General features: G+C 66.1%; 68 protein-coding genes. 26 read left to right on the forward strand and 42 right to left on the reverse strand.

Going from position 1 to position 80,981, the window contains the following annotated elements; translation table 11 throughout:
• Positions 1 to 93: 93 nt before the first annotated feature.
• Positions 94 to 2,388: a DNA topoisomerase IV subunit A gene (gene parC / locus GJ698_RS24710; RefSeq protein ID WP_154360589.1), complete on the forward strand. Its 2,295-nt coding sequence runs from the start codon at positions 94 to 96 to the stop codon at positions 2,386 to 2,388.
• A gap of 136 nt (positions 2,389 to 2,524) precedes the next feature.
• On the opposite strand, the gene GJ698_RS24715 is transcribed toward parC, so the two are convergent.
• The 5 genes from GJ698_RS24715 to GJ698_RS24735 form a co-directional block, all read right to left on the reverse strand.
• Positions 2,525 to 2,992: a hypothetical protein gene (locus GJ698_RS24715; RefSeq protein ID WP_154360529.1), complete on the reverse strand. Its 468-nt coding sequence runs from the start codon at positions 2,990 to 2,992 to the stop codon at positions 2,525 to 2,527.
• Positions 2,993 to 3,075: 83 nt separating this feature from the next.
• The gene (locus GJ698_RS24720; RefSeq protein ID WP_154360530.1) at positions 3,076 to 4,482 is read right to left on the reverse strand and encodes an IgA Peptidase M64; all 1,407 of its coding nucleotides are present in this window, start codon (positions 4,480 to 4,482) and stop codon (positions 3,076 to 3,078) included.
• 81 nt (positions 4,483 to 4,563) lie between these two features.
• Complete coding sequence (locus GJ698_RS24725; RefSeq protein ID WP_154360531.1) at positions 4,564 to 5,775, reverse strand: cyanophycinase; 1,212 nt, start codon at positions 5,773 to 5,775, stop codon at positions 4,564 to 4,566.
• 66 nt (positions 5,776 to 5,841) lie between these two features.
• Positions 5,842 to 7,164, reverse strand: a complete 1,323-nt coding sequence (locus GJ698_RS24730; RefSeq protein ID WP_154360532.1) for a cyanophycinase — start codon at positions 7,162 to 7,164, stop codon at positions 5,842 to 5,844.
• A 99-nt stretch (positions 7,165 to 7,263) separates the two neighbouring features.
• On the reverse strand, positions 7,264 to 10,017 hold the full coding sequence (locus GJ698_RS24735) for a TonB-dependent receptor (protein WP_154360533.1): 2,754 nt from the start codon (positions 10,015 to 10,017) through the stop codon (positions 7,264 to 7,266).
• Positions 10,018 to 10,176: 159 nt separating this feature from the next.
• On the opposite strand from GJ698_RS24735, the gene GJ698_RS24740 reads away from it, so the two are divergent.
• Both GJ698_RS24740 and GJ698_RS24745 read left to right on the forward strand, forming a co-directional pair.
• Complete coding sequence (locus tag GJ698_RS24740; RefSeq protein WP_154360534.1) at positions 10,177 to 11,316, forward strand: succinylglutamate desuccinylase/aspartoacylase family protein; 1,140 nt, start codon at positions 10,177 to 10,179, stop codon at positions 11,314 to 11,316.
• Positions 11,313 to 12,710, forward strand: a complete 1,398-nt coding sequence (locus tag GJ698_RS24745; protein ID WP_154360535.1) for a YfcC family protein — start codon at positions 11,313 to 11,315, stop codon at positions 12,708 to 12,710. Before GJ698_RS24740 ends, GJ698_RS24745 begins: the two co-directional genes overlap by 4 nt.
• 31 nt (positions 12,711 to 12,741) lie before the next feature.
• Here GJ698_RS24745 and GJ698_RS24750 read toward each other — a convergent pair whose 3' ends face one another.
• Positions 12,742 to 13,167, reverse strand: coding sequence for a GNAT family N-acetyltransferase (locus tag GJ698_RS24750; RefSeq protein ID WP_154360536.1), 426 nt, complete (start codon positions 13,165 to 13,167; stop codon positions 12,742 to 12,744).
• Positions 13,168 to 13,262: 95 nt separating this feature from the next.
• Here GJ698_RS24750 and argH point away from each other — a divergent pair, with 95 nt between their 5' ends.
• Both argH and GJ698_RS24760 read left to right on the forward strand, forming a co-directional pair.
• A complete protein-coding gene (argH, locus tag GJ698_RS24755; protein WP_154360537.1) occupies positions 13,263 to 14,657 on the forward strand; it encodes an argininosuccinate lyase in 1,395 nt (464 codons plus the stop codon).
• A 112-nt stretch (positions 14,658 to 14,769) separates the two neighbouring features.
• Positions 14,770 to 17,037: a M4 family metallopeptidase gene (locus GJ698_RS24760; protein WP_154360538.1), complete on the forward strand. Its 2,268-nt coding sequence runs from the start codon at positions 14,770 to 14,772 to the stop codon at positions 17,035 to 17,037.
• A gap of 1 nt (position 17,038) precedes the next feature.
• On the opposite strand, the gene GJ698_RS24765 is transcribed toward GJ698_RS24760, so the two are convergent.
• Positions 17,039 to 18,640, reverse strand: a complete 1,602-nt coding sequence (locus GJ698_RS24765) for a CehA/McbA family metallohydrolase domain-containing protein (RefSeq protein ID WP_154360539.1) — start codon at positions 18,638 to 18,640, stop codon at positions 17,039 to 17,041.
• A gap of 114 nt (positions 18,641 to 18,754) precedes the next feature.
• Between GJ698_RS24765 and GJ698_RS24770 the strand changes: the two genes are divergently transcribed.
• A complete protein-coding gene (locus tag GJ698_RS24770; protein WP_154360540.1) occupies positions 18,755 to 19,981 on the forward strand; it encodes a M24 family metallopeptidase in 1,227 nt (408 codons plus the stop codon).
• Here GJ698_RS24770 and GJ698_RS24775 read toward each other — a convergent pair.
• The 15 genes from GJ698_RS24775 to paaA form a co-directional block, all read right to left on the reverse strand.
• Complete coding sequence (locus GJ698_RS24775; RefSeq protein WP_154360541.1) at positions 19,978 to 22,161, reverse strand: tetratricopeptide repeat protein; 2,184 nt, start codon at positions 22,159 to 22,161, stop codon at positions 19,978 to 19,980. The genes GJ698_RS24770 and GJ698_RS24775 overlap by 4 nt on opposite strands.
• 108 nt (positions 22,162 to 22,269) lie before the next feature.
• On the reverse strand, positions 22,270 to 22,707 hold the full coding sequence (locus tag GJ698_RS24780; RefSeq protein WP_154360542.1) for a DUF2846 domain-containing protein: 438 nt from the start codon (positions 22,705 to 22,707) through the stop codon (positions 22,270 to 22,272).
• Positions 22,704 to 23,099, reverse strand: a complete 396-nt coding sequence (locus tag GJ698_RS24785; protein ID WP_154360543.1) for a hypothetical protein — start codon at positions 23,097 to 23,099, stop codon at positions 22,704 to 22,706. Before GJ698_RS24785 ends, GJ698_RS24780 begins: the two co-directional genes overlap by 4 nt.
• 83 nt (positions 23,100 to 23,182) lie before the next feature.
• Positions 23,183 to 25,231 carry a phenylacetic acid degradation bifunctional protein PaaZ gene (gene paaZ / locus GJ698_RS24790; RefSeq protein WP_154360544.1) on the reverse strand — a complete coding sequence of 683 codons (2,049 nt, stop codon included), beginning with the start codon at positions 25,229 to 25,231 and terminating at the stop codon, positions 23,183 to 23,185.
• 87 nt (positions 25,232 to 25,318) lie between these two features.
• Positions 25,319 to 25,930, reverse strand: coding sequence for a phenylacetic acid degradation protein PaaY (locus tag GJ698_RS24795; protein ID WP_154360545.1), 612 nt, complete (start codon positions 25,928 to 25,930; stop codon positions 25,319 to 25,321).
• Between the two features lie 2 nt (positions 25,931 to 25,932).
• Entirely contained in the window at positions 25,933 to 27,138 is a 1,206-nt protein-coding gene (pcaF, locus tag GJ698_RS24800; RefSeq protein ID WP_371865432.1) for a 3-oxoadipyl-CoA thiolase, read from the reverse strand.
• A 10-nt stretch (positions 27,139 to 27,148) separates the two neighbouring features.
• A complete protein-coding gene (gene paaK / locus GJ698_RS24805) occupies positions 27,149 to 28,459 on the reverse strand; it encodes a phenylacetate--CoA ligase PaaK (RefSeq protein ID WP_154360546.1) in 1,311 nt (436 codons plus the stop codon).
• Positions 28,460 to 28,472: 13 nt separating this feature from the next.
• The gene (gene paaI, locus GJ698_RS24810) at positions 28,473 to 28,922 is read right to left on the reverse strand and encodes a hydroxyphenylacetyl-CoA thioesterase PaaI (protein WP_154360547.1); all 450 of its coding nucleotides are present in this window, start codon (positions 28,920 to 28,922) and stop codon (positions 28,473 to 28,475) included.
• Positions 28,915 to 30,495, reverse strand: a complete 1,581-nt coding sequence (gene paaH, locus GJ698_RS24815) for a 3-hydroxyacyl-CoA dehydrogenase PaaH (RefSeq protein WP_154360548.1) — start codon at positions 30,493 to 30,495, stop codon at positions 28,915 to 28,917. The genes paaI and paaH overlap by 8 nt, the downstream gene beginning before the upstream one ends.
• 1 nt (position 30,496) lies before the next feature.
• Positions 30,497 to 31,297, reverse strand: a complete 801-nt coding sequence (gene paaG / locus GJ698_RS24820; protein ID WP_154360549.1) for a 2-(1,2-epoxy-1,2-dihydrophenyl)acetyl-CoA isomerase PaaG — start codon at positions 31,295 to 31,297, stop codon at positions 30,497 to 30,499.
• A gap of 15 nt (positions 31,298 to 31,312) precedes the next feature.
• On the reverse strand, positions 31,313 to 32,395 hold the full coding sequence (paaE, locus tag GJ698_RS24825; RefSeq protein ID WP_154360550.1) for a 1,2-phenylacetyl-CoA epoxidase subunit PaaE: 1,083 nt from the start codon (positions 32,393 to 32,395) through the stop codon (positions 31,313 to 31,315).
• A gap of 8 nt (positions 32,396 to 32,403) precedes the next feature.
• Positions 32,404 to 32,979, reverse strand: coding sequence for a 1,2-phenylacetyl-CoA epoxidase subunit PaaD (gene paaD / locus GJ698_RS24830; protein ID WP_154360590.1), 576 nt, complete (start codon positions 32,977 to 32,979; stop codon positions 32,404 to 32,406).
• A gap of 31 nt (positions 32,980 to 33,010) precedes the next feature.
• Positions 33,011 to 33,763, reverse strand: a complete 753-nt coding sequence (paaC, locus tag GJ698_RS24835; RefSeq protein WP_154360551.1) for a 1,2-phenylacetyl-CoA epoxidase subunit PaaC — start codon at positions 33,761 to 33,763, stop codon at positions 33,011 to 33,013.
• Between the two features lie 8 nt (positions 33,764 to 33,771).
• Positions 33,772 to 34,056, reverse strand: a complete 285-nt coding sequence (paaB, locus tag GJ698_RS24840) for a 1,2-phenylacetyl-CoA epoxidase subunit PaaB (protein WP_154360552.1) — start codon at positions 34,054 to 34,056, stop codon at positions 33,772 to 33,774.
• A gap of 10 nt (positions 34,057 to 34,066) precedes the next feature.
• Positions 34,067 to 35,053, reverse strand: a complete 987-nt coding sequence (paaA, locus tag GJ698_RS24845; RefSeq protein ID WP_154360553.1) for a 1,2-phenylacetyl-CoA epoxidase subunit PaaA — start codon at positions 35,051 to 35,053, stop codon at positions 34,067 to 34,069.
• A 147-nt stretch (positions 35,054 to 35,200) separates the two neighbouring features.
• On the opposite strand from paaA, the gene paaX reads away from it, so the two are divergent.
• From paaX to GJ698_RS24860, 3 genes are all read left to right on the forward strand, one after another.
• Positions 35,201 to 36,136, forward strand: coding sequence for a phenylacetic acid degradation operon negative regulatory protein PaaX (paaX, locus tag GJ698_RS24850; protein ID WP_154360554.1), 936 nt, complete (start codon positions 35,201 to 35,203; stop codon positions 36,134 to 36,136).
• Between the two features lie 121 nt (positions 36,137 to 36,257).
• The gene (locus GJ698_RS24855; protein ID WP_154360555.1) at positions 36,258 to 37,391 is read left to right on the forward strand and encodes a M14 family metallopeptidase; all 1,134 of its coding nucleotides are present in this window, start codon (positions 36,258 to 36,260) and stop codon (positions 37,389 to 37,391) included.
• Positions 37,392 to 37,485: 94 nt separating this feature from the next.
• Positions 37,486 to 38,553 carry an alpha/beta hydrolase family protein gene (locus GJ698_RS24860; RefSeq protein ID WP_154360556.1) on the forward strand — a complete coding sequence of 356 codons (1,068 nt, stop codon included), beginning with the start codon at positions 37,486 to 37,488 and terminating at the stop codon, positions 38,551 to 38,553.
• Between the two features lie 329 nt (positions 38,554 to 38,882).
• Here the strand turns inward: GJ698_RS24860 and pmbA are convergent, their stop codons facing one another.
• Positions 38,883 to 40,235 carry a metalloprotease PmbA gene (pmbA, locus tag GJ698_RS24865; RefSeq protein ID WP_154360557.1) on the reverse strand — a complete coding sequence of 451 codons (1,353 nt, stop codon included), beginning with the start codon at positions 40,233 to 40,235 and terminating at the stop codon, positions 38,883 to 38,885.
• Between the two features lie 95 nt (positions 40,236 to 40,330).
• On the opposite strand from pmbA, the gene yjgA reads away from it, so the two are divergent.
• From yjgA to GJ698_RS24880, 3 genes are read left to right on the forward strand one after another with little or no spacing between them, the layout of a single operon-like run.
• Positions 40,331 to 40,930, forward strand: a complete 600-nt coding sequence (gene yjgA, locus GJ698_RS24870) for a ribosome biogenesis factor YjgA (RefSeq protein WP_154360558.1) — start codon at positions 40,331 to 40,333, stop codon at positions 40,928 to 40,930.
• On the forward strand, positions 40,920 to 41,537 hold the full coding sequence (gene mog / locus GJ698_RS24875) for a molybdopterin adenylyltransferase (protein ID WP_154360559.1): 618 nt from the start codon (positions 40,920 to 40,922) through the stop codon (positions 41,535 to 41,537). The genes yjgA and mog overlap by 11 nt, the downstream gene beginning before the upstream one ends.
• Positions 41,538 to 41,539: 2 nt before the next feature.
• On the forward strand, positions 41,540 to 42,208 hold the full coding sequence (locus tag GJ698_RS24880; RefSeq protein ID WP_154360560.1) for an alpha/beta hydrolase: 669 nt from the start codon (positions 41,540 to 41,542) through the stop codon (positions 42,206 to 42,208).
• Positions 42,209 to 42,211: 3 nt separating this feature from the next.
• On the opposite strand, the gene GJ698_RS24885 is transcribed toward GJ698_RS24880, so the two are convergent.
• Entirely contained in the window at positions 42,212 to 42,763 is a 552-nt protein-coding gene (locus tag GJ698_RS24885; protein WP_154360561.1) for a carboxymuconolactone decarboxylase family protein, read from the reverse strand.
• 141 nt (positions 42,764 to 42,904) lie between these two features.
• Here GJ698_RS24885 and GJ698_RS24890 point away from each other — a divergent pair, with 141 nt between their 5' ends.
• The 3 genes from GJ698_RS24890 to GJ698_RS24900 all read left to right on the forward strand — a co-directional run bounded on the left by GJ698_RS24890 (position 42,905) and on the right by GJ698_RS24900 (position 46,936).
• A complete protein-coding gene (locus GJ698_RS24890; RefSeq protein ID WP_154360562.1) occupies positions 42,905 to 43,657 on the forward strand; it encodes a glucose 1-dehydrogenase in 753 nt (250 codons plus the stop codon).
• 104 nt (positions 43,658 to 43,761) lie between these two features.
• Positions 43,762 to 45,108 carry an aspartate aminotransferase family protein gene (locus tag GJ698_RS24895; RefSeq protein ID WP_154360563.1) on the forward strand — a complete coding sequence of 449 codons (1,347 nt, stop codon included), beginning with the start codon at positions 43,762 to 43,764 and terminating at the stop codon, positions 45,106 to 45,108.
• Between the two features lie 229 nt (positions 45,109 to 45,337).
• Complete coding sequence (locus tag GJ698_RS24900; protein WP_267874842.1) at positions 45,338 to 46,936, forward strand: methyl-accepting chemotaxis protein; 1,599 nt, start codon at positions 45,338 to 45,340, stop codon at positions 46,934 to 46,936.
• Here the strand turns inward: GJ698_RS24900 and GJ698_RS24905 are convergent.
• From GJ698_RS24905 to GJ698_RS24920, 4 genes are read right to left on the reverse strand one after another with little or no spacing between them, the layout of a single operon-like run.
• Positions 46,933 to 47,784: a fumarylacetoacetate hydrolase family protein gene (locus GJ698_RS24905; protein WP_154360564.1), complete on the reverse strand. Its 852-nt coding sequence runs from the start codon at positions 47,782 to 47,784 to the stop codon at positions 46,933 to 46,935. The two genes, GJ698_RS24900 and GJ698_RS24905, sit on opposite strands and share 4 nt — an antisense overlap.
• A gap of 32 nt (positions 47,785 to 47,816) precedes the next feature.
• On the reverse strand, positions 47,817 to 48,716 hold the full coding sequence (locus tag GJ698_RS24910; protein WP_229260157.1) for a 2OG-Fe(II) oxygenase: 900 nt from the start codon (positions 48,714 to 48,716) through the stop codon (positions 47,817 to 47,819).
• Positions 48,717 to 48,723: 7 nt separating this feature from the next.
• Positions 48,724 to 50,013, reverse strand: a complete 1,290-nt coding sequence (locus GJ698_RS24915; protein ID WP_166454943.1) for an MFS transporter — start codon at positions 50,011 to 50,013, stop codon at positions 48,724 to 48,726.
• A gap of 16 nt (positions 50,014 to 50,029) precedes the next feature.
• Complete coding sequence (locus GJ698_RS24920; RefSeq protein WP_154360566.1) at positions 50,030 to 51,445, reverse strand: KamA family radical SAM protein; 1,416 nt, start codon at positions 51,443 to 51,445, stop codon at positions 50,030 to 50,032.
• Positions 51,446 to 51,580: 135 nt separating this feature from the next.
• On the opposite strand from GJ698_RS24920, the gene GJ698_RS24925 reads away from it, so the two are divergent.
• On the forward strand, positions 51,581 to 52,027 hold the full coding sequence (locus tag GJ698_RS24925; protein ID WP_154360567.1) for a cache domain-containing protein: 447 nt from the start codon (positions 51,581 to 51,583) through the stop codon (positions 52,025 to 52,027).
• 27 nt (positions 52,028 to 52,054) lie between these two features.
• On the forward strand, positions 52,055 to 53,692 hold the full coding sequence (locus tag GJ698_RS24930) for a methyl-accepting chemotaxis protein (RefSeq protein ID WP_154360568.1): 1,638 nt from the start codon (positions 52,055 to 52,057) through the stop codon (positions 53,690 to 53,692).
• On the opposite strand, the gene GJ698_RS24935 is transcribed toward GJ698_RS24930, so the two are convergent.
• A complete protein-coding gene (locus tag GJ698_RS24935; protein WP_154360569.1) occupies positions 53,591 to 54,169 on the reverse strand; it encodes a DNA-3-methyladenine glycosylase in 579 nt (192 codons plus the stop codon). The genes GJ698_RS24930 and GJ698_RS24935 overlap by 102 nt on opposite strands.
• Before the next feature lie 184 nt (positions 54,170 to 54,353).
• On the opposite strand from GJ698_RS24935, the gene GJ698_RS24940 reads away from it, so the two are divergent.
• The 4 genes from GJ698_RS24940 (at position 54,354) to GJ698_RS24955 (ending at position 60,433) form a co-directional block, all read left to right on the forward strand.
• Positions 54,354 to 55,220, forward strand: coding sequence for an HDOD domain-containing protein (locus tag GJ698_RS24940; protein ID WP_154360570.1), 867 nt, complete (start codon positions 54,354 to 54,356; stop codon positions 55,218 to 55,220).
• 15 nt (positions 55,221 to 55,235) lie between these two features.
• Positions 55,236 to 56,423, forward strand: coding sequence for a hypothetical protein (locus GJ698_RS24945; protein WP_154360571.1), 1,188 nt, complete (start codon positions 55,236 to 55,238; stop codon positions 56,421 to 56,423).
• Positions 56,424 to 56,541: 118 nt separating this feature from the next.
• Positions 56,542 to 57,720 carry a tetratricopeptide repeat protein gene (locus GJ698_RS24950; RefSeq protein ID WP_154360572.1) on the forward strand — a complete coding sequence of 393 codons (1,179 nt, stop codon included), beginning with the start codon at positions 56,542 to 56,544 and terminating at the stop codon, positions 57,718 to 57,720.
• 109 nt (positions 57,721 to 57,829) lie between these two features.
• Complete coding sequence (locus GJ698_RS24955) at positions 57,830 to 60,433, forward strand: BACON domain-containing protein (protein WP_154360573.1); 2,604 nt, start codon at positions 57,830 to 57,832, stop codon at positions 60,431 to 60,433.
• 116 nt (positions 60,434 to 60,549) lie between these two features.
• Here the strand turns inward: GJ698_RS24955 and GJ698_RS24960 are convergent, their stop codons facing one another.
• A complete protein-coding gene (locus tag GJ698_RS24960; RefSeq protein WP_371865433.1) occupies positions 60,550 to 60,927 on the reverse strand; it encodes a Gfo/Idh/MocA family oxidoreductase in 378 nt (125 codons plus the stop codon).
• A gap of 61 nt (positions 60,928 to 60,988) precedes the next feature.
• On the opposite strand from GJ698_RS24960, the gene GJ698_RS24965 reads away from it, so the two are divergent.
• Complete coding sequence (locus tag GJ698_RS24965) at positions 60,989 to 61,669, forward strand: GNAT family N-acetyltransferase (RefSeq protein WP_154360574.1); 681 nt, start codon at positions 60,989 to 60,991, stop codon at positions 61,667 to 61,669.
• Between the two features lie 218 nt (positions 61,670 to 61,887).
• Here GJ698_RS24965 and GJ698_RS24970 read toward each other — a convergent pair whose 3' ends face one another.
• Both GJ698_RS24970 and GJ698_RS24975 read right to left on the reverse strand, forming a co-directional pair.
• A complete protein-coding gene (locus tag GJ698_RS24970) occupies positions 61,888 to 62,559 on the reverse strand; it encodes a hypothetical protein (protein ID WP_154360575.1) in 672 nt (223 codons plus the stop codon).
• Positions 62,560 to 62,735: 176 nt separating this feature from the next.
• Positions 62,736 to 63,242, reverse strand: coding sequence for a DNA-deoxyinosine glycosylase (locus tag GJ698_RS24975; RefSeq protein WP_154360594.1), 507 nt, complete (start codon positions 63,240 to 63,242; stop codon positions 62,736 to 62,738).
• 95 nt (positions 63,243 to 63,337) lie between these two features.
• Here GJ698_RS24975 and GJ698_RS24980 point away from each other — a divergent pair, with 95 nt between their 5' ends.
• Complete coding sequence (locus GJ698_RS24980) at positions 63,338 to 63,775, forward strand: Mpo1 family 2-hydroxy fatty acid dioxygenase (RefSeq protein WP_154360576.1); 438 nt, start codon at positions 63,338 to 63,340, stop codon at positions 63,773 to 63,775.
• An 11-nt stretch (positions 63,776 to 63,786) separates the two neighbouring features.
• On the opposite strand, the gene GJ698_RS31205 is transcribed toward GJ698_RS24980, so the two are convergent.
• A complete protein-coding gene (locus GJ698_RS31205) occupies positions 63,787 to 63,921 on the reverse strand; it encodes a hypothetical protein (protein ID WP_267874843.1) in 135 nt (44 codons plus the stop codon).
• 166 nt (positions 63,922 to 64,087) lie between these two features.
• Here GJ698_RS31205 and GJ698_RS24985 point away from each other — a divergent pair, with 166 nt between their 5' ends.
• Both GJ698_RS24985 and GJ698_RS24990 read left to right on the forward strand, forming a co-directional pair.
• Positions 64,088 to 64,996, forward strand: a complete 909-nt coding sequence (locus tag GJ698_RS24985) for a DMT family transporter (protein ID WP_154360577.1) — start codon at positions 64,088 to 64,090, stop codon at positions 64,994 to 64,996.
• Entirely contained in the window at positions 64,996 to 65,487 is a 492-nt protein-coding gene (locus tag GJ698_RS24990; RefSeq protein WP_154360578.1) for a GNAT family N-acetyltransferase, read from the forward strand. The genes GJ698_RS24985 and GJ698_RS24990 overlap by 1 nt, the downstream gene beginning before the upstream one ends.
• 141 nt (positions 65,488 to 65,628) lie before the next feature.
• On the opposite strand, the gene GJ698_RS24995 is transcribed toward GJ698_RS24990, so the two are convergent.
• The 9 genes from GJ698_RS24995 to GJ698_RS25035 all read right to left on the reverse strand — a co-directional run bounded on the left by GJ698_RS24995 (position 65,629) and on the right by GJ698_RS25035 (position 78,939).
• Positions 65,629 to 67,176 (reverse strand): glycine betaine ABC transporter substrate-binding protein, encoded by a 1,548-nt coding sequence (locus tag GJ698_RS24995; RefSeq protein WP_154360579.1) that lies wholly within the window; start codon positions 67,174 to 67,176, stop codon positions 65,629 to 65,631.
• A gap of 2 nt (positions 67,177 to 67,178) precedes the next feature.
• Entirely contained in the window at positions 67,179 to 69,824 is a 2,646-nt protein-coding gene (locus GJ698_RS25000) for a zinc-dependent metalloprotease (protein WP_154360580.1), read from the reverse strand.
• Positions 69,825 to 69,891: 67 nt separating this feature from the next.
• Complete coding sequence (gene hutI / locus GJ698_RS25005) at positions 69,892 to 71,115, reverse strand: imidazolonepropionase (RefSeq protein ID WP_154360581.1); 1,224 nt, start codon at positions 71,113 to 71,115, stop codon at positions 69,892 to 69,894.
• Between the two features lie 15 nt (positions 71,116 to 71,130).
• Entirely contained in the window at positions 71,131 to 71,706 is a 576-nt protein-coding gene (locus GJ698_RS25010; protein WP_154360582.1) for a HutD/Ves family protein, read from the reverse strand.
• The gene (locus GJ698_RS25015) at positions 71,703 to 73,064 is read right to left on the reverse strand and encodes a formimidoylglutamate deiminase (protein ID WP_154360583.1); all 1,362 of its coding nucleotides are present in this window, start codon (positions 73,062 to 73,064) and stop codon (positions 71,703 to 71,705) included. Before GJ698_RS25015 ends, GJ698_RS25010 begins: the two co-directional genes overlap by 4 nt.
• Positions 73,061 to 73,846, reverse strand: coding sequence for an N-formylglutamate deformylase (gene hutG / locus GJ698_RS25020; RefSeq protein ID WP_154360584.1), 786 nt, complete (start codon positions 73,844 to 73,846; stop codon positions 73,061 to 73,063). The genes GJ698_RS25015 and hutG overlap by 4 nt, the downstream gene beginning before the upstream one ends.
• 10 nt (positions 73,847 to 73,856) lie before the next feature.
• Entirely contained in the window at positions 73,857 to 75,395 is a 1,539-nt protein-coding gene (hutH, locus tag GJ698_RS25025; RefSeq protein ID WP_229260158.1) for a histidine ammonia-lyase, read from the reverse strand.
• A gap of 95 nt (positions 75,396 to 75,490) precedes the next feature.
• Positions 75,491 to 77,194 (reverse strand): urocanate hydratase, encoded by a 1,704-nt coding sequence (gene hutU, locus GJ698_RS25030; protein WP_154360586.1) that lies wholly within the window; start codon positions 77,192 to 77,194, stop codon positions 75,491 to 75,493.
• A gap of 77 nt (positions 77,195 to 77,271) precedes the next feature.
• The gene (locus GJ698_RS25035; protein ID WP_154360587.1) at positions 77,272 to 78,939 is read right to left on the reverse strand and encodes an amidohydrolase; all 1,668 of its coding nucleotides are present in this window, start codon (positions 78,937 to 78,939) and stop codon (positions 77,272 to 77,274) included.
• 187 nt (positions 78,940 to 79,126) lie between these two features.
• On the opposite strand from GJ698_RS25035, the gene msbA reads away from it, so the two are divergent.
• Positions 79,127 to 80,908: a lipid A export permease/ATP-binding protein MsbA gene (gene msbA, locus GJ698_RS25040; RefSeq protein ID WP_154360588.1), complete on the forward strand. Its 1,782-nt coding sequence runs from the start codon at positions 79,127 to 79,129 to the stop codon at positions 80,906 to 80,908.
• Positions 80,909 to 80,981 lie beyond the last annotated feature (73 nt).

Here is an 80,981-nt window from a genome sequence, read left to right on the forward strand (position 1 = left end):
CACGGCCAGCCGGCCGCCGACAGCGGCGATGGCGGCTTTGGCGACGGCGCCGGCGGCAATGGCGGTGACGGCGGCGACAACTTCGGCGGCCCGCTGGGCGGCGGCGACGATGGCGACGGCGGCGACGCCCTGACGCTGTCGACCTTCGCCGAACGCGCCTACCTCGACTACGCCATCTCGGTGGTCAAGGGCCGCGCGCTGCCGGACGTGTGCGACGGCCAGAAGCCGGTGCAGCGCCGCATCCTGTACGCGATGAACGAAATGGGCCTGAACGCCACCGCCAAGCCGCGCAAGTCGGCCACCGTGGTCGGCGACGTGCTCGGCAAGCTGCACCCGCACGGCGACCAGTCGGTGTACGACGCCATGGTGCGCATGGCGCAGGACTTCTCGCTGCGCTACCCGCTGATCGACGGCCAGGGCAACTTCGGCTCGCGCGACGGCGACGGCGCGGCGGCGATGCGCTACACCGAGGCGCGCCTGACGCCGATCGCCAAGGTGCTGATGGACGAGATCAACCTCGGCACCGTCGACTTCCAGGCCAACTACGACGGCTCGACCGAAGAACCGTGCCTGCTGCCGGCGCGCCTGCCGATGGTGCTGCTGAACGGCGCCTCCGGCATCGCCGTGGGCCTGGCGACGGAAATCCCGTCGCACAACCTGGGCGAGGTGGCGCAGGCCGCCGTCGCCATGATCCGCAACCCGAAAATCTCGCACAGCGAGCTGATGGCGCTGGTGCCGGGCCCGGACTTCCCGGGCGGCGGCCAGATCATCACGCCGGCGCAGCAGATCGCCGACATGTACGCCACCGGGCGCGGCTCGATGAAGGTGCGGGCGCGCTGGAAGATCGAAGAACTGGCGCGCGGCCAGTGGCAGGCGGTGGTGACCGAACTGCCGCCGGGCACCTCGTCGCAAAAGGTGCTGGAAGAGATCGAAGAGCTGACCAATCCGAAGATCAAGCTGGGCAAGAAGGCGCTGTCGCCGGAACAGCTGGCGCTGAAATCGCTGATCCTGAATTCGCTCGACACCATCCGCGACGAATCGGGCCGCGCGGCGCCGGTGCGCCTGGTGTTCGAGCCGAAATCGAAGAACCAGGACCAGACCGAATTCATGCTGATGATGCTGGCGCACACCTCGCTCGAATCGTCGGCCTCGATCAACCTGGTGATGATCGGCGGCGACGGCCGCCCGCGCCAGAAAGGCCTGGGCGAGATCCTGCAGGAGTGGATCACCTTCCGCTTCGCCACCGTCACCCGCCGCACCCAGTTCAAGCTGGGCAAGGTCGACGCCCGCATCCACATCCTGGAAGGCCGCCAGACCATCCTGCTGAACATCGATGAAGTGATCCACATCATCCGCAACTCGGACGAACCGAAGGCGGCGCTGATGGCGCGCTTCAACCTCAGCGAGATCCAGGCCGAAGACATCCTGGAAATCCGCCTGCGCCAGCTGGCGCGGCTGGAAGCGATCAAGATCGAACAGGAACTGGCCGAACTGCGCAAGGAACGCCAGACGCTGCAAGACCTGCTGGACAACCCGTCGTCGATGAAGCGCGCCATCATCAAGGAAATCGAAGGCGACGCCAAGACCTACGGCGACGCCCGCCGCACGCTGATCGAAGAAGCGCAGAAAGCGGTGGTCGAGCAGAAGGTGGTGGACGAACCGGTCACCGTCATCATCTCGGAAAAAGGCTGGATCCGCGCCCGCACCGGCATCGGCCACGACGCCACGCAATTCACCTTCAAGGCCGGCGACACGCTGTACGGCGCCTTCGAATGCCGCACGGTCGACAACCTGCTGGCCTTCGGCAGCAACGGCAAGGTGTATTCGGTGCCGGTAGCGGCGCTGCCGAACGCGCGCGGCGACGGCGTGCCGGTCACCACGCTGATCGATCTGGCGTCCGGCGCCCGCATCCTGCACTACTTCGCCGGCAGCGGCGCCACGCGATTGCTGCTGGCCACCAGCGCCGGTTTCGGCTTCGAGACCAAGGCGGCCGACATGGTCAGCCGCATCAAGGGCGGCAAGTCGTTCATCACGCTGGACGACGGCGACGTGCCGCTGCCGCCGACGGTGATACCGGATATCGCCAGCGCGGTGGCGGTGCTGTCGTCGGGCGCGCGGGTGCTGGTGTTCGGCATGGATGAAATGAAGGTGCTGACCAATGGCGGCCGCGGCGTGATCCTGATGGAGCTGGCGGACAAGGAGACCTTGTTGGCGGCCAAGCCGATCAGTCAGAAGGGTGTGACGGTGTTTGGCACCGGACGCGGCGGCAAGGCGCAGGAGGAAAGGCTGTCGGCGTCGGCGCTGGCGGTGCACTTTGGCAAGCGGGCGCGCAAGGGCAAGGAGTTGGCGACCAAGATCAAGCCAAGCGGGTTGGTGCCTATCGTTTAGCCCCGCACGGCGGCGGACGTGGGGTCGGACCCGCAGGGTCAGACCCCGGGCATTAATGACTTTGCGGCTCACGCATAGGACGAAGGGTCGGACCCCGCATGGGGTCCGACCCTTGTGTCGTTTTGCGGGTTAGCGCTTAGTGTTTCGCAGCAGCTTCTTTGACTTCGGCGTCAGCCTTGGCTTTGGCGGCAGCGGTTTCGTTGGCGGCCAGGGCTTTGTCAGCGGTGGCGTCGACGGTTTTCTTGATGGCTTTGGCGTCAGCTTTCACGGTTTTCTTTTCCGCTTTTTCTTCCGCCTTCGCTACCGACTTGTCGCCCTTGGCGGCAGCCTTGGCCTTGTCTTCCGGATCGGCCTTGGCCACTTTTTCGTTGGCTTTGGCTTGCTCCACGCCTACCTTGGCGGTCTGCTCTTCATGCACCTTGTCGGCCTTGGCGATGGCTTTGTTGGCTTTCTTGTCGGCCTTGGCATCGGCCTTGGCTTCTTTCTGTTCAGCCTTGGCAACATCCTTGTTGGCATCGGCTTGCGCTTTAGCAACGTCCGAAGTTTGCGCAAAAGCTGCGGTGGCGAACAGGCCGGCGATCAGAGTGGCGATAATTTTATTCATGGTCTTATCCCTTTCGGTGTTGTTGGAGTGCGTGAGAAACATCTTATGCCCACGCCCCCTCACACTCTGTACGCTAGCGTACGCTAATGCGATGCCGGACGGGAATACAGATCGATGATGGTGGTGATCGCGTCCGCGCACACCGAGCAGAAGGCATCGCTGCGGTCGAACATGATGCACTGCATTTCCGGCCGGTAGTAGCCGGTGGCCTCGTAGTTGGCGCCCTCGAACGCGCCCACCGTGTGACGGTGCGGATCGGGCGAGAACAGCGCGTTGCTCTGCGCCAGATCCTTGCGGAACAAGGCGTTCATCTCGGCCTCCGGGCGGTTGGCGGCGCGCAGCGCGGCGCGTTCCTTCTGGTAGGCGCGCGAGGCGGTTTCATAGGCTTGCTTCGGCCACGGCGTCGGCAGCGGCGTGCCGTCCTTGACGAACTTCTTCCATTTCAGGTTGGCCGGGTCGTTCAGCGCGGTGGCGTTCGGCTCCCACGGCTCGCGGCGCGCGCCGCCGGTGGCGTAGGCGACCGGCGAGGTGTAGTACTCGTCGGCCAGGCCGGCGAAGTGGTGGCCGAATTCGTGCACGAACAGGTAATTGGCCCAGTCGTTGTCGGCCGCCGCCGTGCTGAACTGGCCGAAGATGCCGCCGCCGCCATAGGTCTCGTTGTTGACCAGGATCTCGATGAATTCATACGGCGCGTACTGCGCCAGCTCGCGCAGCGCGCGGTTGTCGGTGGTCAGCACATAGCGTTCGCTGCCGAAGATGTCGTAGCGCGCGCCCAGCTTCGAGGCGTGGTGCACGCCGGTCGACGGCCGCGACACGCCCGACTCCTCGGTCGGCAGCGCCAGCGCCCAGACGTTGAAATCCTGGGCGCGCTCCTTGAACGGCGACACCTGGAACAGATGGTCGGCCAGGCGGCGCGCGGCCGCCTCGAACTTCTTCATGTCGGCCTGGGTGTAGCCGTCGCCGACGATCAGCAGGTCGACCTTGTCCTCGGACGGACCGTTGACGCGGATGCCGATCGGCTTGACCGGCGCCGGCGGCTGCTTGCGGACCACGTCCATCGCGTTGGGATCGACATCGGCGTTCCACACCACCGAGAACAGATTGCGCTCGTCGCGCTTGAGGATGCGCACCCGCACCGGCTGCTCGGGACGCGGGAAGCGCACCGACTCCTGGAAGCCGCGGTTGATGTGCGCCGCCTCCTCGGTGCTGCGCCATTCGGCAAACACGGTCGAAAAGCCGCGCGAGTACAGCAGCTTGCCCGTTTTGGCGTCGACCACCTCGACCAGGTTGTTGCCGCGGTTGGTGGTGTCGATGGTCTGCGCCATATTGCCGGGCCACGGCAGCGGCTCGATGACCACGCGCTCCATGGCGTAGTGTTCGTCGAGCGCGTTGCCGCTGTGGAGATAGTCAAGACGCACGGTGGCCGGTTGCGCGGCCAGCGCCGAAGCGCAGGCGCACAGCGCCAGCAGGGAGATCAGAGAGCGGAGCATGGAAGTCCTGGCGGTCAGTTGAAAACGTGAGCGCCATTGTAATCCGCCGCGGGCGCCGCCGCGAGTCCGGCGGCGCCCGCCTTACTGCGTGCGCAGCGACTGGCCGATGTCGAGCGGGCGGATGTCGAGGCGCAGGTTGAGGATGGAGTAGCTGGCCGGCGCGGCCGAGGCGTAGCCGACGCTGTCGCGGGTCTTGGTCAGCGTGAACTGGAAGCCCAGCTCCGGCAGCGGCGAATTGGCGCCGCTGGTGGCGATGCCGATCGCCTCGCTGCGGCGGTTGTTCATCAGGTTCTCCATCAGCTGCACCAGCGCGTTGCGACCCAGGATGTCGGGCGAGAACACCGGGTCGGCCACCAGGTCCTTGCGCTGCGCGAGGCGGCCGCCCGCCTTGGCCGGCGACGGCGTGAAGGTGTGCGTGCTGAGGTCGTACAAATCGCCGCGATCAAGATAGCTGATAACGGCGTTGGCGATGTTGAAGCCGGCGCTGGCGGCGTCGGTGGTGGCGTGCGACAGGTCGACCAGCAGCGCGCCCTTGCTGCCGACGATTTCCACGCGGCGCCGGCGGTCGACCACCATGGCCGTGTTCTCGTCGATGCCGAGGCCGAACTTGTAGCCTTTCTTCAGCATGGCCGGGATCATGCGGGCGAAGCGGCCGCGCACCAGGAAGTGCTGGTCGACAAACACGTCGTCGCCGATGAAGCCGAGGCCGGGGGCGATTTCCTGGCCGTCGGTGACACCGCCGCGCAGCGTGGCGAACACGGTCTTGGGCGCGTAAAACATGGTGCTGCTCATGACGGCGGCGCCGGCGCTGTTGCCGGCCACCACGCCGCCCTTGCGGTAGACGTCCCACACGGCGTCCAGCACGGCGCTGCGGCTGCCGTCGGCGCGCACCAGCGCCTGGGTGATGCGGGCCTGGTCGCCGCCGGAGAAGAACACGCCGCCGGCGCCGCGCACGGCATCGGCCAGCAGCGGATCGTCGGCGGCCTTGCGGAAGTCGCTGTCGGCCAGCTTGACCGCCAGCGGGATCTGGAAAGCGTCGGCGCCGTAGCGGTTCAGGGAATCGACGATGGCGGCCGCCACCGGCGCCGGTTCGGCCGCCGCCGACGCGAACACGGCGATGCGGGCGCCGGGGCCGCCGGCCAGCTGGACGATGCGCTGCCAGACCGCGTCGTTGTCCGGGCGCAGGCCGCCGCCGATGATGACCAGCGAGCCTTGCGGGGCGGCGGCGACGGCGCCCAGCGGCAGCGCCAGCATCAAGGCGGCATGGAACAGGAATTTGATCGCCATACGCATAAGAGGCTCCAAATAAAAATGGGACGGGCCTCGCGGCGCCGTCCCATTAATATACCTTAAGCCACGCTAGCGGTAACGGTACAAAGGCTGTTGCAGCTGGATCGGGCGGATGTCCATGCGCAGTTTCAGCACCGAGTAGGCCTCGACCTCGGTCGAGCTGTAGCCGACGCTGTTGATGGTCTTGCTGAAGCGGAACTCGAAGCCCAGCTCCGGGTTGAAATCGCGCGGGTTGCCGAAGGCGATGCCGATCGCGTCCTGCTGGGCGTTGTCGATCAGGTTGACCATCAGGTCCAGCACCGCGTTGTTGCCCAAAATATCATTGGTGTAGACCGGCTCGCGCGCGTCCGGCTGGTTGGGATCGAGCTTGTTGTCGGCCTTGTCCGGCGACGGCGTGAATTCGCGCGTCACCAGGTTGAACTTGTCGCCGCGATCCAGGTAGCTGATGGTGGCGTTGGAAATGTTGAAGCCCTTGATGCCTCGGTCGGTGATCGCCGCCGACAGGTCCAGCAGCAAGGCGCCGCTGTAGCCGATGATCTCGACGTCGCGCTTGGCGTTGACCACCATGGCGGTGTTTTCGTCGATGCCGAGGCCGATCTGGTAGCCCTTCTTCAGCATCACCGGAATCATGCGGGCAAAGCGGCCGCGCACCAGCAAATGCTGGTCGACAAACACGTCCTCGCCGATGAAACCGAGGCCGGAGGCGATCTCGTGGCCCTCGTTGACGCCCTGCTTGAGCATGTCCAGGGTCGACTTGGCGTCGTAGAACATGGTGGTGCTCATGATGGCCGCGCCGGCGCTGCTGCCGGCCACCACGCCGCCGTCGCGGTAGACGTCCCACACCGCGTCCAGCGCCGCCGAATGGCTGCCGTCCGGGCGCACCAGCGCCTTGGTGATGCGGGCCTGGTCGCCGCCGGTGAAATAGATGCCGGTGGCCGAATGGATCATGGCCACCGTTTCCGGGTCTTCGGCGGCCTTGCGGTAGTCGCTATTCGGCCAGGTCACGCCGAGCGGGATGGCGAAGGCCTGGGCGCCGTACTGGTTCAGACGGTTGACCGTGGCCTGGGCCGCGCTTTCCGGGTTGATCGAGGCCGAGCCGAACACGCCGATGCGCGCGCCCTTGCCGCCGGCCAGCTGCACGATGCGCTGCCAGACCTCGGCGTTTTCCGTGCGCAAGCCGCCGCCGATGATGACCAGATTGCCTGCCGGCGGCGCCAGCACCGGCTTGGGCGGCGGCACCGCCTTGGCCGGCTTGCTGGTCTTGCCCGGCACCTGCACCTTGGGCACCGGCGTGGCGGCCGCGGCCTGCGCGGCGGCGCCCGCCAGCCCCAGCAGCCATAGCACGCACAGCCGCATGCACAGCCCCTGGAGCGAAAAACCAGTTAATTTCATGTTGCCCTTCCGATGAAAACCGGCGCCGGGCTGCCGCCGGGCGCCGGTAGTTGCTACCTGCGACTGCCAGATCATACCAAGCTATTGCTTAAAAACGCATTACTTGAACGCGTAATTTACACTGGCAAAGAAGCGGCGGCCGCGCACATCGGTATAAGTCGGGTCGTATCCGGAGATAAAGTAGTAGGCCTGGTTCGAGTACGGCGGCGCCGTGTCGGCCAGATTCTGCACGCCGGCGCGCACCTTGATGGCCTTGTTGGCCTGCCAGGAGCCGGTCAGATCCCACAGCGAATACGATTTCACGCGGTTGGCCGCCACCACGCTGCCGTCGTCGATGTTGATGGCCGAGTTCTGGTCTTCATAGCCGCTGGAGAAGGTGTTCGACAGCGTGGCCGCGAACGGGCCCTGGTCCCAGTCGAAGGTGATGGTATGGCGCCAGCGCTGCACCACGCCGTCGGTGACAAAGCGGCCCAGGTTGCTGACAAAGGCGTCACCCTTGGCATATTGCAACTCGGACTTGGTGACATAGGTGCCGGCCAGGCGGCCGCCGAAGCGGCCGGCCCAGGTCTGCACGCCCTTGAAATCGATGGTCAGGTCGAGCCCGGCCGCCTTCTGGGCGCCGCGGTTTTCCTTGAACTGGTCGATATAGGTGATGAAGCCGTCGTCGTCGCGGTGGATCAGGTTGCCGTACTTGGCCTGGTTGCCGAGGATCACGTCGTCGCCGATCTCGGCGATCAGGTCGGTGCGCTTGATGTTCCAGTAGTCCAGCGACAGCGCCACCTGCTTGCTCGGCTGCAGCACCATGCCCAGCGAGAACTGGCGGCTCTTTTCCGGCTTCAGGTTGGGATTCGAATAGCGGTGCACTTCCCAGGCGTCGGCGCAGTCGGCGTAGTTGTTGTCGACTGTGGCGCAGTAGACCGGGTCCGGCAGGGTGGCGGTGCTGCCGACCTGCATCGGGCGATACAGCTCGGTCATCGACGGCGCCCGGAAGCCGCGCCCGGCCGAGGCGCGGAACAGCATGGTGTTGGTCGGCATATAGCTCAGGCCCACTTTCGGGCTGGCGGCGCCGCCCACCACCTGGTAGTGGTCGTAGCGGGCCGAGACCTGCGCCTCCCACTGCTTGGTCAGCGGCAGCAGCAGCTCGCCGTAGACGGCCTGGATGTTGCGGGCGTAGGCGGTGGCGTCGCCGCCTTCCGGCGCGAAGTCGTTGTTGATGTTGTCGCTCATCAGCAGCGCCGACGGGTTGAAGGTGGTCTTCTCGCGGCGCAGCTCGCCGCCGACGGCCAGCGCGGCGTCGCCGCCGGCCAGGGTGCCGACCGGGTGCGACACCTTGAAATCGACCGAGTCCATGGTGCCGCGCGCATGGCGCACCTCGTCGTTGACCTGGATGCTGTTGAGCAGCGCGATGCCTTCCGGGCTGGACGGGCCGAACGGGTTGATCAGGCCGTCCGAAATGCCCTGCATCAGCTTGTCGTACAGCAGGTAGCCGTGGGTGTCGCGGTCCTTGATGACGTTGACGCTGTGGTTCAGGCCGACGTCATAGTCCCAGCCGTTGTGGCTGCCGGTCCAGCCGACCACGTAGCGCTGGCTCTCGCTGGTCAGCTCCGAGGTGCGGCGGCCGGCCTCGAACAAACGCATGTTCAGCTGCACCTCGCCCGGGACGTCGTCGTCGGCCGAGGCCTCGTCCGACAGCAGGTTGTACTTGGCCAGCGCCGGCACCTTGCGGTAGTCGATATAGCCGGTCACGCGCGCCGACGAGGCGGCGTAATAGGTCTTGGAGCGGCTCAGCGCCACCTCGGCGTAGACCTGGTTTTCCGGATTGATCTGCAGCACGCCGCGCGACAGGAAATTGGCCTTTTCCGATTTCGGATACAGCTCGGTGTCGCCCATGTAGTTGTAGGTGCAGGCGTCGACGCCGCCGGTGCCGGTCGGCAGGTAGAGATTGGCCGGGCCATTGCAGGTCGGCACCGACGGGTTGATGGTGCGGTTGGTCAGCGGCTTGCCGTTGATGGTGAAGCCCTGTTCGTTCAGGTAGTCGCGCTGGGCGCCGGTCAGGCGGATGTTGGCCGGCGAGGTGTAGCCGGACAGCAGGTGCGGCAGGCGCTCGGCGATGTGCAGGTCGTTGATGAAGTCGCGCTGCGAGGTCGACAGCGCGTCGGTGCGCTGGAAGTCGGCCACGGCAAACACGTTGAAGCCGTCCTTGGCGACGTCGCCGACGCCGGCGGTCAGGGTGGCGGTGTGCTTGCCGGCGCCGCCTTCCTTGGTCTTCAGGCCGTAGGCGTTCAGCTCGACGCCCTGGAAGTCCTTGCGGGTGATGAAGTTGATGACGCCGCCGATGGCGTCGGTGCCGTACAGCGCCGAGGCGCCGTCCAGCAACACCTCGACGCGCTGGATGGCGGCGGCCGGGATGTTGTTGAGGTCGACGCCGGTGTCGTCGCCGGGCGAGGCGAAATTGGCCATGCGGCGGCCGTTCAGCAGCACCAGCGTCGACGAGGTGCCGATGCCGCGCAGGTTGGCGCTGTTGAAGCCGCGCTGGTCCTTGCCGTCGGAGATGCTGGCGCCGTCGGTCAGCGCGCCGACGTTGGCCGACAGCCGCGACAGGATCTCGGAGGCGGTGGTGACGCCGACCTTGTCGATTTCCTCGCGGGTGATGATCTGCACCGGCAGCGCGGTTTCCGACTCGATGCGCTTGATCGCCGAGCCGGTGATTTCCACCCGCGCCAGCGGTTCCGGCAGCGGCGCGTCCTGGGCCAGCGCGGACGCGCTAAAGATGCCGGCGACGGCGCCGAGGCCGAGGGCCAGGCGGACGGCGCGGGTCATGGTCAAGGCGCGCGTGCGGTGCAGGTGGTTCATATGCTCTCCCGGATATTCGATATGTAAATAATTCATTTAAACTAACTGTACGCAGTTGTAGCCGAAAACTCAAGAAAGCCGGGCGTGTTTCGCCCTGTACGATTTACTTTGTGAAAATAGTGCTACATACTCAACGCTCAACGATTACAGTGACCCGCCATGCAAGCACACCACCATCCCCTTTCCGGCCCGCACGCACCGGCCGCCTATGCGCTGACCAGCTTCCATTTCGGCACGCCGGGCAGCGGCAAAAAAGTCTATATCCAGGGTTCGCTGCACGCCGACGAGGTGCCGGGCATGCTGGTGGCGCAATTCCTGCGGCGCGAGCTGACGGCGCTGGAGGCGGCCGGCAAGATCAGCGGCGAGATCATCCTGGTGCCGGCCGCCAACCCGATCGGACTGGCGCAGGCGATCCAGGGCGCCGCCTTCGGCCGCTTCGACCTGACCACCGGCGTCAACTTCAACCGCGCCTACAAGCACGTGGCGAGCGACCTGAAGAAATCGCTGGCGGGCAAGCTGGGCGACGACGCCGAGGCCAATGTGGTGCTGATCCGCGCCCACGCGCGCGCCTCGATCGCCGACTGGCAGCCGGCCACCGACGCCGAAACGCTGAAGAAAACCCTGATGACGCTGGCGATCGACGCCGACATCGTGCTCGACCTGCATTGCGACAACGAGGCGGTGCTGCACATCTACGCCGGCACGCCGCTGGCCGACGGCATCGCGCCGCTGGCGGCGATTCTCGGTTCGCACGCGACCTTGCTGGCCTACGAGGCCGGCGGCGAGCCGTTCGACGAAGCCTGCAGCCGCCTGTGGTGGGACCTCGACAAGCACTTCGAGCACCGCTACCCGATCCCGGCCGCCTGCCTGTCGACCACGGTCGAGCTGCGCGGCGAGATGGAAGTGAGCTACGCGCTGGCGCGCCAGGACGCCGCCGGCCTGCTGCAGTTCCTGACGCTGCAAGGCGTGCTGCACGCGGACGACGCGGCGGCGCAGGCCGCGGCGGCCGTGCTGCCCGAGCCGCTGTGCGCGGCCACGCCGCTGGAAGGCGTGCAGCCGGTGTACGCGCCGCATGCCGGCATCCTGATCTACACGCGCGAGCTGGGCGCCAAGGTGGCGGCCGGCGACGCGCTGGCCGATCTGATCGATCCGGTCAGCGGCGACACCACGGTGCTGCGCGCCGGCGTCGACGGCGTGTTCTTCGCGCGCAGCGCGCACCGTCACGTGATCCGCGGCATGAACGTCGGCAAGGTGGCCGGCGCCAAGGCCTATCGTGAGGGCGACCTGCTGAGCGCATGATGACCAAAAAATTCAAGCTCCCACACACCTTCGTCCTGCTGTTCATCATCCTGGCGCTGATCGCGACCGCCACCTGGCTGGTCCCCGGCGGCAAGTACGACACGCACCTGGTCAACGGCAAGCAGCTGATCGACCCGGCCAGCTTCCACTACATCGAGAGCGCGCCGCAAGGGCTGGTGGCGCTGATGAAGGCGCCGATCAAGGGCTTTGTCGAGGCGGCGCAGATCATCGGCTTCGTGCTGATCGTCGGCGGCGCCTTCGCCGTGCTGCAGAAGACCGAGGCGATCGACGCCATGATCAAGTCGCTGGCCAAGGCGCACGAGAGTTCGGCGCTGATCCGCACGGCGCTGATCCCGGTGTTTGTCACCATGTTTTCGATCGGCGGCGCGACCTTCGGCATGAACGAGGAAGCCATACCGTTCATCCTGATTTTCGTGCCGCTGGCGCTGGCGCTGGGCTATGACACGGTGACCGGCGTATCGATCCCCTTCCTCGGCTCGCAGGTGGGCTTTTCGGCGGCGTTCCTGAACCCCTTCAACGTCGGCATCGCGCAGGGCATCGCCGGCGTGCCGGTGTTTTCCGGCTGGGGCTACCGGCTGATCGTGTGGGCCATCGCCACCACGGTGACGGTGCTGTTCCTGATGTGGTACGCGGCGCGCGTGAAAAAGAATCCGACCCTCAGCCCGACCTATGCGCTGGACCTGGAGAAGCGCAAGGAGCTGCCGGTGGGCGGCGTGGCCGACTTCCACGGCATGACCGGCCGCCACAAGCTGGTGCTGTGGATCTTCGTCGGCTCGCTGGTGGTGATGGTGGCCGGCGTGGTGCACTGGGACTGGTATATCGATGAAATCGCGGCGCTGTTCCTCAGCATGGCGATCGTCATCGGCCTGGTCGGGCGGCTGGATTCGACGCAGATCGTCGAAGGCTTCATGCAGGGCGCCCGCGATCTGGTCGGCACGGCGCTGGTGATCGCGCTGGCGCGCGGCACGCTGGTGCTGGCGCGCGACGCCCACATCATCGACACCATGCTGCATACGCTGATGCCGCTGGTGCAGTCGGTGCATCCGGTGTTCGCGGCGTGGAAGATGTTCGGCATCCAGACGGTGATCAACTTCTTCATCCACTCCGGCAGCGGCCAGGCCGCGCTGACCATGCCGATCATGGCGCCGCTGGCCGACCTGGTGGGCGTGACGCGGCAGACGGCGATCCTGGCGTTCCAGTTCGGCGAGTTCACCACGCCGATGATACCGACCTCCGGCATCACCGTCGGCGTGCTGGCCCTGGCGCGCATTCCATGGATTACCTGGGCCAAGTGGATGATCCCGCTGCAGCTGATCTACGCCGTGCTAGCGCTGGCGCTGCTGGTGCCGCCGTGCCTGATGAACTGGCAGTAGCTTTGCCGGGTAACACCTGCGCGACAGCGCATCAATTCGCGTAGATATTCGGGAAATAGCGCTCCATCAGCGACGCCGGGCGGGCCGGCGGCGTGAAGCCGTGGCGGGCGTACAGCGTATGCGCGTCGCTGGTGGCCAGCATGAAGCGGCGCAGGCCTTGCAGGTCCGGATGCGCCATCACCGCCGCCATCATCTCCTTGCTGACGCCCTTGCCGCGCTGCGCCTCCAGCACAAACACATCGGCCAGGTAGGCAAAGGTGGCGCGGTCGGTGGTGACGCGCGCAAATCCCACCTGCCGGCCATCGAGATACGCGCCAAAACACAGCGAATTGTCGATAGCCCGCTGCACGGTGGCCAGCGGAATACCGATCGCCCAGGTCGAGCGCTCGCTCAGGAACTGGTGGATCATGGCCACGTCCAGGGCGGCTTTATCGGTGCTGATGTGCAGTGCAGGCATGTTTTCCGTGGCAAGAAAGTTAATGTTGACGTATTTTAGAGCAGCTTGCGGTTTATAATCTCCGTTGATCCTCAGCGCACTTCCACTTTTAGACTATGACTGCACAACTTTCCAAAAAAGCCGAAGCCTGGTCGGCCCGCTTCAACGAACCGGTCTCCGACCTGGTCAAACGCTACACCGCCTCGGTGTTCTTCGACAAGCGCCTGGCCAAGGCCGACATCCAGGGCTCGCTGGCGCACGCCGAAATGCTGGCCGCGCAAGGCATCATCTCGGCCGCCGACCGCGCCGAGATCGAACGCGGCATGGCGCAGATCAGCGCCGAAATCGAGGCCGGCCAGTTCGAATGGCTGCTGGACCTGGAAGACGTCCACCTGAACATCGAAAAACGCCTGACCGAACTGGTGGGCGACGCCGGCAAGCGCCTGCACACCGGCCGTTCGCGCAACGACCAGGTGGCCACCGACATCCGCCTGTACGTGCGCAGCGCCATCGACGACGTGCTGCAGCTGCTGAACGCCCTGCGCGGCGCGCTGACCGACCTGGCCGAAAAGAACGCCGACACCATCCTGCCCGGCTTCACCCACATGCAGGTGGCGCAGCCGATCACCTTCGGCCACCACATGCTGGCCTACGTTGAAATGTTCGGCCGCGACGCCGAGCGCATGGCCGACGCCCGCAAGCGCGTCAACCGCCTGCCGCTGGGCGCCGCCGCGCTGGCCGGCACCACCTTCCCGATCGACCGCGTGCGCGTGGCCAAAACGCTGGGCTTCGACGATGTCTGCCACAACTCGCTGGACGCCGTGTCGGACCGCGACTTCGCCATCGAATTCACCGCCGCCGCCTCGCTGATCATGATGCACGTGTCGCGCATGTCGGAAGAGCTGATCATCTGGATGAGCCCGCGCGTGGGCTTCATCGACATCGCCGACCGCTTCTGCACCGGCTCGTCGATCATGCCGCAAAAGAAAAATCCGGACGTGCCGGAACTGGCGCGCGGCAAGACCGGCCGCGTGTTCGGTCACCTGATGGGCCTGCTGACCCTGATGAAAGGCCAGCCGCTGGCTTACAACAAGGACAACCAGGAAGACAAGGAACCGCTGTTCGACACCGTCGACACGCTGGTGGACACGCTGCGCATCTTCGCCGACATGGCCGGCGGCATCAGCGTCAAGCCTGAAAACATGCGCGCCGCCGCGCTGCAAGGCTACGCCACCGCCACCGACCTGGCCGACTACCTGGTCAAGAAAGGCCTGCCGTTCCGCGACGCCCACGAAGCCGTGGCCCACGCGGTGCGCGCCTGCGACGACCTGAAGATCGACCTGGCCGAGATGACGCTGGAACAGCTGCGCGCCTTCTCGACGCTGATCGAGGACGACGTGTTTGCCGTGCTGACCTTGGAAGGCTCGGTCGCCGCCCGCGACCACGTCGGCGGCACCGCGCCGAACCAGGTGCGCAAGGCCATCGCCCGCGTGCGCGAGCAACTGAAGTAACACCCTCCGGCGCCGCCGTCCTGGCGGCGCCGATCTGCCCGCTTATTGATCTAGCACAGAACTCCCCACCCGCCAGCGTTTAGCGTGAAGTCATCTACCAAGGGAGGATGACATGAACCTACGCACAGCCCTGCTGACCGCCTGCCTCGCCCTCGCCGCCTGGCCCGCCGTCGCCGCCCAACTGATGTCCGCCCCGGTGGCCGTCGCCACGCCGCAGGAAAGCGCCGGTCTGGTGGCCCGGCTCACCGCGCTCGACGCCCGCCAGGGCCTGACCAACGACTACAGCTTCCGCATCAGCAGCCAGCATCCCGGCGTCACCGGCCAGAAGATCACCCGCGCCCAGCACACCTACAAGGGCCTGCGCGTGCTCGGCTCCGAATCGGTGGTGGTGACCAACGCCGCCGGCGACATCGTCAGCGTCTCGGTGGCCGACCGCCGCCCCGGCCTGACGCCGCAAGCCAGCACGCCCGGCGGGGCGCCGCCCGCACCGCCGCTGCCCACCGGCGCCGACCTGACGCCGACCATCGGCACCGACGAAGCGATCCGCATCGCGGTGCAGGCCATCGCCCCCGGCGGCACGCACCGCTGGCCGCCCACCGCCGAACTGCTGATCTACCCGGTGATGAAAACCGTGCGCACCGCTGCCGCCGGCGACAAGCCGGAAGAACAGCTCAACGCCCTGGACCTGCAGGAAGTGGTGGACCGCTACCAGCTGTCCTACCTGGTGCAGCTGCGCATGGCGCAGGACAGCAAGCTGATTTACTACGACGTCGTGGTCAGCGCCCGCGACGGCGCCATCATCGCCCAGTGGCCGGCGCTGCAGACGGTGGTCGGCAGCGGCAACAGCCAGTATAACGGCGTGGTGCCGATCAGCACCTCGGCCACCGCGAGCGGCTTCCAGATGCTCGACAGCGCGCGCGGCAGCGGCGGCAAATTCGGCGGCATGGCCATCACCAACGCCGACCACAGCTCGCCCAACAATCCCGACCCCGGCGCCATCTACACCAACAGCAGCAACACCTGGGGCGACGGCCAGCAGTACAACGGCGGCAGCACCACCAACGCCAACGGCCAGACCGCCGCCGTCAACGCGCTGTGGGGTCTGATGAACACCTACGACACCAACCGCAACGTGCTGGGCTGGCAGTCGCTGGACGGCAACAACACCGCCACCTACATCGCCGCCCACGTCGGCACGTCCTACGACAACGCCTTCTACGACGACAGCTGCCGCTGCATGTACATCGGCGACGGCAACAGCTTCACCAGCCTGGGCGCGATCGACGTCATCGGCCACGAAATGTCGCATGGCGTCACCGCCGCCACCGCCGACCTGATTTACTCGGGCGAATCGGGCGGCCTGAATGAATCGAACTCCGACATCGGCGGCGAAATGGTGGAAGCCTACGCCCGCAACGGCGGCACTGGCAGCGTGGTGCCGGCCGCCGGCAACGACTGGATGATGGGCAAGGAGATCAGCAGGAGCGGCGAGCCGCTGCGCTGGATGTACAAGCCGCACAAGGACGGCAGCAGCCCGGACGCCTGGAGCACGTCGCTGAAAAACCTCGACGTCCACTACTCCAGTGGCCCGAACAACCGCATGTTCTACTTCCTGTCGCAAGGCTCGAAGGCCGATCCGGCCAGCGACTACTACAGCGCCTACCTGACGCGCACGCCGGCGGCGATGACCGGCATCGGCAACGACAAGGCCTACCGCATCTGGTTCAAGGCGCTGACCACCAAGTTCACCTCCGCCACCAACTACGCCGACGCCCGCAACAAGGTGCTGCTGGCGGCGCAGGAACTGTACGGCGCGACCTCAAAGGAAGCCATCGCCGTGCAGCGCGCCTACGCCGCCATCAATGTCGGCGCCGACATCGATGAGGAAGGTGGCGGCGGTGGTGACGGCGAGGCCGTCGAGCGCGTGACCAACGGCGGCTTCGAAACCGGCGTCACCGGGTGGAGCGGAGCCACCGGCGTGATCGGCGCCCACAGCGGCCAGAGCGCCTACGAAGGCACGCGCTTCGCGTGGCTGGGCGGGAACGGCCGCCGCAGCACCGAAATGCTGACGCAGCAGGTGCAGATCCCCGCCACCGCCAGCAGCGCGCAACTGAGCTTCGCGCTGCACATCGACAGCGCCGAAACCACCCGCAGCACCGCCTACGACACGCTGGTGGTCGCCCTGCGCAGCGCCAGCGGCACGGCGATCGCCACGCTGGCCACCTACAGCAACCTGGCGCCGGCCGCCGGCTACCAGACCCGCAGCTTCGACCTGCTGCCGTACAAGGGCCAGACCGTAACGCTGTCGTTCGCCATGCGCGAAGACCGCTCCAGGCAGACCTCCTTCGTGCTCGACAAAGTCAGCCTGCTGACCAGATAACTCAGCGCAGCGTGACGAACACCGGATTCGAATAGAACCACAGGCTGCGGTAATTACGGTCGTTGATGTCGTTGAAGCGCTGGGTGTTGTCGGCGGTGCCGGTGCGCTGGTCCGCCAGCGGCTCGCCGCTGGCCGTCAGGCCGGCCACATCGACGCCCAGGTTGGTGCCGCGCAGGCGGAAGTACTGGCTTTTGCCGATGGTGGTCTCATACGTCACGCTGTAGTAGCCATCCGCATCGACCTTCCAGTCGGCGGCCGTGAAGCGCTTGACCACGCGCGTGCTGGCATTGGTGGCGACGCTGTAGGCCGCGCTGCCCGGCGCCGCCTTGGCGCCGACATCGCCGGCGATCAGGTCGACGTGATCGACCACCGGCTTGACGCCGGCCGGCGTGCCGCTGTCGACCGGCTTCTCGTAATTATTCTTCGCCGGCGTCTTGAAGCGGATGGTGATGGTGACCTTGTCGCCGGCCACCACTTTCATCTCGCCGCCCATCTCCTTGCGGTCATCCTTGCTGGCCAGGTTGAAGTCCAGCGCGTTGATCAAGTCACCGTAGACCGAGAACATCTTGCCCGAGCGCAGACCAGCCAGCAGATCCTTCGCCGCCGGTTTGCCGGTGGCGCTGTTGAACACATAGTTCTTCGCATACTCGCCGGGGAAGTAGCCGCTGCTGTTGCCGCCGACGATCTTGAAGTGCGTGTCCGAGTCGGTCAGGTTCCAGACATGGCGGCCTTCGCCCAGCAGCGCATCCCACGGACCGCCCAGTTTCGCCACCACGTAATCGACGCCGCCGTAGACACGCAGCAGCACGTTGTCGTCGGTGTAGGCCGCCGTGTAGCCGCCGCGGTCCGGCTCCATCTGGTTGCCCACCATGCCTTCAATGGCGAACATGATGTTCGGCGCGGCGTCGTTGAAGGCGCGGAAATCGGTGATGCTGTAGCTGCCCTTGTTGCGCGACGGGTGATTGATCACCGCATAGCTGGTGTCCGGATAATTGGTCTTCAGCCAGTTGATCGCCTGCAGCGCATCGGCGGCGGTGGCGTTGTAGCGGGTGTCGCCGTACTTGGCCTTCCACGCGGCGACATCGGCCGCATCGAACATCGCCGCATCGCGCGTGGTGAACAGATACTCGAACTCCTTCATGCCCTTGGTGCTGGCATTGGCGCCGTCGAACATGCCGATGCCGATGTGATCGTGGGTCGGCATGTCCCACTCGAAGCCGGAGAAAATCAGCTTGTCGGCGTAGGTGCCGGCCGCCTGCAAGGCCTGCACGTGCGGCACCTCGTAGCGTTCGACGCCAAGCGACATCGGAATCGACGCCGCCAGCGTGGCGCCCTTCTCGTCGCGGGTGGAGACGCGCAGGTGGTTCGACACCGCCATCCAGTCCAGGCCATAGCTGGTGAAGGCCTTGCCGAGGATTTTGTCGAGCGTCTGGCTGACGTCGGCGTCGGCCGACTGCGTGGTGTGCGTGTGCAGATCGCCGGCGATCCAGCGACCGGCAGGCAGCGGCGGCACGACGACGAGGGCCTCGTTATCGCCGCCGCAAGCGGCGACGGTCAGCATGATGGCGAGGGCGGAAGGAATCAGCAATTTTTTAGGCGTCATGTGGTCTATCCTGAAGTGTAAAACAAACGAGCGCGCAACATAACATTGGTGTGTGACGGCCGAATGACCTGCTATCATCGACCGCTCGCTGCACTTCAACATCAGGATATAAAAATGACTATTGGCGGAAAGACCATCGACCAGGCACTGGCCTCCTTATCGGACATGACCGCCGGCGCGGCCCCCATCGGCAAAGACGAACACCTGCAGCGCATAGCGCGCACGCAAGCCTATATGCAGGCCGAAGGCATCGCCGCCATCTACATCAACGCCGGCGCCAATCTCACCTACTTCACCGGCACCAGGTGGTACGCCAGCGAACGCATGGTCGGCGCCATCCTGCCGGCGCAAGGCGCGGTGGAATACATCGCCCCGGCGTTCGAGGAAAGCACGCTGAAGGACTTCATGCTGGTCGACGGCGCGGTGAATTGCTGGGAAGAGCACGAGAGCCCGTACGCGCTGTTCGTCGCTGTGCTGAAACGCATGGGCATCGCGCCGAATTCCGCACAGCCGCCGCGCGTGGGCATCTGCGAAAGCGCCGCCTTCTTCATCTACGACGGCATCCGCCCTTTGGCAGAGGGCTACGCGCTGGAGAACGCGCGCCAGGTCACGGCACACTGCCGCACCCGCAAGTCGGCCGCCGAAATCGCGCTGATGCAGCGCGCCAAGGACATGACCATGGCGGTGCACATCGCCACCGCCAGCATCCTGCATGAAGGCATCACCACCAAAGAGGTGGAAGAATTCATCGACCGCGCGCACCGCAAGGTCGGCGCCGCGGCCGGCTCCTACTTCGTCATCGTGCTGTTCGGCGAAGCCACCGCCTACCCGCACGGCGTCAGCTACGTGCAGACGCTGAAGTCCGGCGACACGGTGCTGATCGACACCGGCTGCAAGCTGCACAACTACATCTCCGACATCACCCGCACCTATGTCTACGGCCCGATCAGCGAGCGTCAGCGTTCGGTGTGGAACAGCGAGAAGAAAGCGCAGGCGGCGGCCTTCGCGGCGGCGCAGCTGGGCGTGCCGTGCGAGGAAGTCGACCAGGCCGCGCGCCGTTCGCTGGAAGCGGACGGCTTCGGCCCCGGCTACAAGCTGCCCGGCCTGCCGCACCGCACCGGCCATGGCATCGGCCTTGACATCCACGAGTGGCCGTATCTGGTCGGCGGCGACAAGACGCCGCTGGACGTCGGCATGTGCTTCTCCAACGAACCGATGATCTGCATCCCCGGCGAATTCGGCGTGCGCCACGAGGACCACTTCTACATGACCGAGACCGGCCCGCGCTGGTTCACCGAACCGGCGCACAGCATCGACGATCCCTTCGGTCTACAGCGTTAAGCGCCAAGCTGGCGCAAGTCCGCCGCCACCTGCGCCACCAGCGGTATCCAGTCGCCGCGCTGCGCCTGGCGGTACAGCGTGGCGCTCGGATACCACGGACTGCCGGCGCCCTGCTCCAGCCAGCGCCACTCGAACGGCGTTTGCAGCATGATCCATACCGGCATGCCGAGCGCACCGGCCAGGTGCGCCACGCTGGTGTCGACCGTGACCACCAGGTCCAGCACCGCGCACAGGGCGGCGGTATCGGCAAAGTCGCGCAGCTGATCGGCCAGTTGCAGCACCGGCAGCGTGTCGAGCAAGGGCTGATCCTCCGGCCGCACGTCCTTTTGCAGGCTGATGAAATCGCACGGCGCGTCGAACAGGGCGGCCAGCAGCGGCAGCGGCAAGCTGCGGTTGTGGTCATTCTGGTTAGCCGTGCTGCCGCTCCACACCACGCCCACGCGCGGCCGCGTGCGCGGACCCAGCGCGGCGCGCCAGTGCGCCACCCTGGCAGCATCCGGCGCCAGATACGGCGTGGCGGCCGGCACGCTGTCGAGCCGCGTGTCGCAGGCCAGCGGTAGGCTCATGAGCGGAATGTGATAGTCGAACGGCGGCAACGGATCGCCCTTGACGACGATGCGGCTGACGCCTTCCAGGGTGCCCATCAACGCCGCCAGCGCCGGCTTGACCTCCAGGATCACGGTGGCGCCGCGCTGCGCCACCAGCGGCGCGTAGCGGCAGAACTGGATGGCGTCGCCATAGCCCTGCTCCGCGTGCAGCAGGATGGTCTTGCCGGCCAGCGGCTCGCGCCCGGTCCACGCCGGCTGCGCGAAATCGCGCTGCTTCCTGTACAGGTCCAGCGTCTCCGCCTTCCAGCGGTATTCATAATCGCGCCAGCCCTGCTGGTAGTCGCCGCGCCGCAGATGCACCAGCCCCCGGTTCCAGCGCGCCAGCGCGTTGCCGGCATCGAGCGCGATGGCGCGCTCGTAGTTGGCCATCGCCTCGTCGGCCCGGCCCAGCTGGTCCTGCACGCTGCCAAGATTGGTATAGCCGGCGCTGTTGCGCGGCGCCAGCCGCACCACCTGCTCATAGCTTTGCAAGGCCTCCTCGTAGCGCGCGGCGCTGCGCAGGATGACGCCACGGGTCAGGTGGAATTCCGCGCTGTCCGGCTTCAGCGCCAGCGCGCGGCCGATGCTGGCCAGCGCCTCGTCGCGCTGCGCGGCGGCGTTCAGCGCGCGTGCATGCAGCTGCCACAGCACGGCGTCGCTGTCGTCCAGCCGCAGCGCGGCGGCGAAGTGGCGCGCCGCCGCCGGCGCGCGGCCTTGCGCCAGCAGCTCGTCGCCCACACTGCGGTAAGCCGCCAGCTGCTCGCGCCGCAGCTGGTTGGCGGTGGCCGTCGCCCGCTGCGCGTCGTCGCGGCGGCCCAATTCGCGCAGCACGGCGGCGCGACTGGCGTGCGCCTCGTGCCACTGCGGTTGCAGCGCGATGGCGTGGTCGTGGCTGTGCAGCGCCTCTTCAGACTGTCCGGCAGCAGCCAGCAGCAAGCCGAGATGGTGATGGGCGTCCGCGTACTCCGGCAGCAGCGCCAGCGCCTGCCGCAGGCTGTGCGCGGCCTCGTCCAGCCGCCCCAGCGCATGCAGGAGCGCGCCGCGCTGGTTGTGCGCCTCGATGTTGTTGGGATTGAGCGCCAGCGCCTGTTCCGCGCTCTCCAGCGCCGGCGCATGCTGGCCAAGCTGGCGCAGCACGGCCGCGCGATTCTGCCACGCCTGGTCGTCGGCGTCGTTCAATGTCAGCGCCTGCTCGAAGCTGTGCAGCGCATCCTGCGGCCGCTCCACCGCCATCAGCACGGCGCCGCGATTGAACCAGGTATCGGCATCGGCCGCGTTGAGCGCCAGCGCGCGCTCGTAGCTGTCGAGCGCCTCGTCCGGCAGCTGCTGCTCCTTGAGCGCGTTGCCGAGATTGCTGTGCGCCGCCGCGTCGTCCGGCGCCAGCGCCAGCACCGAGCGGAAAAAGCCGGCGGCCATCTCGAAATTCCCGGTCTGGAAGCCGATGATGCCGACGTGGTACAGCGCATCGATGTGCTGCGGCGCCAGCTTCAGCACCTGCTCGTAGGTTTGCATGGCCTGCGCCAGATCGCCCTCGCCGTGGAGTTGCAGGCCCTGGGAAAACAGCTGGTCGACCGATTGTGTGAATGCTTTCATGCCGTCATGATGCGCTGGTTTGGCAGAAAAATCAAAGCCCGACGGCAAAAAGTCACGGGCAAAAAAAACGGCGCCGCAGCGCCGTCGCAGAAAATCCGCTGGACTTCCTTACTTGGCCTGGCCGGTGTAGCTCAGGTCCGGCAGCGCCTTTTTGGCCTCTTCCGCGCTGACCAGTTCCGGCACGATGTGGCCGGCCAGGAGACCGAGTTGCGGCGACGTGCGCACGTACTTGGTTTCGCCCTTGTCCAGCACAAAGGTCAGCTTGTTGGTCGCCTCGGTCGAAGCGCTGGCTTCGTGGCTGCCGGCGACGGTGTCCACATAGAAGTAGCCGCCTGGCTGCGACTTGCCGACTTCCTTGCCGTCGAACGAAATCGCCGGCTGGATCGCCGCACCGAACATGCTGCTGCTGCGATAGAAGTACACGCGGCCCTGGTCCGCCTTGAGTGCCGGCGTGGACGCCTGCAGCTCGCTGAATTTAGGACCGCTGGCGGCGCAGCCGGTCAATGCGACGATGGCGCCGATCAGCGCCAGATGCATGATTTTCATTGATTACCCTTGGAGTTGAAGTGGAGAAGGACTCTTTGGTCCAGATTGGCGTAGCTCCGCTCAGCAGGCAGATAAAAGCCCACCAGCTGGCTACTGTCGACCACCAGGTACGCCTCGTGGATATGCGCACCTTCGACGGTGAACACGTCCATATACGGCTTATACACATCTCCCTGCGGCACGCGGCCGACGTTGAGCCAGCGGCTGCCCTGTCTCAGACTACGCTGGTAACCGGTATTGAGCCGTAACTCAACCGTCGTGGACAGGATGTATTCGGCAGCGTCGCCCGCAGGCGCCGGTGTCATGTGCGTGGCGGTCTGCTGGACGGCACAGCCGCCCAGCAACAGCGCCAGGCAGGCAGCGCGCAGCAATGGAGATATGGAAAACGGCATGCGTGAGCGCTTGGTGATGGAAGACGGTCGCCATCATAACGGCATGGCTGCCCGCGAAAGCTCACCAATTGTCACGCACACCGTCAGGCGCGCTTCATCACCAGCGTCAGGATGTCGTAGCTGGCCACCAGTTCGTCGCGCTGGTTGGTGACCTGCACGTCCCACGCCACCACGCCCTGACCGACGCCCTTGTCGTCGGTACGATTGCGGTCCACCTTGCGCTTGCAGGTCAGGCGCGCGCGGATGGTGTCGCCGATGGCGACCGGCGCCACGAAGCGCAGGTTGTCCAGGCCGTAGTTGGCCAGCACCGGTCCCGGCGCCGGCGACACGAACAGGCCGGCCGCCGCCGACAGCACGAAGTAGCCGTGGGCGATGCGCTGGCCGAACTGCGTGTCCTTCGCCGCCACCTCGTCGAAGTGCATATAGAAGTAGTCGCCCGAGACGCCGCCAAAGTTGACGATGTCCGCCTCGCTGACGGTGCGGCGGTGCGTCAGCAGCGAATCGCCGACGGCCAGGTCTTCGAAGTATTTGCGGAACGGGTGCACGTCGTGCTCCTGCACCTTGGCGCCACGCACGTATTCGCCGGTGACGGCGGCCAGCATGGTCGGCGAGCCTTGCACCGCCGCGCGCTGCAGGAAGTGACGCACCGCGCGGATGCCGCCCAGCTCCTCGCCGCCGCCAGCGCGGCCAGGGCCGCCGTGCTTCAGCTGCGGCAGCGGCGAGCCGTGGCCGGTGGAATCGACCGACGCTTCCTTATCCAGCACCAGCACGCGGCCGTGCGAGGCGGCCGCCATCGGCACGGCGTAGGCGGCGATCGCCGGCTCCTTCGTCACCAGCGTCGACACCAGCGAGCCCTTGCCGCGCGCGGCCAGCGCCAGCGCCTCGTCGATGCCGTTGTAGCTGATGATGGTGCTGACCGGGCCGAAGGCCTCGACGTCGTGCACGGCGTCGTTGCGCATGCCGTCGCGGCACAGCAGCAGCGTCGGCGCGAAGAACGCGCCTTCGGCCACGCCCTCACCCACCGGCTTGAAGCCGTCGCGCGCGCTGAACAGCACCTCGTTACCGCGCGCGAGCAGTTCGACCCGTTCGGCGACGTCGCGCTGCTGGTCGCGCGAGGCCAGGGCGCCCATGCGCACGCCTTCCACCGACGGATCGCCGACGCTGACTTTCGCCAGCCGCTCGCGCAGGCGGGTGCCGACCGCGTCGACCATATTTTCCGGCACGATGATGCGGCGGATGGCGGTGCACTTCTGCCCGGCCTTGCCGGTCATCTCGCGCGCCACTTCCTTGACGAACAGGTCGAACTCCGCATCGTCCGGCGTCACGTCCGGCGCCAGGATGGCGCAGTTGAGCGAATCCGCTTCGGCGGTGAACGGCACCGAGTTGGCGATCAGGTTGCGGTTGACGCGCAGCTTGGCGGCGGTGTCGGCCGAACCGGTGAAGGTCACCACATCGGCGCCGTTCAGGCGGTCCAGCAGGTCGCCGGTGCTGCCGATCACCAGTTGCAGCGCGCCTTCCGGCAGCAGGCCGGATTCGTGCATCATGCGCACCACGGCTTCAGTCAGGTAGCTGGTGGCGGTGGCGGGCTTGCCGATGCACGGCATGGCGGCCAGGAAGCTGGGCGCGAATTTTTCGAGCAGGCCCCAGATCGGGAAGTTGAAGGCGTTGATGTGCACCGCCAGGCCGCCGCGCGGCACCAGGATGTGGGTGCCAGCGAAGCCGCCGTTCTTGCCGAGCGCGATGGCCGGGCCTTCGTGCAGCACGTTGGACGACGGCAGCTCGCGGCTGCCCATGCTGGCGTAGGCGAACAGCGTGCCGGTGCCGCCCTCGATGTCGACCCAGCTGTCGGCGCGGGTGGCGCCGGTCTGGTGCGAGATGGCGTACAGCTCTTCCTTGCGTTCCAGCAGATACAGCGCCAGCGCCTTCAGGCGCGCGGCGCGCTGCTGGAAGTTCAACTGCATCAGCGCCGGAATGCCGGTCTTGCGGGCGTAGGTGACGGCTTCGTCGAAGTCGATCTTGTCGGCGTGCGTGTGGTAGATGACGGCGCTGGTCAGGGCGCTGTGCAGCGGCGCGGCGGCTTCGCTGCCGATCCAGCGGCCGGCGATCAGGCTTTGCAGGGTTGGTTGTAACATGGTGCGGTCTCCGTGATGTTCGATTTGTCGGTGAGCGGCGCGGCGGCCGGCAGCCTGCGTGGGCCACGCGGCCGGGCGCCGTGCGGCTCAGGGTGCGGCGTTCTTGTGCAGGTGCAGCGGCAGCGCGCTGTCCCAGTCGATGCGCTTGCGGTCCGGCTCCGGCGCGGTCAGCGCCTCGGTCTCGCGCATGGTCTGCATGGAGCGCACGGCCAGCTCCTGGTATTGCGCCGTGCCGCCGCTCTTCCACTGGATCTCGTCGTCGCGCAGTTCGCGCGCGACCTTGGCCGGCGATCCCATCGCCAGGCTGCGCGGCGGAATCTCCATGCCGGCGCGGACGAAGCTCATGGCGGCGACGATGCTGTCCGCGCCCACCACGGCGTTGTCCATGATGACGCTGTTCATGCCGACCAGCGCGTTGCGGCCGATGCGGCAGCCGTGCAGCACGGCGCCGTGGCCGATGTGGCCATCGCGCTCCACCACCGTGTCGCAGCCGGGAAAGCCGTGCATCACGCAGGTGTCCTGCAGGTTGGCGCCTTCCTCCAGGATCAACCGCCCGAAGTCGCCGCGCAGCGCCGCCAGCGGGCCGATATAGCAGCGCGGGCCGACAATGACGTCGCCGATCAGCACCGCGCTGGGATGCACGTAAGCGGTCGGATCGACCACCGGCGTGACGCCATTGATTTCATAAACCTTGACCATGCTCACACCCGCTCGATGACGACCGCAATGCCCTGGCCGACGCCGATGCACATGGTGCACAGCGCATAGCGGCCGCCGGTGCGTTCCAGCTGGTGCAGCGCCGCCAGCACCAGCCGCGCGCCGGACGCGCCCAGCGGGTGGCCGATGGCGATGGCGCCGCCATTCGGGTTGACGTGCGGCGCATCGTCGGCCAGGCCCAGGTCGCGCGTCACGGCCAGCCCTTGCGCGGCGAACGCCTCGTTCAACTCGATGACGTCCATGTCGGCGATGGTCAGGCCCAGCTGCGCCAGCACCTTTTTCGACGCCGGCGACGGTCCGAAGCCCATGATGCGCGGCGCCAGACCGGCTGTCGCCATGCCCAGCACGCGCGCACGCTTGCGCAGGCCGTACTGCCCGGCGGCCGCGGCGGAGGCCAGCAGGATCGCGCAGGCGCCGTCGTTGACGCCCGACGCATTGCCGGCGGTGACCGAGCCGTCCGGCCGCACCACGCCTTTCAGCTTGGCCAGCATCTCGATGGTGGTGTCGGGACGCGGATGCTCGTCGGTGTCGACGACCTTCGGTTCGCCGCGCTTCTGCGGCAGCGTGACCGGCACGATCTCGTCGCGGAACACGCCGGCGGCGTGGGCGGCGGCCCAGCGCTGCTGGCTGCGCAGCGCGAACGCATCCTGGTCGGCGCGGCTGACGCCGAATTCCTGCGCGACGTTTTCCGCCGTCTCCGGCATCGAGTCGATGCCATGCGCCGCCTTCATCAGCGGATTGACGAAGCGCCAGCCGATGGTGGTGTCCTCGATTTTAGCCGCGCGCGAGAACGCGCTGTCGGCCTTGCCCATGACGAAGGGCGCGCGCGTCATGCTCTCAACGCCGCCGGCGATCACCAGTTGCGCCTCGCCCGACTTGATGGCGCGCGCGGCGATGCCCACCGCGTCCAGCGACGAGCCGCACAGGCGGTTGATGGTGCTGCCGGGGACATCGACCGGCAAGCCGGCCAGCAGCGCCGCCATGCGCGCGACGTTGCGGTTGTCCTCGCCGGCCTGGTTGGCGCAGCCGTAGTAGACGTCGTCCACGCGCGACCAGTCGACGCCGGGATTGCGCGCGACCAGCGCGGCGATCGGCAGCGCCGCCAGGTCGTCGGTGCGCACGCCGGCCAGCGCGCCGCCGTAGCGGCCAAAGGGGGTGCGGATGGCGTCACAGATATAGGCTTCGTTCACGGTGTCTCCTTTAGTTTTTCGGGCGCTGGTCGACCACGCGGCGCGCCTTGCCGGTCAGCGTGCGTTCGATGCCGTTGGCCGGCAGCAGCTTGACTTTGGTGCTGACGCCTACGTTGGTCTTGATGCGGTGCTCAAGCTCGCGCGCCAGCGAATCGACTTCGCTGGTCGGCGTGTCGACGCGCAGTTCGGCCAGCACGTCCAGCTTGTCGAGGTGGCCGTCGCGCGTGACCACCAGCTGGTATTGCGGCGACAATTTCGGCATCTTGCAGATCAGTTCTTCGATCTGGGTCGGGAACACGTTGACGCCACGGATGATCAGCATGTCGTCCGAGCGGCCGGTGATCTTGCCGATGCGGCGCATGGCGCGCGAGGTGGGCGGCAGCAGCCGCGTCAGGTCGCGCGTGCGGTAGCGGATGATCGGCAGCGCCTCCTTGCTCAGGGAGGTGAATACCAGCTCGCCCTCTTCGCCGTCCGGCAGCACTTCGCCGGTTTCGGGATCGATGATCTCCGGGTAGAAGTGGTCTTCCCAGATCACCGGGCCGTCCTTGCTCTCGATGCATTCGCTGGCGACGCCGGGGCCCATCACTTCCGACAGGCCGTAGATGTCGACCGCGTCGATGCCGGCGCGCTGTTCGATTTCGGCGCGCATGGCGTCGGTCCACGGCTCGGCGCCGAAGATGCCGACCTTGAGCGAGCTGGCGGCCGGATCGAGGCCCTGGCGCTGGTACTCTTCGACGATGTTCAGCATGTACGACGGCGTGACCATGATGATGGACGGCTTGAAGTCCTGGATCAGCTGCACCTGTTTTTCGGTCTGGCCGCCGGACATCGGGATCACGGTGCAGCCCAGGCGCTCGGCGCCATAGTGCGCGCCCAGGCCGCCGGTGAACAGGCCGTAGCCGTAGGAGATGTGCACCATGTCGCCACGTCGGCCGCCGGCGGCGCGGATCGAGCGCGCGACCACGTTGGCCCAGGTGTCGATGTCGTTCTGCGTGTAGCCGACCACCGTCGGCTTGCCGGTGGTGCCGCTCGATGCGTGCACGCGCACCACGCGGTCCTGCGGCACGGCAAACAGGCCGAACGGGTAGTTGTCGCGCAGTTCCTTCTTGGTGGTGAACGGGAATTTGGCCAGGTCGGCCAGGCTGCGCAGATCGTCCGGGTGGACGCCGGCGGCGTCGAAAGCGGCGCGGTAATGCGGCACGTTGTCGTAGGCGTGCTTGAGCGACCATTGCATGCGCTGGAGCTGAAGCGCTTGCAGTTCGTCGCGGCTGGCGCGTTCGATCGGTTCCAGATCGGACGGCGCGGGATTGCGTTGGACCATCGGTGTCTCCTCTTTATGCTGCTATAACTTCGCCGCCGATGCGGTGCGACTTGCCACGGAACATGGCGATCGTGCGGCCGTCCTGGTTGATCACTTTGACGTCGTAGATGCCGCTCTTGCCGGCCAGCGTCTGCTCGACGGCGGTGGCGCTCAGGAGGTCGCCTTCGCGGCCGGGCGACAGGTAGTCGATGGTGCAGCCGGCGCCCACGGTGATCTGATTGTGGCTGTTGCAGGCAAAGGCGAACGCACTGTCGGCCAGCGAAAAGATAAAGCCGCCGTGGCAGGTCTGGTGACCGTTCAGCATATCGCCACGCACCGGCATCGACATGCGCGCGTAGCCGGGCGCGATGGCGTCGATGCTCATGCCGAGCGACTGCGAAGCCGTGTCGCGCGCAAACATCGCGGCGGCGACAGCCTCCGCCAGCGCCTGCGTCTGCGTGCGTTCGTCGGGGACCTTATTCATGGAAGCGCCCTCCCGTAGCCTGCTTGCGACGCAGCAGCGGCGAGACGCGATAGCGATCCTCGCCATAGCCGGCGGCCAGATTGGCCAGCACGCGCACGATATGTTCAATGCCGACAACGTCCGCCCACGCCAGCGGACCGCGCGGATAGTTGACGCCCTTCTGCATCGCGATGTCGGCGGCGGCGGCGCTGCATACGCCCTGGTTGACCGCATCCGCCGCCTCATTGGCCAGCATGGCGACCGTGCGCATCACAGCCAGGCCGGGCACGTCGTCCATCCGCGTGACGGCAAATCCGGCCGCTTGCAGCAGCCCGACCACCGCATTGTAGGCCGCATCCGAACACTGGTCCGCGCGGGCGATGGCGATGCGCTTGGCGCTGCCATAGTCCAGCGCCAGGTCGAACAGCACCGTGTCCGCATGTTGGTTGTCGCGCGCGCGCTGGGTGGCGCTGCGGCCGTCGCTCAGGTAGATGGCGGCGCCGTTGCAATGGAAAGCCGGTGCATCGTCATGCGCACCGATGGGACGGATGGTCTCCGGCGTCTTGCGGTGCGTGATGTCGATGCCGGCCGCGCGCAAGCGGGCCGCCAGCGCATCGACCACCACGCCGCCCACCGCGTGCGAAGCCGCGCCCTGCTCGATGGTGTAGCTGACGTACTCCGGTTTCGGCTGCTGCGCCTCGGCCTGCGCCTGCGGCGCCGCAGCGCCGTCGCCATAGCGATAAAAGCCCTGCCCCGCCTTGCGGCCAAGGAAGCCGGCATTCACCATCTCCTGCTGCAGCACCGACGGCGTAAAGCGCGGATCCTGGAAATACGCATTGAAGACCGACTGCGTGACGGAGAAATTGACGTCATGCCCGATCAAATCCATCAACTCGAATGGCCCCATGCGGAAGCCGCCCGCCTCGCGCATCACCGCGTCGATGGTGGCGGCATCGGCGGCCTGCTCGTTCAGCAGGCGCCAGCCCTCCGCATAGAACGGCCGCGCCAGTCGATTGACGATGAAGCCCGGCGTGGACTTGGCGTGCACCGGATTCTTGCCCCACGCAGCGGCGGTGTCGAACACGGTCTGCGCGACGGCGGCATCGGTGGCCAGTCCGCTGACCACTTCGCACAACGCCATCAGCGGCACCGGATTAAAGAAGTGCATACCGGCCACGCGTCCCGGCAGGCGCAGGCCCGCCGCAATCGCGGTGACGGAGATCGACGACGTATTGGTCGCCAAAATACAGTCATCGCCAACCATGTCCTCCAGCTGCGCGAACAGGGCGCGCTTGGCGTCGAGGTTCTCGACGATCGCTTCCACCACCAACCCGGCGTCGGCCACCTCCGGCAGCGTGACGGCGGCGTGCAGGCGCGCGATGGCGGCGGCGCAGTCGACGGCGCTCATGCGCTCCTTGGCGACCAGCTTGTTCAACGCGGCGGCGATGTCGGCGATGGCCTTGGCCACCGCCTCGGGACGCGTGTCGTACAGCCGCACCGTATAGCCGGCCACCGCCGCCACCTGCGCGATGCCCGCGCCCATGGCGCCGCTGCCGATGACGGCGACCGCGCGTTCCATATGCAGGGCCGCCATCTCAGCGCCCCTTGAACTGTGGCGCGCGCTTTTCCATGAAGGCGGCCACGCCCTCGCGGTAGTCGTCGCTGCGGCCCAGCTCACTCATCATGCCGCATTCCAGCGCCATCTGCTGTTGCAGGCTGTTGTGCGCGCTGGCGTGCAAGGCCTTCTTGGTGAAGGCCAGTCCCTTGGTCGGCGCGCCGGCGAAGTGGCGCGCCATGGCCAGCACTTCGGCGGCGAAGTCCTCGTCGGGAATCGCCTTCCAGATCAGGCCCCAGGCTTCGGCCTTCTCGGCGCTCAGTTTTTCGCCCAGCATGGCCATGCCCATGGCGCGCGCGCTGCCGACAAGGCGCGGCAGGAAGTAGGTGCCGCCGGTGTCGGGAATCAGGCCCAGTTTGCAGAACACTTCGACGAACGATGCCGATTTCGTCGCCAGCACGATGTCGCAGGCCAGCGCGATGTTGGCGCCGGCGCCGGCCGCCACGCCGTTGATGGCGCCGATCACCGGCAGCGGCAGCGCGCGCAGCGACTGCACCAGCGGCGCGTAGTTCTTTTCCACCGAGTCGCCCAGGTCGACCGCGCCGGCGCCCGGCTCCACCGAACGGTCGGACAAATCCTGGCCGGCGCAGAAGCCGCGCCCGGCGCCGGTCAACACCAGCACGCGCGCGGCGCCGGCCGCCGCTTCGGTGGCGACGCGTTTCAGCGCGTGCCGCACTTCTTCGTGCATGGCCTGGGTGAAGCTGTTCAGCTTATCCGGGCGGTTGAGCGTCAGCGTGGCGACGCCGTCGCTGATCTCGAACAGGATGTTCTGGTAGTCCATGGTGTCTCCGTATTGTTATTCGGCCTGGTCGAAGTCGATGACGACGCGGGCGGTGGTGGGGAAGCTCTGGCAGCTCAGGACATAACCGCGCGCGATTTCGTAGTCTTCCAGCGCGTAGTTGACGTCCATATCGACCTTGCCCTCGATGACCTTGCAGCGGCAGGTCGAGCACACGCCGCCCTTGCACGAGTAGCGCATGTCGAGGCCCGCGCGCAAGCCGGCGTCGAGCAGCGATTCCTTGTCCTGCTCCATGGTGAAGCTGGCGGCGTTGCCGTCCATGATGACGGTGACTTCGGTCTGCTGCTGCGTGGCGGCGACGGCCGAGGCGGCGCGCGGCTGGTGCGCGTGTTTCGGGATGCTGGCGGCGAACAGCTCGACCTTGATCTGCGACTTGGCCAGGCCGGCCTCCTGCAGCGCTTCCGAGACGCCGTGCATCATGTCTTCCGGGCCGCAGATGAAGGCGATGTCGATGTCGTCGGCGCGTACCCAGTATTTGAGGAATTGCGCGGCCTTGTCCTTGGTGATGCGGCCGTTGAACAGTTCGATGTCCTGCTGCTCGCGGCTCATCACGTAGGCCAGCTTGAGGCGGCCCATGTAGCTGTCCTTCAGGTCCGACAGTTCGTCGCGGAAGATCACCGACGACGAGGCGCGGTTGCCGTAGAAGAGCGTGAACTGGCTTTCCGGCTCGGCGGCCAGCGTGGTCTTGATGATCGACAGGATAGGCGTGATGCCGCTGCCGGCGGCGAAGGCCAGGTAGTGTTTTTTGTTGGCGGCGTCCAGCGGCACGTTGAAGTGGCCCATCGGCGGCATGACGTCAATGGTATGGCCGGCTTGCAGGTTGTCGTTGGCCCAGCTGGAGAACAGGCCGCCCTGGGTGCGCTTGATGGCCACGCGCAGCGCGCCGTCCTGCACGGCGGAGCAGATCGAGTACGAGCGGCGCACGTCTTCGTCGCCGATCTGCGCGCGCAGCGTCAGGTGCTGTCCCTGCTGGAAGGCGAAGCTGTCGCGCAGCGCGTCCGGCACGGCGAAGGTGACGGCGATGGTGTCGCGCGTTTCGTTGCGCACGTTGGCGATGGTCAGCGGATGGAATTTGCTCATGATCTTCTCTAGTGACACTTGAAGTAGTCGAACGGCTCGCGGCAGTCCAGGCATTTGTACAGCGCCTTGCAGGGCGTGGAGCCGAACTGGCTGGTGATTTCGGTGTGCTGCGAGCCGCAGTGCGGGCAGGCGACCGTCGGCGCTAGTGCGGCGCGGCGCGAGACGGCGGCAGCGGCGGCCCGGCCGCCGGCGCGCAGGCCGCTGATGTCGATCACCTGCTGCGCCGGCGGGGCGATGCCGTAGCCCTTCAGCGCGGCCTTTCCGGCCTCGCTCATCCAGTCGGTGGTCCAGGCGGGCGAGATCTGGTTGTGCAGCCGGACCTGCACCACGCCGTGCGCGTGCAGCGCGTCGGTGATGGCGTCGGCGATGACTTGCATGGCCGGACAGCCGGAGTACGTCGGCGTGATGGTGATGTCGCAAGCGCCGTCGGCGGCCACGCGCACGTCGCGCACGATGCCCAGGTCGACGATGCTGATGACCGGAATCTCCGGGTCGGGCACGGCGCCGAGCCAGGCCCAGATTTGCGCGACGGCCGACGACAGGGCGGCGGCGCTGCGGGCGGCCGGTGCGGCGGCGGCGATCATGGTGGCGGCGGCTTTCATGGCGGCCCCGCTGCTACCACTCGGCGTCGGGATAGGCGCGCTGCAGGAACTGCATCTCGGCCAGGATGTAGCCCAGGTGCTCGCTGTGGCGGCCTTGCTTGCCGCCCTTCTGCATCCAGGCGTCGGCCGGCGGCATGGTCAGCGTGGCTTCGGCGAAGATTTCGGCCACGTGCGCCAGCCATTGCGCACGCAATTCGCCGGCCTCCGGCGCGATGCCGGCGGCGACCATCGCCTCGTCGACCGCGTCGTAGGCGAACACTTCGCCGCTGTACATCCACAGCGCGTCGGCAGCCGCCTGGGTCTTGGCGTGGCTGACGGCGGTGCCGTCGCCCATGCGCACAATCAGGTCGCCGCTGCGGCGCAGGTGATAGGTCACTTCCTTCAGCGATTTCTCGGCGATGGCGGCGATGCGCGCGTCGCTGCTGCGCGTCAGGCCTTCGATCAGGAAGTAGTGCCAGGTGTCGAAGTAGAACTGGCGCACCATGGTGTCGGCGTAATTGCCGTTCGGTTGCTCCAGCAGCAGGCAGTTCTTGAAGTCGTGGGCGTCGCGCAGGTAGGCCAGCTGGTCCTCGCTGCGGCCCGCGCCTTCCAGTTCGGCCGCGTACTCGTACCACAGGCGCGTCTGGCCCAGCAGATCCAGCGCGACGTTGGTCAGCGCCATGTCTTCCTCCAGCGCCGGGCCCTTGCCGCACCATTGCGACAGCTGCTGGCTGAGGATCAGGGCGTTGTCGCCGAGCCGCAGCAGATAATTCACCTTGTTGTCCATCGGCGGCCTCACAGGTTCTTGACTTCTTCCGGCATCGGGAAGAAGGTCGGGTGGCGGTACACCTTGCTGTTGGACGGCTCGAACAGCGCGCCCTTGTCGGCCGGGCTGCTGGCGACGATGTCGGCGGCGCGCACCACCCAGATGCTGACGCCTTCATTGCGCCGCGTGTAGACGTCGCGCGCGTTGTTGACCGCCATCTCGGCGTCCGGCGCGTGCAGGCTGCCGACATGCTTGTGCGCCAGCCCGTGCTGGCTGCGGATGAACACTTCCCACAGTGGCCATTCTTTGCTCATATTGTCTCCTCTATGCCGCGCTGCGGGCGGCGTGTTTGTCGGCGTGGGCGACCAGCGCCTCGCGGAACCATTCGCCATCGTCCCAGGCCTTGACGCGCGTTTGCAGGCGCTCGCGGTTGCACGGGCCGTTGCCCTTGAGGACGTTGTGGAACTCGCTCCAGTCGATCGCGCCGAATTCGTAATGGCCGCTGTCGGCGTTGAATTTCAGGTCCGGATCGGGCACGGTCAGGCCCAAAAATTCCGCCTGCGGCACGGTCTGGTCGACCATGCGCTGGCGCAGCTCGTCATTCGAGAACAGCTTGATGCGCCACTGCGCCGACTGCGCGCTGTTGACCGACTCGGCGTCCGACGGCCCGAACATCATCAGCGACGGCCACCACCAGCGGTTCAGCGCATCCTGCGCCATGGCCTTCTGTTCCGGCGTGCCGCGCGCCAGCGACAGCATGATGTCGTAGCCCTGGCGCGCGTGGAACGACTCTTCCTTGCACACGCGGATCATGGCGCGCGCATACGGGCCGTAGGAGCAGCGGCACAGCGGAATCTGGTTGATGATGGCCGAGCCGTCCACCAGCCAGCCGATCGCGCCCATGTCGGCCCAGCTCAGGGTCGGGTAGTTGAAGATGCTCGAATACTTGGCCTTGCCGGAATGGAGCGCGGCCAGCAGCTCGTCGCGCGACACGCCCAGCGTTTCGGCGGCGCTATACAGGTACAGGCCGTGACCGGCCTCGTCCTGGATCTTGGCCAGCAGGATCGCTTTGCGCTTCAGGGTCGGCGCGCGCGTCACCCAGTTGCCCTCGGGCAGTTGGCCGACGATCTCCGAGTGCGCGTGCTGCGAGATCTGCCGGATCAGCGTCTTGCGGTAGGCCTCCGGCATCCAGTCCTTGGCCTCGATCTTGACGCCGTCGTCGATGCGGGCCTGGAACGCCTGCTCCTCGGCGCTCATGTCCTCGGCCGTGCGGACTTGCTTGAGTCCGGTTTCCACCAGTTGTGCGTACATGGCTGTCTCCTCCTTTTACACATAATACGATACGTATTTTTATTTAGCTACATTTTTTTTGTGTCATATTATTTTCATGCGTCGTGTTAATTTTTGGCGCGCGGCCAAGTAAACTATTGTTTCCCTGTTCAGATTAGTAAGCCGCTTATGAATTGCAACGACTGGATCGCCGGATTCCTGGCCACCGACCCGCCGCGCTCGAAGTCGCTGGTGGTGACCATTTTTGGCGACGCCATCGTGCCGCACGGCGGCATGGTGTGGCTGGGCAGCCTGATCGAGCTGCTGGCGCCGTTCGGCGTCAACGACCGCCTGCTGCGCACCGCCGTGTTCCGCCTGGCGCAGGAAGGCTGGCTGGGCGCCCAGCGCGACGGCCGCCGCAGCTCCTACGCCATCACGCCCGACGCCATGGCGCGCTTCGTCCACGCCTACCGCCGCATCTACGCCTCGCCGCACGTGCACTGGGACGGCAGCTGGACGCTGATCCTGAACGGCGATGGCGCGCTCAACGCGGCCGAACGGGCGGCTGTGCGCAAGGAGTTGCTGTGGGAAGGCTATAGCGTGATCGCACCCGGCATCATGGGCCATCCCGCCGCCGACGGCGCCGCGCTCGACGAGCTGCTGACCCGCCTCGGCGTGGCCGGCAAGCTGTTCGTGGTGCAGGCCAAGACCCTGCCGCAGGTCGGCGCCCGTCCGCTGAGCGACCTGGTGGCCAGCGGCTGGGACGTGGCGGCGGTGGCGGCCGGCTACAACAAGTTCATCGCCCAGTTCGAGCCGCTGCTGGCGGCGCTGCGCGGTACGGGCGCGGAGGGCTGCGACGCGCCACTGTCGCCGGCGGCGGCCTTCGTCGTCCGTACCTTGCTGATCCACGCCTACCGCCGCGTCCAGCTGCACGACCCGCAGCTGCCGGTCGAGCTGCTGCCGACGCCGTGGCCGGGCGCGCTGGCCTACGACCTGGCGCGCCAGATCTACCTGCTGGTGCACGCCGCCGCCGAGCAGCACATCGACGCCGCCCTGCGCCGCGAAGACGCCGCCGCCGCGCCGCTGGAAGCCGCCTTCTTCGACCGCTTCGGCGGCCTGGCCTGACGCGCCGGTCCGGCGCGCGCCTGCGGAAATCCGGGCGGGCCGGCGGCCAAGCCTGTATCATGTCGGCTCTGCGCCACAAGCGCGATCTACTATTCACATAGAATTCACCAGGATTCCTGCCATGCCTATCAAAATCAGCCAGCAGTTCGACGCCGGCGCCATCGAAGTGGTCCGCGCCGACGATCCGGCCGCCATCGATCTGAACATCCGTAAAGATTCCCACGCCGACATCGTGCAGTGGTTCTACTACCGCGTGCAGGGCGCACAGGGCACGCCGCTGGCAATGAACTTCCTGAACGCCGGCAGCGCCGCCTACCCGGACGGCTGGAAGGACTACCAGGCCGTCGCCAGCTACGACCGCGACTCCTGGTTCCGCGTGCCGACCACCTACGACGGCCAGGTCATGACCATCAACCACACGCCGGAATACGACAGCGTCTACTACGCTTATTTCGAGCCGTATTCTTGGGAACGCCACCTGGCGCTGCTGGACAACGCCCAGCTGTCGCCACTGGTCAAGCAGGTCGACCTGGGCAGCACCATCGACGGCCGCGACCTGAACATGCTGGTGATCGGCGATCCGGAAGCGGAACAGAAGGTGTGGGTCATCGCCCGCCAGCATCCGGGCGAAACCATGGCCGAGTGGTTTGTCGAAGGCTTTGTCGAAGCGCTGCTGGACCCGGCCAATCCGTTTGGCCGCCAGTGCCTGAAGGAAGCCGTGTTCTACGTGGTGCCGAACATGAATCCGGACGGCTCGGTGCGCGGCAACCTGCGCACCAACGCGGCCGGCGCCAACCTGAACCGCGAATGGCTGAATCCGACCATGGAGCGCAGCCCGGAAGTGTTCCTGGTCAAGCAGAAGATGCACGAAACCGGCGTCGACCTGTGCCTGGACATCCACGGCGACGAAGGCCTGCCATACGTATTCGTGGCCGGCAGCGAGTCGCTGCCAAACTTCACCGACGATCAGGCCGAAGCGCAGCAATACTTCATCGACAATTTCCTGATCGCCAGCCCGGACTTCCAGGACGAATTCGGCTACGGCGAAACGCCGTACACGCCGGAAACGCTGACCATGGGTTCGCCGCACATCACCCACGCCTTCGGCTGCCTGTCGCTGACGCTGGAGATGCCGTTCAAGGACAACGCCAACGATCCGGACCCGGACACCGGCTGGAACGGCGCCCGCAGCGCCGAGCTGGGCAAATCGATTCTGCAGCCGGTGCTGCAATCGCTGCTGGCCCAGCAACAGTAAGCGGACTCCCTGCGGCGCCACAAAGCGGGCGCCGCAGGGAAAAATACACTGGACCTCAGGCGGCGCATCCACGCGCCGCATCCGGAGGTCCATCATGAAATTCTTGCCGTATGCCGTGCTGGTGCTGCTCACCGCCTGCACCACGCCCTACCGCCCGCCGCAACTGACGGACGCCAACACCACTTTCCCCGGTTTGATCGATCTGGCCGCCCAGGCCGACGGCAACGCAGCCGACGTGCTGCTGGTGCACGGCATCTGCACCCACGACGCCAGCTGGGTCGATGAAGTCGTCCCGCAACTGACCGGCGCCCTGCGCGACGCCACCACACAATCCTCGCGCGCTGCCGCCGGCACGGCGGTGCAGATCGTTCCATCCACGGTGAACACGCCCGCCGGCCAGCTGCGCTTCGACGCCCTGATCTGGTCGCCGCGGACCAACGACCTGAAGCGCCAGCTCTGCTACGACCAGAGCGGCAAATCCTCGCTGTGCAGCGGCGCACCGCCTTATCCCCACACGCGCGCACGCCTCAACGCCCGCTTCAAGGACGGCCTGATCGACGATTGCCTGCCCGATGCCCTGATCTACCAGGGCGTGGCGCGCGACACCATCCAGCGCCGCATGCGCGAAGCCGTGCTGCAGGTAATGGCCGGCGCACAGGCGCAAACGCCGCTGGTGGTGATCGCCCACAGCATGGGCAGCAAGATTTTGTTCGACACGCTGTTGCGCATGACGGAGGAGCCGGCCGGCTCGCAGGCGGCCCGGATGGCGCAGCAGGCCGTGGACCGCATGCGCTTTCTGGTGATGGCCGCCAATCAGATCCCGCTGCTGTCGCTGGCGGACCAGCCGCTGGCCGCCACCATGGCGGAATCGCCGCCCGACAGCCTGCAATTACTGCTACGCAAGCGCCGCGCACTGGCGGCCGACCGCCACCTGACCTTGGTAGCCTTCACCGATCCGAATGACCTGCTGTCGTACACGCTTCCGCCGGAAAAATATGCGCAGCAGGACGGCGTCACCGTCTACAACATCCTGGTCTCCAACGCGCCGACCTACCTGGGCCTGCTGGAACGCCCCGACACCGCCCACCTCGACTACCTGAGCAACCCGGACGTCGGCCGGCTGATCGCCTGCGGCCTTCCCAGCAGCAAGCTATGCAAGTGAGTATATACATAGGCTTTGCCTTCCACAGTCCTCGCCTGAAATGTCCTGACGAATGCCTGAAATTTCAGGCATTCCGACGAAACCTCCCTACGAGAAGCGCTGTTTAACAGTTACAAATGCAGGCATTTCTCAGGCCATTTCAAGCAAGCCATGGATAAGGGACACCACATATATGCCGAGCTGTATTACTAACTGCGCAGGCGCGAAGATCCTCGCACGCAGGAGGAAATCATGCTGATCGCGCTGAAGGAATGGATGGCGCGTGTGCGGCAGCCGCGCCAGCCCGGCGTCAACCGCCGGCGCCGCGCCCGCCGCAGTACCGACTAGCCTCAGCCGCCGGCCACCACCATATTCTCGATCAGGATCGAGCCGGTCTGCTTGGTGCCGCGCACCAGCACATCGTTGCCGATGGCGACGATCTGCGCCAGCATATCCTTCATATTGCCGGCGATGGTGATTTCCTCCACCGGATACTGGATCACGCCATTCTCTACCCAGTAACCCGCCGCGCCGCGCGAATAATCGCCGGTCACATAATTGGTGCCCTGGCCCATCAGCTCAGTCACCAGCAGGCCGGTGCCCATCTTGCGCAACATGCCCGCGAAATCATCCGCCGGCTTGGTCAGCGACGACGTCATCGCCAGATTATGCGAACCGCCCGCATTGCCGGTGGTTTTCATGCCCAGCTTGCGCGCCGAATACGTCGACAGGAAATAGCCCTGCACCACGCCATCCTTGACCACATCGCGCTTGACGGTGCGCACGCCCTCCTCATCGAACGGCGCCGAACCGACGCCGCCCACCACGTGCGGATCTTCATGAATCTGCACATGCTTCGGCAACACCTGCTTGCCCAGCGAATCGAGCAGGAAGGTCGACTTGCGATACAGCGCGCCGCCCGAGGTAGCCTGCACGAACGCGCCCAGCAGACCAGCCGCCAGCGGCGCCTCGAACAGCACCGGGCAGGTGCGCGTATCGATGGTGCGCGCATTCAGGCGCGCCAGCGCGCGCTCCGCCGCATAGCGGCCGATGGCCTCCGGCGACGACATCTTCGATGCATCGCGCACCGACGAATACCAGTCATCGCGCTGCATGTTCTTGCCCTTGCCGGCGATCGGCGCCACCGACAGCGTATGGCGCGAATACGGATAGCCGCCGATGAAGCCGCGCGAATTGGCGGCGACAAAATGCGACTGCTGCACGTGCACGCCGGCGCCTTCCGAATTGGTCACGCGCGCATCGACGGCAAACGCCGCCGCCTCGGCGCGCTGCGCCAGCGACACGGCTTCCGCCGTCGAGATATCCCATGGATAAAACAGCTTCAGGTCGCGCGGCTGCATTTCCAGCTGGTCTTCGTCGGCCAGACCGGCGCAGTCGTCGTCCGACGTGAAACGCGCGATGTTGTAGGCCGCCTCCACGGTCGCCTTCAGCGCCGCCGGCGAAAAATCGGAGGTCGAGGCATTGCCGCGGCGCTGGCCGATGAACACCGTCACCCCCATGCCCTTGTCTTTATTCTGCTCGATGGTCTCGATCTGGCTCTTGCGCACCGACACCGACAGGCCGCTGCCCTCGCTGATTTCGACGGCGCAATCGGTGCCGCCCTGGGCTTTCGCGTAGCCCAGCACATCGCGTGCAAGCTGCTTCAACTGGTCCTGGGTGTGGGTAAAATGGGTATCGCTCATGGGCTGTTTTCTTCGGGTGGCCGCTAAAACAGTTATCATAGCAGTCGTTTACAGTTTACAGGGCGCGGCCATGCGCCCTACCGAAAGTTGATAATATGGTAAATCCTAACCGCGGCGCCGTCGGCTTCAGCTCCTCCGAATTCGAAGAAGAGTACGAGCGCCCCTCCAAATCCGAGGCCAAACGCCAGTCCAACGCCCTGCAAAAGCTCGGCGAAACCCTGGTCGAAGCCCCGCGCGACCGCGTCAAGCGCGTGCCGATGCCGGAAGATGTGCTGGAAGCCATCCTGATGTGCCAGACCATCACCAACCACGAAGGCCGCCGCCGCCAGATGCAATTCGTCGGCAAAAAGATGCGCACCCTGGACGAAGAGGAAGTCGCCGTCATCCAGAAAGCCATCGACAGCTGGAAAGGCGCCTCCAAGTCGGAAACCGCCGCCATGCACGCGCTGGAGCGCCGCCGCGAGAAGCTGCTGGCCGACGACAACGCCCTGACCACCCTGCTGTCGGAAAATCCGGAACTCGACGTGCAGCACCTGCGCACGCTGATCCGCAACGCCCGCAAGGAACAGGCCGAGAACAAGCCGCCCAAGGCCTACCGTGAAATCTTCCAGATCCTGAAGCAGCTGGACGCCGACAAGCGCAAGGCCGCCGGTGCGGACGAGGAAGAAACCGGCGACGAAGCCGATGACGAGTAACACCGACGCCACCGAACTGGTGATCGGCCTGGTGTCGATCTCCGACCGCGCCAGCGGCGGCGTCTACCAGGACCAGGGCCTCCCCGCGCTGCAAGCCTGGCTGGCCGGCGCGCTGACTACGCCCTACCGCATCGAGACCCGCCTGATCGCCGACGAACGCCCGCAGATCGAGGCCACGCTGACCGAGCTGGCCGACAGCGTCCGCTGCCACCTGGTGCTGACCACCGGCGGCACCGGCCCGTCGCGCCGCGACGTCACGCCGGAAGCGACCAAGGCCGTCGGCACCAAGGAAATGCCCGGCTTCGGCGAGCAGATGCGCCAGATCAGCCTGCACTTCGTGCCGACCGCCATCCTGTCGCGCCAGACCGCCGTGATCCGCGAAAGCGCCGACCACGCCGCGCTGATCCTGAATCTGCCCGGCCAGCCGAAGGCCATCGCCGAAACGCTGGGCGGCCTGAAAGACGCCGACGGCAAGACGCTGGTGGGCGGCATCTTCGCCGCCGTGCCCTATTGCATCGACCTGATCGGCGGCCCCTATATGGAAACCGACCCGGCCGTGTGCAAGGCCTTCCGCCCCAAATCCGCCATCCGCCCCGCCCAAGGATAAGCATGAGCCAACTGCTGCAAACCATCGAAAAAGAAACCGGCCCGAACCCGACCGTCGCCATCATCTGGATGCACGGCCTGGGCGCCGACGCCAACGACTTCGTGCCCATGCTGCACGAGCTGGACCTGGCTGGCCTGCCGGCCATCCGCTTCATCTTCCCGAACGCCGACACCATGCCGGTGACGGTCAACGGCGGCTACGTGATGCGCGCCTGGTACGACATCATCGCCACCGACCTCGGCCGCCAGGAAGACGAAGCCGGCCTGCGCGCCTCGCAAGTCAAGGTCGAAGCGCTGATGGCGCGCGAGAACGCCCGCGGCATCCCCAACGAGCGCATCATCCTGGCCGGCTTCTCGCAAGGCTGCGCGATGACCTTGCAAACCGGCCTGCGCCAGAAGAGCAAGCTGGCCGGCATGCTGTGCCTGTCCGGCTACGTGCCGATCGCGCCCAAAGCGGCCGCCGAGCACACGCCGGAAAGCCTGGCCACGCCGATCTTCCTGGTACACGGCCGCATGGACCCGGTGATCGCCATCGCCCGCGCCACCGCCTCGCGCGACCTGCTGGTCGAGTGGGGCTACCACGTCGAATGGCACGAATACGCGATGCAGCACTCGCTGTGCCAGCAGGAAGTCGACGACATCAGCGCCTGGCTCAAGCGCGTGCTTGCCTGACGCCTAAGGCAGCGGCGGAGCGCTGGATGCCGGCGCCGCCGTCTGCGCCGCGTTCATCACCATCGCCAGAAACGTGTAGTAACCGTTGATCCCCATCAGGTCGACCACGCCATGCTCGCCGAAGGCGGCCAGCGCCGCCGCGTAGGTCGCATCGTCCACCCGCTGCCGCTGCTGCAGCTGCACGCAGAACTCATACACCAGCGCCTCATCCTCCAGCAGCCCCGCCGGCCGCTGGCGCGCCGCGATCGCCGCGATCACCGCGTCGGCGATGCCGTAGTCGCGCGCGATCGGCGCATGGATCGCCCACTCCACCTGCTGGCTCCACTGCCGCGCCGTCACCAGGATCGCCAGCTCCGTCAGCCGCGTGCCGATGGCGCTGCGGTAGCGCAGATACTCGCCCATGCGCTGCGCCGCCGCCATCAGCTCCGGGCTGCGGATCAGCGGCACGAACGGCCCATACAGCGCGCCGCGCGGCCCGTCGATCACCGCCTGCGCCGCCACCTGCTGGGCCGCGCTCAGTTGTTCGAAAGCGATGGAAGGCAGGCGGTCGGTCATGGCAATATCCTCAGGTTCGCGAGGATTCGATGATATCCCAGCAGCTCAGGCTGGCGACAGCATTTCGCGCAAAGGGCTAGCATGGCTTGCGGGCATGTAAACCATCTCCGCCTCATGATCCCATCTCAGAAAGGCAATCCCATGTCATCAACCCTGCAAGGAAAAGTCGCGCTGGTCACCGGCGCCGGCTCCGGTATCGGCCGCGCCGTCGCCCTCAAATACGCTGCCGAAGGCGCCAAGGTGGTCGTCTCCGACATCAACGCCAAGGGCGGCAACGACACCGTCGCCGCCATCAAGGAAGCCGGCGGCGACGCCATCTTCGTGCACGCCGACACCTCGCTGCCGGCCGATAACCAGGCCCTGGTCGCGGCCACCGTCGCCCACTACGGCGCGCTGCACATCGCCTGCAACAACGCCGGCGTCGGCGCGCCGCCGGCCGATATCGGCGAGTACGACATCGCCAGCTGGGACAAGGTGATCGGCATCAACCTGTCGGGCGTGTTCTACGGCATGCGCTACCAGATCGCCGCGCTGCTGGACGCCGGCGGCGGCGCCATCGTCAACATGGCCTCGATCCTGGGCCAGGTCGCCACGCGCCAGAACAGCGCCTACGTCGCCGCGAAACACGGCGTGGTCGGCCTGACCAAGGCCGCCGCGCTGGAATACGCCACGCGCGGCATCCGCGTCAACACGGTCGGTCCCGGCTACATCGACACGCCGGCGCTGCGCGCCATGTCGGACGCGGCGCGCGCGCCGCTGGTGGCCCAGCACCCGATAGGCCGCCTCGGCGAACCGCACGAAGTGGCCGAACTGGTGGCCTGGCTCAGTTCCGACCAGGCCTCCTTCGTCACGGCGGCCTACTACGCCGTCGACGGCGGCCTGCTGGCCCAGTAAGGCGGCCGGCGTCCATTTATCCGCCCGGCTTCCGGCATAGATCAACAACCCGCCGGCCGAATGCGGCTACCGTTGGCAGTCTGCCCCGCCAACGAAAGGACGCCATGAGCCACCTCATCCACCGCAACCTGCGCCGCACGCCGCCCGTCGCCGTGCGCGCGCAAGGCATCACCATCACCGACAGCGCCGGCCGCACCTACCTCGACGCCAGCGGCGGCGCCGCCGTCTCCTCGCTGGGCCACGGCCATCCCGCAGTGCTGGCCGCGATGCACGCCCAGATCGACCGCAGCGCCTACGCCCACACCGCCTTCTTCACCTGCGAGGCGGCCGAGGAACTGGCCGCGCGCCTGGCCGCCGACGCCCCCGGCGACCTCGATCACGTCTACCTGGTCTCCGGCGGCTCGGAAGCGATGGAGACCGCGCTCAAGCTGGCGCGCCAATACCACCTGGAAGCCGGCCAGCCGCAGCGCAGCGTCTTCCTCGCGCGCCGCCAGAGCTACCACGGCAACACGCTGGGCGCGCTGGCGGTGGGCGGCAACGCATGGCGCCGCCACCCGTTCGCGCCGCTGCTGATCGACGTGCCGCACGTCGCGCCCTGCTACGAATACCGCGACCGCGCCGACGGCCAGAGCACGGACGACTACACCGCCGCCCTGCTGCGCGAACTGGAGGACGCCATCCGCGCCGCCGGCCCGGACAAGCTGATCGCCTTCGTCGCCGAAACCGTGGTCGGCGCCACCGCCGGTGCGGTGCCGCCCACGCCCGGCTACTTCCGCGGCGTGCGCAAACTGTGCGACCAGTACGGCCTGCTGCTGATCCTCGATGAAGTCATGTGCGGCATGGGCCGCAGCGGCACGCTGTACGCGTTCGAACAGGAAGGCGTGCTGCCGGACCTGGTGGTGCTGGGCAAAGGCCTGGGCGCCGGCTACCAGCCGATCGGCGCGGTGCTGGCGCGCGCGCCCATCGTGCGGCGCCTGCGCGACGGCAGCGGCGCCTTCCAGCACGGCCACACCTACATGGGCCACCCGGTGGCCGCCGCCGCCGCGCTGGCGGTGCAGAAGGTGATCCAGAAAGAGAACCTGCTGGGCGCCGTCACCGTGCGCGGGGCTGCGCTGCGGCGCATGCTGCGCGAGGCCTTCGGCCAGCATCCGCACGTCGGCGACATCCGCGGACGCGGGCTGCTGATCGGGCTGGAACTGGTGCAGGACCGCGCCAGTAAGGCGCCGTTCGATCCGGCGCTCAGGCTGCACGCCCTGATCAAGGACGAGGCCATGGCGCGCGGCCTGATGGTCTACCCGATGGGCGGCACCATCGACGGCCGCCAGGGCGACCACATCCTGCTGGCCCCGCCCTTCATCGCCACCGAGGCGGAACTGGCGGACATCACCAGCCGCCTGGCGGATGCGCTCGCTGCGGCCCTCAGGGCGCCTGACATCGCCGGCAACGCTTGATTGGTTGTCAACAAGCAATAAAATGAAAACCATGTTAAGCTGTCGGCCCGACGTTGGCGGCACTCCGCCTGCGTCCGGCGGCGCCCGCCCGGCCCACCGCCGCCGGCGGCCTCACCAGCCCCCGCGCGGCCTGCGCGACCCGGCCCGGCAGCCCATTTCACGCCTCCGATTTTTCGCGTCGCGTCGTCCATCGGGCCGCCTGCTTGCGGCTATATTGCAGGAGAATACATTGACTCACCTCACCATACGCATGCGTCTGGTATCGACCATGGCATTGCTGGGCATCTTGATCGTCTTGACTGGTTTCATGGGCATTTACGGCATGAAGGTCGGCAACCACGCGCTGGAAGAAGTCTACAGCAACCAGCTGGCCTCCAGCGTGGCCATCAGCAATTCCAAGAATTCGCTGAGCCGCGCCCGCTTCACGCTGGACCGCGCGGTGCTGCACCCGGACGCCCCGGATGTCGGCAAGACGCTGGACCGCGCCGCCATGTTCGTGACCGAATCGGACCAATACTGGCAAGCTTACCTGGCCTTGCCGCGCGACGTCACCGAAGAGGGCCTGGCGCGCGACCTCGACGAAAAGCGCAAGCGCTACCGCGATGAAGGGCTGCTGGCGTTGCGCCAGGCGGTCAGCGGCCACGACATGGCACAGGCCGACCTGCTGTCGATGAAAAAGCTGCAGGAGCTGTTCGCGCCGTTCGGCAGCGCTTCCGACAAACTGGACCAGTACCAGCTGACGGCGGCCAAGGCCGGCTTCGACCGCAGCAATGATTTGTTCAGCCTGCTGTTCAAGCTCGCCATCGGCGGCGTCGTGGCCGGCGCGCTGCTGATCGTGGTGTCCAGCGCGGCGCTGCTGCGGGCCATCCTGCGGCCCTTGGACCACGCACTGGCGGTGTTCGGCGCGATGGCCAGGGGCGACCTGTCCAGCCGCATCGCAACCGGCCGCCGCGACGAGATGGGCCGGCTGCTGGAAGGCCTGGCCCATATGCAGGAACAACTGGTGGGCACCGTGCGCAATGTGCGCGCAGGCAGCGCCGCGATCGCCACCGCCAGCCAGGAGATCGCCACCGGCAATATCGATCTGTCGCGCCGTACCGAACAGCAGGCCGGCAGCCTGGAGGAAACCGCGTCCTCGCTGGAGGAGCTGACCTCGGCGGTGCGGCACAACGCCGACAACGCGCGCCAGGCCAACCAGCTGGCGGTCACCGCCTCGGACATCGCCACCCAGGGCGGGCAACTGGTGTCGCAGGTGGTCACCACCATGGGGGCCATCAATCATTCATCGAAACGGATCGTCGATATTATTTCGGTCATCGACGGCATCGCCTTCCAGACCAATATCCTGGCGCTGAATGCCGCGGTGGAAGCGGCGCGCGCCGGCGAACAGGGACGCGGCTTTGCCGTGGTGGCCAGCGAAGTGCGCAACCTGGCGCAGCGCAGCGCCGCCGCCGCCAAGGAAATCAAGGAACTGATCACGGCCTCGGTGGACAGTGTGGACGCCGGCGCGGCGCTGGTCGATCAGGCCGGTGCGACGATGGAAGACATCGTCGCCAGCGTGGCGCGGGTCACCGATATCATGAGCGAGATCATGGCCGCCGGCAGCGAGCAGAGTTCCGGCATCGAGCAGATCAACCAGGCGGTGGCGCAGATGGACGAAACCACGCAGCGCAACGCGGCGCTGGTGGAGCAGGCCGCCGCCGCCGCGGACTCGCTGCAGGAGCAGGCGGTGGGCCTGGAACAGTTGGTCAGCGTGTTCAAGCTCGATGAGGCGGACCAGCGCGGCCGGCTGCCGCCGCGCCAGGCCCGCTTGGCACACCAGGCCTAGCGCGCCCGCCAGGCGATGACTTCCTGCTGCTGCTCGCCCAGGCCGGCGATGCCGAGGCGCACCACGTCGCCCTTCTTCAGGAAGCGCTGCGGCTTGCGCCCCATGCCCACGCCCGGCGGCGTGCCGGTGGCGATTACGTCGCCCGGCTCCAGCGTCATGCACTTCGACACATAGCTGACGATCTGCGCCACCGAGAAAATCATGGTCGAGGTGTTCCCGGTCTGCATGCGCTTGCCGTTGACCTCCAGGTACAGGTCCAGATCCTGCACGTCGTACAGGTCTTCCGGCGTCACCAGCCACGGACCGACCGGGCCGAAGGTGTCGAAGCCCTTGCCCTTGTCCCAGGTGCCGCCGCGCTCCAGCTGATACTCGCGCTCCGAAACGTCGTGCACCACCGTGTAGCCGGCCACGTACTTGAGCGCATCGGCTTCGCTGACGTACTGCGCACACGTGCCGATGACGATGCCCAGCTCCACCTCCCAGTCCATCTTCTTCGAACCCTGCGGCATCATGATCGGATCGTCGGGGCCCGACAGCGCCGTATTCGCCTTCAGGAAGATGATCGGCTCCTTCGGAATCGGCATGCCCGCTTCGGCCGCGTGGTCGGAATAATTCAGGCCGATGCAGACGAACTTGCCGACGCGCGCCACCGGCACGCCGAAGCGCGGATTGCCGCGCACCAGCGGCAGCGACGCGTGCGCAATCTTCTCCAGCTTGCGCAAGGCCTTCGGCGCCAGCTGCGCCGCGTCGACATCGCCGATCACGCCGGACAGGTCGCGCAGCTTGCCCTCATCGTCGATCAAGCCTGGTTTTTCTTTGCCTGGACGGCCGTAACGCACTAGTCTCATACTTCATCCTCGGTTGTCAGTTCACCGCCATTCTAACCGTAGCGCTCCTGTCGCAACCATTTGTTGGCGATGATCTTGGTGCCCTTGACCACCGGCGCGCCGCCATGCAGCGTCTGCGTGTCTGGCTGGTGGTTGCTGTCGGTGTTCAGGAACCACAGCGCGCTCCCCTTCTTCGGGAAGACCTCCAGCCCCAGCGAAGGGAAGACCGTGCCGCCGCCCTGCTCCACGTCGCACAGGTACAAGACAAAGGTCGCCAGCCGCTGGCCGCCGCGCGCCAGGTGCGGCCGGTGGCCGGCGCTGTCGGGATCGAGCCAGTCGTAGTGCGGCCGGTATTCCTGCGTCTGGCCGTACTTCTGCAGCTGGAACGGCTCGGTGCATTCGGGCGACCAGTGCGCCAAGGCCGCCAGGCGGCGGTCGATGCGCTCGGCCACCTCCGCCTCGCCGCGCTGGATGAAGGCCATCTCCGACGTGCGGCCCTCGTGCACCACGCTGGCGCCGTCGGCTTCCGCCGTCACCGTCGAGCGGGTGTAGCGCGTGCCGCAATGGGCGACGATGGCGTCGCACTCCGCGTCGCTGAGCACATTCCCGAGCAGGATCACCTGCGGCTTTTTCAGCACGAACAGCACCTCCACCTCGCGGTCGGGCGTGGCGATGCGGTTGCTGCTGACGTCAATGTAAGGCATCTCGCGCGGCGCGGAAAAGGCGCTGGCGGCGGCCGCCGGCGCCGCCGCCGTGCCGCCCGCGGTGGCGGCGCCGGCGCGCATGCGCACCGCCTCGTCGATCGCCGCGCGCGCGACCGTCATGCTGTACTGGCCGGAGCGCGCCATGCTGTTGGCCATGTCCAGCGGACTGCAGGCGCGCGCCAGGTTTTCCATGATCCAGTCGCGCCAGGTGAGCGGCAATGAGGCAAAGGCGTTTTGGTCTTGGGTCATCACGTAATCAGGAGCGAGTCGGACGGGAATTCCATTCTACCGGATTGCGCCTGCTCCGCCGCACAAACCAGATCAGTCCCGGCAGCTGCAGCAGCACCAGCACCGCGAACGCCGCCTGGTAGGCCTGCGCCGGATAGTGCCCCGTCACATCCGGCCGCCAGCATCCGACTACCAAGCCGAAACCCGCCTGCACCGCGAACGCGCCGAGGAAGATCAGCAGATTCAGACAGGTGGCCGCGCGCCCCGTCAGCGCGCCGGGAAGACTGAGTGCGACGATGGTGTATTCGATGCCGGTCACCGTGCCGACCAGCGTAAACAACACCGACAGCAGCTGGTAGCTCGGCCGCCAGTTGCACACAAAGCCCACCTGCACCGCGATGAACAAGGCCACGCCGGCCGCCGCCACGCGGATCGGCTGCACGCCGCGCCGTCCCGCCCACTCGGTGAGCATGCCGACCGCGATGGCGCCGAAGATCACCGCCGCCATGCCGAGGTACAACAGGTAGCCGACCGCGTTGTCCGAATAGCGCGCGACGTCGCTCAGCCAGCGTCCTATCCACAGTCCTTGGATGCCGAAGAACACCGTGTGCGGCACCAGCACCAGCGCCGCCATTTCGCGGAAGGCCGGATGGCGATACACCTCGCGCATGGCATCGAGCAGCGCCGGCTTGCGCATGGCGCCGGGCTGCGGCGGCGACAGCGCGCGGATCAGGATGCCGATCAGCGCCGCCGCAGCCGCCAGCCACAGGAACAGGCCGCGCCAGTCCATATGGTCCAGCGCCATCCGCACCGGCAGCGTGGCCGCCGCCGCACCGAGGCCGCCAATGGCGATCAGATAGCCCTGCACCGACGGCAGCCGCGCCGGCGCGATCCAGGTGGAGATGGCCTTTACAGCCGACATGAAGCAGCCGCCCAGTCCCAGGCCGATGACGGCGCGCGCCACCAGCAGCTGCGTGAAGGTGTGGCCGCCGGCGAAAGCCAGCGCGCCGACGCCGGCCAGCAGCAGCATCGGCGGCTGCACCGTGGCCGGTCCCCAGCGGTCCAGCGCCATCCCGACCGGCAGCTGCGCCAGCGCGAACGCCAGGAAGAAAGCACTGGTCAGCAGCCCAAGCTCGCCGGGCGTCAGCGCCAGCGCCGCCACCAGCTGCGGCGCCAGCGTCGCGTTCACCGTCCGCATCAGGCACGAAAGAAAATGGCCCAGCGCGAACGGCAGAAACACCATCACAAACACTGCGCGGCCGGACAACGACGATGCGTCAGCCTGCGGCGCGACGGGCGGCACGGAATCGTCGCGCATCATCGCCGTCCCGCGCTCAGGCGGCGGTGTGCGAATCGCAGCCGGCCGCCGACGCCGCGCCGCCCTCCGCGCGCGCCGACAGCAGCGGAATCACCTTGCGCACGCCCGGCGGTTCGGCGCCATATTCGCTGCGGCTGCCGCCCTCCTCCTCGAAGAAAAACTTCTCCCTGCCGAACGCCGGTTTCAACTCGTCCATCCACGTCGCAAGCGGATCGAACTTCGCATAAAACGGCTTGCGCACCCAGTCCGGATTGCGCGCCTGCAGGAACTGCAAGGCAAACACCTTCTCCCCGCCGATGGTCGCGATCCCGTCGATCACCACCTTGCCAGGAAAAGCGCTCATCGACGGCCCGCGCACCGTGCGCGACAAACCGGACACCATCTGATACGCCGCCTGGAAAATCTCGTGCGCGCGCGCCAGCGGCAACTGGAAATACTCGCGCGGCCCGGTATCCCGCTCGACGAACATATAGTACGGAATCGCCCCCAGCCGCACGCCGGTCTGCCACAGTTCCGCCCACGACGCCGGATCTTCATTGATATGCCGGATCAACGGCCCCTGCATGCGCAAGGTCGCGCCGGTGCCGACGATGCGCTTGACCGCCTGCTGCGCCACCTCCTGCCGCAATTCCACCGCATGGTTGTAATGCCCCATGATCGCCATGTTCTTGCCCGCCCTGACCACGCGCTCGAACAAACGCAGCAAATCGTCCGCATCGCGGTCCGACACAAAGCGCTGCGGCCAATACGCCACCGACTTGGTGCCGATGCGGATGTTCTGGATATGCCCCAGCTCCGGCGCCAGCAGCGGCTCGATGTACGCCTCCAGCGAACGCGTGTTCATGATCAGCGGATCGCCGCCGGTGATCAGCACATCGGTCACCTCCGGATGCATGCGCAGGTACGACGCCAGCTCGTGCGACTCCTTCGCATCGAACTTCAAATCATCCATGCCGACGAACTGCGGCCAGCGGAAGCAGAAGGTGCAGTACGCGTGGCAGGTCTGCCCGGAACTCGGGAAGAACAAAACAGTCTCCTTGTACTTGTGCTGCAAGCCCTTCAACGGTGCATCGTTCACGCGCGGCACGTTGTGCGTCATCTGCCCGGCCGGATGGGGATTCATGCGCAGGCGGATGCGCCGCACCAGCTCCACCAGCGCCGGCTGGTCGGCCCTGCCCAGCACCAGCTCCTTCAGCCGCGCATAGTCGTCCGGCGCCAGCATGTCGCGGTGCGGGAACGTCAGCCGGTAGATCGGATCGTCCGGAATGTTGTTCCAGTCGATCAGATGATCGAGCACATATTCATTGGTGCGGAACGGCAGCACATGCGACACCACCTGCACCGCCTCCTGCAAATCGGGCGGTATCCACTCCCACTGCCGCGAGTGCGAAATGGTCTGGCGTATAAACGGTTTGAATTTAGGCGTATCCATCACGAAGTCCTGTTGTGAAAGGTCGGAAACCCCATGCTAGGCCGCGCGCCGCCACTCAGTCTTGCGCGAACGCAACTCCTGAAATTGCTGGCGGCGTACAGTTCATAGCGTCATCCACCCGACAGGAGCTCGCTCATGAAAACCCTCGTTAGCATCGCGCTTGCCGCCTCTGCGCTGTCCGCGCTGGCCGCCGAACCGACTGAAAAAGACGCCATCGCCATGGCCGAAAAAGGCGCCGCCTTCATCAAGACCAACGGCCAGGACGCCTTCATTAAAAAGATCGCCGCCAAGGATCCCGATTACCTGCAAGGCTCGCTGTACGTGGACGTGCGCGACATCAAGACCGGCATCGTGCTGGCGCACCCGGTCAACCCCTCCATCGTCGGCAAGGACCTGACCGACATCCCCGACGCCAGCGGCAAGAAGTACCGCCGCGAGATCATCGAACTGGCGGCAAAAAAAGGCCACGGCTGGGTGGACTACCAGTACAAGAATCCCACCACCGGCAAGATCGAACCCAAGACCACCTACATCCTGCGCGTCGGCGACATCGTGCTGGAAGCGGGCATCTACAAAAAATAGGCGCCGCGCCGGCGCCGGGAGGGCATCATGCTGAACAAACTGCGTATCGGTCCCAAACTGCTGCTCGCGCCCATGCTGGTGCTGGTGCTGCTGATCGCCACCGCCGCCGCGTCCTACCTCGGCATGCTGCGCCAGAACGCGTCGCTGGAAAACCTGGTGCAGGTGCGCGCCGCCCGCCTCAAGATCGCGGCCGACGTCAGCGGCGAAGCGCGCTACGCCCATGCCCACATCTACCAGCTGCTGGCCTGGGTCAACGGCAGCTTCGCGCAATCACGGCTGGACGCCCTGGCGCACGACATCAGGACGCGCCACGCCGCCATCGACAGGCAGTTGCGCGACCTCGACGCGCTGGCCGACGACAGCGAACGCAAGATCGTCGCCCAGTCGCTGCAAGCCCTCAACGCCTACCGCAAGGCCGTCCTCGAAACCATGGACATGGCGCAGGCCGACCAGAGCATCGCCACCAACGCCATGGCCATCGCCGAAAAACAGTTCCTGCTGCTGAACGAGCAGCTGGCGCAATTGTCGACGCTGGAAAAGCAGCTCAGCGAACAGGCGCACGCGCAGGCCAAGGCCGACTTCAAAACGCTCAACACCAGCATGACCGTCATGGTGCTGCTGTCGATCGCGCTGTCGATCGGCGTGACCATGGCGGTGCGCAGCGCCATGCTGCGCGACATCCGCGCCATCGCCGACGTGGTGATCGCGCTGGCCGCCGGTCGCCTCGCCGCCGGCCGCAGCACCGAAGGCCGCGACGAAATCGCCGACACCGCGCGCATGCTGGACCAGACCATGAGCAACCTGACGCAAACGCTCACCACCATCCTCGGCGCGGTGCGCTCGATCGATACCGCCGCGCGCGAAATCGCCACCGGCAACCTGGATCTGTCGACCCGCACCGAAATGCAGGCCAGCTCGCTGGAGCAGACCGCCAGCGCCATGAACAGCCTGACGCAGGCCGTGCAGGCCAACGCCGCCAACGCGCGCCAGGCCTGCCAGCTGGCCGAAGGCGCCAGCGATCTGGCGCGCCACGGCGGCGCAGCGATGGAAGACGCGGTGCAGACCATGGCCTCGATCCGCGCCAGCTCGCGCCAGATCGTCGACATCATCGCCGTCATCGACGGCATCTCGTTCCAGACCAATATCCTGGCGCTGAACGCTGCCGTCGAAGCGGCGCGCGCCGGCGAACAGGGACGCGGCTTCGCCGTGGTGGCGGCCGAGGTGCGCACGCTGGCGCAGCGCTCCGCCGCCGCCGCCAAGGAAATCAAGACGCTGATCGCCGCCTCGGTCGCCACCATCGACAGCGGCAGCGCCTCGGTGCAGCAGGCCGGCGAGCGCATGGGCGGCATCGTCGCCGCCGTGCAGCAGGTCAACGACATCATCGCCCGCATCAGCGCCGCCAGCGCCGAGCAGGCGCAGGGCATCGCCGAAGTCAATCAGGCGGTGGGTCAGATGGATGATGTGACGCAGCAGAACGCCGCGCTGGTGGAACAGGCCGCGGCGGCGGCGGCCAGCCTGCAGGACCAGGCCGGCCACCTGTCGCAGGCGGTGTCGGTGTTCAAGCTAGAGCCGTCGCATGGGCTTGCTCAGAAAGCGCGACCCGCCCTCGACGAAGCGCCACGGCAGCTCCACCGCTTTGGAAATGCCGATGCGCGGGCCGGCTAGCACCTCCAGCGGCCGTGCGGCATCGCGCGGCAGCAGCAGAAACGGCGGCTCCGCCAGGGGCAGATTGTTCAGCGCCCGTGTCACGCCCAGCGCCTGGCCCAGCCTCCCCGGTCCGGCGCACAGCAGCCGCACATCGTCCAGCCCGCGCCGTTCGCGCATCGCGTCCACGCCTTCGACCGGCTCCAGCGCGCGAATCAGCACCCCGGCGCCGTGGCCCGGCTCGCGGCAGACGAAATTCAGACACCAGTGGATGCCGTGCGACTGGTACACATAGCTGCGCGCCGGCGGCCCGAACATGGAAAAATTGCGCGGCGTCTCGCCGCCGTAGCAGTGCGAGGCCGGCTCCTCGCGGTCGTAGGCTTCGGTCTCGACGATGCGGCCGCCGACGCCGTTGACCAGCAGCGTCACGCCGATCAGCTGTTCCGCCACCAGCTCGGATGGCGCACTGAAATCGATCCCCGCAAGATTCGTAATCATGCGTCTATTCTAAATGGCAAACTGGACCACACGATTACATAAGTCATGCCAAATGATTATCAAATCCCGATAATTCACGACAAAATATTGCCCGTTGCACAGAAAATCAGCACAAATTCGCGCAATCGCCGGCCGCTTGCGGCGATAATCGAGGGTACGATTGCCTTTACCCCTGAGAATCACAATGACGACAGCAGCTGCCCAAGCCTTGCCAACAGAAAACGCGGTGGAAGACGCGCTGATGCGCTCCATCCGTATTCCGCCGCGGCCCAGCCTGCTCGTCGACCTGCAGCGCGAGCTGGCCAAGGATGATCCGTCGCCGCGCCAGATCGCCCGCATCATCGGCAACGACGTCGGCATGTCCGGCGCGCTGCTGAAGCTGGCCAACTCGCCGTTCTTCGGCGCCGCCCGCAAGGCCAAGTCGGTGGAACAGGCGATCAACTTCCTCGGCATCAACCAGTGCGCGGCGCTGCTGACCGGGCTGCTGGCGCGCCAGGCCATCGAAGGCAAGGAAGCGGACCTCAACGCCTTTTGGGAAATCTCGGCGCGCCGCGCCCAGGCGCTGGTGTTCACCTCGCGCAAGCTGCGCATCGCGCCGCCGGACATCGCCCACACCTTCGGCCTGTTCTGCGACATCGGCGTGCCGCTGCTGATGAACCGCTTCACCGACTACGCCGCCACCTACGACCAGGCCTGCAACGACGCCGACCGCGTCTTCACCGCCATCGAGGACGCGCGCTACAGCACCAACCACGCCGCCATCGGCTGCCTGCTGGCGCGCAACTGGGGCCTGTCGCCGGACGTCTCCTGGGCCATCCTGCTGCACCACGACTACCGCGTGCTGGACGACCCGTCCACCGACGACGCCATCCGCTCGCTGGTGGCGCTGTCGGTGCTGGCCGACAAAGGCATCCAGCGCCTGCACAACCGCACCACCTCCTACGAATGGGACAAGGGCGGCGAAAGCGCCTGCCGCCACCTCGGCCTGACCGAAGATGAAACCGAAGACCTGCTCGACGAGCTGAACGAAACCTTCCACACCGAACGATAAGAACAAAGCAAGCCCATGCCTAAGAACAAGCGCCCCGTACCGCGCAAATCCGCCAACTCCCCCGAAGCCAAGGACGAACAGAACACTGCCGAACTGTGTGCGCTGGCGCTCGACCTGGCCGACGAATCGGCCGGCGCCGACATCATCGCCGCCAGCACCCGCGAGGAGCTGGCGCAGAAGCACATCGAATTCCAGCGCCTGCTGCGCCGCCTGCTGGCGCAGGGCAAGAATGAAGTGCTGTACGGCGCCATCGAAATGGCGCGCGACGAATCCATCGACGGCTACCGCTACCTGCGCAGCGCCGCCGAGGAAGGCGCCGCCAACCTGCTGCTGCGCCGCGAGTCCGGCGCCGACCTGGAGATCGACGCCTTCGCCATTCCGGTGTTCGTGCACAGCCAGGGCGGCCTCGATCCGGCCGCCGACTTCCAGGATCCGGAGGCCTACCAGGCGCTGGTCGACAGCTTCACCGACGCCGGCCTGGAAAGCCCGAAAGCGCAGGTGGTGCTGGTCAGCCACGCCTACGATCTGAGCGAAGTCGAACGCATCAGCTACGGCCAGCTGCACGCCATGCTGCGCGAAGCGGCGCAATCGCTGACCGACAAGAAAATCGCCGCCGCGCCGGCGCTGGAACGCAGCATGGCGGCCGGCTGGTCGGCCACCAGCTTCGGTGCCGACGACAGCGCGGTCGAACTGCGCTTCCTGCTCGGCTTCGCGCTGAAGCGCGCCGACGACGCCTTCTACAAGGTGCCGGCCAGCGAAAAGGCCGCCGACGCCTACTTCGCCAAGCGCGCCGACGCTTACCAGAAATGGACCGAGACCCACGCGCCGCTGGTGGCGCGCTGCCTGGGCCGCGCGCGCGGCGCCGATCCGGCCCTGACGCTGAACTTCCTGTACCAGGACCTGTTCTTCGGCGCCCGCGCCCAGGGCCAGTCGGAATACGACATGCTGGGTCTGCTGTCGACGCTGAACCAGGCGCTGGCAGGCCACGATCCGGCGCAGGCGCAAGCCGTCATCGCCCCCACCGACGATGACGACGAACCGGCGCTGCGGGTCCAGCTGTCGCTCGGCGCCGCCGTGCTGGCCACGGCCGACAAGCCGCTCGACCCGGCCGCCGAGCTGGAACTGGCGCTCGACGACCTGGCCGACGCCCTGTCCAGCCTGGGCCTGACCGATATCTCCGTCTCGCAGGACCCGCTTTCCTGAAAGCGATTTCTCGTTTGACAGGCCTCCCTTAGCCGAGGATACTTTCCGGCATGCGGGACGCAGATTCCGCTGCCTAGTGCGGCGCCGGCTTGTGCTCCGCAGCAAAGGGAGACACGTCATGAAACCATGGGCACTCATGCTGTGCGCGGCGGCTTTCCTCAGCGCTTGCGCCAGCCCGCAGGTGGCGCGCGTCGCGCCTGCACAGCAGCTCTTCCACGACCAGTTGTTCCAGCCGCCGGCCGCGCCGATCGACACCACCACGGTGTTTGCCGTCAGCCCCGCCATGCACGCCTACCTCCAGCGCGAAATCGGCAGACCGCTGCCCGGCCGCGACGTGCGCCGCGTGCTGTTCGACGCGCTGTACCGGCGCGACAAGCTGCAGCTCGAATACGACGCCGCTCTCACCCGCACCGCCGCCGAAACCTTCGAAGCGCGCGCCGGCAACTGCCTGTCGCTGGCCATCATGACGGCCGCCCTGGCGCGCGAACTGGACCTGCCGATCCTGTTCCAGCAGGTGGAGATGGACGAGGTGTGGAGCCGTGCCGGCAACCTGTATTTCGCCAGCAACCATGTCAACCTGTCGCTGGGGCGGCCAATCACCAAACAGAGTCCGTATATGACCGACCTGGTGGACCAGGCCAACACGCTGACCGTGGACTTCGTCCCGATCTCGCCCAATTCGCGCGAAGCGGCGCGGCCGCTGACCGAACAGACGGTGCTGGCCATGTATCTCAACAACCGCGCCGCCGAACTGCTGTCGGCCGGCCAGGTCGACGATGCCTACTGGGCAGCGCGCAAGGCAACCGAGATTGATCCGCTGTTCACCAACGCCTACAACACGCTGGGCGTGATCTACCAGCACCACGACAACCAACCGGAAGCCGAGCAGGCGCTGCGCTACGCGCTGTCGCAGGCGCCCGACAATACCATCTACCTGTCCAACCTGGCGCAGACGCTGGAAAACGCCAGCAAGATGGACGAGGCGGCCGTGCTGCGCGCGCGGCTGGCCCAGCTGGAACCATACCCGCCGTTCTATTTCTTCAACCAAGGCCAGGAAGCCATGAAACTGGGCGACTATCACCGCGCCCGCGCCATGTTCCAGCGCGAACTGGACCGGGTGCCGGACTACCACGAATTCCACTTCTGGCTGGCGCTGGCCAATTACCAGTTGGGCAATCTGAGGGCGGCCAACCTGCACATGGCGCAGGCCATGGAAAACAGCACCACGCGCGGCGATCACGACCTGTATTCGGCCAAGCTGGACCGCCTGCGCGCCTATGCGGCGCAGGCGAAATAGCGGGAGGCAATGGTATGCTGGACAGGCTTTAACTTGACACTCAGTTGCGTTCGCGCAACAATTGCAAGTAAATTAAGCCGCATCCGCCTCTACCACAAGGATTTTCGTCATGCTGAGACTCAGGCCCGCCTACGCCGCCGTCCCCTTCTTCATCGCCGCACTGCTGGCTGGCTGCGGCGGCGGCGGTGGTGGCGGCAGTGCCGGCGGCGGTACGACCACCCCGGTCGCCAGCCCCGCCCTCACCTTCACCCCGGCCAGCGTCACCGGCAGCGTCACGGCCGGCACCTCGCTCACCAGCAACATCACCGCCGTCGTCACCCGCCCGGGCGACTTCACCAACGCCAACGTGACCGCAATGGTGGTCGACAGCGTCGGCGTGCTGCTGCCGAATATGCAACTGGTGCAGGACAGCGCCAGCCAGTACCACGCCGTGTTGCAGACCGCACCGACGCTGGCTGCCGGCCGCTACCAGGGCAGCTTCAGCGTGCGTCTGTGCCGCGACAGCGCCTGCGCCAGCCAGTTCCCCGGCTCGCCGGTGACGCTGCCGTACGACTTCACCGTGCTGCCGGCCGGCAGCGCCAACTTCACCGCCGTGCCGGCCATGCCGCTGACCGCCACCATCCAGAGCGGTGGCGCGGCGCCGGCCAGCGTGCCGGTGGCCATCACCAGCAGCGGCAGCTGGAGCGCCGCCAGCGGCGCCACCTGGCTCAAGCTGAGCGCCGCCAGCGGCAGCGGCAATGCCAGCCTGAACGTCAGCTATGACCTGACCGGTCTCGCCGCCGGCACCTACACCACCAACCTGAACATCACGAGCGCCGGCAACACTATCACGCTGCCGGCAACATTGACCGTGCTGCAGCCTGGCCTGGTATTGGGCAACAACAGCGTCACCTTCAACGCCATCAACGGCACGCCGATCGCGAGCCAGGTCGTCAGCCTCGATACCGACAACAAGATCTCCGCCGCCTGGACCGCGGTCAGCACTACTCCATGGCTGAGCGTATCGCCGCCCAGCGGCACCACGCCAGCCACCGCCGTGCTGGCGGTCGATCCGACCGTCGGCGCACTGGCCAGCGGCAGCTACAGCGGCTCGATCACCATCACGCCAACCGGCCTGGCGGAGCGCACCTTGCCGGTGACGCTGAACCTGACTCCGGCCACGCTGCTGGCCTCGACCGTCACGCTGACGCTGGGCGGCACTTATGGCCGCGACTTCAGCAGCACCCAGGTGGCCCAGCCGCTCAAGCTGAGCCTGAACACCAGCACCAACAGCTGGCCATGGCAGCTGACCAACCTGCCGACATGGGCCAGCGCCACCGCCACCAGCGGCACCGTCAACGCGGCCGGCGCCAGCACCAGCATCAAGGCCACGCCTGCCAGCGCGCCAACCGGTATTAGCTCGCAGCTGGCGGGAGCCGTAGCGCAGGTCAACGGCGACGCAGTCAAAGCGTCGGTGATTTTCATCATCAACAAAGACCAGCATAAACTGCTGCCGGCCGAGACCGCCGTCGCCTTCGTCAGCACGCCGACCTGGAGCCGCATGACGCGCACCATCACGGTCAGCGACAACTACGGCACCTTCGGCGGCATGAGCGCTACCAGCGACCAGCCGTGGCTGGTGGTGGGCGTCAGCGGCAACCAGCTGACCCTGACCGCCGACGCCAGCCAGCAGCTGACCGAAACCGTCAATACCGCCACCATCACGCTGACCGCCCTCGATCCCGACGCCACGGTGCCGGAACCGATCCGCGTGGCGCTATGGAAAGGCTCGGCCGCGCCGACCGCTTCCACCACCACGGTGCTGCCCTACACCAATGTCGTCACCGATCCGGCCCGCCCGTATGCTTACGTGCACAACGGCGGCGCCTACATCGACGTCTACAATATGTACACCGGCCTGAAGGAAGCCAGCATCACCGGCTTCTCGGCGCATCTGGGCGACATGGCGGTCACGCCCAACGGCGACGCGCTGTACGTGGTGGACATCGACAACAGCCGCATCACCACCGTCGACCTGGCAACGCGCGCCATCAGCACCCAGCTGGCGCTGGCCGTGCCCGGCAACGCCGCCACCCGCATCAAGCTGATCCGTCCGAACGGCGTCGGCATGCTGGTGCTGAGCGACGGCCAGGTCTACCTGACCGCCAGCAACGCCCGCCTGCCCAACCTGCCGCTGGGCACCGGCGGCACGCTGGCGGCCAGCGCCGACGGCAAGCGCGTGGTGCAACAGGACGAAGGCAACACCACCATCCAGCACACCACCGTCAGCGTCGACTATGCGCAACTGGCCGGCGGCACCCTGTTTGCCGCCAAGCTGGCCAGCGCCAGCCACGGCAGCCCGGGAGCGCAGGGGCAGGATGTGTGGGTCAACAGCGACGGCACGCGCGTCATCTACGCCGCCACCACGCCGAAATCGTGCACCATCATGGATGGCGCCAACCTCGGCATTCTCGGCTACATGGCGATCGGCGACGCCACGCCCAACAACGTGGCGGTGACGCTGGACGGCCGCATCGTCTGCGCCGGCGCCGCGCGCGGCAACACCAACGACGTCTACCTGTACGACAGCACCGGCGCCAAGCTGATCCAGCAATACAAGCTCAACAACGGCAAGACGTTGCTGGCACGCCAGCTGGCGGTATCCGGTGACGGCTGGATCCTGGTCGGCATCACGAATGATGGCGCCGTCACCTTCCTGCCGATCGGCCCATAAAAAAGCACCCCGACCGAAAGGTTCTGACCCAAGGGTCAGAACCTGGCCGCAGCGATTTGCGGGCTTTACGGGTGCCGCGTACTATTACGGCGACATTCGATCTCGCGCCGTGGGGGTCAGTACCCGGTACTCCGCCCCGCAATGACCGGCAACTCATCATCCGTCGTCAGCGACCAGATCAGCCGCGCAATGGTTTCCGACGCCACCACCGTATGGTGATTCCCCTGCGCCATCAGCTTTTCGCGGATCTCGCGCCGAACCGCGGGGATGCCGGTCAGGTCAAACAGGATATCGATGCCGGTGCCCAGCGCCACAATTTCATCCAGCGAGGCGATGTTCAGGCCGGCGTCCACCGCCTGCTGGCGGCCGGGCGTGTCGCCGGTTTCGGCCACGCCGACCAGCTCCACACCATGGCCGCTGCGGGCCAGCAGATTACGCAAGAAAGCCGAGCCGATGCGGCCCAGACCGATGATGGCGATTTTTTGAGTTTCCACGATTCCCCCTGTTTTAGCTACACTGTCGTTGTCAGACTAGCATAACCACAAGGCAAGATTCATGCAACGCAATCCCACACTGGACCACATTTTCTGGCACACTCTGAACGGCGCCCACCGGCAGTGGTCGAGCGGCGGCGACACGGCGCGCCGCTACACCCAGGGCTTTTCGCCGATCATCGCCTTTGCCGACCCGGCGCAGCCGGACTTCGCCGCGCTGGCGCCATGGTGCGCCGCCGGCGAACACTTCTACTGCGAAAACTGGACCGGCGCCGCGCCGCCGGGCTGGCGTATCGACGCCGAAACCACCATGTTCCGCATGCTGTGGGATGGCCCGCTGCCGGCCGCCGATCCGGCGCCGGAGGCCGTGCCGCTGCGCCCCGAACACGCGCAGCAGGCGCTGGAACTGGCGACGCTGTGCAAGCCCGGCCCGTTCGGCATCCGCACCATCGAGCTGGGCGACTACTTCGGCTACTTCGACGGCGAGCGCCTGATGGCCATGGCCGGCGAACGCCTGCGCGCGCCGGGCCTGTGCGAAATCAGCGGCGTCTGCACCCACCCGGACTACCAGGGACGCGGCCTGGCCAAGCAGCTCATCGGCAAGCTGATCCGCCGCCACATGCTGCGCGACGAACACTCCTTCCTGCACGTGATGCGCACCAATCCCGCCCACCAGCTGTACCTGGACATGGGCTTCAAGGACTACCTGGAATCGGCGGTGCGGGTAGTGGTCAAGGAGTAGCGCAAGCCGGATAGAATCCGGCGCAATTCAACTCTCGCAGGATGAGGTAATCCTGATCCATGAGCAAGCCAACGCCGCTCCCAATACGATGTACCGTACCTTGTCGGAAAATGGCAACCCATCGCTTAAAACACTTCTGACCATCCTCAACGCAATGGGCTGCGCTTGGCCGTCCAACCGATCAGCCAGAATCCGGCATGACATCAACGCGATAAGAACTACTTACGGTGACTCCGTCGTCGGCGTATCTGATCCTGGTAGCGACGCTCCCCTGCTTTCTTCAGGATAAACGAAAGACGTTGCAACTCTGTACTTCCGGCGCGAACTGAAATAGCACCGATCGCAAAACCAACCAACGATGAATACATACCTATCGCCACCCAGGATGATATGGGTGCCTTGCCCACAAGTTCAACGCTCAGCAGTATGACAGTAGGGACGATGATGGCCATGAACCGTAGTACATCCAGCCATTTATCTCGCATAGATAATTGCGCATCAAGATCCTGATGTCGCGTCAATAAAACTGAAGCTGGAACTCTCCCCATATCCTTCATGAACTGGAATTCGACATCAGCCTCCGAATCCATTTTTACAGCCATATTCTTTGCGGGATCCTTAAAGATCCCAAAATCTTTAACGGTATCCAAAATCGCAATTGCAAAAGTGGCAGCAATAGCGATGGCTAGAAAACCCAATGCAGTCCATCTCAATGCATCGCCTTCGAACCATTTCAGGTAAAGAGGCCCTGCACAAGCCAGGGCAGCAAATAAACTGACCACCCCAGTCCATAGAGATACCCGTATCCATCTGTCCAAAGTTACGATTTTTTTCGGCACCTTGAGCATGTCCAATAAATTACTGGTGGCTGGTAAATAGCGGTATGTCATTTTGGCCTCCTTCAAATAAAACCCAGTCTAGCTATCCAATATCCATCACGTATTGAGATGAGGCAGTATCAAATCTCGGAGAAAGAGTAGGTAATTCGAGAGGAAGAGCCCACTTGCAGCCTGAATTATTGCTTGCTACCGCCGCGTCGATACGTCTTGATCAACCGTTACGGTACTCAGGACGTAAATAGCTGCCGCCAAAGTTCGAGCTTGGCTTCGAACGATAAGGAAGCGTGCGCAGGCGAGGTGGATGGCAGCACCACCGTGCGGTAGCCGGCGGCGGCAAACTGCGGGGCAAACTTGCCGGAGGTTTGGCCGTTGAAGCCCACCGTTTCCAGCAACGGGCACAGGTCGCGCAGGCGGGCGAAGTCGTTAGCGGCGGGCTTGCGGATCGCGGAATCCAGGCTGCCCTCGCGCTCGCACGCGCCCAGCACATCCCACAGGCCGAAGCCGTGCGTCAGCAGGCGCGGCAGGCGTTCGGTATACGGCAACGCAGCAAGCGGCTCGCCCGTCAGCGCCGACAAAATCGGCCACAGAAGATTGCGTGGATGTGCATAGTATTGCTGCGCAGCCAGCGAGGCCGCGCCGGGGAAACTACCCAGTATCAAGATGCGGGTCTGTGCGTCGAGCACCGGCGCCAGGCCGGTCAGCGCGGTGGTGGAAGAGGAAACATCGGCAACCATGCGGCATTGTAGCGGATGCTCGACAGCGCTGCGTTCAGGTGTAGAATTTGCTGGCGGCATAGACCGCGCCATAACAATCATTGCAGGAGACAACAATGCCGCAAAACCGTACGATCGATACCTTGCTGGCCAAGTACAGCGAAAGCCATCTCAACCACACCAACGAACTGATCCACTTTGTCTGCGTGCCGGTCATCGTGTTCACGCTGCTGGGGATGTTGTGGGCGCTGCATCCGCTGGTGGCGCTGGGACTGGCCGCAGCCTCGATGCTGTACTACTTCCGCCTGTCGAAGCCGTTCGCGGTGGGCATGCTGCTGATGGCGGCGCTGATGCTGGCGATCCTGGCGGCGCTGCCGCCGCAGACCGTGCTGCCGCTGTCGATCGCGATTTTCGTGCTGGCGTGGATCGGCCAGTTCATCGGCCACAAGATCGAAGGCAAGAAGCCCTCGTTTTTTGAAGACCTGCGCTTCCTGCTGATCGGCCCGCTGTTCGTGCTGAGCTTCCTGTACCGCCGGCTGCACCTGGCCTACTAAGCCAACGCAAGTCAGCGCAGCAGCGCGTAGAACATGGCGGTGGCGGCGCCCTGCACGCCATCATCGGCCAGCATCAACACCAGCGCGGTGCTCAGGGCGACATAGCCCAGCAGCGTGACGACCTTGATTTGCAGCGCGGTGCTCATGGCGCCCTCCGGTTGGCGATGAATTGGGTGTGATTTCACTATACTTGGTCTTTAGACAAACACTCTTGAATTTACACGCCAGATACAACTTCGTCCGCAATCTGTTGCGCCGCAACAAAAAGCTGGCCGCTAGGCAAGAGGTAGCCTGGGCAGCTATACTCGTTCGATGTCCTCTCCACTCTTATTCATCACCGCCTGTTTGATCTGGGGCTCCACTTTCTTCGCTATCACCTTGCAACTCGGTGAGGTCGCGCCTGCCGTCTCGGTGGTGTACCGCTTTGCGCTGGCCTCGGCGGTGCTGTTCGCCTGGTGCGCGGCGCGCGGCGACCGCCTGCTGCTGCCGTGGCGCGTGCAACGCTGGATGATGCTGCAAGGCGCCGCCACCTTTGCCGCCAGCTACATCTGCACCTATACCTCCGAGCAATACCTGGTCTCCGGCCTGGTGGCCGTGCTGTTCGCGCTGATGGTGTTCTGGAATCCCATCCTCAACCGCATCGCCTTCGGCAACGCGCTGGGCTGGCGCACCTGGGCCGCCGGCATCGTCGCCATCTGCGGCATCACCCTGCTGTTCCTGCACTCCATCGGCGACGCCTGGCAGCAGATCCGCAACGGCGGCGACGGCCACTTCCTGCTCGGCCTGATGCTGGCGCTGACCGCCACGCTGGCCAGCTCGGTCGGCAATGTGGTGGTGGTCAAGGTGCGCGAGCAATCCGACAATGTGCTGCTGACCATGGCCTGGTCGATGCTGTGGGGCACGCTGCTGGTGGCGCTGTGGGTGATCGTCAGCGGCCAGCACTTCAGCCTGCCGACGACGGCGAAATACTGGGGCGGCCTGCTGTGGCTGTCACTGCTGGGATCGGTGATCGCGTTTGCCGCCTACTTCACGCTGATCCACCGCATCGGCTCGGACAAGGCGGTCTACATCGGCGTCGTCACGCCGGTGATCTCCGTGCTGTTGTCGATCCAGCTGGAACATTACCGTCCTGGAGCCATGGAATGGCTGGGCATGATACTGTGTCTGTCCAGCGTCGCCTGGGCGCTGCAACCGAATTCTTCCACTACCTCCAAAACCTGATGAGCTCTTCCGAACTGACCATCCGCCCGGCGACGCCGGCCGACATTCCCGCCATCTTCGGCATGATCTTCGAGCTGGCCGTGTTTGAAAAACTCGAGCACATGGTCGTCGCCAACGAAGCCATGCTGCACGACAGCCTGTTCTGCGACAAGCCGGTGTGCGAAGCGCTGGTGGGCGAAACCGGCGGCGAGGTGGTCACCTTTGCGCTGTTCTTCCACAACTTCTCCACCTTCCTGTGCAAGAAGGGCTTGTATCTGGAAGACCTGTACGTGCAGCAGTCGCAGCGCGGCAAGGGCTACGGCAAGCAGATGCTGGTGGCGCTGGCGCAACTGGCGGTGGAGCGCGACTGCGGCCGCTTCGAGTGGTCGGTGCTGGACTGGAACGCCAACGCCATCAAGTTCTACGAAGGCATGGGTGCGACCGTGATGCCGGACTGGCGCATCTGCCGCGTTACCGGCGATGCGCTGGCGCAATTGTCGGCGCAGGCATAAAAAAATCCCACCCAGCGGGTCGCGCTGGATGGGTGGAACCCGTTGTCAGTGGGAGGGAGATTGAATCAACGGATTCACTATATCTCCCGTTCCAACCGTGCGCCGCTGGCCTTACAAATCATTACGGCGCCTTGAATTCGCTTACACCGGCTTTACAGAAAAGCGATGCCTGTTAAGCACAGCGTGCTCCAGCAGCTCGAACACGCCCTGTGTCAGCAATGCCAATATTGCCGCTGGGATAGCGCCCGCCAGCAACATATCGTTGTCGTTCAAGGCCAGGCCGATGGTGATGCGCTCGCCGAAACCGCCGGCGCCGATAAAGGCGGCGATGGTCGCCGTGCCGACGCTCAGCACGGCGGCGGTTTTCACACCGGCCAGGATCACCGGCAGCGCCAGCGGCAAATCGATATGCACCAGCCGCTGCATCGGCCGCAGGCCGATCGCCTGCGCCGCCAGCTTCAGCCCCGGCGATACTTGCAGCAACCCGGTGCAGGTGTTGCGCACGATGGGCAGCAACGCGTACACCACCAGCGCCACCAGCGCCGGCGCGGTACCGATCATGCCCAGCAGGGGAATCAGCAGCGCCAGCAAGGCCAGCGACGGAATGGTTTGCAGCACGCCCGTCAGGCCGAGCACCACTTGCCGGAAGCGCGGCAGCCAGGCCGCCAGCACGCCCAACGGCACGCCGATCACGCAGGCGATCGCCACCGCCAGCAGCACCAGCGTCAGATGCTGGCGCGTCAGGTGCCCCAGATTTTTGTCGAAGATTTTCGCCAGCAGGCCATCGCGCGCAGCTGGCGCGGCTGGCGTGGGCGACGAGCCGGAAGCCACGGCGCCGGCTGCAGGCACCGACAACGGATGCGCCGCCAGCCAGTCGCTCGCCACGCGCGAAAAACTCTGGCCATCGATTTCGGCCGCCGCGTTCATCGCGATCATGTCCTTCTCGCTGATCCGCCCTTCCAGCCGGCTGATGGCCTGCCACGCCGCCGGGAAACGCTTGGCCGCATCGAGCCGGTACAGCAGTACCGCATCGTAGCGCGGGAAATACGCGCGGTCGTCCTCCAGAACCCGCAAGCCGTACTGGCTGATGCGCGCCTCGGTCGAATAGATATCGACCACATCCACCTGCTTGTGCCGCAGCGCCTCATACGCAATGCCGTGGTCCAGCCCCTCCGGCCGCTGCGTCAGGCCATAGCGCGCGGCCAGTCCCTGCCAGCCATCCGCGCGTCCGATGAACTCATGCGACAAACCGAAGCGCAACTGCGTACGTCCCGCCAGCTCGCTCAACTTGTGTGGCGCATCCGCATCGCCGCGCATCGCCAGCGCATAGGTATTGTTGAAGCCTAGCGGCACCGCCACGCCCAGCCCCATCGCCGCCAGCTCCTTGCGGATCTGCTCCATGGAAGCCGGCTTGGCGTGCTTGAGGATCTCCAGATCCAGCGTGCCCACGTACTCGGGATAGACATCGATCCGCCCCGCCTCCAACGCCGCCAGCACAATCGCCGTATTGCCCAGGCCTTGCAGATGCTCGACCTTCGCATGCGGCGCCGCCGTCTGCGCCAGCACCTCGCCCAGAATGTACGACTCGGTGAAACGCTTGGAACCGATATGCAGCGTATCGCCCGCCGCCAGTGCAGCCGGACCGGCAAACACCATCGCCAGCCCGGCCAGCCATCGTCGACCGCTCATCGTCACGCCCCCGCGCGCAGCATCGGCGCCTTCAGCGCCTGCCCCAGCGTCTCATAGCTTTCCGACAGATGCGCCCTGGCTTCGCGGCTCATCGGCTTGCCCATGGCGCCGCGCAGTTCGCGTTCCAGCTTCAGTGCATTCTCGCGCTGCAAACTGCGCACATCCGCCGGCGTGGTCGCCGACACGCGCAACAGCGACGCCACCAGCCGCTTCAAATGTTCACGCTGAAGATTGCGCCGCATGCCGTTGATGTCCTTGCCGGTTTTAAGCTCGCTCCACACCGAATCCTGCACCGTGGAATACAGCTCGGGCAGTCCCAATGCCTGTTTGCGATTGTCCACCTTTTCCTGCGAATCGAGCAAACGCACCGCCACCGCATCGGACATCAGCTGGTCCAGCGCTGCCGATTGCAGCGACAGCACGCGGCTGTTCACCGACACATCCGGCCGGCCGCGCGTGTTGAAATGGTCCGATCCCAAACGGCTGATGGTCGCCGGCGAAAACTGGAAGCTGTCAGCCTTGAACAGGCTGGCGGTCAGCATCTGCAAGGCCTCGCGCTGGCGCGGCAGCGGCACCGGCGTGAAGGTCGCGCGCCCCGTGCCGGCGTGATCGCGCAGATAGGTCACGCCGCCCACGTACTTCACCACCACCGGCAATGTGCGCGCGAACTGCTGGAAGCCGTAATCGAAACTGCGGCGCAGCACTTCATAACTCTCGCCCGGCTTGAGCGTGCGGCGCTGTATGCGGTCCCACAGCTCGCGCGAAATCGTCAGGCGGCGCTGGAAGTACGCCAGCGGATCGCTGCCCAGGTCGAACACATTCACGTCCGGGTCCATATTGAAGCCGTTCGCGTCCTGGTCGGTGCCGAAGGCCAGCAAGGGCTCGTTGGAGCGTGCGGCGATCTTCGCCAGTTCCTCCTTCTCCTGCGCCGCCTCGATCGGCTTGTAGGCGTACTCGATGGCCCAGAAATCGTAAGGGCCCAGCGCCGACGTCACATACTCGCCCTGCTTCTCGCCTTTCAGCGACAGATTGAACGGCGTGTAATCCATCACCGATCCGGCCATGCCGTTCTTCCTGGTGAACTCAGGATCCTGCAACTGCTTCAGCGTGTAGATGGTCGACGAGCGGAAGTTATGCCGCAGGCCCAGCGTGTGCCCCACCTCGTGCATGATGACCGACTTCACATACGCCTGCGCCACCGCATCCGCTTCCGGGCTGCCCATTTCCAGCTCGCCGCGCGCTTCCAGCACGTCCATGGCGAAACCCATCTCCTGCGCCGATTCCGCCATGTAGTCGCAACGGTCCTCGCCGGTCGCCGGCGGCGACAGGTCGAAACTGTCCTCGCCCACCATGCGCCGCGCACCGCGCGCAAACACGTCGGACATGCCGATATCCGCATCCAGAATCTCGCCGCTGCGCGGATCGACCTGGCTAGGCCCGATGGCGAAGCCGACATCGCTGCCGACAAACCAGCGGATCGACGCGTGGCGCGCATCCATGGTGTCGAATTTATCCGTCGCCGCCTGCTGCTTGACCACGATGGCGTTCTTGAAGCCGATGCGTTCGAAGGCCTCGTTCCATGCCAGCACGCCCTGCTTCACCGACTCACGATATTTTTCCGGCACGTTGGCGTCGATCCAGTAGACGATGGGCTGCTTCGGCTCCGACAGCGCGGCCGCCGGGTCCTGCTTCTCCAGCCGCCAGCGGTCGACCAGGTGCACGGCAGTCGTCGGCGTCACGTCGTCCGAATAATCCTGGCTGGTGCTGACGAAATGGCCGATGCGGTCATCGGCGCGGCGGCCATGCATGGCCTGCGCCGGCAGCGGCATGAAGCTGTAGTAGAAGCCGAGGAACATGCTGCGCGGATCCGGCAGTGTGGTAGGCGGCGTCGCCAGCGCCAGCGGCACCGGCGGCACCACCGCCGGCCGCGCCGCAATGCGCGGCACGAAGAAGTGCGCGTTGACCTGCAAGCCGGTCATCGATTCGTCCGAGCGGATCGTCAGGAAGCTGCTGTTGCGCGCGTCCATCACATACGGCATGCGGAATGCCGTTTCCAGCTTGGTGGTCATCGACGGGATATCGCCGAACAGCAGCGCATTCGCCTCGACCAGGATCGATTTCGATTGCGGATTCGGACCGCTGGCGACAGGCGCAATCGCCAGCAGGCTGTCCGAGAACGCCTGCTGCACCGCCAGCGCCTGCGGCGTGCCGCCCTTGGCGCCGAAGTCGGTGTTCTTGGCGATCATCTGCACCAGGTTGCCGATGCGGTGAAACACCACCACCTGGCTCATGCCCATCTGGCTGCCGTAGATACCACGTTCGCCGATCCCGTTCGGCATATTCACCGACATGAACAGCGGCTGGTCGAACTGGTCGGGTCGCAGCTCGATCCACACCTTTTCCTCTTTCTGGTACAGGCCCAGGAAGCCCGCCACGTGCTGGGCGCCGCGCACCACTTCGACAAACGGCCGTGGCGCAGCGGTCGGCAACACAATCGCCGGCGTCGGCGTGGCGGCCGGTTGCAGCGGCGTGGTCGCCACCACCGGCACCTCCGGCGCATGGGGAACGGGCGGTGTTGGCTCTTGCGCCAGGGCCTGGGCACTCAGCGCCGCCAGCACGGCGACACGTACGGAATTCAAGACGAACATGGATATCCTGCTTCGTTGGATGACATCCGATTAATGTAACCGAAAGCACAACCCAGCGAGCAGCTTTTTACATGGCCGGAGAGCGCAACATGCCTGCGTTGACGACACCACGGCAGGGATTGAGGCCGATGGCGTACGACAGGTCGGCCGGACGGGCGATCCGCCACAGCGCGAAGTCGGCGCGCTTGCCGACCTCCAGGCTGCCGATTTCGGTGTACAGGCCAAGCGCGCGCGCCGCGTTCAACGTCACGCCGGCCAGCGCTTCCTGCGGCGTCAGACGCCACAGCGTGCAGGCCATGTTCAGCGCCAGCAGCAAAGACGTCATCGGCGAGGTGCCGGGATTGCAGTCGGTGGCGATCGCCATCAATACGCCCGCTTCGCGCAGGGCCGCCACCGGTGGCGGCGTGGTGTCGCGCAGGAAGTAGTAGGCGCCGGGCAGCAGCACCGCCACCGTGCCGGCGGCGGCCATGGCCTGCACGCCGTCCGCCGTCAGATGTTCCAAGTGATCGGCCGACAGGCCTTTATAGCGCGCCGTCAGCTCTGCGCCGCGCTGGTCGGACAGCTGTTCCGCATGCAGCTTGACCGGCAAGCCTTGCGCCTGCGCGGCCTGGAACACGCGCTCCGTCTGCGCGTACGAAAAGCCGATGCGCTCGCAGAATGCATCCACCGCATCGACCAGCCCTTCTGCCGCCAGCGGCGCGATCATCTTGCAGACTTCATCGACATAATCGTCGGCGCGACCGGCAAACTCCGGCGGCAGCGCGTGCGCGCCGAGGAAGGTGGTGACTACGCGCACGGGTAGCTCGCGGCCGATGCGGCGCGCCACCTTCAGCATCTTCGCTTCCGACTCCAGCGTCAGGCCATAGCCGGATTTGATCTCGATGGTGGTCACGCCTTCCGCCAGCAGGCTGCGCACACGCGGCAGGCTTTGACGGAGCAGTTCCTCTTCTGATGCGGCGCGCGTGGCGCGCACGGTGGACATGATGCCGCCGCCGGCGCGGGCGATGTCTTCATAGGTGGCGCCGTTCAGGCGGGCCTCGAATTCATTGCTGCGGTTGCCGGCGTGGACGATGTGGGTGTGGCAGTCGATCAATCCCGGCGTCAGCCAGCTGCCGCCGCCATCGTGCACGGTGACGGCCTGCTGGCCCTTCGGCATTTCCGCCTGTGGACCCAGCCACGCGATGCGGCCGTCCTTGACGGCGATGGCGGCGTCGCGCACCTCGCCATAGCTGCCATGAGCGCCATCGGCCATCGTGGCCAGATGCACGTTGGTAAACAACACATCCCACATACCGCAACCTTCGTTTTATTGATTGATGATGTCGACCACCAGCACGGTGGCCTGCTGCGCTTCCAGCGTCCAGTCGTCGTCCGCCTGCAGCACCAACGTGTCGTAGCGGACCATGGCGATGCGTTCGCGTGAGCTGCTCAGGGTCAGGCTCTCGCCGTCGGCCAGGAACAGCAGCGTGGTGCCGCTACGGCGCTTGAGCGCTTCCTTGCCCGTCACCGCCAGCAGTTCCAGCCGGTGGCGGCACAGGCCGCGCCGCGTCATCACGTTGAAGTCGGTGGTGTGCTGGCCGGTGACGGTGGCGTGCACCGCATCCTCGCCGGCGAACTCGATCAACGGCTCGCTGGGACTGAGCACAAAGCGCTCGTCGCCGAAGTCCAGCAGCACGCCGTCGCCATCAACCAGCGCCAGCGAACGGTCGATGCCGGGGAAGGAAGAGAACGGGCCGTCCTGCGAAATGGTGGCCAGGCTCACGCGCCACGCGAATTCATCGAACGTGGCGCCGGCTGGCGAGACGGCGATTTCGGTGGTGCAGCCGCCGCCGTTTTTCCACGGCGCGGAACGCAGGTTTGCATACTGGATCAGCTGGGTCATCGGAACTCCCTCAGTTCGGCCAAGGTCTGCTTGAAGCGCGCAGCGATCGCCTGCTGCGCCACGTGCTGCTGATTGCGCACTACCCACTGGCCGCCGACCATGACGTCCTTGACCAGATTGTCGTTGCCGCTGAAGACAAAGCTGCCGAGCACCTCGTCCAGCGCCAACCCAAACATATTCGGGTGATCGTCATCCAGCACGACCACGTCGGCGCGATGGCCCGGCGCCAGCGCACCCACCGGCCGTCCCGCCGCCAGCGCACCGCCCTGCAAGGCGCCCTGCCACAGGAAGTCGCCGACATGGCGCTCGCTGTCCGACACGGCGATATTGCGGCGCTGGTGCTGCAAGCGCTGTCCGTACTCCAGCCAGCGCAGCTCCTCCACCGCGCTTTGCGACACATGGCTGTCGCTGCCGATGCCGAAGCGGCCGCCCTGCGTCAGGAAGCGCTCCAGCGGGAACAGGCCGTCGCCGAGATTCGCTTCCGTGGTCGGGCACAGGCCCGCCACTGCACCGCTGCGGGCGATGCCGCCGACTTCCTCATCGTCCAGATGTGTGGCGTGGATCAGGCACCAGCGCTGGTCCACATCCATATTCTCCAGCAGCCACTGCACCGGGCGGCGCCCGCTCCAGTCCAGCGATTGCTGCACCTCCGCCTGCTGCTCGGCGATGTGGATGTGCACCGGACGCGCCTTCGGCAGCGTCGCCAGCACGTCCTGGATCTGCGCCACCGAGGCCGCACGCAGCGAATGCGGCGCCACGCCGACTTCCACCTGCGCATCGCGCAACGGTTCCAGCGCATCGACGATCCGCAACACATCCTGCGCATCGGTTTTGAAACGCTGCTGCTCCGGTTTCAGCGCCTTTTCGCCAAAGCCAGAATAACTATACAACACCGGCAGCATGGTCATGCCGATTCCAGCCAACCGTGCGGCGGCAATGACGCGCTCCGCCGTTTCCGCCGGCCGCGCATACATGGCGCCATCCGGCGCCCTCTGCACATAATGGAACTCGCACAGCGAGGTGTAGCCATGGCGCAGGCATTCACTGAACAGCTGCGCGGCGATGGCTTCGATATGCTCGGGCGTGATATTGCGCGCAAAGCGGTACATCAGCTCGCGCCAGGTCCAGAAGCTGTCCTTGCTGTCGCCCGCCTTTTCCGTGCGGCCGCCCAGCGCGCGCTGGAAGCTGTGGGAATGCAGGTTGATCATGCCGGGCAGCGCATATTCGACGCGCTCCACGCCTTCGCCAGCCGCGCCGGGCATCACCGCCGTGATGGCGCCGCTGGCGTCCCACTCGATCAGCACATCGCCGGCCCAGCCATCCGGCAGCAAGGCGTGGCGCGCAAACAGCTTGCTCATGCGCGCACCCAGTCGGCGGCCGCCTGCATCATCGCGCGCAGCGGCTGCTGCACCTGCGCGGACAGGTCGGCGCGGTAGCCATACGGCGCCTCTTCATCCATATACGTCGATTGGCACATCTCCAGCTGGATCGCATGCACGCCGCGCGCCGGCTCGCCGTAGAAACGCGTGATATGCCCCCCCTTGAAGCGGCCATTGACGGCAATGGTGTAGTCGCCGCCCTGCGCACGCGCGACGATGGCATCGCTCAGGCCAGCAGCGCAGCTCTTGCCGTCGGCGGTGCCGAAGTTCAGGTCAGGCAGCTTGCCATCGAAGAAGCGCGGCACCACCGAAGCGATCGAATGCGCATCCCACAGCACCACCCGGCCGTGCAGCGCCAGCAGGCGATCCAGTTCGGAGCGCAGTTGATCGTGATACGGCTTCCAGTACGCCTGCAGGCGGCGTTTGACCTCCGCCTCGTCCGGCGTGCGGCCTTCGCGGTACAGCGGCTCGCGGTGGAAGGTGTCGACCGGGCACAGGCCGGTGGTGTCCTGCCCCGGATACAGATTGGTATTTTCCGGCGGCCGGTTCAAGTCGATCACATAACGCGACCAGCGCGCTGACAGCACCGACGCGCCCATCTCGCCAAGGAACTCATAAAGACGCACCAGATGCCAGTCGGTGTCCTGCTTGTCGACGGCTGCCGGCGTCATCGCCGCCAGCACGTCGTCGGGAATATCGGTGCCCACGTGCGGCATGGACACCAGCAAGGGAATACTGCCTGCTTTGAACTGATAATCCATGCGCTACTCCTTACGGATGCAGAGACGTGAACAGCTCCTTGCACGAGGCGCTCAACTCGCCGCGCATCACCATGCCCTTGGCTGCTTCGATGTCCGGCGCGAAGAAGCGGTCTTCCTCGTAGAACGGCACCTTCTGGCGCAACTGCTCATGCACGTGCTCCAGATGCGGCGAAGTTTTCAGCGGGCGGTGGAAATCGATGCCCTGCGCCGCCGCCAGCAACTCGATGCCGATGATGACAGCCGTATTCTGCGCCATATCGTCCAGGCGGCGCGCCGCGTAAGTCGCCATGCTGACATGGTCTTCCTGGTTGGCGGAGGTCGGAATGGTGTCCACGCTGCCAGGATGCGCCAGCGACTTGTTCTCCGACGCCAGCGCGGCGGCGGTCACGTGGGCGATCATGAAGCCCGAATTCACGCCCGGATCGCGCACCAGGAACGGCGGCAGGCCGGACAAGGTAGCGTCGATCAGCAGCGACACGCGACGCTCGGAGATCGAGCCGATTTCCGCGATGGCCAGCGCCAGCGTATCGGCGGCAAACGCCACCGGCTCGGCGTGGAAGTTACCGCCCGAAACCACCACCGACAGCTCGCCGTCCTTGAACAGCAGCGGATTGTCGGTAACCGCATTGGCTTCGATCAGCAGCGTGCGCGCGGCGTTGTTGATGATGTCCCAGCAGGCGCCCATCACCTGCGGCTGGCAGCGCAGGCAGTAAGGATCCTGCACGCGCTCGTCGCCCACCAGGTGCGAGGCGCGGATTGCGCTGTCCGACACCAGCTTGCGGTAGATGGCAGCAGCGGCGATCTGGCCCGGCTGGCCGCGCACTTCATGCACGCGCGCGTCGAACGGCGAATCGGAACCCTTGGCCGCATCCAGCGACAGCGCGCCGGACACCATGCCCGCTTCCAGCAGGCGCTCGGCCATGAACAGGCCATGCAGCGCCAGCGCGGTCGACACCTGGGTGCCGTTGATCAGCGCCAGGCCTTCCTTCGCGGCCAGCACCACCGGCTCGATGTTGGCGGCCTTCAGCGCATCCACAGCATCCATCAGCACGCCGTTGACGCGCACCTGGCCCACGCCCAGCATGGCCAGCGTCATGTGCGACAGCGGCGCCAGGTCGCCCGAAGCGCCGACCGAACCCTTGGCCGGAATGGCCGGCATGATGCCGGCGTTGTACAGCGCGATCAGCGTGTTGACGATCAGCGGACGCACGCCCGAGTAGCCGCGCGCCAGGCTGCCGATTTTCATCAGCAGGATCAGGCGGCAGACGGCGTCCGACATCAGTTCGCCCGTGCCCACCGAGTGCGACAGGATCAGGTTGCGCTGCAGCTGTTCCAGCTTTTCGTCCGGGATGCGGGTCTTGGCCAGCAGGCCGAAACCGGTGTTGATGCCGTAGGCGGCGTCGCCCTTGGCAACGATGGCCTGCACGGCGGCGGCGGCGGCTTCGATCACCGGAAAGGCTTCGGCGGCCAGCGTCAGCGGCGCGGCGGCGGTCCACACGGCGCGCAGTTCGGACAGCGTCATGGCGCCGGGTTTGAGAGTCAGATTCATAGTGGTGCTCATTTAATCATTGGTGGAGCAGGGAATTCGGGCGGCCTGCCGCCCGCCTGCGGAACGGGGCGCCCATGCAGGGGCGCCCTCCCGTCCTATAGGACCATAGGTAAGTTGAGGCCATTGCGCTTGGCGCAGGCGACGGCGGTTTCGTAGCCGGCATCGGCGTGACGCATCACACCCGAGCCGCTGTCGTTGACCAGCACGCGCGCCAGGCGCTTGGCGGCGGCGTCGGTGCCATCAGCAACGATCACCACGCCGGAATGCTGCGAGTATCCCATGCCGACGCCGCCGCCGTGGTGCAGCGACACCCAGGTGGCGCCGCCGGCGGTGTTCAGCAGCGCGTTCAGCAGCGGCCAGTCGGAGACCGCATCGGTGCCGTCCTTCATCGCCTCGGTTTCGCGGTTAGGGCTGGCGACCGAGCCGGTGTCCAGGTGGTCGCGGCCGATCACGACCGGCGCTTTCAGCTCGCCGTTGCGCACCATCTCGTTGAACGCCAGGCCGGCGATGTGACGCTCGCCCAGTCCCAGCCAGCAGATACGCGCCGGCAGGCCCTGGAAGGCGATGCGCTCGCGCGCCATGTCCAGCCAGCGGTGCACCTGCGCGTGGTGCGGGAACAGTTCCTTGATCTTGGCGTCGGTCTTGTAGATGTCTTCCGGGTCACCGGACAGCGCCACCCAGCGGAACGGTCCGCGTCCTTCGCAGAACTGCGGACGGATATAGGCCGGCACAAAGCCGGGGAAATCGAAGGCGTTCTGCACGCCGTGATCGAACGCCACCTGGCGGATGTTGTTGCCGTAGTCGACCACCTTGGCGCCCAGCGCCTGGAAGTCCAGCATCGCCTGCACGTGCACCGCGCACGACGCGGTGGCGGCGGCCTTCAGTTCCGCATGGCGCGCCACGTCCTGCTGCGCCGCCTTCCAGTCGGCCACGTTCCAGCCTTGCGGCAGGTAGCCGTTGATCAGGTCATGCGCCGAGGTCTGGTCGGTGACCACGTCCGGCACGATGCCGCCGGCCTTGGCGCGGCGCACCAGCTCCGGCAGCACGTCGGCCGCGTTGCCCAGCAGGCCGATGGAGATCGCGTCGCCGTTCGCCTTGTGCAGCTTGATCAGTTCCAGCGCCTCGTCGATCGACGCAGCCTGCTTGTCCAGGTAACGGGTGCGCAGGCGGAAGTCGATGCTGCTCTGCTGGCACTCAATGGTCAGCGACACCGCACCGGCCATGGTGGCGGCCAGCGGCTGCGCGCCGCCCATGCCGCCCAGGCCCGCGGTCAGCACCCAGCGGCCTTTCAGGTCGCCGCCGAAGTGCTGGCGGCCCGCTTCGGCAAAGGTTTCGAAGGTGCCCTGCACGATGCCCTGGGTGCCGATGTAGATCCACGAACCGGCCGTCATCTGGCCGTACATGAACAGGCCCTTGCGGTCCAGTTCATTGAAGTGTTCCCAGTTGGCCCACTTCGGCACCAGGTTGGAGTTCGCGATCAGCACGCGCGGCGCATCCTCGTGGGTCTGGAACACGCCGACCGGCTTGCCGGACTGGATCAGCAGGGTTTGATTGTCTTTCAGCTCGCGCAGCGAGGCCAGGATCTGGTCGTAGCACTCCCAGTTGCGGGCGGCGCGGCCGATGCCGCCGTAGACCACCAGATGCTTCGGATTCTCCGCCACTTCCTTGTCCAGATTATTCTGGATCATGCGGTAAGCCGCCTCCGCGCCCCAGTTCTTGCAGGTGCGCTCAGGGCCGCGCGGCGCGCGGATGTCGCGGCTGGCGTCGTAACGTGGGTCGCTGTCGAATTGGCTGGTCATGGGAAGTCTCCTGCTGCGGTCAATGGAATAACCGCAGCATAGGTTGTATAGACAACCAAGTCAACCCATAGCGTTGCCTATTTTTTATACACCCGCTTGCCGCCCATCCAGGTTTGCAGCACCTGCGTCTTGCCCAGTTGCTCAGGCGAAATTTTGAAGATGTCGCGGTCGACCACGATGAAGTCGGCCCACTTGCCCGGCTCCAGCGAACCGATGACGTTTTCCTGGTGCGCCGCCCAGGCCGCGTCCAGGGTGAAGCAGCGGAACGCTTCGGTCATGGTCATCGCCTGGTTCTTGTACCAGCCGCCCACCGGCACGTTGGCGTTGTTCTGCCGCGTGACCGCCGCGTGCAGTCCCTCGAACGGATTCGGCGACTCGATCGGGAAGTCGGAACCGCAGGCGATCTTCGATCCCTGGTCGAGGAAGGTGCGCCAGGCATAGGCGCCCTTGATGCGCTCATGGCCGACGCGCTGCTCTGCCATGTTCTGGTCCGAGGTCGCGTGGGTCGGCTGCATCGACGGGATGATGCCCAGCTGTTTGAAGCGCGGGATATCCTCCAGCGTCACCACCTGCGCATGCTCGATGCGGTGGCGCAGTTCGACGTTCTTGTACTGCGGGATCAGCTGCGCGTAGGCGTCCAGGATCTGGTGGTTGCCGGCATCGCCGATGGCGTGGATGTTGACCTGATAGCCGGCCTTCATCGCCTTGCTCATCTTGGCGCGCATCTCCGCGTCCGGATAGAACAGCAGGCCCTTGGTCGACGGCATGTCGGAATAAGGCGCCAGCAGCGCCGCGCCACGGCTGCCCAGGGCGCCATCCGAATACAGCTTGACCGCCGCCAGCGCGTACACGTCGTTGGCGTAGGACTTCAGCGGGCCGTCCTTGGACAGCTCGTCGAAATCGGCCGTGGTGTCGCCGATCATGGCGTAGACGCGGGTGGTCAGCTTGCCGTGGTCGGCGTAGTCGCGGTAGATATCGTCCTGCACCACCTTGATGCCGGCATCGTGCACGCTGGTCAGGCCGACCCTGGACAGCGACGCCAGCGCCACATCCAGCGTGGCGCGCGCCTCGGCCGGCGTCGGCAGCGGCACCACCTTGTTGACCAGTTCCATGGCCGCGTCGACCAGCACGCCGGTCGGCTTGCCGCTGGCGTCGCGTTCGATCTTGCCGCCGGCCGGATCGGCCGTTTCGCGCGTCACGCCGGCCATCTCCAGCGCCTTGGTGTTGACCCAGATGGCGTGGCCGTCGACGCGGTGCAGCAGCACCGGACGGTCGCGCACCACCATATCCAGCTCGGCGGCGGTGGGAAAGCGGCCCAGTTTCCAGATCTCCTGGTTCCAGCCGAAGCCGATGATCCAGGCGTTTTTTGGGTGCGCGCGGGCGTAGTCCGCCACCGCCTTCACCGCGCCGTTGAGGGAGGTGGGGCTGTAGAGCTCCACGCCGGAGGCGATTTCGCCCAGTTCGAACACGTGGCCGTGGGCGTCGATCAGCCCTGGCAGCAGGGTCTTGCCCTGCACGTCGATGTGCTCCGCGCGCGGCAGCGCGGCCGCCGTTTCCGCCTCGCTGCCGACCGCGATGACGCGGCCCAGGTCATCGAAGGCCAGCGAGGTAAAACGCTGCAACTGGCCGGCGGCGGTCAGCGTGTAGCCGTTGGCGCGGTCGATGATGGTGTCGGCATGGGCCGGCAGGGCGAAGGCAGCCAGCACGGCGGCGGTCAAAAAGGTGGGGCGCATCGGGTTCTCCATTCAGCAGCAAGATTCAGAGTGTAGCGAAGTTTGCGTTTTGGTCAACCGAACCGTGCACAACTGGGCTGGGCGAGTGGCCGGACGGGTACAATGCTGGCTTCCCGTATTTCTTTAGCGTGAATAGCCAGTGTCCAGCCGCCAACTCTACCTTCGCCTCATCAAGGAATTCCTGCCCTACGGCGGAATCATGCTCGTCACGCTGCTGGCGGTCGCGGTGGCCGCGGCCACCGACGTGCTGCTGCTGGGCCAGCTGCAAAATGTGGTCGACGCGCTGACACCGGCCAACGCGCTGGGCGTGATCAAGACGCCGTCGACCGGCATGATGGCGGCCATGAAGCAGGCGCTGGGCGATTTGCTGCCGCGCGATCCGTCGCGGGCCGCACTGTGGACCATTCCCGCCGTGATCTTCGCGCTGGCCCTGCTGCGCATGGTGTCCAGCTTTGCCGGCGAATACGGCGCGGCCTGGCTCAACAGCCGGGTCCAGGCCAATCTGCGCGAAACCATGTTTGCCCGCATCATGCGGCTGCCGAACGGCTATTTCGACCAGTCGTCGACCGGCACCACGCTGTCGCGGGTGGCCTTCGACGCCGCCCAGGTGGCGCAGGCCGGCCTGACCGTGGTCAACGTCGCGGTGCGCGACTCGGTGGCCACCACCGGCTACCTGATTACCCTGTTCGTGGTGGACTGGCAGCTGGCGGTGTTTTGCCTCGGCCTGCTGCCGCTGGTGGCGACGGTGGTGGTGTTCGCCGGCCGCCGCATGCGCGCGCTCAGCAACAGCGCCCAGGCCGCGATGGGCGACCTGACCAATGTGCTCGACGAGAGCATCAGCGGCCAGCGCGTGGTGAAGATTTTCGGCGGCCAGCAGTATGAGCACGACCGCTTTGGCAAGGTGGTCAAACTGAACCGCCAGCTGGCGGTCAAGCATGCCGCCACCTCGGCCTTTAACTCCGGCCTGATCATGCTGCTGATCGGGATCACGCTGTCGTCGGTGATTTATTTCGCGCTGATCCGCGCCCAGGCCGGCGCGCTGTCGGCCGGCGGCTTCGTCGCCTTCCTGACCGCCCTGATGGCGATGCAGTCGCCGATCAAGAACCTGACCAAGATTAACGAGCCGATGCAGCGCGGCCTGGCGGCGGCGGAATCGGTGTTCGGCCTGATCGACCTGGAGTCGGAGGCCGACCAGGGCCAGAAAACCATCGCCCGCGCCGAGGGCCGCCTGTCGGTGCGCGACGTCAGCTTCCACTATCGCGGCGCCGACGGCACGCCTTTGGACCCGGATGCGCGGCCGGCGCTGGACCATGTGTCGCTCGACATCGCCGCTGGCGAAACGATCGCGCTGGTGGGCAGCTCGGGCAGCGGCAAGACCACGCTGGCCGGCCTGCTGCCGCGCTTCTATGACGTCAGCAGCGGCAGCATCGAGCTCGATGGCGCCGACCTGCGCGACTACACCCTGGCCTCGCTGCGCCAGCAGATCGCGCTGGTGTCGCAGGACGTAGTGCTGTTCAACGACACGCTGGCGGCCAACATCGCTTATGGTGATCCGGCGCCGTCGATGGAGCGCGTGGAAGCGGCGGCGCGCGCCGCCCATGCGCATGAATTCATCGTGCGCCAGCCGGAAGGCTACAACTCGCCGGTCGGCGAGAACGGCCTGCGCCTGTCGGGCGGCCAGCGCCAGCGCCTGGCGATCGCCCGCGCGCTGTACAAGAATGCGCCGATCCTGATCCTGGACGAAGCGACCAGCGCGCTGGATACCGAATCCGAGCGGCTGGTGCAGCAGGCCCTGGAAGTACTGATGAAAGGCCGCACCACGGTGGTCATCGCCCACCGCCTGTCGACCATCGAAAACGCCGACCGCATCGTGGTGCTGGATCGCGGCCGCATCGCCGAAACCGGCAGCCACGCTGCGCTGCTGGCCCAGAACGGCATCTACTCCCGCCTATATCAAACGCAGAAAAGCGTTCAAACCTGAAAACCGGGGTCAGTGCCGACATTCGGACACGGCCTCAGCCGCGCGCGGCTGAGGCCGTGTCCGAATGTCGGCA

Origin of the sequence: Duganella aquatilis, from assembly GCF_009674565.1 — a bacterium.
Classification (GTDB): domain Bacteria; phylum Pseudomonadota; class Gammaproteobacteria; order Burkholderiales; family Burkholderiaceae_D; genus Rugamonas; species Rugamonas aquatilis.

Excerpts from the sequence above, each read along its gene's own strand:
- GJ698_RS24715 (WP_154360529.1), bottom strand. The coding sequence starts at position 2,992 with ATGAATAAAATTATCGCCACTCTGATCGCCGGCCTGTTCGCCACCGCA.
- GJ698_RS24720 (WP_154360530.1), bottom strand. The coding sequence starts at position 4,482 with ATGCTCCGCTCTCTGATCTCCCTGCTGGCGCTGTGCGCCTGCGCTTCG.
- GJ698_RS24725 (WP_154360531.1), bottom strand. The coding sequence starts at position 5,775 with ATGCGTATGGCGATCAAATTCCTGTTCCATGCCGCCTTGATGCTGGCG.
- GJ698_RS24730 (WP_154360532.1), bottom strand. The coding sequence starts at position 7,164 with ATGAAATTAACTGGTTTTTCGCTCCAGGGGCTGTGCATGCGGCTGTGC.
- GJ698_RS24735 (WP_154360533.1), bottom strand. The coding sequence starts at position 10,017 with ATGAACCACCTGCACCGCACGCGCGCCTTGACCATGACCCGCGCCGTC.
- GJ698_RS24740 (WP_154360534.1), top strand. The coding sequence starts at position 10,177 with ATGCAAGCACACCACCATCCCCTTTCCGGCCCGCACGCACCGGCCGCC.
- GJ698_RS24745 (WP_154360535.1), top strand. The coding sequence starts at position 11,313 with ATGATGACCAAAAAATTCAAGCTCCCACACACCTTCGTCCTGCTGTTC.
- GJ698_RS24750 (WP_154360536.1), bottom strand. The coding sequence starts at position 13,167 with ATGCCTGCACTGCACATCAGCACCGATAAAGCCGCCCTGGACGTGGCC.
- argH (WP_154360537.1), top strand. The coding sequence starts at position 13,263 with ATGACTGCACAACTTTCCAAAAAAGCCGAAGCCTGGTCGGCCCGCTTC.
- GJ698_RS24760 (WP_154360538.1), top strand. The coding sequence starts at position 14,770 with ATGAACCTACGCACAGCCCTGCTGACCGCCTGCCTCGCCCTCGCCGCC.
- GJ698_RS24765 (WP_154360539.1), bottom strand. The coding sequence starts at position 18,640 with ATGACGCCTAAAAAATTGCTGATTCCTTCCGCCCTCGCCATCATGCTG.
- GJ698_RS24770 (WP_154360540.1), top strand. The coding sequence starts at position 18,755 with ATGACTATTGGCGGAAAGACCATCGACCAGGCACTGGCCTCCTTATCG.
- GJ698_RS24775 (WP_154360541.1), bottom strand. The coding sequence starts at position 22,161 with ATGAAAGCATTCACACAATCGGTCGACCAGCTGTTTTCCCAGGGCCTG.
- GJ698_RS24780 (WP_154360542.1), bottom strand. The coding sequence starts at position 22,707 with ATGAAAATCATGCATCTGGCGCTGATCGGCGCCATCGTCGCATTGACC.
- GJ698_RS24785 (WP_154360543.1), bottom strand. The coding sequence starts at position 23,099 with ATGCCGTTTTCCATATCTCCATTGCTGCGCGCTGCCTGCCTGGCGCTG.
- paaZ (WP_154360544.1), bottom strand. The coding sequence starts at position 25,231 with ATGTTACAACCAACCCTGCAAAGCCTGATCGCCGGCCGCTGGATCGGC.
- GJ698_RS24795 (WP_154360545.1), bottom strand. The coding sequence starts at position 25,930 with ATGGTCAAGGTTTATGAAATCAATGGCGTCACGCCGGTGGTCGATCCG.
- paaK (WP_154360546.1), bottom strand. The coding sequence starts at position 28,459 with ATGGTCCAACGCAATCCCGCGCCGTCCGATCTGGAACCGATCGAACGC.
- paaI (WP_154360547.1), bottom strand. The coding sequence starts at position 28,922 with ATGAATAAGGTCCCCGACGAACGCACGCAGACGCAGGCGCTGGCGGAG.
- paaH (WP_154360548.1), bottom strand. The coding sequence starts at position 30,495 with ATGGCGGCCCTGCATATGGAACGCGCGGTCGCCGTCATCGGCAGCGGC.
- paaG (WP_154360549.1), bottom strand. The coding sequence starts at position 31,297 with ATGGACTACCAGAACATCCTGTTCGAGATCAGCGACGGCGTCGCCACG.
- paaE (WP_154360550.1), bottom strand. The coding sequence starts at position 32,395 with ATGAGCAAATTCCATCCGCTGACCATCGCCAACGTGCGCAACGAAACG.
- paaD (WP_154360590.1), bottom strand. The coding sequence starts at position 32,979 with ATGATCGCCGCCGCCGCACCGGCCGCCCGCAGCGCCGCCGCCCTGTCG.
- paaC (WP_154360551.1), bottom strand. The coding sequence starts at position 33,763 with ATGGACAACAAGGTGAATTATCTGCTGCGGCTCGGCGACAACGCCCTG.
- paaB (WP_154360552.1), bottom strand. The coding sequence starts at position 34,056 with ATGAGCAAAGAATGGCCACTGTGGGAAGTGTTCATCCGCAGCCAGCAC.
- paaA (WP_154360553.1), bottom strand. The coding sequence starts at position 35,053 with ATGTACGCACAACTGGTGGAAACCGGACTCAAGCAAGTCCGCACGGCC.
- paaX (WP_154360554.1), top strand. The coding sequence starts at position 35,201 with ATGAATTGCAACGACTGGATCGCCGGATTCCTGGCCACCGACCCGCCG.
- GJ698_RS24855 (WP_154360555.1), top strand. The coding sequence starts at position 36,258 with ATGCCTATCAAAATCAGCCAGCAGTTCGACGCCGGCGCCATCGAAGTG.
- GJ698_RS24860 (WP_154360556.1), top strand. The coding sequence starts at position 37,486 with ATGAAATTCTTGCCGTATGCCGTGCTGGTGCTGCTCACCGCCTGCACC.
- pmbA (WP_154360557.1), bottom strand. The coding sequence starts at position 40,235 with ATGAGCGATACCCATTTTACCCACACCCAGGACCAGTTGAAGCAGCTT.
- yjgA (WP_154360558.1), top strand. The coding sequence starts at position 40,331 with ATGGTAAATCCTAACCGCGGCGCCGTCGGCTTCAGCTCCTCCGAATTC.
- mog (WP_154360559.1), top strand. The coding sequence starts at position 40,920 with ATGACGAGTAACACCGACGCCACCGAACTGGTGATCGGCCTGGTGTCG.
- GJ698_RS24880 (WP_154360560.1), top strand. The coding sequence starts at position 41,540 with ATGAGCCAACTGCTGCAAACCATCGAAAAAGAAACCGGCCCGAACCCG.
- GJ698_RS24885 (WP_154360561.1), bottom strand. The coding sequence starts at position 42,763 with ATGACCGACCGCCTGCCTTCCATCGCTTTCGAACAACTGAGCGCGGCC.
- GJ698_RS24890 (WP_154360562.1), top strand. The coding sequence starts at position 42,905 with ATGTCATCAACCCTGCAAGGAAAAGTCGCGCTGGTCACCGGCGCCGGC.
- GJ698_RS24895 (WP_154360563.1), top strand. The coding sequence starts at position 43,762 with ATGAGCCACCTCATCCACCGCAACCTGCGCCGCACGCCGCCCGTCGCC.
- GJ698_RS24905 (WP_154360564.1), bottom strand. The coding sequence starts at position 47,784 with ATGAGACTAGTGCGTTACGGCCGTCCAGGCAAAGAAAAACCAGGCTTG.
- GJ698_RS24910 (WP_229260157.1), bottom strand. The coding sequence starts at position 48,716 with ATGACCCAAGACCAAAACGCCTTTGCCTCATTGCCGCTCACCTGGCGC.
- GJ698_RS24915 (WP_166454943.1), bottom strand. The coding sequence starts at position 50,013 with ATGCGCGACGATTCCGTGCCGCCCGTCGCGCCGCAGGCTGACGCATCG.
- GJ698_RS24920 (WP_154360566.1), bottom strand. The coding sequence starts at position 51,445 with ATGGATACGCCTAAATTCAAACCGTTTATACGCCAGACCATTTCGCAC.
- GJ698_RS24925 (WP_154360567.1), top strand. The coding sequence starts at position 51,581 with ATGAAAACCCTCGTTAGCATCGCGCTTGCCGCCTCTGCGCTGTCCGCG.
- GJ698_RS24930 (WP_154360568.1), top strand. The coding sequence starts at position 52,055 with ATGCTGAACAAACTGCGTATCGGTCCCAAACTGCTGCTCGCGCCCATG.
- GJ698_RS24935 (WP_154360569.1), bottom strand. The coding sequence starts at position 54,169 with ATGATTACGAATCTTGCGGGGATCGATTTCAGTGCGCCATCCGAGCTG.
- GJ698_RS24940 (WP_154360570.1), top strand. The coding sequence starts at position 54,354 with ATGACGACAGCAGCTGCCCAAGCCTTGCCAACAGAAAACGCGGTGGAA.
- GJ698_RS24945 (WP_154360571.1), top strand. The coding sequence starts at position 55,236 with ATGCCTAAGAACAAGCGCCCCGTACCGCGCAAATCCGCCAACTCCCCC.
- GJ698_RS24950 (WP_154360572.1), top strand. The coding sequence starts at position 56,542 with ATGAAACCATGGGCACTCATGCTGTGCGCGGCGGCTTTCCTCAGCGCT.
- GJ698_RS24955 (WP_154360573.1), top strand. The coding sequence starts at position 57,830 with ATGCTGAGACTCAGGCCCGCCTACGCCGCCGTCCCCTTCTTCATCGCC.
- GJ698_RS24965 (WP_154360574.1), top strand. The coding sequence starts at position 60,989 with ATGCAACGCAATCCCACACTGGACCACATTTTCTGGCACACTCTGAAC.
- GJ698_RS24970 (WP_154360575.1), bottom strand. The coding sequence starts at position 62,559 with ATGACATACCGCTATTTACCAGCCACCAGTAATTTATTGGACATGCTC.
- GJ698_RS24975 (WP_154360594.1), bottom strand. The coding sequence starts at position 63,242 with ATGGTTGCCGATGTTTCCTCTTCCACCACCGCGCTGACCGGCCTGGCG.
- GJ698_RS24980 (WP_154360576.1), top strand. The coding sequence starts at position 63,338 with ATGCCGCAAAACCGTACGATCGATACCTTGCTGGCCAAGTACAGCGAA.
- GJ698_RS31205 (WP_267874843.1), bottom strand. The coding sequence starts at position 63,921 with ATGAGCACCGCGCTGCAAATCAAGGTCGTCACGCTGCTGGGCTATGTC.
- GJ698_RS24985 (WP_154360577.1), top strand. The coding sequence starts at position 64,088 with ATGTCCTCTCCACTCTTATTCATCACCGCCTGTTTGATCTGGGGCTCC.
- GJ698_RS24990 (WP_154360578.1), top strand. The coding sequence starts at position 64,996 with ATGAGCTCTTCCGAACTGACCATCCGCCCGGCGACGCCGGCCGACATT.
- GJ698_RS24995 (WP_154360579.1), bottom strand. The coding sequence starts at position 67,176 with ATGAGCGGTCGACGATGGCTGGCCGGGCTGGCGATGGTGTTTGCCGGT.
- GJ698_RS25000 (WP_154360580.1), bottom strand. The coding sequence starts at position 69,824 with ATGTTCGTCTTGAATTCCGTACGTGTCGCCGTGCTGGCGGCGCTGAGT.
- hutI (WP_154360581.1), bottom strand. The coding sequence starts at position 71,115 with ATGTGGGATGTGTTGTTTACCAACGTGCATCTGGCCACGATGGCCGAT.
- GJ698_RS25010 (WP_154360582.1), bottom strand. The coding sequence starts at position 71,706 with ATGACCCAGCTGATCCAGTATGCAAACCTGCGTTCCGCGCCGTGGAAA.
- GJ698_RS25015 (WP_154360583.1), bottom strand. The coding sequence starts at position 73,064 with ATGAGCAAGCTGTTTGCGCGCCACGCCTTGCTGCCGGATGGCTGGGCC.
- hutG (WP_154360584.1), bottom strand. The coding sequence starts at position 73,846 with ATGGATTATCAGTTCAAAGCAGGCAGTATTCCCTTGCTGGTGTCCATG.
- hutH (WP_229260158.1), bottom strand. The coding sequence starts at position 75,395 with ATGAATCTGACTCTCAAACCCGGCGCCATGACGCTGTCCGAACTGCGC.
- hutU (WP_154360586.1), bottom strand. The coding sequence starts at position 77,194 with ATGACCAGCCAATTCGACAGCGACCCACGTTACGACGCCAGCCGCGAC.
- GJ698_RS25035 (WP_154360587.1), bottom strand. The coding sequence starts at position 78,939 with ATGGAGAACCCGATGCGCCCCACCTTTTTGACCGCCGCCGTGCTGGCT.
- msbA (WP_154360588.1), top strand. The coding sequence starts at position 79,127 with ATGCTCGTCACGCTGCTGGCGGTCGCGGTGGCCGCGGCCACCGACGTG.